108 protein-coding genes and 3 tRNA genes (2 of these 111 cut by a window edge) are annotated in these 113,964 nt (G+C 56.0%); 61 read left to right on the top strand and 50 right to left on the bottom strand.

Annotated features, from left to right (window positions below; genetic code table 11):
- Together AFL22_RS08660 and AFL22_RS08655 are read left to right on the top strand one after the other, a co-directional pair.
- Positions 1-24 carry the 3' end of a LysR family transcriptional regulator gene (locus AFL22_RS08660; protein ID WP_033769472.1) on the top strand. 915 nt of this gene lie to the left of the window's left edge, so 24 of the gene's 939 nt are visible here — the last part of the coding sequence; its start codon lies off the left edge, out of view; the stop codon is at positions 22-24.
- 201 nt (positions 25-225) lie between these two features.
- Positions 226-1,320, top strand: coding sequence for a YncE family protein (locus tag AFL22_RS08655; protein WP_052271186.1), 1,095 nt, complete (start codon positions 226-228; stop codon positions 1,318-1,320).
- A gap of 30 nt (positions 1,321-1,350) precedes the next feature.
- On the opposite strand, the gene AFL22_RS08650 is transcribed toward AFL22_RS08655, so the two are convergent.
- The 4 genes from AFL22_RS08650 to AFL22_RS08635 form a co-directional block, all read right to left on the bottom strand.
- Positions 1,351-1,644, bottom strand: coding sequence for a DUF1330 domain-containing protein (locus AFL22_RS08650; RefSeq protein ID WP_010252030.1), 294 nt, complete (start codon positions 1,642-1,644; stop codon positions 1,351-1,353).
- Between the two features lie 10 nt (positions 1,645-1,654).
- A complete protein-coding gene (yghU, locus tag AFL22_RS08645; RefSeq protein ID WP_022625250.1) occupies positions 1,655-2,518 on the bottom strand; it encodes a glutathione-dependent disulfide-bond oxidoreductase in 864 nt (287 codons plus the stop codon).
- Between the two features lie 218 nt (positions 2,519-2,736).
- Positions 2,737-3,615, bottom strand: a complete 879-nt coding sequence (locus AFL22_RS08640; protein ID WP_010252025.1) for a sugar phosphate isomerase/epimerase — start codon at positions 3,613-3,615, stop codon at positions 2,737-2,739.
- A gap of 18 nt (positions 3,616-3,633) precedes the next feature.
- Complete coding sequence (locus tag AFL22_RS08635) at positions 3,634-4,677, bottom strand: Gfo/Idh/MocA family oxidoreductase (protein WP_010672024.1); 1,044 nt, start codon at positions 4,675-4,677, stop codon at positions 3,634-3,636.
- Between the two features lie 330 nt (positions 4,678-5,007).
- Here AFL22_RS08635 and AFL22_RS08630 point away from each other — a divergent pair, with 330 nt between their 5' ends.
- From AFL22_RS08630 to AFL22_RS08620, 3 genes are all read left to right on the top strand, one after another.
- Positions 5,008-6,033, top strand: a complete 1,026-nt coding sequence (locus tag AFL22_RS08630; protein ID WP_010252022.1) for a LacI family DNA-binding transcriptional regulator — start codon at positions 5,008-5,010, stop codon at positions 6,031-6,033.
- A gap of 150 nt (positions 6,034-6,183) precedes the next feature.
- A complete protein-coding gene (locus AFL22_RS08625) occupies positions 6,184-7,101 on the top strand; it encodes a TIM barrel protein (RefSeq protein WP_052271185.1) in 918 nt (305 codons plus the stop codon).
- A 10-nt stretch (positions 7,102-7,111) separates the two neighbouring features.
- Complete coding sequence (locus AFL22_RS08620; RefSeq protein WP_052271184.1) at positions 7,112-8,281, top strand: Gfo/Idh/MocA family oxidoreductase; 1,170 nt, start codon at positions 7,112-7,114, stop codon at positions 8,279-8,281.
- A 262-nt stretch (positions 8,282-8,543) separates the two neighbouring features.
- Here AFL22_RS08620 and AFL22_RS08615 read toward each other — a convergent pair.
- The 6 genes from AFL22_RS08615 to aspA all read right to left on the bottom strand — a co-directional run bounded on the left by AFL22_RS08615 (position 8,544) and on the right by aspA (position 14,270).
- Positions 8,544-8,619: transfer RNA gene (locus AFL22_RS08615), tRNA-Phe, on the bottom strand.
- 107 nt (positions 8,620-8,726) lie between these two features.
- Complete coding sequence (locus tag AFL22_RS08610; RefSeq protein WP_010252014.1) at positions 8,727-9,302, bottom strand: transcriptional regulator; 576 nt, start codon at positions 9,300-9,302, stop codon at positions 8,727-8,729.
- Between the two features lie 63 nt (positions 9,303-9,365).
- Positions 9,366-11,066 carry a protein-disulfide reductase DsbD gene (locus tag AFL22_RS08605; protein ID WP_052271183.1) on the bottom strand — a complete coding sequence of 567 codons (1,701 nt, stop codon included), beginning with the start codon at positions 11,064-11,066 and terminating at the stop codon, positions 9,366-9,368.
- Entirely contained in the window at positions 11,042-11,356 is a 315-nt protein-coding gene (gene cutA, locus AFL22_RS08600; protein ID WP_052271182.1) for a divalent cation tolerance protein CutA, read from the bottom strand. Before cutA ends, AFL22_RS08605 begins: the two co-directional genes overlap by 25 nt.
- Before the next feature lie 64 nt (positions 11,357-11,420).
- Positions 11,421-12,722, bottom strand: coding sequence for an anaerobic C4-dicarboxylate transporter (locus AFL22_RS08595; RefSeq protein WP_033759606.1), 1,302 nt, complete (start codon positions 12,720-12,722; stop codon positions 11,421-11,423).
- A gap of 111 nt (positions 12,723-12,833) precedes the next feature.
- A complete protein-coding gene (gene aspA, locus AFL22_RS08590; protein ID WP_010251996.1) occupies positions 12,834-14,270 on the bottom strand; it encodes an aspartate ammonia-lyase in 1,437 nt (478 codons plus the stop codon).
- 328 nt (positions 14,271-14,598) lie between these two features.
- Between aspA and AFL22_RS08585 the strand changes: the two genes are divergently transcribed.
- The 5 genes from AFL22_RS08585 to AFL22_RS08570 all read left to right on the top strand — a co-directional run bounded on the left by AFL22_RS08585 (position 14,599) and on the right by AFL22_RS08570 (position 18,537).
- Complete coding sequence (locus tag AFL22_RS08585; RefSeq protein WP_010251992.1) at positions 14,599-15,060, top strand: FxsA family protein; 462 nt, start codon at positions 14,599-14,601, stop codon at positions 15,058-15,060.
- Positions 15,061-15,520: 460 nt separating this feature from the next.
- A complete protein-coding gene (locus tag AFL22_RS08580) occupies positions 15,521-15,814 on the top strand; it encodes a co-chaperone GroES (RefSeq protein ID WP_022625257.1) in 294 nt (97 codons plus the stop codon).
- A gap of 49 nt (positions 15,815-15,863) precedes the next feature.
- Entirely contained in the window at positions 15,864-17,513 is a 1,650-nt protein-coding gene (gene groL / locus AFL22_RS08575; RefSeq protein WP_010251987.1) for a chaperonin GroEL, read from the top strand.
- 217 nt (positions 17,514-17,730) lie between these two features.
- A complete protein-coding gene (locus tag AFL22_RS23295) occupies positions 17,731-17,886 on the top strand; it encodes a DUF1508 domain-containing protein (protein WP_010251985.1) in 156 nt (51 codons plus the stop codon).
- A 303-nt stretch (positions 17,887-18,189) separates the two neighbouring features.
- Complete coding sequence (locus tag AFL22_RS08570) at positions 18,190-18,537, top strand: DUF4156 domain-containing protein (protein WP_052271181.1); 348 nt, start codon at positions 18,190-18,192, stop codon at positions 18,535-18,537.
- A gap of 53 nt (positions 18,538-18,590) precedes the next feature.
- Here AFL22_RS08570 and epmB read toward each other — a convergent pair whose 3' ends face one another.
- Positions 18,591-19,619 (bottom strand): EF-P beta-lysylation protein EpmB, encoded by a 1,029-nt coding sequence (epmB, locus tag AFL22_RS08565; RefSeq protein ID WP_033759609.1) that lies wholly within the window; start codon positions 19,617-19,619, stop codon positions 18,591-18,593.
- A gap of 43 nt (positions 19,620-19,662) precedes the next feature.
- Between epmB and efp the strand changes: the two genes are divergently transcribed.
- From efp to AFL22_RS08555, 3 genes are all read left to right on the top strand, one after another.
- The gene (gene efp, locus AFL22_RS08560) at positions 19,663-20,229 is read left to right on the top strand and encodes an elongation factor P (protein ID WP_010251979.1); all 567 of its coding nucleotides are present in this window, start codon (positions 19,663-19,665) and stop codon (positions 20,227-20,229) included.
- 51 nt (positions 20,230-20,280) lie between these two features.
- Positions 20,281-20,412, top strand: a complete 132-nt coding sequence (locus AFL22_RS23290; protein WP_003848306.1) for an entericidin A/B family lipoprotein — start codon at positions 20,281-20,283, stop codon at positions 20,410-20,412.
- A 102-nt stretch (positions 20,413-20,514) separates the two neighbouring features.
- Positions 20,515-20,649, top strand: a complete 135-nt coding sequence (locus tag AFL22_RS08555) for an entericidin A/B family lipoprotein (RefSeq protein ID WP_003848302.1) — start codon at positions 20,515-20,517, stop codon at positions 20,647-20,649.
- 55 nt (positions 20,650-20,704) lie between these two features.
- Here the strand turns inward: AFL22_RS08555 and AFL22_RS08550 are convergent, their stop codons facing one another.
- On the bottom strand, positions 20,705-21,229 hold the full coding sequence (locus AFL22_RS08550; RefSeq protein WP_010672015.1) for a lipocalin family protein: 525 nt from the start codon (positions 21,227-21,229) through the stop codon (positions 20,705-20,707).
- A gap of 134 nt (positions 21,230-21,363) precedes the next feature.
- Here AFL22_RS08550 and epmA point away from each other — a divergent pair, with 134 nt between their 5' ends.
- Complete coding sequence (gene epmA, locus AFL22_RS08545; protein ID WP_003848297.1) at positions 21,364-22,341, top strand: elongation factor P--(R)-beta-lysine ligase; 978 nt, start codon at positions 21,364-21,366, stop codon at positions 22,339-22,341.
- Between the two features lie 151 nt (positions 22,342-22,492).
- On the opposite strand, the gene degS is transcribed toward epmA, so the two are convergent.
- The 3 genes from degS to zapG form a co-directional block, all read right to left on the bottom strand.
- Positions 22,493-23,554, bottom strand: a complete 1,062-nt coding sequence (degS, locus tag AFL22_RS08540; RefSeq protein ID WP_010251964.1) for an outer membrane-stress sensor serine endopeptidase DegS — start codon at positions 23,552-23,554, stop codon at positions 22,493-22,495.
- 89 nt (positions 23,555-23,643) lie between these two features.
- A complete protein-coding gene (degQ, locus tag AFL22_RS08535) occupies positions 23,644-25,017 on the bottom strand; it encodes a serine endoprotease DegQ (protein ID WP_052271180.1) in 1,374 nt (457 codons plus the stop codon).
- Positions 25,018-25,127: 110 nt separating this feature from the next.
- Complete coding sequence (zapG, locus tag AFL22_RS08530) at positions 25,128-25,529, bottom strand: Z-ring associated protein ZapG (protein ID WP_003848291.1); 402 nt, start codon at positions 25,527-25,529, stop codon at positions 25,128-25,130.
- Positions 25,530-25,707: 178 nt separating this feature from the next.
- Between zapG and zapE the strand changes: the two genes are divergently transcribed.
- From zapE to sspB, 5 genes are all read left to right on the top strand, one after another.
- On the top strand, positions 25,708-26,835 hold the full coding sequence (gene zapE, locus AFL22_RS08525; protein ID WP_022625259.1) for a cell division protein ZapE: 1,128 nt from the start codon (positions 25,708-25,710) through the stop codon (positions 26,833-26,835).
- Positions 26,836-27,062: 227 nt separating this feature from the next.
- Positions 27,063-27,491: a 50S ribosomal protein L13 gene (gene rplM / locus AFL22_RS08520; RefSeq protein WP_008925400.1), complete on the top strand. Its 429-nt coding sequence runs from the start codon at positions 27,063-27,065 to the stop codon at positions 27,489-27,491.
- 15 nt (positions 27,492-27,506) lie between these two features.
- Positions 27,507-27,899, top strand: a complete 393-nt coding sequence (gene rpsI / locus AFL22_RS08515; RefSeq protein WP_008925401.1) for a 30S ribosomal protein S9 — start codon at positions 27,507-27,509, stop codon at positions 27,897-27,899.
- Positions 27,900-28,230: 331 nt separating this feature from the next.
- Positions 28,231-28,872 carry a stringent starvation protein SspA gene (gene sspA, locus AFL22_RS08510; protein ID WP_009092481.1) on the top strand — a complete coding sequence of 214 codons (642 nt, stop codon included), beginning with the start codon at positions 28,231-28,233 and terminating at the stop codon, positions 28,870-28,872.
- A 3-nt stretch (positions 28,873-28,875) separates the two neighbouring features.
- Positions 28,876-29,361, top strand: coding sequence for a ClpXP protease specificity-enhancing factor (gene sspB, locus AFL22_RS08505; RefSeq protein WP_010251939.1), 486 nt, complete (start codon positions 28,876-28,878; stop codon positions 29,359-29,361).
- A 111-nt stretch (positions 29,362-29,472) separates the two neighbouring features.
- On the opposite strand, the gene AFL22_RS08500 is transcribed toward sspB, so the two are convergent.
- Positions 29,473-31,230 (bottom strand): sulfite reductase subunit alpha, encoded by a 1,758-nt coding sequence (locus AFL22_RS08500; RefSeq protein WP_031592002.1) that lies wholly within the window; start codon positions 31,228-31,230, stop codon positions 29,473-29,475.
- Positions 31,231-31,415: 185 nt separating this feature from the next.
- Positions 31,416-36,947 (bottom strand): glutamate synthase-related protein, encoded by a 5,532-nt coding sequence (locus tag AFL22_RS08495; RefSeq protein WP_052271179.1) that lies wholly within the window; start codon positions 36,945-36,947, stop codon positions 31,416-31,418.
- Positions 36,948-37,836: 889 nt separating this feature from the next.
- On the opposite strand from AFL22_RS08495, the gene arcB reads away from it, so the two are divergent.
- Positions 37,837-40,170: an aerobic respiration two-component sensor histidine kinase ArcB gene (gene arcB, locus AFL22_RS08490; RefSeq protein ID WP_010251930.1), complete on the top strand. Its 2,334-nt coding sequence runs from the start codon at positions 37,837-37,839 to the stop codon at positions 40,168-40,170.
- 888 nt (positions 40,171-41,058) lie between these two features.
- Positions 41,059-41,778 (top strand): monofunctional biosynthetic peptidoglycan transglycosylase, encoded by a 720-nt coding sequence (gene mtgA, locus AFL22_RS08485; protein ID WP_010251926.1) that lies wholly within the window; start codon positions 41,059-41,061, stop codon positions 41,776-41,778.
- Positions 41,779-41,781: 3 nt separating this feature from the next.
- Here the strand turns inward: mtgA and npr are convergent, their stop codons facing one another.
- The 11 genes from npr to AFL22_RS08430 all read right to left on the bottom strand — a co-directional run bounded on the left by npr (position 41,782) and on the right by AFL22_RS08430 (position 49,762).
- The gene (gene npr / locus AFL22_RS08480) at positions 41,782-42,054 is read right to left on the bottom strand and encodes a PTS phosphocarrier protein NPr (RefSeq protein WP_010251923.1); all 273 of its coding nucleotides are present in this window, start codon (positions 42,052-42,054) and stop codon (positions 41,782-41,784) included.
- The gene (gene rapZ / locus AFL22_RS08475) at positions 42,051-42,905 is read right to left on the bottom strand and encodes an RNase adapter RapZ (protein WP_010251920.1); all 855 of its coding nucleotides are present in this window, start codon (positions 42,903-42,905) and stop codon (positions 42,051-42,053) included. The genes npr and rapZ overlap by 4 nt, the downstream gene beginning before the upstream one ends.
- A 47-nt stretch (positions 42,906-42,952) precedes the next feature.
- Positions 42,953-43,432 carry a PTS IIA-like nitrogen regulatory protein PtsN gene (gene ptsN / locus AFL22_RS08470; protein ID WP_010251916.1) on the bottom strand — a complete coding sequence of 160 codons (480 nt, stop codon included), beginning with the start codon at positions 43,430-43,432 and terminating at the stop codon, positions 42,953-42,955.
- Between the two features lie 152 nt (positions 43,433-43,584).
- Positions 43,585-43,872, bottom strand: coding sequence for a ribosome hibernation promoting factor (gene hpf / locus AFL22_RS08465; protein ID WP_010251913.1), 288 nt, complete (start codon positions 43,870-43,872; stop codon positions 43,585-43,587).
- 21 nt (positions 43,873-43,893) lie between these two features.
- Complete coding sequence (rpoN, locus tag AFL22_RS08460) at positions 43,894-45,327, bottom strand: RNA polymerase factor sigma-54 (RefSeq protein ID WP_010251911.1); 1,434 nt, start codon at positions 45,325-45,327, stop codon at positions 43,894-43,896.
- Between the two features lie 48 nt (positions 45,328-45,375).
- The gene (gene lptB, locus AFL22_RS08455; RefSeq protein ID WP_003851107.1) at positions 45,376-46,101 is read right to left on the bottom strand and encodes an LPS export ABC transporter ATP-binding protein; all 726 of its coding nucleotides are present in this window, start codon (positions 46,099-46,101) and stop codon (positions 45,376-45,378) included.
- 5 nt (positions 46,102-46,106) lie between these two features.
- The gene (gene lptA / locus AFL22_RS08450; protein ID WP_010672013.1) at positions 46,107-46,658 is read right to left on the bottom strand and encodes a lipopolysaccharide ABC transporter substrate-binding protein LptA; all 552 of its coding nucleotides are present in this window, start codon (positions 46,656-46,658) and stop codon (positions 46,107-46,109) included.
- Positions 46,633-47,205 (bottom strand): LPS export ABC transporter periplasmic protein LptC, encoded by a 573-nt coding sequence (lptC, locus tag AFL22_RS08445; RefSeq protein WP_031592009.1) that lies wholly within the window; start codon positions 47,203-47,205, stop codon positions 46,633-46,635. Before lptC ends, lptA begins: the two co-directional genes overlap by 26 nt.
- Positions 47,202-47,768: a 3-deoxy-manno-octulosonate-8-phosphatase KdsC gene (gene kdsC, locus AFL22_RS08440; RefSeq protein ID WP_010251905.1), complete on the bottom strand. Its 567-nt coding sequence runs from the start codon at positions 47,766-47,768 to the stop codon at positions 47,202-47,204. Before kdsC ends, lptC begins: the two co-directional genes overlap by 4 nt.
- Before the next feature lie 13 nt (positions 47,769-47,781).
- Entirely contained in the window at positions 47,782-48,765 is a 984-nt protein-coding gene (gene kdsD / locus AFL22_RS08435; protein WP_010251903.1) for an arabinose-5-phosphate isomerase KdsD, read from the bottom strand.
- 16 nt (positions 48,766-48,781) lie between these two features.
- A complete protein-coding gene (locus tag AFL22_RS08430; RefSeq protein WP_010251901.1) occupies positions 48,782-49,762 on the bottom strand; it encodes a calcium/sodium antiporter in 981 nt (326 codons plus the stop codon).
- Here AFL22_RS08430 and AFL22_RS23995 point away from each other — a divergent pair.
- The 8 genes from AFL22_RS23995 (at position 49,761) to murA (ending at position 54,795) form a co-directional block, all read left to right on the top strand.
- Positions 49,761-50,018 (top strand): hypothetical protein, encoded by a 258-nt coding sequence (locus AFL22_RS23995; protein ID WP_124889623.1) that lies wholly within the window; start codon positions 49,761-49,763, stop codon positions 50,016-50,018. The two genes, AFL22_RS08430 and AFL22_RS23995, sit on opposite strands and share 2 nt — an antisense overlap.
- Positions 49,990-50,805, top strand: a complete 816-nt coding sequence (gene mlaF, locus AFL22_RS08425) for a phospholipid ABC transporter ATP-binding protein MlaF (RefSeq protein ID WP_010251897.1) — start codon at positions 49,990-49,992, stop codon at positions 50,803-50,805. Before AFL22_RS23995 ends, mlaF begins: the two co-directional genes overlap by 29 nt.
- A gap of 4 nt (positions 50,806-50,809) precedes the next feature.
- Complete coding sequence (gene mlaE / locus AFL22_RS08420; protein ID WP_010251894.1) at positions 50,810-51,592, top strand: lipid asymmetry maintenance ABC transporter permease subunit MlaE; 783 nt, start codon at positions 50,810-50,812, stop codon at positions 51,590-51,592.
- Between the two features lie 4 nt (positions 51,593-51,596).
- The gene (gene mlaD / locus AFL22_RS08415; protein ID WP_010251890.1) at positions 51,597-52,142 is read left to right on the top strand and encodes an outer membrane lipid asymmetry maintenance protein MlaD; all 546 of its coding nucleotides are present in this window, start codon (positions 51,597-51,599) and stop codon (positions 52,140-52,142) included.
- Positions 52,143-52,157: 15 nt separating this feature from the next.
- On the top strand, positions 52,158-52,793 hold the full coding sequence (gene mlaC / locus AFL22_RS08410; protein WP_010251887.1) for a phospholipid-binding protein MlaC: 636 nt from the start codon (positions 52,158-52,160) through the stop codon (positions 52,791-52,793).
- Positions 52,793-53,098, top strand: coding sequence for a lipid asymmetry maintenance protein MlaB (mlaB, locus tag AFL22_RS08405; RefSeq protein ID WP_010251883.1), 306 nt, complete (start codon positions 52,793-52,795; stop codon positions 53,096-53,098). Before mlaC ends, mlaB begins: the two co-directional genes overlap by 1 nt.
- A 113-nt stretch (positions 53,099-53,211) precedes the next feature.
- Positions 53,212-53,469, top strand: a complete 258-nt coding sequence (gene ibaG, locus AFL22_RS08400; RefSeq protein WP_010251880.1) for a BolA family iron metabolism protein IbaG — start codon at positions 53,212-53,214, stop codon at positions 53,467-53,469.
- Between the two features lie 66 nt (positions 53,470-53,535).
- Positions 53,536-54,795, top strand: coding sequence for a UDP-N-acetylglucosamine 1-carboxyvinyltransferase (gene murA / locus AFL22_RS08395; RefSeq protein WP_010251868.1), 1,260 nt, complete (start codon positions 53,536-53,538; stop codon positions 54,793-54,795).
- A gap of 73 nt (positions 54,796-54,868) precedes the next feature.
- Here the strand turns inward: murA and AFL22_RS08390 are convergent, their stop codons facing one another.
- A complete protein-coding gene (locus AFL22_RS08390; protein WP_022625265.1) occupies positions 54,869-55,153 on the bottom strand; it encodes a helix-turn-helix transcriptional regulator in 285 nt (94 codons plus the stop codon).
- Positions 55,154-55,391: 238 nt separating this feature from the next.
- Positions 55,392-56,363, bottom strand: coding sequence for an octaprenyl diphosphate synthase (ispB, locus tag AFL22_RS08385; protein ID WP_031592018.1), 972 nt, complete (start codon positions 56,361-56,363; stop codon positions 55,392-55,394).
- A 257-nt stretch (positions 56,364-56,620) separates the two neighbouring features.
- Between ispB and rplU the strand changes: the two genes are divergently transcribed.
- The 3 genes from rplU (at position 56,621) to cgtA (ending at position 58,620) form a co-directional block, all read left to right on the top strand.
- Positions 56,621-56,932: a 50S ribosomal protein L21 gene (rplU, locus tag AFL22_RS08380; RefSeq protein ID WP_008925416.1), complete on the top strand. Its 312-nt coding sequence runs from the start codon at positions 56,621-56,623 to the stop codon at positions 56,930-56,932.
- 15 nt (positions 56,933-56,947) lie between these two features.
- Positions 56,948-57,205, top strand: coding sequence for a 50S ribosomal protein L27 (rpmA, locus tag AFL22_RS08375; protein ID WP_003851093.1), 258 nt, complete (start codon positions 56,948-56,950; stop codon positions 57,203-57,205).
- 242 nt (positions 57,206-57,447) lie between these two features.
- The gene (gene cgtA / locus AFL22_RS08370; protein WP_003851092.1) at positions 57,448-58,620 is read left to right on the top strand and encodes an Obg family GTPase CgtA; all 1,173 of its coding nucleotides are present in this window, start codon (positions 57,448-57,450) and stop codon (positions 58,618-58,620) included.
- 72 nt (positions 58,621-58,692) lie between these two features.
- Here cgtA and AFL22_RS08365 read toward each other — a convergent pair whose 3' ends face one another.
- The 5 genes from AFL22_RS08365 to AFL22_RS08345 are packed head-to-tail and all read right to left on the bottom strand — an operon-like array spanning position 58,693 to position 63,548.
- Positions 58,693-59,112 carry a hotdog fold thioesterase gene (locus tag AFL22_RS08365; RefSeq protein ID WP_029519501.1) on the bottom strand — a complete coding sequence of 140 codons (420 nt, stop codon included), beginning with the start codon at positions 59,110-59,112 and terminating at the stop codon, positions 58,693-58,695.
- Between the two features lie 2 nt (positions 59,113-59,114).
- Positions 59,115-59,873: a 2,3-dihydro-2,3-dihydroxybenzoate dehydrogenase gene (gene dhbA, locus AFL22_RS08360; RefSeq protein WP_022625267.1), complete on the bottom strand. Its 759-nt coding sequence runs from the start codon at positions 59,871-59,873 to the stop codon at positions 59,115-59,117.
- Positions 59,870-60,724 carry an isochorismatase gene (locus tag AFL22_RS08355; protein WP_052271178.1) on the bottom strand — a complete coding sequence of 285 codons (855 nt, stop codon included), beginning with the start codon at positions 60,722-60,724 and terminating at the stop codon, positions 59,870-59,872. The genes dhbA and AFL22_RS08355 overlap by 4 nt, the downstream gene beginning before the upstream one ends.
- Positions 60,725-60,742: 18 nt before the next feature.
- Positions 60,743-62,359 (bottom strand): (2,3-dihydroxybenzoyl)adenylate synthase, encoded by a 1,617-nt coding sequence (locus AFL22_RS08350; protein ID WP_052271177.1) that lies wholly within the window; start codon positions 62,357-62,359, stop codon positions 60,743-60,745.
- Between the two features lie 10 nt (positions 62,360-62,369).
- Positions 62,370-63,548 (bottom strand): isochorismate synthase, encoded by a 1,179-nt coding sequence (locus tag AFL22_RS08345; protein ID WP_033780460.1) that lies wholly within the window; start codon positions 63,546-63,548, stop codon positions 62,370-62,372.
- Positions 63,549-63,725: 177 nt separating this feature from the next.
- On the opposite strand from AFL22_RS08345, the gene fepB reads away from it, so the two are divergent.
- Positions 63,726-64,694 carry a Fe2+-enterobactin ABC transporter substrate-binding protein gene (gene fepB, locus AFL22_RS08340; RefSeq protein WP_022625271.1) on the top strand — a complete coding sequence of 323 codons (969 nt, stop codon included), beginning with the start codon at positions 63,726-63,728 and terminating at the stop codon, positions 64,692-64,694.
- On the opposite strand, the gene entS is transcribed toward fepB, so the two are convergent.
- A complete protein-coding gene (entS, locus tag AFL22_RS08335; RefSeq protein ID WP_052271176.1) occupies positions 64,689-65,933 on the bottom strand; it encodes an enterobactin transporter EntS in 1,245 nt (414 codons plus the stop codon). The two genes, fepB and entS, sit on opposite strands and share 6 nt — an antisense overlap.
- A 145-nt stretch (positions 65,934-66,078) precedes the next feature.
- Here entS and fepD point away from each other — a divergent pair, with 145 nt between their 5' ends.
- Genes fepD through AFL22_RS08320 form a run of 3 tightly spaced genes read left to right on the top strand, consistent with a single transcriptional unit; the run spans position 66,079 to position 68,833 of the window.
- Positions 66,079-67,068, top strand: coding sequence for a Fe(3+)-siderophore ABC transporter permease (gene fepD, locus AFL22_RS08330; RefSeq protein ID WP_072123864.1), 990 nt, complete (start codon positions 66,079-66,081; stop codon positions 67,066-67,068).
- The gene (gene fepG, locus AFL22_RS08325; RefSeq protein ID WP_052271174.1) at positions 67,065-68,045 is read left to right on the top strand and encodes an iron-enterobactin ABC transporter permease; all 981 of its coding nucleotides are present in this window, start codon (positions 67,065-67,067) and stop codon (positions 68,043-68,045) included. The genes fepD and fepG overlap by 4 nt, the downstream gene beginning before the upstream one ends.
- Entirely contained in the window at positions 68,042-68,833 is a 792-nt protein-coding gene (locus tag AFL22_RS08320) for an ATP-binding cassette domain-containing protein (protein ID WP_033759634.1), read from the top strand. Before fepG ends, AFL22_RS08320 begins: the two co-directional genes overlap by 4 nt.
- 43 nt (positions 68,834-68,876) lie before the next feature.
- Here the strand turns inward: AFL22_RS08320 and AFL22_RS08315 are convergent, their stop codons facing one another.
- The 3 genes from AFL22_RS08315 to fes all read right to left on the bottom strand — a co-directional run bounded on the left by AFL22_RS08315 (position 68,877) and on the right by fes (position 74,322).
- Positions 68,877-72,806, bottom strand: coding sequence for an enterobactin synthase subunit F (locus AFL22_RS08315; protein ID WP_052271173.1), 3,930 nt, complete (start codon positions 72,804-72,806; stop codon positions 68,877-68,879).
- Complete coding sequence (locus AFL22_RS08310; protein WP_029519500.1) at positions 72,799-73,017, bottom strand: MbtH family protein; 219 nt, start codon at positions 73,015-73,017, stop codon at positions 72,799-72,801. Before AFL22_RS08310 ends, AFL22_RS08315 begins: the two co-directional genes overlap by 8 nt.
- 99 nt (positions 73,018-73,116) lie before the next feature.
- Positions 73,117-74,322: an enterochelin esterase gene (gene fes, locus AFL22_RS08305; protein ID WP_072123862.1), complete on the bottom strand. Its 1,206-nt coding sequence runs from the start codon at positions 74,320-74,322 to the stop codon at positions 73,117-73,119.
- 250 nt (positions 74,323-74,572) lie between these two features.
- Here fes and AFL22_RS08300 point away from each other — a divergent pair, with 250 nt between their 5' ends.
- Positions 74,573-76,840, top strand: a complete 2,268-nt coding sequence (locus AFL22_RS08300; protein ID WP_052271172.1) for a TonB-dependent siderophore receptor — start codon at positions 74,573-74,575, stop codon at positions 76,838-76,840.
- A 63-nt stretch (positions 76,841-76,903) separates the two neighbouring features.
- Here the strand turns inward: AFL22_RS08300 and dacB are convergent, their stop codons facing one another.
- Entirely contained in the window at positions 76,904-78,337 is a 1,434-nt protein-coding gene (gene dacB, locus AFL22_RS08295) for a serine-type D-Ala-D-Ala carboxypeptidase (RefSeq protein ID WP_010251813.1), read from the bottom strand.
- A gap of 249 nt (positions 78,338-78,586) precedes the next feature.
- On the opposite strand from dacB, the gene greA reads away from it, so the two are divergent.
- The gene (gene greA / locus AFL22_RS08290; RefSeq protein ID WP_010251811.1) at positions 78,587-79,063 is read left to right on the top strand and encodes a transcription elongation factor GreA; all 477 of its coding nucleotides are present in this window, start codon (positions 78,587-78,589) and stop codon (positions 79,061-79,063) included.
- A gap of 108 nt (positions 79,064-79,171) precedes the next feature.
- On the opposite strand, the gene yhbY is transcribed toward greA, so the two are convergent.
- A complete protein-coding gene (yhbY, locus tag AFL22_RS08285) occupies positions 79,172-79,465 on the bottom strand; it encodes a ribosome assembly RNA-binding protein YhbY (RefSeq protein WP_010251809.1) in 294 nt (97 codons plus the stop codon).
- Positions 79,466-79,592: 127 nt separating this feature from the next.
- Here yhbY and rlmE point away from each other — a divergent pair, with 127 nt between their 5' ends.
- The 16 genes from rlmE (at position 79,593) to AFL22_RS08205 (ending at position 97,614) form a co-directional block, all read left to right on the top strand.
- Positions 79,593-80,222: a 23S rRNA (uridine(2552)-2'-O)-methyltransferase RlmE gene (rlmE, locus tag AFL22_RS08280; protein WP_010251807.1), complete on the top strand. Its 630-nt coding sequence runs from the start codon at positions 79,593-79,595 to the stop codon at positions 80,220-80,222.
- A gap of 113 nt (positions 80,223-80,335) precedes the next feature.
- Positions 80,336-82,261, top strand: coding sequence for an ATP-dependent zinc metalloprotease FtsH (gene ftsH, locus AFL22_RS08275; protein ID WP_010251805.1), 1,926 nt, complete (start codon positions 80,336-80,338; stop codon positions 82,259-82,261).
- 79 nt (positions 82,262-82,340) lie between these two features.
- The gene (folP, locus tag AFL22_RS08270; RefSeq protein WP_010671999.1) at positions 82,341-83,180 is read left to right on the top strand and encodes a dihydropteroate synthase; all 840 of its coding nucleotides are present in this window, start codon (positions 82,341-82,343) and stop codon (positions 83,178-83,180) included.
- Positions 83,177-84,511: a phosphoglucosamine mutase gene (glmM, locus tag AFL22_RS08265; protein ID WP_010251799.1), complete on the top strand. Its 1,335-nt coding sequence runs from the start codon at positions 83,177-83,179 to the stop codon at positions 84,509-84,511. Before folP ends, glmM begins: the two co-directional genes overlap by 4 nt.
- 216 nt (positions 84,512-84,727) lie before the next feature.
- Entirely contained in the window at positions 84,728-85,066 is a 339-nt protein-coding gene (secG, locus tag AFL22_RS08260; RefSeq protein WP_010251798.1) for a preprotein translocase subunit SecG, read from the top strand.
- A 37-nt stretch (positions 85,067-85,103) separates the two neighbouring features.
- A tRNA-Leu gene (locus tag AFL22_RS08255) sits at positions 85,104-85,190 on the top strand.
- Between the two features lie 59 nt (positions 85,191-85,249).
- Positions 85,250-85,326 (top strand) — tRNA-Met (locus AFL22_RS08250).
- 212 nt (positions 85,327-85,538) lie between these two features.
- Positions 85,539-85,991, top strand: coding sequence for a ribosome maturation factor RimP (gene rimP / locus AFL22_RS08245; RefSeq protein ID WP_010251795.1), 453 nt, complete (start codon positions 85,539-85,541; stop codon positions 85,989-85,991).
- A 24-nt stretch (positions 85,992-86,015) separates the two neighbouring features.
- Positions 86,016-87,503: a transcription termination factor NusA gene (nusA, locus tag AFL22_RS08240; RefSeq protein WP_010251792.1), complete on the top strand. Its 1,488-nt coding sequence runs from the start codon at positions 86,016-86,018 to the stop codon at positions 87,501-87,503.
- Between the two features lie 17 nt (positions 87,504-87,520).
- Positions 87,521-90,214 (top strand): translation initiation factor IF-2, encoded by a 2,694-nt coding sequence (gene infB, locus AFL22_RS08235; RefSeq protein ID WP_010251789.1) that lies wholly within the window; start codon positions 87,521-87,523, stop codon positions 90,212-90,214.
- 65 nt (positions 90,215-90,279) lie between these two features.
- A complete protein-coding gene (gene rbfA / locus AFL22_RS08230) occupies positions 90,280-90,687 on the top strand; it encodes a 30S ribosome-binding factor RbfA (RefSeq protein ID WP_010251785.1) in 408 nt (135 codons plus the stop codon).
- Entirely contained in the window at positions 90,687-91,631 is a 945-nt protein-coding gene (gene truB, locus AFL22_RS08225; protein WP_033787497.1) for a tRNA pseudouridine(55) synthase TruB, read from the top strand. The genes rbfA and truB overlap by 1 nt, the downstream gene beginning before the upstream one ends.
- 131 nt (positions 91,632-91,762) lie before the next feature.
- Positions 91,763-92,032 (top strand): 30S ribosomal protein S15, encoded by a 270-nt coding sequence (rpsO, locus tag AFL22_RS08220; RefSeq protein ID WP_003851063.1) that lies wholly within the window; start codon positions 91,763-91,765, stop codon positions 92,030-92,032.
- Positions 92,033-92,342: 310 nt separating this feature from the next.
- Positions 92,343-94,481, top strand: coding sequence for a polyribonucleotide nucleotidyltransferase (gene pnp / locus AFL22_RS08215; protein ID WP_010251767.1), 2,139 nt, complete (start codon positions 92,343-92,345; stop codon positions 94,479-94,481).
- A 129-nt stretch (positions 94,482-94,610) separates the two neighbouring features.
- Entirely contained in the window at positions 94,611-95,495 is an 885-nt protein-coding gene (nlpI, locus tag AFL22_RS08210) for a lipoprotein NlpI (RefSeq protein WP_010251765.1), read from the top strand.
- Between the two features lie 178 nt (positions 95,496-95,673).
- Positions 95,674-97,614 (top strand): DEAD/DEAH family ATP-dependent RNA helicase, encoded by a 1,941-nt coding sequence (locus tag AFL22_RS08205; protein WP_031592043.1) that lies wholly within the window; start codon positions 95,674-95,676, stop codon positions 97,612-97,614.
- Between the two features lie 55 nt (positions 97,615-97,669).
- On the opposite strand, the gene AFL22_RS08200 is transcribed toward AFL22_RS08205, so the two are convergent.
- Entirely contained in the window at positions 97,670-98,416 is a 747-nt protein-coding gene (locus AFL22_RS08200; RefSeq protein WP_033770875.1) for a glucose 1-dehydrogenase, read from the bottom strand.
- Between the two features lie 174 nt (positions 98,417-98,590).
- On the opposite strand from AFL22_RS08200, the gene AFL22_RS08195 reads away from it, so the two are divergent.
- Positions 98,591-99,511: an AraC family transcriptional regulator gene (locus AFL22_RS08195; protein ID WP_033770876.1), complete on the top strand. Its 921-nt coding sequence runs from the start codon at positions 98,591-98,593 to the stop codon at positions 99,509-99,511.
- Here AFL22_RS08195 and AFL22_RS08190 read toward each other — a convergent pair whose 3' ends face one another.
- The 3 genes from AFL22_RS08190 to AFL22_RS08180 form a co-directional block, all read right to left on the bottom strand.
- Positions 99,512-100,522 carry a luciferase-like monooxygenase gene (locus tag AFL22_RS08190; protein WP_010251755.1) on the bottom strand — a complete coding sequence of 337 codons (1,011 nt, stop codon included), beginning with the start codon at positions 100,520-100,522 and terminating at the stop codon, positions 99,512-99,514.
- 120 nt (positions 100,523-100,642) lie between these two features.
- Positions 100,643-101,521 (bottom strand): U32 family peptidase, encoded by an 879-nt coding sequence (locus AFL22_RS08185; protein WP_033759648.1) that lies wholly within the window; start codon positions 101,519-101,521, stop codon positions 100,643-100,645.
- 9 nt (positions 101,522-101,530) lie between these two features.
- A complete protein-coding gene (locus tag AFL22_RS08180; protein ID WP_052271171.1) occupies positions 101,531-102,526 on the bottom strand; it encodes a peptidase U32 family protein in 996 nt (331 codons plus the stop codon).
- Positions 102,527-102,730: 204 nt separating this feature from the next.
- Here AFL22_RS08180 and AFL22_RS08175 point away from each other — a divergent pair, with 204 nt between their 5' ends.
- Positions 102,731-103,255, top strand: a complete 525-nt coding sequence (locus AFL22_RS08175; protein WP_010251750.1) for an SCP2 sterol-binding domain-containing protein — start codon at positions 102,731-102,733, stop codon at positions 103,253-103,255.
- Positions 103,249-103,755 (top strand): N-acetyltransferase, encoded by a 507-nt coding sequence (locus tag AFL22_RS08170; protein ID WP_010251747.1) that lies wholly within the window; start codon positions 103,249-103,251, stop codon positions 103,753-103,755. Before AFL22_RS08175 ends, AFL22_RS08170 begins: the two co-directional genes overlap by 7 nt.
- On the opposite strand, the gene AFL22_RS08165 is transcribed toward AFL22_RS08170, so the two are convergent.
- Positions 103,739-104,032, bottom strand: coding sequence for a GIY-YIG nuclease family protein (locus AFL22_RS08165; RefSeq protein WP_031292823.1), 294 nt, complete (start codon positions 104,030-104,032; stop codon positions 103,739-103,741). The two genes, AFL22_RS08170 and AFL22_RS08165, sit on opposite strands and share 17 nt — an antisense overlap.
- Positions 104,033-104,107: 75 nt before the next feature.
- Between AFL22_RS08165 and AFL22_RS08160 the strand changes: the two genes are divergently transcribed.
- Positions 104,108-104,536, top strand: coding sequence for a YhbP family protein (locus AFL22_RS08160; RefSeq protein ID WP_052271170.1), 429 nt, complete (start codon positions 104,108-104,110; stop codon positions 104,534-104,536).
- Positions 104,537-104,570: 34 nt separating this feature from the next.
- Here the strand turns inward: AFL22_RS08160 and AFL22_RS08155 are convergent, their stop codons facing one another.
- Entirely contained in the window at positions 104,571-105,092 is a 522-nt protein-coding gene (locus AFL22_RS08155; RefSeq protein ID WP_052271169.1) for a type 1 glutamine amidotransferase domain-containing protein, read from the bottom strand.
- Positions 105,093-105,236: 144 nt separating this feature from the next.
- Here AFL22_RS08155 and AFL22_RS08150 point away from each other — a divergent pair, with 144 nt between their 5' ends.
- Entirely contained in the window at positions 105,237-105,872 is a 636-nt protein-coding gene (locus AFL22_RS08150) for an NAD(P)H-binding protein (protein ID WP_052271168.1), read from the top strand.
- Here AFL22_RS08150 and nrdG read toward each other — a convergent pair.
- Both nrdG and nrdD read right to left on the bottom strand, forming a co-directional pair.
- Positions 105,864-106,331 carry an anaerobic ribonucleoside-triphosphate reductase-activating protein gene (nrdG, locus tag AFL22_RS08145; protein ID WP_033778405.1) on the bottom strand — a complete coding sequence of 156 codons (468 nt, stop codon included), beginning with the start codon at positions 106,329-106,331 and terminating at the stop codon, positions 105,864-105,866. The genes AFL22_RS08150 and nrdG overlap by 9 nt on opposite strands.
- Entirely contained in the window at positions 106,328-108,466 is a 2,139-nt protein-coding gene (gene nrdD / locus AFL22_RS08140) for an anaerobic ribonucleoside-triphosphate reductase (protein WP_033759656.1), read from the bottom strand. The genes nrdG and nrdD overlap by 4 nt, the downstream gene beginning before the upstream one ends.
- Positions 108,467-108,715: 249 nt before the next feature.
- Between nrdD and AFL22_RS08135 the strand changes: the two genes are divergently transcribed.
- Positions 108,716-111,088, top strand: a complete 2,373-nt coding sequence (locus AFL22_RS08135; protein ID WP_052271167.1) for a family 20 glycosylhydrolase — start codon at positions 108,716-108,718, stop codon at positions 111,086-111,088.
- A gap of 33 nt (positions 111,089-111,121) precedes the next feature.
- Here AFL22_RS08135 and galR read toward each other — a convergent pair whose 3' ends face one another.
- Entirely contained in the window at positions 111,122-112,123 is a 1,002-nt protein-coding gene (galR, locus tag AFL22_RS08130) for an HTH-type transcriptional regulator GalR (protein WP_010251726.1), read from the bottom strand.
- Between the two features lie 190 nt (positions 112,124-112,313).
- On the opposite strand from galR, the gene AFL22_RS08125 reads away from it, so the two are divergent.
- On the top strand, positions 112,314-113,964 hold the 5' portion of the coding sequence (locus AFL22_RS08125; protein ID WP_010251724.1) for a molybdopterin guanine dinucleotide-containing S/N-oxide reductase. 623 nt of this gene lie beyond the right edge of the window; the window shows 1,651 of its 2,274 coding nt (coding positions 1-1,651); its start codon is at positions 112,314-112,316; the stop codon falls past the right edge of the window.

Below are 113,964 nucleotides of genomic sequence, written 5' to 3'. Positions count from 1 at the left end.
AGCAATCTGCAATCGGTTGATTAGCCAGGCTTTTAAAGGCAGTTTCTGGCGCGGCCAGACGCCTGCGGACAATAAACATACCGCATTAAGCTGATTCGGTTGCGTCATCATGCCGCTGCGTTTACAGCGTTTTAGCGGCTGCGTATGATTCTTATTCTTTTTATTTCCTGCCTGTCCTCTGCGTTGTGGCCAGCCGGGAGCAGCAGGCAGATAGGGGAGTTAAGTATGAAAGCGTTGTTCAGTCCGCGTACAGCGGCACTTACACTGGCGATGGTGACCACCTTCAGCCTGACGGCGTGCCAGATGCCGGCGAAAAAAGTGGATGCCAGCGCGCCGGTGGTGATGCAGCCCTCCAGCCCGGATAACCTGATTCAGCGCGAGCTGGGTGAAGGTTTGTATGAGATGGCCTATCTGCCAGCAAAAAATGCCCTCTATGTCGCCAGCGCGCAGGGATTTAAAGATATCAGCGGCGGCATGATCTATCGTCTTGATGCTTCCACGCTGCAGAGCACCGGCGCGGGACACTTCGACCTGAAAAACTTTGGTCTGATCAGCGCGCCTGACGGCAGCGCACTCTACGCCACCAACACGCTGGATGGCGGTATCTCTAAGATCGATCCTGATAACGGTAAGGTGCTGAAGCGCCTGATGTTTGACGAGAAAAACGAGAAAGGCATGCCCTATGGCACGCGTGAAATCTTTCTGCATGACGGGCTGCTCTATGTCGGCGGCGTGGGCGATCCGGGCGTGATCTGGGTGGTTGATGCCAAAACCCTGACGCTGAAAACCCGGATAAAAAATGCCGGGAAGTGGGTCACAGGCATCATCTTCTCGCCGGTCAGCGACCGGATTTATGCGGCGAACGGCAGCGGGGAAATCCTGGTGATCAATCCGCGCAATAACAAAATCGAGCAGCGCCTGACGGCGGGTGACGGGCAGGAGTATCTGTTCCTGAATATGGCCGAGGATCCGGCAACCGGTCGCCTGTTTGTTACGGATAATTCAAAAGCGAAAAATACGCTGGTGTTTGATGAGCGCAGCGGCAAGGTCATTAAGCGTCTGAATCTGGGCGACTCACTGGGGATTAAGTTTAATGGCAAGCGCAATGAGATTTATATCAGCCAGCGCGAATCGAAGAAGGTGCTGCAGCTGGATGGCACCACCTATGAGGTGAAAAACAGCTGGTCATTTAATAGCCACCCCAACAGTCTGCTGGTCTCACCGGACGGGCAGACCCTGTTCGTCACCCTGAAGCAGGGCTTCAATGACGATCACAGCAGTCAGGGGCTGGATGGCGTGGCGCGTATCACACTGCAATAAGAAAAGGCGGCATCGCTGCCGCCTGCATCTTTACTTAGCCACACCTTCTACCAGCACCACGCGATAGTTCGCGCCTTTCAGACGGTGCGCTTTGGCAGCCTGATATTCCGGGCTGTCATACCAGGCATGTGCGGCTTCGCGGCTCGCGAATTCCAGAATCACCACGCCTTCTGCTTCCTGTCCTTCCAGCGTTTCCAGTTCGCCATAAAAGGCGAGAGGATTGATCTGATGATCGCCGCGAGCCTCGCCCGCTTTCTCGGCATAGATCGCCATTTCGTCCTGGTTCAGGGTGTTATCACGAATAAATACAACATATGCACTCACAGATCTCTCCTTAAGCTTTTTTATCCTGGGTTTTGGTATCGAAGTCAGCGGCATCATGACGCTCGTGCAGCTGATCGGCCGGGTCGCCCATGACACGATTGACCTTACGGCCACGAATTACAGCAGGTCGCAGCGCGATCTCTTTCGCCCAGCGCACTACATTTTTATAGGAGTGCACATCCAGGAATTCGGCACCGCCATACTGATCATTCAGCACCATGTTGCCGTACCACGGCCAGGTGGCGATATCAGCGATGGTGTAGTCATCACCGGCCAGATAGCGGTTATCTGCCAGCTGACGATCCAGCACGTCGAGCTGACGCTTCGCTTCCAGCGTGAAACGGTTAATGGCGTACTCAATTTTTTCTGGCGCGTAGTGATAGAAATGACCGAAACCACCGCCGAGGTAAGGCGCTGAGCCCTGTAACCAGAAGAGCCAGTTCAGGGTTTCGGTGCGGCCAGCGATATCTTTCGGCAGGAAGTAGCCATACTTCTCCGCAAGATAGAGCAGGATGTTGCCCGATTCAAATACCCGAATCGGCGGCGTTGCTGAGTGGTCGCTCAGCGCCGGGATTTTCGAGTTCGGGTTTACGTCGACAAAACCGCTGGAGAACTGATCGCCTTCGCCGATACGGATCAGCCAGGCATCATATTCCGCATCGTTGACGTTAAGCGCCAGCAGTTCTTCCAGCAGGATGGTCACTTTCTGGCCGTTAGGCGTGCCAAGCGAATAGAGCTGTAAAGGATGCTTGCCGACCGGCAACGCTTTTTCATGGGTGGGACCAGCGAACGGACGATTAGTTTTAGCGCCGTTACCTTTGGCTTCAGGGTCCCAGGTCCAGACTTTTGCGGGCTGATATGCATTTTCCGACATAATGAAAGTTCGCCTTATGGTGTGGTATTGGTCTGGAGTGTAGCAGGTGCTGCGAAGGGGGTTTAACTCTGCTGGCTGCGCAAGGCCGTGCTGCAGGGGGCTGATGTCAGGCGGGCAGCGGCACAGGAGAAAAGTGAATAAAAGTGTGTCAGGCAGGTGGTTCGTTATCCTGAGCGGAGGTGGCCGTGCAGTCAGCAGCGACTGCACGGCAGGCAGGGTTACAGCAGTTCACGCTCAATCAGTTCGCGGGTTTCTACCGCCTGAACCTTCATCTTTTCCGGGTAGCCAAACAGAGACGCCGCGATGATCGGTTCACCGCCGACTTTATAACTGCGGGTGGCAAAGCCGGTGTCGCGCAGTGTTTTAAACAGGGTGTCGAAGTCCACTTCGCCTTCGCCCACGCCGACATGCTGGTGAATGGTGGCATCCACCCCTGGCGGGTTAACGATGTAGCGACAGTGTTTTGTATGGTTCATGGTGTCGGCGATCAGCATGTGTGACAGATCGTCACCGGCATACTCCAGCATCGGTTTCACATCACCTTTGCCTTTGTCATAAAAGAAAGTGTGTGGCGCGCTGTAGATATACTTCACATTATCGCTGCGGAACGACTTCACGATATCCACGGTTTCGTTGTTCTCTTCGCAGAAATCCCACGGATGGGCCTGGATTTCGACGCGGATGCCTTCACGTTCGATGATCGGCAGCAGCTCTTCCATGGAGCGATAGAACATCTCTTCACAGATTTCCGGCTCGTTAGGCGTGCCGGAGAGCTCGGTGTTGATCACCTGCACACCCATCTCAACCGCGATCTCGATCATCCGCTTCCAGTTCTTCACCGCCGCCTGACGACGCAGCTCATCCGGGCCGGACCAGCGATAGACCACGATAAACGAGGAGATCTCCAGCCCGGTGGCGTTTAACGCATTCTTATACTCGGTGATGATTTCACGGCTGGCTTTAGGATGTTTATAAAACGGGTTGATCTGCGGATGCGGCGACTGTTCGATATATTTGTATCCCCAGTCGGCCACCTGATGAACCATACGGGTGATGCCTAAATCTTTAATCACATCCACATCAAAAGCGATTTTCATCTTTCTGCTCCGGGCACATTAAGGTTGCTGTTCTTCATTGAAGGTCACGCCAATCTGCTGCCTGACGTTGTCCATCGTGGCCAGGGTGGTAATCGCCTGGTCAAGCGAATGGATGGGTGAATCGATCCGGTTCTGACCGATACACCAGGCGAAATGGTTAATTTCATGACAGAGCTGTTCATAGCGGCTGGCAGGCTCCTGCCACTGCAGGCGATGACGCCGATCGCTGGAGGTCAGGGTGAAGTTACCAGGCGCATAGAACTGGCCCGCCAGTTCCAGCGTGGCCTCGCGTCCGGCGATCACCGCGCCGCCTGGCGTGTTGCTGAACAGGGTGGTATTCAGCACCGAATGCATGCCGTGCTGATGGGTAAACAGCATCGACGTCTGACCGTTTACACGCCCAGCCGGGACGGGCTGGCCCCGGGCGACGATCGTGTCAGGCGCACCGCCGCCAACAAACACGCTAAGCGCCACCAGATAGCTGCCCAGATCCAGCATCGGGCCGCCCGCCAGATCGGCGTTGAAGATGCGATGGTCTGGTGTGAAAAACTCGCCATGATCGGCAATCAGGGTGTGAACATCGCCGAGCACGCCATCCTCCAGCAGCTGACGGATAACGTCATATTTCGGTGTGAAGTTGCACCACATCGCCTCCATACAGAGCAGGTTCGCGGCAGCGGCGGCCAGTTTAAGCTGTGTCGCCTGCTGAGCATTCAGCGCCAGCGGCTTTTCAATCAGCAGATGCTTTCCGGCGGCAATCGCGCGCAGACCATCGGGAAAATGGTGGTTGTGGGGCGTAGCGATATAGACCGCATCAACATCCTCCCGCGCCAGCAGCACGTCGATACTGCCCGTGGCATGGCTGATTGACCATTTGTCGGCAAAGGCCTGTGCTTTTGCCGGGTCACGCGCAGCCACCGCCGTGATCTGCTGGTGGGTATGCTTGCGCAGTGCATGGGCAAAATGGTCGGCGATCCAGCCCGGCCCGATAATGCCCCAGCGCAACTGTGGTACCTGGCTGGCAGCGGTCAGGCGTGGAACCGGAAGCGTTGAAGGGAACATAACTTTTCCTTTTATACGTGCAGGCAGGTGCTGCTCAGGGCTCCACTATAGAAAGCCCGCCGTCGTCGCTCTAACCTTTTAATGATGTGATCCCATCAACCCGATCGGCGCAGGATTTTTATCCGTTTTAGCAAATGGGCGTTTTAAAGAGAATGCAGAAAGAAATGAATGTTTCATTTTGCGAGGACGATCAAGATTAACGCTGACTTTCTATCAAATAAATGAGAGGAAATGGCTGTGCCGCGATAGAGTGTTGATGTCTCAGACAACAGAATATATAGGCGTAGCCGTCAGCCAGCGCTACAGAGAGCAGAAGCAGGGAGAAGGATGATGTCAAAAGTGACGATGACCGCTATTGCGCAGGCGGCGGGCGTGGGCGTGGCCACCGTGGATCGGGTGCTGAATGGACGCGCGCCGGTGCGCAGCGTGACCGAGCAGAAAGTGCTGGCTGCGGCCCGCGAGCTGGGCTATCACCTGACGCAGGCACACATCCGGACAACATCGCCGCTCGCTGCGGCAACAGTTCGCGTGAGCTTTATCCTGCTGCCTGCCCGTTATTCGTTTTATCAGCAGCTAGGCGAGGTGCTGAAACAGCAGCTGAAGGCGCAGCAGCCACAGGGCAGCGAACCTGAATTCTGCTGGCATGATATTCATGAAGTGGAGGCGGTGGCGCACTCGCTGCGTCTGCTGGCACAGCGCAGTGATGTGATTGCGCTGGTGGCGCTGGATCATCCGCTGATTCGTCACGCGATTCAGGATGTGTCACGACTGGGCGTACGGGTTTACGCGCTCTTTTCTGATTTCTCGCCCTGTGAGCATGCGGGGTTTATCGGCATTGATAATCAGAAAGCGGGACGTACGGCGGCCTGGATGGCACAGCATCTGCTGCGTCAGCCGGGATGCGTTGGGGTGCTGCTGGGCGATCACCGCTTTACCTGCCAGGAGAGCAGCGAGATCAGTTTCCGCTCTTACCTGCGCGAGTCAGGCATCAGCCAGCGGGTACTGGAACCGTTAAAAACGCATGAGTCGGGTGAAGGAGGCTATCAGGCGACCCGGCAGTTGCTGGACACCCATGATGATCTGGTGATGATTTATGCGCCCTGCGGCGGCATAGAGGGCGTGGTGCAGGCGCTGCGTGACAGCGGACGCAGGCAGATCGATCTGCTGTGCCACGGTCCGCTGCCCGGCGATGAGCTGGCGCTGATTGATGGCACCATTACGCTGATGTTGCGCCATCGTATTGATGCCATGGCTGCGGCGGTGATCGCCACCTGCCTCAACAGCCGGATGGAACAGCGCGACCATTTTGCTCAGGTGACCGTACCCTTTGAAATCGTGACGCGTGAAAACCTGTAGAAAGAGCAGGTTAGCGGGTATTTGATAGAAAACTATCATATAAAGAAATATTTAAACGCGATCTCTATCAAAAAATGAAACTTTCATTGTTGTCTGAGATGAAATTTTCATTTGATACTGCCAGCAGTTCTCACTGCACAGGCAGATATCATGACCTTTCACATTGCTAATGCGCCCTGTAGCTGGGGCGTCGACGATCCCGCTAATCCCTGGCTGCCGCCATGGCAGAAAGTCCTGACTGAAGCCGCTCTGGCTGGCTATCCCAGTATCGAACTTGGCCCCTGGGGCTATCTGCCAGCGGATGCAGCCGAACTGACCCGGCAGCTTAATGCGCATCAGCTTTCGCTGGTGGCGGGTACGATTTTTGATGATTTGGTCAGTGAAGCGCATTTCCCTGAACTGGTGACGCTGACCCACAACCTGTGCCGTACCCTGGCCAGTGTGCCAACCGCCGTCAAAACGCCCGGCGCCAGCGCGCCTTATCTGGTGATCATCGACTTCGGGAATCCGGAGCGGGCGAAATATGCCGGTCAGTCAGAAAAAGCGCCACGGCTCTCCGCTGACGACTGGCAGCGCATGATGCGACACATCACCATTCTCAGTGAGATTGCCTGGCAGGAGTATGGCGTGCGACCGGTGATCCATCCGCATGCGGGCGGCTGCATTGAGTTTGCCGATGAGCTTGCGCGGCTGGTCAGTGATATTCCGCATCAGGTGGCTGGTTTATGCCTGGATACCGGCCATCTCTATTACGCCGGGATGGATCCGGTCGCTTCGCTGCAACAGTACTGGACCCGCATCGATTACCTCCACTTCAAAGACGTTAACCAGCGGGTCTGGCGAGACGCCCTCTCTCACGGACTCGACTTTTTCACTGCCTGCGCGCAGGGGGTGATGTGTCCGCTGGGGCAGGGCGCAATTGACTATCCGGCGGTGCGCACGCTGCTGACTGAGCGTAACTATCAGGGCTGGATCACCATCGAACAGGAGCGTGATCCGCGCCATGCCGACACCAGTCTGCGGGATGTTAAAGCCAGCCTGGACTATCTCCGATCAACAGGATTCTGAGGACAACAGCATGATTAACGGTAAAAAAGCGGCTAATCGCTCGCTGCGCTGGGGCATGATCGGCGGCGGCGGCACCAGCCAGATTGGGTATATCCATCGCTCTGCGGCACAGCGTGACGGAAACTTTGTGCTGCTGGCGGGGGCGTTTGATATTGATGCCGCACGCGGGCGTGAGTTTGGTCAGGCGCTGGGTGTGGCACCGGACCGCTGTTATCCCGATTATGCCAGCCTGTTCGCCGGGGAAGCCGCGCGTGAAGATGGCATTGAGGCGGTGTCTGTCGCCACGCCTAATAATACTCATTTCGCCATTTGCCGCGCGGCGCTTAATGCCGGGCTGCATGTGGTGTGCGAGAAGCCCCTCTGTTTTACGGTTGAAGAGGCGGATGAGCTGGAGCAGCTGAGTCGGGAGAAGCAGAAGGTTGTTGGCGTCACCTACGGTTACGCCGGGCATCAGCTGGTTCATCAGGCCAGGGAAATGATCGCCGAAGGGGCTTTGGGTGAGATCCGCATCGTTAACATGCAGTTTGCCCACGGCTTCCATAATGAGGCGGTGGAGTTGCAGAGTGAAAGCACCCGCTGGCGGGTTGATCCGCGCTTTGTCGGCCCGAGTTACGTGTTAGGCGACCTGGCGACGCATCCGTTATTTATCGCAGAAACGATGTTGCCACAGCTGAAAGTGACGCGTCTGCTCTGTTCGCGTCAGAGCTTTGTCGCGTCGCGTGCGCCGCTGGAGGACAACGCCTTTGTGATGATGGAGTATGATAACGGCGCAGTCGGCACGTTATGGGCGTCGGCGGTGAATGCCGGATCGATGCACGGGCAGAAGATTCGGGTCGTCGGATCGAAAGCCAGTCTGGAATGGTGGGATGAGCAGCCGAACCAGTTGCGCTATGAAGTGCAGGGCGAGCCAGTGCGCATTCTGGAGCGCGGCATGGGCTATCTTAATCCGCGCGCGCTGGAAGAGGACCGCATTGGCGGAGGGCATACCGAGGGGTTATTTGAAGCCTGGTCCAATCTTTATCGTCGCTTCGCGCTGGCGATGGATGCCACCGATCGCCATGACACCGACTTCCTGCAGAATTTCTGGTATCCCGACGTGCATGCCGGATTAATGGGCGTGCGCTGGGTCGCGCAGTGCGTGAAATCGGCGGATGCCGGTGCGGTGTGGGTGACGTGCTGAAGCAGAGGGTGAGCCACAGGATGTGGCGAGTGTATCGAACCTTCGATAACGGGTTCGCTCCACAAAAGCAAAAACCCGCCAGAGGCGGGTTCTTTAAAGATGGTGCCCGAACCCGGACAAAAATGCCGGGAGCATTTTTGCATCGCGTGGCATCGCGCGACCCGGAGGGCGAGCCACAGGATGTGGCGAGTGAATCGAACCTTCGATAACGGGTTCGCTCCACAAAAGCAAAAAACCCGCCAGAGGCGGGTTCTTTAAATTTTGGTGCCCGAACCCGGAATCGAACCAGGGACACGGGGATTTTCAATCCCCTGCTCTACCGACTGAGCTATTCGGGCAACGGGGCGCATTAAACCGTAAAGGCCGCGGGTCGTCAACGGCTTTCACTAAAAAACCCCTGGAAACGTGACTGATTGCCTGATTTTCAGTCAAAGCGGGTAAAACCTCAGGCCAGCGCGCCATTTTTACGGCACAGCGCGATGCTGTAAACATCCTCCGCCAGCCGCTGTGCGGTGGCGACATCCTGCACATTGCGCTTCACCAGCAGCTTGCTGAGGCAGCCTTCAAGAATCAGCTCCATCTGATCGGCCACCATGCTGGGGTTGTCCAGCGCCTGCTCCACCAGAATGTCGTGGGTGAACTGCCATGAGCCGCGTTTCTGCTGTTCGGCCAGTTGATGGATGGGCTGATCGGGCTGCGGGTAGAAGCTACAGGCGGCAATAAACAGGCAGCCTGGAAAGCGTCCTTTGCTGACCTGCTCACTCAGGACCTCATAGCGTGCCATCAGCTTCTGGTCGGGCGACAGCGATTCATCCAGCAGGATCTGGCGTCGCCAGGTATCAATCTGCTGCCCGTGATAGCGCAGTGCATCGTAGAGCAGGGCGTCACGATCGGGCCAGAACTGCTGAAGCTGGTCACGGGTTAATTCGGATCCCGCCAGGGTTTCCAATGAGAGGGTGGCGGCGAGGCCGTTCTGTTCAAGCACATTCAATGCATGCTCGAGTATCTGTTCACGCTGCAAGTGACTCTCCTCTGGTATGCAGGCCCGGTAATGCACCGGGCAATGACCTGACTCCAGTGTTGTTTACGGGGTAAGTTTCTGCAAATGCGCCCGGAAGTCGGCGGCATTGAGAAACCCGGTGATGCGCGATCCAGCGATTTCGCGGCCCTGCGCATCAAAGAACAAAATCGTCGGTAAGCCCAGCACCTGAAGGTGCTGCAACAGCACGTTATCACTGGCGTTGTTGGCGGTGACGTTGGCCTGGAGCAGCTGTACCTGACTCAGGCTATCGCGCACGGCGCTGTCACTAAAGGTATATTTTTCAAACTCTTTGCAGGCGACGCACCAGTCAGCGTAGAGATCGACCATGGTGATGCGGCCGCGGGCCTGCTGCAGCGCGCTATCAAGCTGCTGCGGCGTCTGGATAGTATGGAACGGCAGCGGTGCCACAGCCTGCTGCTGCGCCGGTCCGCCAAAGGCCCAGTCCTGCAACGGGCGTGCGCTGATCAGCGCAGCGGCCAGCATGAGAATCTGCACTACGCGCCACTTACCGCTGCTGGCGCGCAGGCTGACGCTGAACGCCCAGCCAAAGAACGCCACGCCGAGCAGGCTCCAGAGCCGCAATCCCCACGCATCGCCCAGCACCCGCTCCAGCAGGAAGACCGGCAGCGCCAGGATGACAAAACCAAAGCCCTCTTTAACGGTTTGCATCCACGGGCCGCTTTTCGGCAGCAGCCGGTTGCCAAACAGGGTCACGGCGATCAGCGGTAATCCCATTCCGACCGCATAGAGCCACAGCGTCCCGGCACCGGCCCACAGATTTCCGCTCTGCGCGATGTAAAGCAGAATGGCGCTGAGCGGGGCGGTGGTGCAGGGCGAGCAGATCAAACCCGCCAGTGCCCCCATCAGGAAGACGCCGGGCAGCGAGCCACCCTGCTGACGATTACTCCACAGGGTCAGGCGGGTTTGCAGGCTGGCGGGCAGTTGCAGCGTAAACAGGCCGAACATTGACAGCGCCAGCACGATAAACAGCAGTGAGAGCGTGAACAGCACATAAGGATGCTGCAACGCGGCCTGGAAGCGCAGGCCCGCTGCCGCGACGACCACTCCCAGCAGCGTGTAGGTCAGCGCCATCCCCTGCACATAGACCATCGCCAGCGCGAACAGTCGGCCCAGCGAATAGTGGCGCTGTCCGCCAAGGATAATGCCGGAGATCAGCGGATACATCGGCAGTACGCAGGGCGTAAACGCGACACCGATACCAATCAGTAGCGCCCAGAGCGGCGAGAAAGGCAGCGGGCTGGCGGGCGCAGGCTGAGCGCTGACCGGCGGCGGTGCGCTGCTGGCGGTTACCGCACTTACCGGAACGCTGCGCGTCTCTGGCGGATAACAGAATCCGGCGGCGGCACAGCCCTGATAAGTCACACTGAGCGTGGCGCCGCTGGCCGCCTGTTGCAGCGTCACCGGCAGCGTCAGATCCTGCGGATAGATTTCACTTTTGCCGAAGAATTCATCTTCATGCGGCTGACCGGCCGGCAGCGTTAACGGCGCGATGGTCGCGTTCTGCGGTGTGATGTGGATCTGCTGGCGATAGAGGTAATAACCCGATTTCACTTTCCAGTGCAGGTTGAGCTGCGCGCCCTGCTGGTCGAAGTCAAAAGTAAAGGCCTGATCGACCGGCACAAAGCGACTGGTCGCCGGATTTGAAAAGAGTGAAGCGTGCGCCTGCAGGCCGATAAACAGCGTCAGCAGAAGCGTAATTAAGCGAGAGATGCGTGCAGCCATGACAAGTATTCACTGTCTCCATATTGAACCGGCAGCGCCAGCAGTTCGGGCACATCGTAAGGGTGAGCGTCTTTGAGCAGATCACACAGCGCCTGCTGATGATCGCTGTCGCATTTCAGCAGCATCTGGACTTCGCTGCTCTGCTCCATTTTTCCCTGCCAGAGATACCAGGAGGTGGCGCCCGGCAGCAGTGTGACACAGGCCGCCAGCCTGGCTTCCAGCGCTAAGCCAGCAAGGTGCTCCGCCGTGACCTGATCGGGTGTGGTGCAGAGGATAACGACAGCATTCATCCTGTGACTCCTGTTTTAAAGAGCGCCGATGATAGCACGCTCCATCCGTAACACGAGGAGTGCGCTATAGCAGCAATCCACCAAAAACGAAGCCAGAGAGCACCGACAGCGCAATGGCGATCACGCCGGGAATGATAAAGGCATGGTTAAATACATACTTGCCAATACGGGTCGAGCCGGTGTCATCCATCTCAACGGCAGCCAGCAGGGTCGGGTAGGTCGGCAGTACAAACAGCGCCGAAACCGCCGCGAAGGAAGCGATGGCAGTAAGCGGCGTAACGCCCAGCAGCAGCGCGGCGGGCATCAGCGCTTTGGTGGTCGCCGCCTGCGAGTAGAGCAGCATCGAGGCGAAGAACAGCACCAGCGCCAGCATCCACGGATAGGTTTTCAGCGTATCGCCCGCCAGCATCTGAATCTCCGCCAGATGTGCCTTCACAAAGGTATCGCCCAGCCAGGCGACGCCCATTACGCAGATACAGGCGCTCATGCCGGACTTAAAGGTGCTGGCGCTGAGGATTTCGCTGGTGTCGAGTTTGCAGGTCAGGCTGATCAGCGTGGCGATGGTCAGCATAAACACCACAATCGCTTCATTGCGTGGCAGTGGCGGATTGACGATCAGCCCGACGCTGGCGCTGGTCGCGGTGGCATAAAGCACCACGGCCACAATGCCCGTCAGAAACAGCAGCACCGATTTTTTCGCGCCCGGTTTTGCCTGGTAGAGGCTGGCGCCGCGCAGCGTGACTTCGCCTTTGGCGAGACGCGCCTGATAAACCTCATCATCCTTTAGCTCACGGCCTAAGAAGTTAGTCACCAGAGCCGCCAGGAAAAGGCCCACCATGGTCGAGGGGATGGCAATCGCCAGCAGCGTGATATAGCTGACGCCGCGCGGCTCAAGCAGGGTGGCGAAGAAGACCACTGCGGCTGAAATGGGTGATGCGGTAATCGCGATCTGCGAAGCCACTACCGCAATCGACAGCGGCCGGGAAGGGCGAACGCCTTGCTCTTTCGCCACTTCTGCAATCACCGGTAATGTCGAGAACGCGGTATGTCCGGTACCGGCCAGCAGCGTCATCAGGTAGGTCACCAGCGGGGCCAGCAGCGTAACGTGGCGAGGATGGCGGCGCAGCAGGCGTTCCGCCAGACTCACCAGATAATCCATGCCGCCTGCCACCTGCATGGCGGCTATCGCGGCGATCACCGCCATGATGATTTCAATCACATCGAACGGAATAGCACCGGGTGCCATGCCAAATCCCAGCGTCAGGATCAGCACGCCCATTCCGCCTGCGAACCCGATACCAATGCCGCCAAGACGTGCGCCCAACCAGATCGCCATCAAGACGATAAGCAGCTCAACCACAAACATGAATGACTCCTGAAAGATAAACCGGTAATAGCCGGGTGTGCTGTTTAACAAAAAAAAAGGCACACCGTGTTGATCGCGGTGTGCCTTTGGTTAACCAGCGTCGGTTAAACCTTACTGTTCGTTTTCATCAGTATAACGTTTGGCTTTATAAACCGGGTACATCAGGTTCTGCACCGAGAAGATATCGTCCAGCTCACTTTCCGTCAGCAGGCCGCGCTCCAGCACGACTTCACGTACGCTTTTACCGGTTTCCGCACAGATTTTACCGACGATGTCGCCGTTGTGGTGGCCGATGTAAGGGTTGAGGTAAGTCACGATACCAATCGAGTTGAAGACATAGGCTTCGCACACTGCGCGGTTGGCGGTAATGCCGTTGATGCACTTCTCCAGCAGGTTATAGCAGGCGTTAGTCAGAATGCTGATCGACTCAAACAGCGCCTGGCCAATCACCGGCTCCATCACGTTGAGCTGCAGCTGGCCCGCTTCAGAGGCCATCGTCACGGTGATGTCGTTGCCAATCACTTTGAAGCAGACCTGGTTTACCACCTCCGGTACAACCGGATTGACCTTGGCGGGCATGATAGAGGAACCCGCCTGCAGCTCTGGCAGGTTGATTTCATTCAGACCAGCACGCGGGCCTGAGGAGAGCAGGCGCAGGTCGTTACAGATTTTAGAGAGCTTCACCGCCAGACGTTTCAGCGATGAATGGACCATCACATAGGCGCCGCAGTCGGAGGTTGCTTCAATCAGATCTTCCGCTGGCACCACCGGCAGGTTGCTGACTTCCGCCAGACGCTGTACCGCCAGGTGCTGATACCCTTCCGGCGTATTGAGGCGGGTGCCGATGGCGGTCGCGCCCAGGTTCACTTCAAGCAGCAGTTCCGCGGTGCGCAGAATGCTTTTGGTCTCTTCGTTCAGCAGTACGCTGAAGGCGTGAAATTCCTGCCCGAGGGTCATCGGCACGGCATCCTGCAACTGGGTACGGCCCATTTTCAGGATGGTCTGGAACTCATCGGCTTTGTGCTGGAAGCCTTCGGCCAGCTGGCTGATGCCATCAAGCAGTTTCAGTAGCGAGCTGTAGACCGCGATGCGGAAACCGGTTGGGTAAGCGTCGTTGGTGGACTGGCATTTGTTCACATGATCGTTGGGGTTGAGGTACTGATATTCCCCTTTCTGGTGGCCCATCAGCTCCAGGCCGATGTTCGCCAGCACTTCATTGGTGTTCATGTTGACCGAGGTTCCGGCACCGCCCTGATAAACATCCACGGGGAACTGGTCCATGCAGCGGCCGTTGTTGAGCACTTCGTCGCAGGCCTTAATGATGGTATCGGCAATGTTGCGCGGGATGGTCTGCAGCTCTTTGTTGGCCATCGCCGCCGCTTTTTTTACCATCACCATGCCGCGGACAAATTCAGGTATGTCGCTGATTTTGCTGTTGCTGATATAAAAATTCTCAATCGCACGCAGAGTATGAACGCCATAATAGGCATCCGCCGGAACTTCGCGCATACCTAACAGGTCTTCTTCGATACGAATGTTGTTCGCCATGATAACCTTCTTGTTGTTGCCGCTAACCATCACAAAGGATGTGTTTATTTTGTCGTGGTGTACCCGTGCCGACATATTATCCGTCTTCATAGGGGCGTGTGCGATCATATTCTGATGCATATGAAAAGCACGCATGCAGATCACTTAATGCTGCAGCCTGGTTAACGATATGTGAAGTTGGTTACAAAATTAACCCCACAGGATAAATTTGACAGGATCGGTTGAAAATGGCGGCGCGGGTGCCCATCTCTTTTCTTATCATCCTCAGGATGAACGCTTTCTGCTGACCGGCACGCTGCCGTTCAGCCCCTACTTACAGGAGAGTACGGTGCGCTGGATACCGTTATTAGTCTTTTTCGTTCTGGCCTGGATTGAGATTTCCCTCTTCATTCAGGTTGCACACGTCATGGGCGTGCTGCTTACCATGCTGTTGGTGGTCTTCACCTCGTGCATCGGCGTCTCGCTGGTCAAAAATCAGGGCATGAAAAACTTTATGCTGATGCAGGAGAAGCTGGCACGTAATGAAAGCCCGGCCAATGAGATGATCAAAAGCGTGTCGCTGATCATCGCCGGTTTCCTGCTGCTGCTGCCTGGTTTCTTTACCGACCTGCTGGGCCTGCTGCTGCTGCTGCCACCGGTGCAGAAACATCTGACGCTGAAGCTGATGCCTCATCTGCGCGTCTGGCGGGGACCGGGAGCCGGTCCAGACAGCGGCTACACCATGGATGGCGAGTTCGAGCGTAAAGACAGCGATCGCCTTGAGCATCATGACGATCACAAGGATCGTTAACCGCAGCTGTCACCTCTGAAAGCGCAACCTACGGGTTGCGTGAGATTGTTGAAAAACCTGACCCGGCCAGCTGTGAGACCGGAGCCGCACAGGGAACAGGGTCAGATCGGAAAGTCGCAAAATCGTCATCCATGACTGCTCGGCCCGCGCCATCCGTGGCGCGTGACGCTTTCCTCTTCTGACCCTGTTTCCTGCGCCCTGAGCTTAGCCGTTGCTGCCAGGGTCATCCTGTACTGAGTTTGTCAGCACGCTGGCGCAACCTACGGGTTGCGTTTTTTATCTGCCCCATCATCTGTTCAAAAAGCCATCACTTATCACTCACAGGTAAAAAATTTGTTGTCCGCCCCCTTGAAAGTGGGTGGCAGCGGCCCTATCTCTCTGGTCACGAGGCCGGAAGCCATGCAGCCCGGTGTTCAACCCCAAAACTGAATGATTGGACTTCTCAAAGGAGAGCTATCAAATGAAAATTCGTCCATTGCACGATCGCGTTATCGTCAAGCGTAAAGAAGTTGAAGCTAAATCAGCTGGCGGCATCGTGCTGACCGGTTCCGCAGCCGGTAAATCCACCCGTGGTGAAGTACTGGCTGTCGGCAATGGCCGCATCCTTGAGAGTGGCGACGTTAAGCCGCTGGACGTGAAGGTTGGCGACATCGTGATCTTCAGCGAAGGTTACGGCGCGAAAACCGAGAAAATCGACAACGAAGAGGTGCTTATCATCTCTGAGAGCGACATTCTGGCCGTTGTTGAAGCGTAATTTTTACGCGTAATTCACTGAACGAAACGAATTTAAGGGATATTTAAAGATGGCAGCTAAAGACGTAAAATTCGGTAATGACGCACGCGTAAAAATGCTGCGTGGCGTGAACGTACTGGCAGATGCAGTAAAAGTTACCCTGGGTCCTAAAGGCCGTAACGTAGTCCTGGATAAATCTTTTGGTGCACCGACCATCACTAAAGATGGTGTTTCTGTGGCACGTGAAATCGAGCTGGAAGACAAGTTCGAGAACATGGGCGCGCAGATGGTGAAAGAAGTTGCCTCTAAAGCGAACGACGCTGCGGGCGACGGTACCACCACTGCAACCGTACTGGCACAGTCTATCATCACCGAAGGCCTGAAAGCGGTCGCAGCGGGTATGAACCCGATGGACCTGAAGCGCGGTATTGACCAGGCTGTTATCGCTGCGGTTGAGAAACTGAAAGCGCTGTCTGTTCCTTGCTCTGACTCTAAAGCGATTGCGCAGGTAGGTACTATCTCTGCTAACTCCGATGAAACCGTGGGCCAGTTGATTGCTCAGGCGATGGAGAAAGTGGGTAAAGAAGGCGTGATCACCGTTGAAGAAGGCACCGGCCTGCAGGATGAGCTGGATGTGGTTGAAGGTATGCAGTTTGATCGCGGCTACCTGTCACCTTACTTCATCAACAAGCCAGAAACCGGTGCGATTGAACTGGAATCTCCGTTCATCCTGCTGGCTGACAAGAAAATCTCTAACATTCGTGAAATGCTGCCAGTGCTGGAAGCCGTTGCGAAAGCCGGCAAACCACTGCTGATCATCGCGGAAGATGTTGAAGGCGAAGCGCTGGCAACACTGGTGGTTAACACCATGCGCGGCATCGTGAAAGTGGCTGCGGTTAAAGCACCAGGTTTCGGCGACCGTCGTAAAGCTATGCTGCAGGATATCGCTATCCTGACCGGTGGTACCGTAATCTCTGAAGAGATCGGTATGGAACTGGAGAAAGCGGCTCTGGAAGATCTGGGCCAGGCAAAACGCGTTGTGATCAACAAAGACACCACCACCATCATCGACGGTGTGGGTGAAGAAGCGACAATTCAGGGCCGTGTAACCCAGATTCGTCAGCAGATCGAAGAAGCAACGTCTGACTACGACAAAGAAAAACTGCAGGAGCGCGTAGCGAAACTGGCAGGCGGCGTAGCCGTTCTGAAAGTAGGCGCAGCAACTGAAGTTGAAATGAAAGAGAAGAAAGCCCGCGTTGAAGATGCGCTGCACGCAACCCGTGCTGCCGTTGAAGAAGGTGTGGTTGCTGGTGGTGGTGTGGCGCTGGTTCGCGTGGCAGCACAGCTGGTTGATCTGCGTGGTCAGAACGAAGATCAGAACGTCGGTATCAAAGTTGCGCTGCGCGCGATGGAATCTCCACTGCGTCAGATCGTTTCTAACGCCGGTGAAGAGCCATCTGTTGTCGCTAACAACGTGAAAGCGGGCGACGGTAACTACGGTTACAACGCGCAGACTGAAGAGTACGGCAACATGATCGACTTCGGTATCCTGGACCCAACCAAAGTGACCCGTTCTGCTCTGCAGTACGCGGCCTCTGTTGCGGGTCTGATGATCACGACCGAATGTATGGTCACTGACCTGCCAAAAGGCGACGCACCTGATTTAGGCGGCGGCGCTGGCGGTATGGGTGGCATGGGCGGTATGGGCGGCATGATGTAATTGCCGTTGACTGTTTAAGTCATCAAAGAACCCCCGATCGGAAACGGTCGGGGGTTTTTCTTTTTCAGCGTCTGAATGCTGGCAGCAGCAGGAAAAACCCATTAACTTTTTTTATGTTCTGCATCATGGTTTAGTCAGGGCGGGATGCTCTAACTTAGAGCCCGGCGCAAAATAGTGCGCTCTGAAAGGGATAAGCAACAGATTAAGGAAAATTAAAATGCACGATAAATGGGAATTTTATAAGGACGAAGCACACAAGTGGCGCTGGAGAAGAACGGCGCCCAACGGCAATATTACCGGCGCCGCCAGTCAGGGCTACGTTAACAAAGCCGATTGCATCGAAAATGCACGACGTAATGGCTACACCGGTTAAGGGCATCACGCTCTGACATCACCCTCGATCGGAAACGGTCGGGGGTTTTTCTTTTGGGTGGGAAAATAGTATAAGTAAGGCGCAATCGTTCGTCTTTCCTCTTGATATGTCACGCTGTCTGCGGCTGCGCCGACTGATCGACTGGCTTCATTTTATTCACCAGCATCGGCACGCTTGCCAGCCTGCAAGCGGCGTGAAATATTGAGACGATATAACGGGATAAGGGCAATGAATGTGCAGAAAGAAAAATCCTTTTTCTGCTACGCTGCCACCCGACTCTGATGATAATAAATGGGGATTACAATGCGGATTAACCTCTTGCTCGGACTGACGGCTGGCGCGTTATTGCTGGCGGGCTGCAGCAGCTCTACGCAACTCTCTTCAGCAGGACAGCGCGTGACGTTCACCGATCAGCAGCCTGGCAATACCTGTCAGCTTCTGGGCAATATTACCGGCTCACAGAGCAACTGGCTGAGCGGTGCGGGCGGCGAAACCAGTGCACTGCGTGGCGCAGCAAACGACCTGCGCAATCGCGCAGCGGATATGGGCGGTAACGTGATTTATGGAGCAACCAGTCCGACGCAGAACCTGTTGTCCGCGTTCGCGCCACTCGACAGCAAAATGACCGGCCAGGTCTACAAGTGCCCATAATGTGAATCAGGCAGTCTGCCAAATTGAACCGGCCAGCCTTTTGCTGGCCGTTTTTATTCCTGACGTAACTGTAAATCTAACGGTGTTTTACTTGGCTCTCCGCCAATTTCACGCGCCAGCTTTGGCACCAGATAGCCGGAGACCTGTGACAGTAATGCACGCACCAGCTGGCGGGCCTCGTCATCTGACACAAAGAAATGCGCCGCACCCTGTACCTTATCCAGCACGTGCAGATAGTAGGGCAGAATGCCGGCATCAAATAGCGCATTGCTCAGGGTGGCCAGCGTCTGCGCATTATCGTTGATGCCACGCAACAGGACGCTCTGATTCAGCAGGGTCACTCCAGCACGCTTCAGGCTGCTCATCGCCTCACGTAGCTCATCATCAATCTCCTGCGCATGGTTGATGTGCGTCACCATCACCACCTGCAGATGCGTCTCGCTGAGCATCTGACAGAGCTGATCGGTAATGCGCGCCGGTATCACCACCGGTAACCGGCTGTGGATGCGCAGACGTTTCAGATGGGGGATCTGTTCCAGCGCGGCGATAAGCCAGGCGAGCTCATGATCTTTCGCCATAAGCGGGTCACCGCCGGAGAAAATGATCTCATCCAGCTCGGGATGATCGGCGATATAGTCCAGTGCAGCCTGCCAGCTACGCTTGTTGCCGGGATTATCCTGATAGGGGAAATGACGACGGAAGCAGTAGCGACAGTTGACGGCGCAGCCGCCTTTTACCAACAATAAAGCCCGGTTTCGGTATTTATGCAGCAATCCAGGTACAACGTTGCTTTGTTCATCGAGCGGATCGGTGCTATAACCTGGCGCATCAGTGAATTCCTGGCGGCGGGTCAGTACCTGAAGCAGCAGCGGGTCGTGCGCATCGCCTTTTTTCATCCGGCGGATGAACGCATGCGGTACACGTAAGGCGAAAAGACGCCGCGCATCCGCACCTTCAGCCAGCTCAGTGTGCTGATCAAGGGCTAAAATCCGCAGTAATTCATCAGGTTCGGTGACAACATCCGCAAGTTGCTGCAACCAATCTTCTCTGGAAGGTGTTTTTAGGGTTACAATGTGTGCCATTTTTTTGGCTTAGTACCAGTGTCAATTTTCGTAGAGGGCCTTCATGGCGACTTATTCTAGCAACGATTTCCGTCCCGGTCTTAAAATCATGTTCGAAGGCGAGCCGTATGCCATCGAATCCAGTGAGTTCGTTAAACCGGGTAAAGGTCAGGCATTCGCGCGCGTTAAAATGCGTCGCCTGCTGACGGGTTCTCGCGTTGAGAAAACTTTTAAATCTACCGACTCCGCCGAAGGCGCTGACGTAGTAGATACCAACCTGAACTACCTGTACAACGACGGTGAGTTCTACCACTTCATGCATCCGGAAAGCTTTGAGCAGTTCCAGGTTGAAGAGAAGACGGTAAGCGATGCAGCGAAATGGCTGCAGGATAACGCTGAATGTATCGTTACGCTGTGGAACGGTCGTCCAATCGCCGTTCAGCCGCCGAACTTTATCGAAGCTGAAGTTATCGAAACCGATCCAGGCCTGAAAGGTGATACCGCAGGGACTGGCGGCAAGCCAGCTAAACTCTCTACCGGTGCCGTGGTGAAAGTGCCACTGTTCGTGCAAGAGGGCGAAGTGGTGAAAGTTGACACCCGCTCTGGCGAATACGTGTCACGCGTGAAATAAGATTCGCAGGCGCATCTTCTGGTGCGCCTTTTTCTTGTCTGAGAGAAAAAAATGATCAAGCTGGCAAAATTAATCGCGTTCGCGTTGCTGGTCTCCTCTGCGCTAAGCGCCTGCAACACATTCCACGGTTTTGGCGAAGATGTCTCTCACTTAGGTGGTGCCATTTCGCGAGCAGCAAAATGACCTTAACTGATTGTCCTTTTTAAAGTCTCGCCAGCAGCAACTGCCGTAAATCCGGCTATGCTTAAAGCGCTGTACTTTACATCCATCAAAAAGGACATTGTTATGTTAAAGAAAAGTATTGCTGCAATCTTCTCTGTACTGGTGCTCTCTTCCCTGCTCACAGCTTGTAATACAACGCGTGGCGTAGGTGAAGATGTCGAAGCGGGCGGCCAGGCGATTCAGAACAGCACGAAGTAACCTGTTATTCCAACCGGTACGAAATGCTTTTCGTACCGGCTTGTCAGATTCTGCACTATTTCTGTTTTACCCAGATTAACTCTTCAACCGGGAAACCATCCCGACGCGCCTGATCAACCAGTTTCTCTTTTACGCCCGGCTCCAGTTGGGGTGTGCGTGACAGTATCCAGAGATAGTGGCGATTCGGTCCACATACCAGCGCATAGCGGTAGTCAGGATCGAGAGCAATCACGTTATAGCCGCCATAGAAGGGGCCGAAGAAAGAGACTTTCAGAGAAGCCCGCGTGGGTTCACCGGTAAAGTAGGCTTTGCCGACGCTCTCCTGCCAGCGCTGCTTTTTGACGTTATAGCCACGGTTGATTACCTTCAGGCCGCCATCTTCACGCGGGCTGTAGTTTGCTGTTACCTGTTCAAGGCCGCGCTCAAAAGGATGGTTAAGGCGGGCAATCTCATACCACTGACCGAGATAGCGCTGGCTGTCAAAGTTATCTACGACCGTGACGTTCTTTGGCGGCGTAGTGCTGCAGGCGACAGAGAGAAAAGCACTCAGGCTGGCAACAACTGTTTTCCATGGAGACATAGTGGGATTCCTTTGTGATTTAACCGCTTAAGTATAGAAGCCGAAACGCTGTTTTTGGCAGTACGGGCACGAGATTGTTTGCCGCAGGCATTGCAGGTAGACTTCCCCCCTAATTTGTATCAGGAGTCATCACCATGAGCGAAACGGCAAGCTGGCAACCAAGCGCATCCATCGCCAATTTGTTAAAACGCGCCGCTATTTTAGCAGAAGTGCGTCGTTTCTTTGCCGATCGCGGCGTGCTGGAAGTGGATACGCCGGCGATGAGCCAGGCCACCATTACCGATATCCATCTGGTGCCATTCCAGACGCGTTTTGTCGGGCCTGGCGCTGCGCAGGGGCGCGATCTCTGGCTGATGACCAGCCCGGAATATCATATGAAACGCCTGCTGGCGGCGGGCAGTGGCCCGATCTATCAGATGGCGCGCAGCTTCCGCAACGAAGAGGCGGGACGTCACCACAACCCGGAATTCACCATGCTGGAGTGGTACCGGCCGCATTATGATATGTACCGTCTGATGAACGAAGTCGACGATCTGATGCAGCAGGTGCTGGAGTGTGACAGCGCTGAGTCGCTCTCCTATCAGCAGGCGTTTATCCGCCATCTTGAGCTGGATCCGCTGTCAGCGGATAAAGCGCAGTTGCGTGAAGCGGCAGAGAAGCTGGGTGAAGGCGAGCTGGCGCGTGCAGAAGAGGATCGCGATACCTTACTGATGCTGCTGTTTATGCTGGGTGTGGAACCGAAGATTGGTCAGGATAAACCCTGCTTCGTTTATCATTTCCCGGCCAGCCAGGCAGCCCTGGCGGAGATCAGCACCGAAGATCACCGCGTGGCCGAACGCTTTGAGGTCTATTACAAAGGTATTGAGCTGGCGAACGGTTTCCGTGAACTGACCGACAGCCGTGAGCAGCGTCAGCGTTTTGAGCAGGATAACCGTCGCCGTGCGGCACGCGGCCTGCCTGTGCATCCTATTGATACATATCTGCTGGATGCGCTGGCGCATGGCATGCCAGCCTGTTCCGGGGTCGCACTGGGTATTGATCGCCTGATCATGCTGGCGTTGAAAGCGGAGTCATTGAGCGATGTCATCGCGTTTCCGGTGGATCGCTGCTAATCGGTTAATCTCAAACGATGGCGGATTAGAGGGGAAGGGTTGGCCCGGATGAAGAGCAAAGCGTCCGAGCCAGGATGGCGAGGCCGACCGCCATGGATGGCGGCCTTCTTTGCGATCAGCCGGGCCATCCCTGACCTGGCACAGGTTTCAGCTAACTACTGCTGTCAGGAAACTCCTGAATGGTGACCGGCAGCGTCAGTTTCTGATCGTTTCGCAGTACCTGCACATCAATCACTGAACCCGGGCGAATTTCTGCCACCTGATCCATGGTCTCCTGCGCGGAGATGGCCGGCTTGCCATTAACGCTGAGCAGCACATCGTTGGCCTGAATCCCGGCTTTATCCGCTGGCCCATCTGGCGTGACCACGCTGACAATAATGCCCTGAACCCGATCCAGATTGCTGCCCTGTCCATGCAGCGGCGGCAGCTCACGCCCTGTAATGCCGATATAGCCGCGGATCACCCGACCATCACGAATCAGCTTATCCATGATCTTCGAGGCTAAAACGGTTGGAATGGCGAAACCAATCCCTTCCGGGGTTTCACCATCACTACTTTTATCAAAGGTCAGGGTGTTAATGCCCATCAGCTCGCCTAGCGAGTTAATCAGCGCGCCGCCGGAGTTACCCTGATTGATTGACGCATCGGTCTGCAGGAAGTTCTGTCGGCCTGATGAGCTTAAGCCAACCCGGCCCGTGGCGCTGATGATGCCCTGCGTGACCGTCTGACCGAGGTTATAGGGGTTGCCGATAGCCATCACCACATCCCCGATATGCGCCTGGCGATTTGGATTGATGGGGATAACGGGCAGGCCGGAGGCCGTGATCTTCAGTACCGCCAGATCGGTCATGCCATCGGAACCCACCAGCGTCGCTTCAAAGAAGCGGCCATCCTGCAGCGCCACGATAATTTGATCGGCATTATTGATCACATGCTTATTGGTAAGGATGTAGCCTTTTGCATTCATGATCACCCCTGAACCCAGGGTCGTGATGCCACGATTGTTGTTGCCGTGGGCGCTACGATTGTAAACGTTCACAACGGCAGGCACGGCGCGGCGCACCCCTTGATTGAAGCTAAAGGGCGTTTCGTCTGTAATATTTTCGTGGTTATAGAGGGCGTCGCTGCCCATACGCAGTGCAGGCAGTGCTGCGAGCAAAATACCCGCCACAATCAGGCCCAGCACCACGGCACGCAAAAGTTTAAGAAACATGGTGTTAAATTACGCCAGGGGAGATCGCAGGGGAGAATAGCATGAGAGCGGCGGACACACACGTGCTTGTGTCCGCCGTAATGCGAGGTTTATCTCAACAACAGATAGATACTTTCATCGCCGCGCACCACATTCAGTGCCAGTACCGGCGGTTTCCCTTCCAGTATTTTACGCATTTCAGCAATGGTCTGAACCCGGTTGCGGTTAACGCCGATAATCACATCATCTTTCTGCAGACCAACCTGTTCAGCCGGTGTGCCTTTTTCGATGGTATCGACCTTCACGCCTTTATCACCGGTTTTAGTCTGTCCATCACTCAGGGTTGCGCCCTGAAGCGCGGGTGACATCAGCTGTGCGCTGGCGGTGCTCTGTGCGCTCTGCTCCAACGTAACGGTAACCGTTAATGGCTTACCTTCACGCAGCAGGCCAAGCTTAACCTGGTCACCTGGCGGCGTGGTTCCTACTTTCACGCGCAACTCAGCGAAGCTGGTAATCGGCTTATCGTTGATCGACGTAATGATATCGCCTGACTTCACGCCCGCTTTCTGCGCGGCAGATTGCGGTAAGACTTCAGAGACAAAGGCGCCGCGCTGTGCATCGACATTGAATGCTTTAGCCATATCGGCTGTCATTTCAGTGCCTTTGATGCCGAGCTGACCGCGCTTCACTTCACCAAATTTAATCAGCTGCTGCGCGAGGTTCATCGCCATATCACTCGGGATAGCAAAGCCGATACCGATGTTACCGCCGCTGGAGGCGAGAATCGCGGTGTTGATACCGATCAGTTCACCATTAAGGTTGACCAGCGCACCGCCTGAGTTGCCACGGTTGATCGCGGCATCGGTCTGAATAAAGTTTTCCAGCCCTTCCAGGTTCAGGCCGCTACGGCCCAGTGCGGAGATAATACCGGAGGTGGCCGTCTGTCCCAGCCCGAACGGGTTACCGATCGCTACCGCGAAATCACCCACTTTCAGCTGGTCAGAGTCCGCGACTTTCACCTGCGTGAGGTTTTTTGCGCCCTGAATCTGAATCAGCGCGATATCGGTCTGCTCATCATGACCAATGAGTTTGGCTTCATATTCACTGCCGTCGCCAAGCTGTACGTTGATTTTATCCGCACCGTTGACTACGTGATTGTTGGTGAGCACGTAGCCTTTCGCGGCATCGATGATCACGCCAGAACCTAAACCTTCAAACGGCTGTGGCTGACTATTTCCGCCAGGCATCTGACCAAAAAAACGCTTCAGCGGTTCAGGAATATCCTGAGCCTGTGCACCCGAATCAGTGCCTTCCACATGCACACTGACCACGGCAGGTAGCACTTTCTCCAGCATCGGTGCCAGACTCGGCAGCGGCTGGCCCGCAATTTGTGCTGGCAGCGTTGCCATCGCGTCTGGCGCGGCGGCAAGGCTCATCCCAATACTCAGGGCTAATGCGCTAAACAGGCGTGCTTGTTTTTTCATTGCTACAACGCTCTCGCTGCAAAAGGTGGGAGGAATTAATAAGTGTGACAGTCGTTTGCGGTCAGGGTTCGCAAAAACAGCGGGCGCAGACAGGCTGCGCCCCAAAAAGATTAGTCGCGGGCAGGGCGCTCGCCACGCAGTAAACCGGATGCGCCTTCAGAATAGTCGCGCGGCATCTGCACCGGCACCTGATCGTTGTCCGCTTCGGCTTCAGTCAGCTGATAGGCAAACGGATTTTTCTGGCCAGGCAGATTCGGCAGCAGGTCATTTGAGCCTTTTGCCATATGCTGATAGAGCTGACGATAATCACGCGCCATGTTGTCCAGCAGCTCCGCGCTCTGCGCGAAGTGGTTGGTCAGCTCTTCGCGATAATCCGCCAGCTCCGCTTTCGATTTTTCCAGCTCGTACTGCATGCTGCGCTGCTCACGCAGCTTTTTGTTGCCAAAACGCATGGCGACTGCGCCGACAATAATACCTACCACTAAACCAATTAGCCCGTATTCCCAGGTCATAATGACTCCCGTGTTATTTCCATTGTTCCGTAGGGCATTGCACCATTTCAATAATAGTCACTATACCCGTTAATCTTATGGATGTGGAACTCTGGAGCAGCATGGCTTAGTGTAGAACGGCCTTTTTTTCAGCAACCGTGGTATGAATCAGACACCATTCAGGGACTTTGAAACAACAATGCAAACCTCAACTCCGCTTGCACGCTATGAACAGGCGCTGTCGCAGGGCGAATTCAGGCCCGATGACGTACAACGTGAAGCGATTACCCGTTTAGACGCGCTGCAGCAGGCGCTGGTTGCCCGGCAACAATCCGCCGCGCCTGCCACATCCGGCCTGCTGGGTCGCCTGTCAAAATTGATCGGTAAAGAGAAAAACGAGACGCCACAACCGGTACGTGGACTCTATATGTGGGGCGGTGTCGGTCGCGGTAAGACCTGGGTCATGGATCTCTTTTTTCAGTCTATTCCTGGCGATCGCAAACTGCGTCTGCACTTCCACCGCTTTATGTTGCGGGTGCATGAAGAGCTGACGCAGCTTCAGGGGCAGAGCGATCCGTTACTGATTATTGCGGACAGATTCAAAGCGGAAACGGACATCCTCTGTTTTGATGAATTTTTTGTCTCCGATATCACCGATGCGATGCTGCTGGGCACGCTGATGGAAGCGCTGTTTGAACGCGGCATTGCGCTGGTGGCCACCTCGAACATTCCGCCTGATGATCTCTATCGCAATGGTCTGCAGCGCGCGCGCTTCCTGCCTGCCATCGAGCAGATCAAACGTCATTGTGATGTGATGAATGTGGATGCCGGTATCGACTACCGGTTACGCACGCTGACCTCCGCGCACCTGTGGAACTCTCCGCTGAACAAAGAGACGCACGCTGAAATGGCGCGGATGTTTAAAGCGCTGTCGGGCAGCCAGCCTGAAGATGCGCCGGTTCTGGAAATTAATCACCGCCAGATGCCGACGCTGGGCGTCAGCGAGGGCGTGCTGGCGATTAATTTCACCACCCTGTGTGGCGAAGGGCGCAGCCAGCATGACTATATTGCGCTGTCGCGCCGTTTTCACAGTGTGCTGCTGTATGACGTGCCGGTAATGATCTACAAAACCGAAGATCAGGCACGGCGTTTCCTGGCACTGGTCGATGAGTTCTATGAACGTCATGTGAAGCTGGTGGTCGCGGCAGAAACGTCACTGACCGAGATTTATCAGGGCACGCGGCTGAAGTTTGAATACCAGCGCTGTTTATCCCGACTTCAGGAGATGCAGAGCGAAGAGTATCTGCGTTTACCGCACCTGCCGTGAGAATAATCGGGATAAATACCGAAATAGGGTTCGATTTTTGTAACCGACTTCTCTATAATCTTGCGACCCCACGTTACAGCAAAGGATTTTTTTCCCAAATCCTCTGTGTTCCAGTAACTCTATCCGAAGGGGTGGCTTGCTGGTCAAAATGGTCGTGTGAGCCTCATTCGTTTACTTAAGCGTTTGGGATTTCACCAACGTGTAACTTAATTTGGGTAAGCTTTTCGATGAAAACTTTTACAGCTAAACCAGAAACCGTCCAACGTGACTGGTTTGTAGTTGACGCAACGGGCAAAACTTTGGGTCGCCTGGCGACTGAACTGGCGCGCCGTCTGCGTGGTAAGCATAAAGCGGAATACACTCCGCACGTTGATACGGGTGATTACATCATCGTTCTGAACGCAGAAAAAGTTGCTGTAACCGGCAACAAGCGTACTGACAAGATCTACTATCACCACACTGGCCACATCGGTGGTATCAAACAGGCGACCTTTGAAGAGATGATTGCTCGCCGTCCTGAGCGTGTGATTGAGATCGCGGTTAAAGGCATGCTGCCGAAGGGCCCGCTGGGTCGTGCTATGTACCGTAAACTGAAAGTTTACGCAGGCAACGAGCACACCCATGCGGCACAGCAACCGCAAGTTCTTGACATTTAATCGGGATTAAAGGCAATGGCTGAAACTCAAAACTACGGCACTGGTCGCCGCAAAAGCTCTACCGCTCGCGTATTCATTAAGCCGGGTAGCGGTAACATCGTAATTAACCAACGTTCTCTGGAACAGTACTTCGGTCGCGAAACTGCCCGCATGGTAGTTCGTCAGCCGCTTGAGCTGCTGGACCTGGTTGGTAAATTCGATCTCTATGTCACTGTTAAAGGTGGCGGTATTTCTGGTCAGGCTGGTGCGATCCGTCACGGTATCACCCGCGCTCTGATGGAATACGACGAATCACTGCGTGGCGAGCTGCGTAAAGCTGGCTTCGTAACGCGTGATGCGCGTCAGGTTGAACGTAAGAAAGTCGGCCTGCGTAAAGCACGTCGTCGTCCTCAGTTCTCCAAGCGTTAATTGTTTGCAGCTCCGGCTGCGGCAATTGGCTCAAAAAACCCGCTTCGGCGGGTTTTTTATTTTCTGCCTTCCCATAAACTGTCCGCGAAAACCGTAACGCCGCGCTCAATTTACCTGCAAAGATTCATTCCACGCCCACAAGCAGCCTAAAATCTGGTAAACTCTGTGTCACTTTGCGCCCGCAGGCCGGTGCGTTATGCGCCTCCCCACTGTCGGGGCGTCAGTATCAGTGACGCAGCTAACCAGGTTGCGTGCGAGTTCGATAAGCAAGTGAGTCGCCGTGTGGTTGGCTATTCGCAGTATCTTTTTGTGAACAAACTTGGAGGTTTTCATGGCTGTCGCTGCCAACAAACGTTCGGTAATGACGCTGTTTTCTGGTCCTACTGACATTTTCAGCCATCAGGTACGTATCGTCCTGGCGGAGAAGGGTGTCAGCGTAGAGATCGAGCAGGTCGAAATGGATAACCTGCCGCAGGATCTGATTGACCTCAATCCGTATCGCACGGTACCGACGCTGGTAGATCGTGAGCTGACGCTGTATGAATCACGCATCATCATGGAATATTTAGATGAGCGCTTCCCGCATCCGCCACTGATGCCGGTTTATCCGGTTGCCCGTGGTGATAGCCGCCTGATGATGCACCGCATCGAGCAGGACTGGTATAGCCTGATGAGGAAAGTAGAGAACAGCAGCGGTCAGGAAGCGGAAGCGGCACGCAAGCAACTGCGTGAAGAGCTGCTGGCTATCGCGCCACTGTTTGGCCGTACGCCTTATTTCATGAGCGAAGAGTTCAGCCTGGTTGATTGCTATCTGGCTCCGCTGTTATGGCGTCTGCCGTCAATGGGTATCGATTTGATCGGCTCAGGTTCAAAAGAGCTGAAAGGTTACATGAATCGCGTATTTGAGCGTGACTCCTTCCTCGCTTCATTAACTGAAGCTGAACGTGAAATGCGGCTGCAAGCCCGGGCTTAACGTATGGAAATGTCGCAACTTACTGCACGTCGTCCCTATCTGCTGCGCGCCTTTTATGACTGGTTGCTCGACAACCAGCTGACGCCGCATCTGGTGGTCGACATAAATCTGCCGGGTGTGCAGGTGCCGCTGGAGTATGCGCGCGATGGTCAGATAGTCCTGAACATTGCGCCACGTGCTGTCGGTAACCTCGATCTGGCAAACGATCAGGTGTCGTTCAACGCCCGCTTTGGTGGCGTTCCTCGCCAGGTTAACGTGCCGATGGCGGCGATTCTGGCAATCTATGCGCGTGAAAATGGCGCCGGGACGATGTTTGAACCGGAACCGGCTTACGAGCTGGGCACGCATGAGGCGTCAGAGGGTCAGGAAGAGACTATGATGTCGGTGATTGATGGTGATCGTCCTGACGATGCCAGCGATGACGAGACACCGCCTGATGACGATCCACCGCCACGTGGTGGACGACCTTCACTGCGCGTAGTGAAATAGCAGTGACATAACAGCGAATACCCGTCCATCCGACGGGTATTTTTTTGCCTGTCGGCCATAAAAAAATCCGGCTGCCTGCGCAAGCCGGATTTTTTCAGCAGACCATCGCGATCAATAGACGTCGCGCAGGTAGCGCTTCTCTTTCTTCAGCTGATCGACATAGTCAGCAGCGCGCTCGGTGGAGAGACCACCAAACTGGCGAACCACTTCATACAGCGCATTATCCACATCCTTCGCCATACGCGATGCATCGCCACAGACATAGAAGTAAGCCCCTTCCTGCAGCCAGGCATACAACTCAGCACCCTGTTCAAGCATCCGGCTCTGCACGTAGATCTTCTTCTCCTGATCGCGTGAGAACGCCAGATCCAGACGCGTCAGCAAGCCATTATCGCGCCAGGCAAGTAATTCATCCTGATAGATAAAGTCATGTTCCTGATGCTGATCGCCGAAGAACAGCCAGTTTTTCCCCTGCGCGCCGGTTGCCTGGCGCTCCTGCAGGAAGGCACGGAATGGCGCAATACCGGTACCTGGTCCCACCATGATCAGCGGTGCACTGTTGTTGGCAGGCACGCGGAACGATTTATTGGGTGAGATAAAGATGGCGGGCTTCTCACCGCGACGCACACGCTCGGCCAGGTAGGTTGAGCAGACGCCACCGCGATTACGGCCGCCACTGTGATAACGCACCGAGGCAACGGTCAGATGCACCTGATCAGGATGGGCTTTAGAGCTGGATGAAATAGAGTAAGCGCGATGCTGCAGCGGACGCAGCAGCGCGACAAACTCGGGTACCGCCAGCGTGCGCGTCAGTTCAAGCTGCAGCAGGTCAAGGGTATCTTTGCCCCACAGCCACACGCCCAGCGCATCTTTATCATCATGCTGTAACACATGACGCAGCTCCTGGTTGGTGGTGTTCTGTCCGACCCACTCGATTAACTTGCGTGACGGCTCTGAGATCTCAAACTGATAGGTCAGCAGGTCGCCAAGGCTGCGATCAAAGCCGGGCACCGGCGTCTCGTAGTCCGCGTTAAGCTGGGTCAGCAGCAGGCTGACCAGCGACGGCTCGTTGACCGGAATTACGCCCAGCGCATCGCCCGCTTCATACTTCAGGCCGCTGTCAGACAGGTCGAACTCGAAATGACGAATATCTTTGGCTGACTGCTCGCCTGACAAACGCTTGTTGGTGATCAGCGCGGCGGCGTAAGGATTGGATTTGTTGCTGCCTGGAATGACTGGCGCTTCAGGCGCGCTTTCCAGCACGGTGCCGCTGCTGCCCGCGCTGGCGGCAAACTGTGGCATTGAGCTGTTCAGCCACTCGCTGGAAGGCTCCTCAAAATCGATATCACAATCGATACGATCAACCACGCGTTTCGCGCCCAACTGCTCAAGGCGCATATCAATAAACTTGCCCGCCTGACAGAAGCCATCGTAGCCGGTATCGCCAATCGCCAGCACGGCGAAATGCATCTGCTCCAGACGCGGTGCGGTACTGGCAGAGATCGCATCCCAGAACAGCTGCGCGTTGTCCGGCATTTCACCTTCGCCATAGGTCGAGGTGACGATCAGTACATGGCGCATGGTGGCAAATACGTCGAGATCGACATCGCCCAGCGCCTGAACCACCGGCACCAGACCTTTAGCGCGCGCAGACTTCGCTGCGGTCTGCGCCAGTGCTTCAGCATTGCCGGTCTGTGAGCCATAAAGAATGTGCAGTTGCGTCGTCGCGGCTGCGCCTGTGCCCGCGGCGGGTTGCTGCTTGTCTTCTAATACCAGCAAACGGGAGTGCAGACCCGCAAGAAAGCCAGCCAGCCAGTACTTCTGATCGCCATTAAAAGGTGCATCTTCTGGAATATAAGGAATTTTCATGGGTACTTTTACTCAATCCCGTTCTCGCCCGTCATCAGTGGCATTGTCCGGTGTGAAAGCGGTTCCGCTTTCCCGCGCTGCAGTGTGTGCGACAGGGGAGAGCGGTGCTGCATCTGTCCGGTACAACGATTAATCCGGGCAATGATCAATTAATAATATTCAGTTCAGCCTGATCAGTATCACTGTCAGGAGAGTTTACCCACCGCAGCGGCGATTTCCGGCAATGCCGCTCGTGCAAACAGCTCTTCAAAGTCAGGCAGGTGGCCCAGCACTTCCCGGTTACAGGCATCCTGGTACATGATCCAGCCGTAGGTTGCCAGACTGTCCATGGAGCGGATGTTACGTTGCGTCAGCGCCGCTTTGTAATCTGACATGCGTTTGGTTCCAATCAGACTCGCCAGTTCATCATCGCTGTAGCTCTCGATAGCGGAACGGGCATGACGCTGCAGCTTGCTTATCAGCGAAAAGTCTTCCGTCATCAACAGATTACGGACCGCTTTTTCAACTGCCGCATCTTCAACCGGGGTGCCTTTCGGTAATTTGCCCAGCGCCAGCTGCTGGGCAAAACTCAGCACGGTGTAGTTGTTCAGCAGGACAAACATCTCCAGCGTATCGGTCGCGCCATAAGCCGGTACGGCACCGTTGGCGATGGTTTTACCCTGACGCCATGCGGCTTTAAACTTCGCCACCTGATGGCCTGCCAGCGCCGTCGACAGCTCTTCGAGCAGATCTTTGCGGCTCTTGGCTTTCAGAATCTCGCCGCCATCCTGATAGAGCAGCAGCGAGCGCGGCATCACGTAAACAAAGTGGTGACACTCCGTTTCCCAGTTCTCCAGCAGCCAGGCGGCACGCGGTGATTTGGTCGCCTCCAGATGCCAGTTCAGCATGGTCAGTACCGCCTGCTTGTGCACCTGGGCCATTTCATCCTGATCGGCAATCGAGCCGAACTGCACTGAATCACCGGCAGCATGGCTGGCCAGCGATCCATAGGGGTCGTACTGGTAGGCGAAGCCGCCGCTCATGCCGTTGCCAAATCCTTTACCGAAGGTGCCCAGGTTGAGGATGGCTCCGTTGGTCATATATTCGCAGCAGAAGTCACCGACGCCTTCAACCACGGCGGTGGCACCGGAGTTACGCACCGCGAAACGGTCACCGGCCTGGCCCTGCACGAACAGACGTCCGCCGGTCGCGCCAAACAGCGCAAAGTTACCAATCAGCACGTTGCCATCGGCATCCTGCGCGCCGCCACCAGGCGACATCACGATCAGTTCGCCGCCACACTGTCCTTTGCCGACACCGTCGTTACAGGTGCCGTAATGGGTCAGCTGCATGCCATCGTTGCAGAAGGCGCCAAACGATTGACCGGCAGAACCGGTGGTGGAAATTTTTACGCTCTCAGGGGCCAGATAGCGACGACCGCGATCATCAGTCATTACGGCAGGCATCGCCTGCAGCTGCTCAGAACTCAGCTGATGGTTCAGCATCCGCTCAATGTCGATGGCCAGCTGGCCGCCGACACTTTTGTTTCGGTTATTCAGCACGATGTTGTTGCCCAGAGTGACGTCAGGATTTCCCTGATCCACCAGCGACAGCTTCAGTTGCTCAATCCAGACATCATCCAGCTCAAAATCTTTTTCCAGATAAACCGGCTTGTCGATTTTCAGCTCAGGCACCACGGTAAGCATGGCGCGTAAGTCGAGCTTGCCCACTTCCAGCGGGTGATCCATCAGGTGCAACAGGTCAGAGCGACCGCGTGCCTCACGCAGGGAGCGCAGGCCCATACGCGCCAGGATTTCACGCACTTCATGCGCCACGTTGAGGAAATACTGCGCCAGCTGACGTGGATCGCCATCAAACGCTTCGGCATTCGTGGTTAAGCCAGCCGGGCACTTAACGTTACAGTTCTTCGCCATCACGCATTTCAGCATCATCAGCGCCGTCGTACCGAACTCAAAGCTGTCGCCGCCCAGCAGCGCAGATTTCACCACGTCGCTGCCGGTCTGCTGTGCGCCAGAGCAGCGCAGCAGCACTTTCTCACGCAGGCCGTTGGCGCACAGCGCCTGGTGGACTTCAGCGATGCCGATTTCAGCCACGCGTCCGGTATATTTCAGGCTGGTCACCGACGCAGCGCCGGTACCGCCGGTGTTACCCGCAACGTTAATCACGTCTGCACCGGCTTTGGCCACGCCGACCGCGATGGTGCCGATCCCTTCAGACGAGACCAGCTTGACGATAACGCGCACCCGCGCGGCTTTGCAGTCGTGGATCAGCTGCGCCAGATCTTCGATGGAATAGGTGTCGTGATGCGGCGGCGGTGAGACCAGCTCGACGCCAGGCGTACCGCCACGCGCGGCAGCAATCTCGACGGTAACTTTGGCCGCCGGTAGCTGGCCGCCTTCGCCAGGTTTCGCACCCTGACCAATTTTGATCTCCAGCTCTTCCAGCATCGGATCTGCCAGATAGGCAGCCCAGACGCCAAAACGACCCGAAGCCAGCTGTTTGATGCGTGAGGCACGAATGGTGCCGTGACGGGAGTAATGCTCGCCGCCTTCACCGCAGTTACTCATGCCGCCGACCATATTGGTGCCGTGCGCGACCGCTTCATGAGCGGGAGCCACCAGCGCACCGTGGCTCATCGCCCCGGAGGCAAAGGTACGGGTAATTTCACAGGCTGGCTGCACTTCGCTCAGCGGCAGTGAGGGCAAGGTGGTGAAGATACGTGACAGATAATCGGCCGCTTTACCGTAAGCGGTCACTTTCAGACCGCCAGTCACCACTTCGCTGCTTTCAATATCGTCGCCGAAGCGGGATTTCAGGGCGCGTGACAGGTTCTGCAGGCGTTCGCTCTCAGGCTTCAGTCCTTCAATCGCATCGGTCAGACGCAGCATAAAGTGATTCAGGCTGCCATCTACCACTTCACACTCCATGCCACGAATGGCAAAGCCGTTGTTGGTCAGCGAGTAGCGTCCCAGCTTGCGGCGGAACTCCGCTTCGCTGTCGATGTGGGTCAGGTCAGCCGGGAATGTCAGGATGTCGCGCAGGGCCGCCGGGCGACGTTTACGCTCTTCATACATCAGGCTTGAGAACTGACGGTAATCAGCAGTAATCGCGAAATTATTGATCACCTCATCCGGGATGCGCTCAAAGCTGCTGTCTTTAAAGGTCTCAGGCTTGATGCCAAACGCATTATCCAGTTTAGCCAGCGTCATCAGGCGGATGAAGTTGTCCTCTTCGCGCGCTTTGTCGGCAAAGCGAATCGGTTCTTCGGTCATATCGATAAAGGTCCGCACGGCGATGGTGCCGTAGGAGTGACCTGCGCCTTCTGCACGCTCTTTGAACAGGCCCAGCAACGGAACTTCAGATTCGCCCTGAATCTTCAGTGCGCTCTGGTGCCAGTCAACGGCCATCTGCGCGATCGTCGCGAAGCCTGCGCCGCCCACCGGCGTTTTGATATTCGGGAAATACTTTTTCAGCACCGGATCATCGGTGTTGAGGAAGTTAGGCTCAAAGAACTCACCGCTGCTGTAGCTCTCAACGGTACAGAGGCCCACTTTGCCCATGGTTTTCATCAGTGCTTTTTCAGCCGCTTTGGCATAGCGCTTAAAGGCTTTGTTACCTTCTTCACCTTCACCAAATTTCTCCTCTGCGCGCATCTGTACGCCCAGCGGATAGATAGCTGACGCTCCAAAGCCAAGTGTGGCGGCAATGTGGTGCGACGAGATGCTCTGGCCGCTTTCAACCACCAGAGAAACATCCAGACGCAACCCTTCCTTTATCAGGCGCTGGTTGATGGCGGAAACCACCAGCAGCATCGGGATCGCGGCGTGCTTTGAAGAGATATGGCGATCGGTAAGTACGGCGATGCCACCCTGGGTACGGGCAAAATCAACCACCTGTTGCGCCAGGTCATCAATCGCTTTTTCCAAAGCATTCGCGTTCGCGGTGGTGCTCAGCAGATCTTTGCCGATCACCGGCTCATAGAGCATCTCAAAGCGGGCATAAGGTGCGATAGTCTGCTCGCGTAAACGCAGCATATCGAGGTGGCTGAGAATCGGGGTCGGCACCACAATCTGACGGCCTTTGCTGCGGCCCAGATGGGGTTTTGCCCCCAGCGCGACACGCAACGTCATGCCATCCACTTCGCGGATAGAGTCCAGCGGCGGGTTGGTGACCTGCGCAAAGCGCTGAGAGAAGTAGTGCGCCATGCCGCCTTCATGATCGGATAAGCCGTTGATGGCGTTGCCGTAACCCATCGCAGAGATCTTCTCTGCGCCGGTATTCAGCATCGGGTCCATCATGAACTTGAAGCTTTCCTGATTGTAGTAGTAGGCAACAAAGCGCTGATACGTTTTCAGATCGCCACGATAACGCAGCGGTGAACCCTGCTGTTCTGCCGGGATCTCGGGCAGATCGTCAAGACCGACGCGCGCTTCACGCAGCAACGCCGAATAATCTTTCTCTGCGGCCAGTTTTTCCAGCGCCTGCAGCGTGGTATAGCTGCGTTTTTCACGGTGATCGAAATAGAGCATACCGCCCGCTTCGATACGCCCACGACGCAACACGCTTTCAGGTGGGAAGGCGATCTGGCCCGCTTCCGACATCGCACCGATATAGTCAGCGGTTTCTACTGAACGCAGGGGACGCAGACCCAGACGATCAAGACGCGCGCCAATCACTTCGCCATTACCAAAGATTAAGGCAGCAGGGCCGTCGTTCTTCTCTTCATACAGCGAGAAGTACTCCAGCATGTCACGCACTTCTGGCGACAGCGCGCTGTCGTTTTCCCAGGCGGGCGGCATCATCGACACCACGGCGGTGATCAGATCGAGGTCATCTTCCATCAGACGGCTGTGGATGCTCTGATCCAGGCGCGAACTATCGGACTGGCCTTTAGGCCGCACGATGGTCTTGCCACGGGCCAGCGCCAGCGCGGACTCAGCGATGCGGTTTTTACGGTCAGTGTTCAGCTCGCCGTTGTGCGCCATCAGGCGGAACGGCTGCGCCATCGTGGTATGGGGATCGGTGTTAGTGGAGAAGCGGGTATGGAAAAACAGCCCGCGCACCTGATGATCCGGATCGGTCAGATCTTTGAAGTAAGGGATCACTTCATTGGAATTCAGACGGGCTTTGAACACCTGCGTGCGTGACGACAGCGACAGCGGATAGAGGCCGCCAAATTCGCTTTCGGTAAAGGCACGGGCTTCAATGGTTAACAGGGCACGGTAGATGCGTTTTTCGAAGTCGTTCTGATCCACCACATCCTGTGGCGCAGTGAAAATCCACTGCAGAATCGGTAACTGGAACTGCGCGGCTGCCGGGCGCGTCACGCTGCTGTCGAGCGGCATGTCACGCTTCATGAGTACCGGCAGACCAAAGCTGCTGAGGGTTTCATCCACCAGACGTTCGGCATTCGCGCGCAGCTCAGCATCTTTCGGCACAAAGAAGTTACCGACACCAAAGCGTCCCGCTTCCAGCGGCTGGCCGGTAATTTTGCGGAAGAACTGCAGCGAAAGATCAACGTTGACCCCCGCGCCGTCGCCAACGCCTTCCGCTGACATGCCGCCGCGGTGAGGCACCGTACACAGGGCGCTGTGCGCCATCTGCAGAATCTCGTGGGTCTGCTCGCCGTCCTTACGCGTAATGAAACCTACACCACAGCTGTCACTGCCTGCTGTCGGATCATACAAGCCATAGGATTGAGGTTTTTTAGTGGACATTGAGGGTCTCCTTAAACTGCTTTGACATTACCTGCACTGTTTCAGGGTCTGAGCGCAACGGGGGCGCTATCATTTTCATCGCCATGCTCTGTCGAGCGCGCGTCATAGCCCTGAGCATTTCTCTCCAGACATCGGTAAAACGTCCTTAATTGAGCTGCTCTCTGATTTCCGGTCTCTTAAAGGAGATGACTTAAACCACGCGGGAGTCTTCTTGTTGCATAGATATGCCGAGACAATGGCCCGTCTGGAAAGCTTTCAGCGGATTTCCAACTTATCGGGAAAGCGTAATCAGGTCAAATAGGGCGGTCAGACGGGATTATCATGCGTTTTATCTGATTAAGTGTATGAATTTAATGATTTTTAAGGTTTAAAATGTATCACTCTGGTGCCTGGCGACAAGCCGATAAATGTGAACTGACTCACTGTAGTGCAGGCGTCAGATCTCTGCACCATGCTGGTGACAGGGTGTTAAGCAGCATTAAATGCTGTTCAGCACCCATGATGCATAGCATGTATCTGTTTTTCTTATGTCCGGCTATTTGAATGAAACCGCGGTTGGTTATAAGAAAAATTAATCAGCATGGGCATGCTTAAAACAGCATTAAAGATGAATGGCTATGCATATAAAAGGGTGTGCCTGTGCAACAGGACGCTGCCAGGATATTGAAAAAAGGCCGTACAGAGAAATCGGTGATTCGCTGGCGGCCTTACAGATTATTCATTTGGCACAGTCAGTCAAGGGTTTTAACCGCTTTGTCCTTAACGTCGCCGATCGGCGAGGCTGCTGCACCATAAAAGCGCATTTGATCCCTTATCTCCACGCGACGTGCTGCGACGGCAGCGGGTTAACTGCGCTATTATGAGGCTGTTTCTCTTCCAGGGAGTTGTTATGAAACAAATTCGTCTGTTGGCGCAGTACTACGTTGATTTAATGGTGAAGCTTGGACTGGTGAGGTTCTCGCTGCTGCTGGCGTCTGCGCTGGTGGTGCTGGCGATGATTGTCCAGATGGCGGTCACGATGGTACTGCGGGGCCATGTCGAGAGTATTGACGTGGTGCGTTCGGTCTTCTTCGGGCTGCTGATCACGCCCTGGGCGGTCTATTTTCTCTCAGTGGTGGTCGATCAGCTGGAGGAGTCACGGCAACGCCTGGCACGGCTGGTGGATAAGCTGGAAGAGATGCGTACCCGCGATCTGGAACTCAATCAGCAGATGAAAGAGACCATTACGCAGCTGAATCAGGAGATCAGCGATCGTAAAAAGGCGGAGCTGGCACGCGAACAGGTGATGGATAAGCTGCGTGAAGAGGTAACGCGTCGTGAGCAGGCACAGATTGAGCTGGAACAGCAATCCTCCTTCCTGCGCTCCTTCCTGGATGCCTCGCCTGACCTGGTGTTCTATCGCAACATCGATAAACAGTTCTCCGGCTGCAACCGTGCAATGGAGCTGCTGACCGGCAAAAGCGAAAAGCAGCTGATTGGCCTGACGCCGCGCGATATCTATGATGATGAAGCGGCCACTAAGGTGCTGGAAACGGACGAAAAGGTATTCCGCCACAACGTCTCGCTGACCTATGAACAGTGGCTGCAATATCCCGACGGACGCAAAGCCTGCTTCGAGATCCGTAAAGTGCCTTACTACGACCGCGTGGGTAAGCGCAGCGGATTGATGGGCTTTGGCCGCGATATAACCGAACGTAAGCGCTATCAGGACGCGTTAGAGAACGCCAGCCGGGAGAAGACCACCTTTATATCTACGATCAGCCACGAGCTTCGTACGCCGCTTAATGGCATTGTCGGCCTGAGCCGCATCCTGCTGGACACCGACCTTAATCAGGAACAGCTGAAATATCTCAAAACCATCCACGTCTCCGCCATCACGCTGGGCAATATCTTCAATGATGTGATTGAGGTGGACAAAATCGAGCGCCGTAAAGTACAGCTGGATAATCAGCCGCTCGACTTCACCGGTTTCCTGGCCGATTTAGAAAACCTCTCTGGTCTGCTGGCACAGCCGAAAGGGCTGAAGTTTGTGCTCGCGCCGCAACTGCCCCTGCCGCATATGATCTCTACAGATGGAACGCGTCTGCGCCAGATTCTGTGGAACCTGATTGGTAACGCCGTGAAGTTCACCCAGCAGGGCGAGATCGTGGTGCGGGTAACCTATGAGCAGGACGAGACGCTGCGCTTTGAGGTGCAGGACTCCGGCATGGGTATCCGTCAGGAGGAGCAGGACAAGATCTTCGCTATGTATTATCAGGTCAAAGATCAGCATGGTGGTAAACCGGCTACCGGTACCGGCATCGGACTGGCAGTATCACGCCGCCTGGCGCAGGCGATGGGCGGTGATATCCGCGTGCACAGTGCGCCGGGACAGGGTTCCTGCTTCACCGTAGAGATTAAAGCGCCACGCATTGCTGAAGAGGTGGAGGATGAAGGCGTGGACGACAGCCTGCCACTGCCTGCGCTGCACGTGCTGCTGGTTGAAGATATTGAGCTCAATGTGATTGTGGCGCGCTCGGTACTGGAGAAGCTGGGCTGCAGTGTAGAGGTCGCCATGACCGGCAGCGAGGCGCTGGCGATGTTTGACCCGCTGGAGTTTGACCTGGTGCTGCTGGACATTCAGCTGCCCGATATGACCGGGCTGGATGTCTCACGTGCGATTCGCCAGCAGTACCAGGGAACGCATCTGCCCCCGCTGGTTGCTCTTACCGCCAATGTCCTCAAAGACAAAAAAGAGTACTTCGACGCGGGAATGGATGACGTGCTCAGCAAACCGCTGGCAGTGCCGGCACTCACTGCGATGATTAAAAAGTACTGGGATTATCAGGCAGAACCGGAAGAGGAGATCGCTGATGTCAGCGATGACAAAACCCGGATGCTGCTGGATGTCGCGATGCTCGAACAGTATATCGAGCTGGTTGGTCCCAGCCTGATTACCCAAAGCCTGACGATGTTTGAAAAGATGATGCCGGACTACCTTGCGGTGCTGGAGTCGAATCTGATGGCGCGCGATCAGAAAGGCATTGCTGAAGAGGGACACAAAATCAAAGGGGCGGCGGGTTCGGTCGGGCTGCAGCGTTTGCAGATGCTGGCGAAACAGATTCAGAGTCCGGAGTTACCGGCGTGGTGGGACAATGTGGGTGAATGGATTGATGAGCTGAAGCATGAATGGCGACACGATGTGCAGGTATTACGCGACTGGGTGGCAGAGCAGGATAAGTGATACCCCGGAAAAAAATGACCCCAGCCGAGGCCGGGGTGCGCGAAATACTGCGCCAACACCAGGGAAATCATTGCGGCCGCTATGATTTGAATAATTAATGCAGCCGCAGGGTATTGGTTAACACTGTCATCACCTTAGCAAATTCATCTTCTCATGCGACAAGATTCATTAAAATTTGTGATATTGAGCAGCGTTTAAATACAGAAAACATTAATTTGGCAACACAGTCAAGTAAGGAATTAATTTCTGTGCTGTGTTGCTGCTATTTTAATCAGTTTTACGCTTTTTCGTGTAGTTTTAATGCTGCCGGGCAGGGAAACTGAGGCTGAGCAGCACCAAAGTGAGCCGCCGTTAACATTTGCCTTTTGAGTGAGGCTAACGCGCTGATATTGCAAGCGCGCTGCCTGAAATGACACGAATTATCCAAAACGATTTGGAATGATAAAAAAGAATCTAAAAGTTTGTCCTTCTGTCGTTCTGCTATCAGGGTTATTACTGGAAGGAAATAGTGCCATTCTGGCAACCCGTGACGCCATTAAGCGCTGCTTATTTATCCGTTATAACGATAATTCTGATTAACCTTTGGGCGCGGCAGGATTAAGAAAATAATAACAGTTAAGCATGGTAAATGATTCATGCGGGCGCTTATTACTCATTATTAAGTGTTTATCTGGAAAGATGCTAAGCAATGGCAATGAATGGAACCGATTCCTTTTTTGCGGAAGTACTTGAACTATTTCGAACTGTTGCAGCATGTTGATGCAAAATGATTGAATAAAGTCTGGAAACAGCCTGTCAGTTTTCAGCGATAATCGTAAAAAGGCTGCTTTTTTAGCAGTGATTACATGAGTGATTGATTAACGTCTGAAACAAGTGTGGGAAGATTGCATGAACAAGCATAAAGGAAGCGTCGGACAGCGTATCAGACGTATTGTTGGTCGTATCGTACTGGTGTGGCTGGGAATATGGCTGGCGGGCATTTTACTCTTTTCGTTCTTACCCGTGCCGTTCTCAGCGGTGATGGCTGAACGACAGATTGGAGCCTGGTTACGCGGTGATTTTAGTTATGTCGCCCATTCAGACTGGGTCGGCCATGACGAGATTTCGCCCTGGATGGGGCTGGCCGTTATCGCCTCAGAAGATCAAAAGTTTCCCACCCATTGGGGCTTTGATGTGGCGGCGATTGAGTCTGTACTGGATAACAGCGATAGCCGGATGCGTGGGGCGTCCACGCTGTCTCAACAGACGGCGAAGAATCTGTTCCTCTGGGATGGTCGCAGCTGGGTGCGTAAAGGTCTGGAAGCGGGTCTGACGGTAGGAATTGAAACGGTCTGGACGAAGCGGCGTATTTTAACCGTCTATCTCAATATTGCGGAGTTCGGGCCCGGCATCTTTGGCGTTGAGGCGGCTTCTCAGCGCTACTTCCATAAGCCTGCCAGCCGGCTGACCGCAGCAGATGCTGCCTTACTGGCAGCGGTGCTGCCTAATCCGATACGTTATCGTGCTGCAGCACCCTCAGGCTACGTCAGAGAGCGGCAGCAGTGGATACTGCGTCAGATGCGCCAGCTTGGTGGGGAAGGCTTCCTGCAGCGTAATCAGCTCGACTAAGCATTAATCTTCATCGAAACCCGCTTCAAATAACTCAATGACCGCTGCCAGCGCCGGGATCTCCTCCGGGCCGCTGGCTTCAATCTCAATGTGGCCGCCTTTTGCCGAGTCGAGCATCAGCAGCGCAATCACGCTGCTGGCTTCGGCTTCAGTGCCCGCTTCATTACGCAGTAATACTTCGGCATCAAAGCTCTGCACCAGCTCAAATAACTTCATCGCCGGACGTGCATGCATGCCCAGCTTATTTTTGATTTCTACAGTTTGTCTGACGGTCATGATTTGCGCTTTTCCAGCGTACGATGGCGTGACTGCACATTCTTACCCCGTGAACGGAAGTAATCTGCCAGCTGTTCTGCAATATAGACTGAGCGGTGTTTACCGCCGGTGCAGCCAATCGCCACGGTAAGATAGCTACGGTTATTGGTCTCCAGCATCGGCAGCCAGAGTTCAAGGTAGCTGCGCGTCTGGTAGATAAAATTATGCACTTCAGTGTGGCGATCAAGGAAGGCCGCCACAGGACGATCGAGGCCGGTCATCGGGCGCAGTTTGGGATCCCAGTGGGGGTTGGGCAGAAAGCGCACGTCAAATACATAGTCAGCGTCAATCGGAATGCCATGCTTGAAGCCAAACGACTCAAACACCATGGTCAGCTCACGTTCACGCTTGCCCAGCAGGCGGGTACGCAGCATCTCTGCCAGCTCATGCACCGACATCTCTGAGGTGTCGATGATCAGATCGGCACGTGAACGAAGTGGCTCCAGCAGATCGCTCTCTTCATCAATCGCGCTCTCCAGCGAGAGGTTTTTGCTGGAGAGGGGATGCAGACGGCGCGTATCGCTGTAACGACGAATCAGGGTGTTGCGATCGGCGTCGAGAAACAGCAGCTGAGGGGAAAATGTATCAGGCAGATTATTCAGTGCGGTTTCAAAAATTTCCGGGGATTCGGGCATATTACGCACGTCGATGCTGACCGCCGCCGAAATATTGCGCTCAGCCAGCGAGTTAGCTAACTCAGGCAGCAGCACGACCGGCAGGTTATCAACGCAGTAGAACCCCATATCTTCCAGCGCACGGAGCGCCACTGACTTCCCCGAGCCTGAACGACCGCTAACGATCATCAGCACCATGACCTTCTCTCCCGTTTTAAAACCGGCACCCGGCCGGTAAAGACGCGTTACTGCTCCGACTGGACTTCCGTAATAATGGCATAGAGCTCTTCATCACTCTGCGCTGCGCGCAGACGACGGCAAACCGTTTTATCTGCCAGACGCTTTGCCACCAGTGACAGGGTGTGCAGATGTGTTTTGCACTGGTCAGCCGGGACCAGTAAGGCAAACAACAGATCGACCGGCTGGTTGTCGACGGCATCAAACGCAATCGGCTGTTCGAGGCTGATAAACACCCCAACCGCGCGCAGCGTATCCTCTTCCAGCTTGCCGTGCGGGATGGCTATCCCGTTACCAATACCGGTACTGCCCATGCGTTCGCGGGTCAGGATCGCTTCGAAAAGCGTCTGGTGCGGCAGGTTGAGCTGCTTAGCGGCCAGTTCGCTGATGATTTCCAGCGCACGTTTTTTGCTCTGGCAGTGGACGCCGCTGCGGGTGCAGTCTGGCGAAAGCACTGTGCTCAATTCCAGTGTGAGATCGTTGTTCATTATCGTTTCACTTGCGTGTTCACCAGGCCATTCACCGCCAGCGCGTATTGACGCGTGTGACAAACGGCGCCTGCTCAGATGACAAAACGGGGCGGATTATCCGCCCCATCCTGTCGGCTCTGCGCGCCAGGCGCGCGTCGCTAGCGTGAAGGTTAGTGTTTTTTCAGTTTATCTTTGTGTTTGGTCAGCTGACGGGTGAGCTTATCGATCAGTCCGTCAATGGCCGCATACATATCTTCCGCTTCGGATGTGGCGTGCAGCTCGCCACCATTCACGTGTAGTGTTGCGTCAGCCACCTGCGTGACTTTCTCAACCTTCAGGACAATATAGACCTGATTGATATGTTCAAAATAGTGTTCCAGTTTGGCAAATTTACCGTTGACGAATTCACGCAGAGGTGGAGTGATTTCAACGTGTTGCCCGGTCAGGTTCAGCTGCATAGGTCTTCCTTCTCATTTCTTTCAAACCAGTTGTTTACGCTGGTTCGATGGCGGGATGGATAAAGACTCACGATATTTGGCGACGGTACGCCGTGCCACCATGATCCCCTGATCAGATAACATGGAGGTCAGTTTACTGTCGCTCAAGGGTTTGGCTGGATTTTCCGCCGAAATTAATTTTTTCACCAGGGCACGAATCGCGGTAGAGGAGGCTTCACCGCCACCTTCCGTATTAACGTGACTGGAGAAAAAGTACTTCAGTTCAAAAATGCCACGCGGGCTGTGCAGATACTTCTGCGTGGTAACGCGGGAGATGGTCGATTCGTGCATCTCAACGGCCTGGGCGATATCCGCCAGCACCATCGGGCGCATAAATTCTTCACCCTGCTCGAAAAAGGCCTGCTGCTGCTCAACAATACAGCGGGTCACTTTCAGCAGGGTATCATTGCGGCTTTCCAGGCTCTTAATCAGCCAGCGGGCTTCCTGCAGATTACTGCGAATGAACTGGCTGTCGCTGTCGTTCCGCGTCGCGCCGCTCATTGCCGCATAGTGCTGATTGATCTTCAGACGTGGCACGCTATCGGCATTGAGTTCAACCGTCCAGCGGCTGCCGATCTTACGCACCAGCACATCGGGAATGACATATTCTGGTTCGCCGGTGTTGATCGACTGACCCGGACGCGGGTCCAGCGACTGAATCAGCAGCATCGCCTCTTTCAGCACCTCTTCTTTGAGGCGGGTGACCCGCATCAGGCTGCGGAAATCGTGGTTTGCCAGCAGATCGAGATGTTCGCTGACGATTAGACGCGCCTCTGCCAGCATCGGCGTTTCGGGCGCATATTGTGAAAGCTGCACCAGCAGGCAGTCACGCAGGTCGCGCGCGCCAACACCAATCGGGTCAAAGCGCTGGATGCGTTTCAGCACCGCTTCAACTTCATCCGCTTCGAGCTCATCATCGCCGATACTGTCAAGGATCTCCTCAAGCGAAACGGTGAGATACCCGGTGTCATCAATAGCATCGACAATAGAGGTGGCAATGGCGCGATCGGTATCGCTGAACGGCGTCAGTCCGACCTGCCACATCAGATAATCCTGCAGCGACTGGGTTGTTTCGCCCTGATAAACCGGTAACTCATCATCCTGGTAATCGGTGCCGGTGCCGGAAGGCGTACCCGCGGTGTAGATCTCATCCCAGGTCGCATCCAGCGGCAGTTCATCAGGCATCTCTTTCTGCTCAAGCGCTTCGCGTGTATCCAGCGCCTCGGCCTCTGAAGACTCCCGTGAATCGATCTCTTCATGCAGGTCAGTCTGCTCAAGCAGCGGATTACTTTCCAGCGCAAGCTGAAGCTCCTGCTGGAGTTCAAGCGTAGAGAGTTGCAGCAGGCGAATCGCCTGTTGCAATTGCGGAGTCATTGCCAGCTGTTGGCTGAACCTGAGTTGTAAACCTTGCTTCATAGACAGGATGATCGTTCCCAGGTAAACATCGGTATTAACGACACCTTATCAGAGTCTGAACTCTTCACCCAAATAAACCCGCTTAACCTGCTCATCCGCAAGAATTTCATTCGGTGTGCCGTGTGCGATCAGGTGCCCCTGGCTGACGATATAAGCCCGCTCACAGACTGCTAACGTTTCGCGTACGTTATGGTCGGTAATCAGCACACCGAGGCCGCTGTCACGCAGATGCTCAATGATCTTCTTAATGTCGATAACGGAGATGGGGTCAACACCGGCAAAAGGTTCATCCAGCAGGATAAATTTAGGATTAGCCGCCAGCGCCCGCGCAATCTCAACACGACGTCGCTCACCACCCGAAAGTGCCTGGCCCATACTGTCGCGCAGGTGCTCAATGTGAAACTCTTCCATCAGCTCACGGGCACGATCCTGGCGTTGCTCTTCGGTCAGATCGTCACGGATCTGCAAGACCGCCATCAGGTTATCGTAGACGCTGAGGCGACGGAAGATCGATGCCTCCTGCGGCAGATAGCCGATGCCACGACGCGCACGGGCATGCAGCGGCAGGATGCTGATATCTTCATCATCAATAATAATGCGGCCAGCGTCACGCGGCACAATGCCCACCACCATGTAAAAGGTGGTGGTTTTACCGGCACCGTTCGGGCCCAGCAGGCCGACAATCTCGCCGGATTTTACCTGCAGGCTGACATCTTCTACCACGCGACGGCCCTTATATGCCTTCGCCAGGTTTTCTGCGATTAATGTGGCCATAGCTATCAGTTACTCTTCTTTCCGCTGTTGGACGAACCTTTGTCCTGAAGTTGCGACGGCACCAGTACAGTCGTGACGCGCTTGTTCTGACCCTGACTGAAAGCCTGCATTTTCTGCTCTTTCACCAGGTAGGTAATACGATCGCCTTTGATGTTGCTGTCCTGCTGCTCAATGAACGCATTGCCGGTCAGTTCAACGAAATCGTTAGCCAGTTCATAGTGCAGTTTTGCGGCATGACCCTGTACCGGCTTACCGCTGTCCTGCATCTGATAGAAGGTGGCGGGATTACCGTAGGCGTCAACGATGGTTTTCTTGCTGTCGCCGCCCGGACGGGTCACCACGACTTTATCTGCCGTAATTTTAATTGAGCCCTGCGTCACGATGACATTGCCGGTAAAGGTCGCGACATTGCCTTGCAAATCCAGCGCCTGATTCTGCGAGTCAATATTGACGGGCTTGTCCGAGTCACCGGTCAGAGCCAGCGCCGGAACGCTGGTTGCCAGCAGCATGCTGGCCAGTAAAAGCTTCAGGCTATTTTTGTTCATTTTGAATTTCATAAGAGGTTTTGACCTTCTCGATTAACTCGGCGTTTTTTGTCCGTAAATTGCCGCGCATTTTCATGCCGGTGGAGTTAAAACTGCGGCCATACAATGTCACCTGGTCATCAGAGGTAACATCCTGAGTGACAAGATTAATCTGGGCGTTATCGGTTTTGATCCGCTCAAGCTGAGAATCCTGCGTCAGCGTATTCAGCTCAACATGGCCATACAGGTAAAGCATACGATCTTTGGTGAGCTTTGCTTTATCCGCGCGTAACGTCCAGGTAGGGATTTTGTTCTCATCAAAGGTGGTCATGACCGGATTGTCGAACCAGCTCAGTTCATCATCCGAAAAATAGGTCACTTTGTCAGAGACTAGTTTATATGACAGCGCGCCCTGCGGGTTATAAACCACAGTGTGTGAATCAGCACTGGTATAGGTCGGTGACTGAGTGTCCGTGCCGACTGGCGTGCCATCGTCATCCTGGTTAGTAAGATTCCAGCCGATCAAAACCAGTGCAATCAAGGTCAGAATCAGCGTTATCCAACGCCTGCTTTTACTCATACTGATTGCCCTTTGGCATCCTCAAATTTGTTCTGCGCCATTAAGATCAGGTCACATACTTCGCGAACTGCACCGCGTCCACCGGCAATCCGCGTGACATAATGCGCGCGCGGCAACAGGATCGGATGTGCATCCGCCACCGCCACGCTTAATCCCACTTTTGCCATAACCGGCCAGTCGATCAGATCGTCACCGATGTAGGCGACCTGGTCGTCGGAAAGAGACAGTTTATCCAGAAGTTCACGATAGGCCAAAAGCTTATCCGATTGTCCCTGATAAAGATGACGGATGCCGAGCGTTTTGCAGCGATCTTCCATCAGACGGGCATTGCGGCCGGTAATAATAGCCACTTCCACATCGGAGGTCAGCAAACAGCGAACGCCGTAACCGTCCCGCACGTTGAATGCCTTCAGCTCTTCGCCATTATTCCCCATGTAGATCACTCCGTCGGACATCACGCCATCGACATCGCAGATCAGCAGACGAATCCTGCTGGCGCGCGCCATAACGTCAGCGCTGACCGGGCCGTAGCAGGTTTCGATCGGGTGGGTTGCCTGTTGCATTTTCTCTTCCTGTTCAGACTACGCCAGCGCGCAGCATGTCATGCATATGTACCACACCGAGCAGATGGTCGTCATCGGCCACCAGAATCGAGGTAATGTTTTTGGTCTGCATCAGGTTCAGGGCTTCCACCGCCAGCATATTAGGCCGGACGCGGATGCCACCTGGCGTCATCACTTCCCCGATGGTGGCGCGCTGGAAATCGATGCCCATATCAAAGATGCGGCGCAGGTCACCATCGGTAAAGATACCTTCAATTTTCATCAGGTCGTCGACGATCACCGTCAGCCCCAGATTTTTGCGGGTAATCTCCAGCAGCGCATCGCGCAGCGAGGCGTCCCGTGTGACGTGCGGCAGTTCATCGCCACTGTGCATGATATCAGCCACATGCAGCAGCAGTTTACGACCCAGCGCACCGCCAGGATGGGACAAAGCAAAGTCTTCGGCGGTGAAGCCGCGCGCTTCCAGCAGCGAAACCGCCAGCGCGTCACCCATCACCAGCGTGGCCGTGGTGCTGGTGGTCGGTGCCAGACCCAGCGGGCAGGCTTCCTGCGGAACATGGACACACAGATGCACATCGGCAACCCGGCCCATCGCACTGTCAGGCCGTCCGGTCATGCAGATCAGCGTAATGTGCTGACGCTTTAAAACCGGAATCAGCGCGAGGATTTCGTTCGACTCACCGCTGTTGGAGATGGCGATGACCACATCATTTTTGCTCACCATGCCCAGATCGCCATGGCTGGCTTCGGCCGGATGAACAAAAAAAGCGGGCGTGCCGGTACTGGCAAAGGTCGCCGCCATTTTTTTGCCGATATGGCCAGACTTGCCCATGCCCATCACCACCACTTTACCCTGACAGGCGTAGATCAGGGCGCAGGCGCGGGCGAAATCGTCGTTAATATATTGATCGAGTTGTTCCAGACCTTCGCGCTCAATGCGCAGTACGGTTTTCCCCGCCTGCTGGAAATCAAATGCTGTTGGTTGCTGATATGACATAGTGAGTCTGTCCTTGTTAGCCGTCCATGAATGCCGGCTGCATCCACAGCAGCGTCACCCAGACGAAGAAACCACAGAGTAAAAATAAGCCTGCCGTACGGCCAACGCGGCGGCGACGTAGCAGGCAGAGCAGGGCAAACAGCACGCTGACTCCCAGCATCACCCAGTAATCACGGGCGAAGGCGTGATAATCGACACTGCCAGGGTGAATCAGCGCCGGCAGACCCAGCACAATGGCAATATTATAAATGTTGGCGCCGATCAGATTGCCGATCGCGATATCATCTTCGCCTTTCAGCGCACCGGCAATAACCGTTGCCAGCTCGGGCAGGCTGGTGCCCACGGCGATCAGCGTCAGGCCCATCACCAGTTCGCTGACGCCAAAATAGTCGGCAAACGCCGTGGCATTGTCGATCACCATTCGTGTCGACATCGGCAGGATAATCAGCGCGACGGCCAGCCAGAGAAAGGCCACCGTATTTCCGCTCTCTTCGCGTGGCAGCTCGGCCAGCTGCTCGCGGGTCAGGGTGTCGTTGTTATCCCGTTCTGCTTTACGCGCAATGCGAATCACCACCATCAGATAAATCGCGGCAATGGCGATCAGGCCTATTCCATCCAGTCGACTAAGCTGATTGTCAAACAGCATGAAACCGCTGAGCAGGGTAACCAGCAACATTAACGGCAGTTCACGGCGTATCAGATTAGAATGGACGCTGAGCGGGTGCATAAGCGCAGCGGCACCCAGGATGAGTAAAATATTGGTAATATTCGAGCCGAGCGCGGTGCCAACAGCAAGATCCATCTGGCCATGCTGCGCGGCGGAAAAGGAGAGGATCATCTCTGGCAGCGAGGTGCCGATGCTGACAACGGTCATGCCAATAATCAGTGGCGGGATGCCAAATGATCGACACAGTATAGAGGCGCTAAACACCAGACGATCGGCACCATATGCCAGTAAAAGCAAACCGATAATCAGCAGTGCAGAAGCTACGAACATGAAAAATCCTTGCGTAAAAACCCAGGCCGGCAATGCCTTTCCCGACCGGTTTAAGGTTCTGTTTGGCGAGACAGGCGCTGATTTTGACCGTCCGGACGGCAAAAGTAAATTTAATGACCATTTTCGCCAAATCTTAGCGGTAAGTTTCTGTAAAGCTATCGTGAATCAGGACCGAACAGGCTACCATCGTACCCCATGTTTACGCCCGATCCTTACAAGAGGTTATAATGATCCAGCAGCAATCGAATCTGGTTGAGGTTCGTGGCGTGAGTTTTTCGCGCGGAGATCGCACCATCTTCGATGACATTTCGCTGACCGTGCCAAAAGGCAAAGTGACGGCGATAATGGGGCCGTCGGGGATAGGAAAAACCACGCTGCTACGCTTGATTGGGGGGCAACTTCAGCCGACCAGCGGTGAAATCTTTTTCCGTGGTGAAAACATTCCGTCACTGTCTCGCACTAAATTGTACGAAGCGCGCAAAAAAATGAGCATGCTGTTCCAGTCTGGCGCGCTGTTTACTGACCTGACGGTCTATGAAAATGTTGCCTGGCCGCTGCGTGAACATACCCGTCTGCCTCCTCCGCTGCTGCACAGCACAGTGCTGATGAAGCTGGAAGCGGTGGGTCTGCGTGGCGCGGCCCAGCTGAAGCCCGCGGAGCTGTCGGGCGGAATGGCGCGTCGTGTGGCACTGGCGCGCGCTATCGCGCTGGAGCCGGAACTGATCATGTTTGATGAGCCTTTCGTCGGTCAGGATCCGATCACGATGGGTGTGCTGGTAAAACTCATTGATGAACTGAACCATGCTCTGGGACTGACCTGTATTGTGGTCTCGCACGACGTACCGGAAGTACTGAGTATTGCGGACTATGCCTATATCGTGGCCGGACAAAAAATTATCGCACACGGCACCACGCCGGAGTTGCGAGCGAACAATGACCCGCGCGTTCGCCAGTTTATTGATGGCGATGCGGATGGTCCGGTTCCCTTCCGTTTTCCTGCCGGCGACTATCTCGCTGATTTAACCGGCTCAGGGAGTAACTAAACTGATGGTGTTGAAGGCGCTGGCGACATTTGGACGTCAGGGAATTGAAACGTGCGCCAGTTTTGGACGCGCAGGACTCATGCTCTTTCATGCGCTGGTGGGCAAGCCAGCGTTCCGCAGACACACGCCGCTACTGATTAAACAACTTTATAGCGTCGGCGTGCTGTCGCTGCTGATCATCGTGGTTTCCGGTCTGTTTATCGGCATGGTGCTTGGCCTTCAGGGTTATCTGGTCTTAAACACCTATGGCGCGGAAACCAGCCTCGGTATGCTGGTGGCGCTGTCATTGCTGCGCGAACTGGGGCCGGTTGTGACCGCGCTGCTGTTCGCCGGACGGGCAGGGTCTGCGCTGACCGCCGAAATCGGCCTGATGAAGGCCACCGAACAGCTCTCCAGTATGGAGATGATGGCGGTTGACCCGTTGCGCCGGGTGGTCTCGCCGCGCTTCTGGGCCGGTTTTATCAGTATGCCGTTACTGACGCTGATTTTTACCGCGGTAGGGATTGCCGGTGGGGCGCTGGTCGGGGTGAGCTGGAAAGGGATTGATCCCGGTTTCTTCTGGTCGGCGATGCAGAATGCCGTCGATTTTCGTGCCGATGTGGTTAACTGCCTGATTAAAAGTGCGGTATTTGCCATTACCGTGACGTGGATTGCGCTGTTTAACGGCTATGATGCGATTCCAACCTCTGAAGGGATCAGTCGCGCGACGACGCGCACTGTGGTGCACGCGTCACTGGCGGTGCTCGGATTGGATTTTGTGCTGACAGCACTGATGTTTGGGAATTGATGCAATGCAAAGCAAAAAAAGCGAAATATGGGTTGGCATATTTATGATTATGGCGTTGCTGGCGGCGCTGTTTCTCGCGCTGCGCGTCGCCGATTTAAAGTCAATGGGCACCGAGCCGACGTGGAAGCTCTACGCCACCTTTGACAATATTGGTGGTCTCAAAGCCAGTTCACCGGTCAAGATTGGTGGGGTGGTGATTGGCCGGGTGACCGATATTGAGTTAGAGCCGAAAACGCTGCTGCCGCGTGTCACCATGGACATCAGCGATCAGTATGCGAATAAAATTTCAGACACCAGCTCGCTGGCGGTTCGCACTCAGGGACTGCTGGGTGAGCAATTCCTGGCACTCAACTTAGGATTTGACGATCCTGAACTGGGTTCAGCGATGCTGAAAGATGGCGATACGCTGCGCGATACGAAATCCGCCATGGTGCTCGAAGACCTGATCGGTCAGTTCCTTTATAAGAGCGGCGATAATAAACAAAACAGTGAAAACAAGGATGCGCAGGAAGGCGACAGTGCTGCGCCTGCGGCACCGGCTCAACCTTAAAGAAGAGGGTATACCATGTTTAAACGTTTACTGATGATTGCCATGCTGGTGGTTGCGGTACCGCTGACGGCAACCGCAGCCGATCAGAGCAACCCCTACAAACTGATGAATGAAGCGGCGCAAAAGACGTTCACCCGTCTGAAAAACGAGCAGCCGAAAATCAAGCAGGACCCTAACTACCTGCGTCAGATTGTGCGTCAGGAGCTGCTGCCCTATGTGCAGATCAAATATGCGGGCGCGTTAGTGCTGGGCCGCTACTATCGTGATTCGACGCCCGCTCAGCGTGAAGCCTACTTCAGCGCCTTTGGTGACTATCTGGCGCAGGCTTATGGTCAGGCACTGGCACTGTACAACGGACAGAGCTACCAGATTCAGCCTGAGCAGCCGTTAGGCGATGCCCAGATTGTCGCTATTCGCGTTTCCATTATCGATCCAAATGGCCGTCCACCGGTTCGCCTCGACTTCCAGTGGCGTAAAAACAGCCAGAGCGGTAACTGGCAGGCGTATGACATGATCGCTGAAGGCGTCAGCATGATCACCACCAAACAAAATGAGTGGAGCGATCTGTTACGTACCAAAGGTATCGATGGTCTGACGGCGCAGCTGAAATCTTCTGCGGCACAGCCAATCACGCTGGATAAACAACAATAATGCACGAATCGTTACGCTGGGAGCGGGAAGCCAGCACGCTATTACTGAAAGGCGAACTGGATCGCGACACGCTGATGAGCCTGTGGCAGCAACGTGAAACGCTGATTAAAGATGTCGATACCATCGACGTCGCGGCGCTGGAGCGTGTGGACTCTTCCGGGCTTGCCCTGCTGGTGCATCTGCGGGAAATCGCGCGGGCACAGGGTATTACCCCTCGCTTTACGGGCATCAGCGACAAACTGCATTCGCTGATAACGCTTTACAATCTGCAACAGATTATTGTTTCTGCGGATAAAAGCGCCTGATATCCGGTTGTTATGCTAAGCCCCTGTTTTCAACAGGGGCTTTTGCGTATTTAAGAGTCAGCCGCTTTCCTCTACTATGTCAGCCTTATTATTATTAAGTGAAGTTAAGCCCAATGGAAAACAGTGAAATTCAGGCCGTGCTGATGGCAGCATTGCCTTTAGACGAAGTGCATGTGATGAGCAATGATGGCAGCCATTTTCAGGTGATCGCCGTAGGCGAACTGTTTGGCGAACTGAGCCGCGTGAAAAAGCAGCAGGCTGTCTACGCGCCGCTGATGGAATTTATCGCGGATAACCGCATTCATGCTGTCTCTATCAAAACCTATACTCCCGCTGAATGGGCGCGTGACCGTAAACTCAACGGTTTCTGATCCCCAGCGTGGTGAACTCGTCGCTGGCGAGTCCAATCTTTAGCTAGTTAATTGAGAGCCGTGTTAATGGACAAATTTCGTGTGCAAGGCCCCACCCGCTTAAGTGGTGAAGTAACCATTTCCGGGGCAAAGAACGCCGCGCTTCCTATTCTGTTTGCTGCGCTGCTGGCTGAAGAGCCGGTCGAGATCCAGAATGTGCCAAAGCTGCGCGACATTGATACCACCATGAAGCTGCTGAGCCAGCTGGGTGCGAAGGTGGAACGCAACGGTTCTGTGCATGTCGATGCCAGCGCGGTAGATGTATTTTGTGCGCCTTACGATCTGGTCAAAACTATGCGTGCCTCAATCTGGGCGCTGGGCCCCCTGGTGGCGCGTTTTGGTCAGGGTCAGGTTTCCCTGCCGGGTGGCTGCGCTATCGGCGCGCGTCCGGTTGATCTGCACATCACCGGTCTTGAACAGCTGGGTGCCGAGATCAAACTGGAAGAGGGCTACGTGAAAGCGTCAGTCAATGGCCGCCTGAAGGGCGCACTGATTGTCATGGACAAAATCAGCGTCGGCGCGACCGTGACCATCATGAGTGCTGCGACGCTGGCGACCGGTACCACCGTGATTGAGAATGCGGCGCGTGAGCCGGAAATTGTCGATACCGCCAACTTCCTTAACACCCTGGGCGCCAGAATCAGTGGTGCAGGCAGCGATAAAATCACCATCGAAGGCGTAGAGCGTCTGGGTGGCGGTGTTTATCGTGTCCTGCCGGATCGTATCGAAACCGGTACCTTCCTGGTGGCTGCGGCCATTTCGGGTGGCAAAGTGATGTGTCACAAAACCCAGCCGGATACGCTGGATGCTGTGCTGGCCAAGCTGCGTGATGCGGGTGCCGATATCGAAACCGGTGAAGACTGGATCAGTCTGGATATGCACGGCAAGCGGCCAAAAGCGGTCAACGTGCGCACTGCACCGCATCCAGGTTTCCCGACCGATATGCAGGCGCAGTTCACACTGCTAAACATGGTTGCGGAAGGCACGGGCGTGATTACCGAAACCATCTTCGAAAACCGTTTCATGCATATCCCGGAACTGATTCGTATGGGCGGACATGCTGAGATTGAGAGCAACACGGCGATCTGTCATGGGGTTGAAACCCTGTCAGGTGCGCAGGTGATGGCGACCGATTTGCGTGCGTCTGCCAGCCTGGTTCTGGCCGGTTGTATTGCGGAAGGAACGACGTTTGTTGATCGCATTTATCACATCGATCGTGGCTATGAGCACATCGAAGATAAGCTGAAAGCCATGGGCGCAAACATCGAGCGCGTCAGCGAAGAGTAATCCCGCAGATGCTCTGAAAGAGCCAGCCCCCTTTGGGGGCTGGTTTTTTTTCGCCTGAGGATCGCCTGAGTTTTCAGGCGGTATCGGAATGATCGACAGGCGCCCGGATACGTTTTCTGCGATCCAGCAGGCAGTGGGTCTCGGGATCGTAATAGCGGCTGGGCCAGATCTCACAAGGATGAACCTTGATCGCGTCAGCGATCAACCATTCGCCTTTGGGCCATGGACGCGTGAGCGCATTAGCCAGCGTTGATGAACTGAGACCTGCTGCGCGTGACAGCGCCGCGAGTGTCATTCCACGCTTATGCAGCGCCGCGATAATGTCAGCCGGGTGCCAGTCTTCCATCCTTTTTTGCATATCCTGTTCTCCTTTTCCCTGTCATTGCGTCGTCCAGCAGGACGTGAGCTTTCCTTTTTACCCTTATCTGGAAAGATTGGTGTTTTTATAGCAAATAGTTCCCATTAGTTTCCAGTAATATTTGGATCCAGCATCTGATCTGTGGGGTGGCATGCAAAAGGAGTGCAACAGCTAAGAGATAACAAAAAGAAGTGAGAGCAGGGACGTAAAAACGGAGCCTGTCAGGCTCCGTGAGGGATCAGAAATCGCGCTGAACTGACATGTGCGCCAGCGACTCCAGCGCACTGCGCCACGGCGATTCGGGCAGAATGCGCAAGGCGTCAATGGCTTTATCCGCTTCCTGTTCGGCGCGGCTGCGCGTCCATTCGAGTGAACCACACTGATTCATCGCTTCCAGTACCGGTTCCAGCAGATGGCGGCCATTTCCCTGCTCAATGGCTTCACGGATCATCTTCGCCTGCTCAGGTGAGCCGTGCTGCATAGCATGCAGCAGTGGCAGCGTGGGTTTGCCTTCACTCAGATCGTCGCCGGTATTTTTGCCCAGCGTCTCGCCGTCAGCACTGTAATCCAGTAAGTCGTCAATTAACTGGAAAGCGGTGCCCAGATAGCGCCCATAATCCTGTAGCGCTTTTTCCTCTTCAGGTGTGGCTTCAGCCAGTATCGCCGAGGCCTGCGAGGCCGCTTCAAACAGACGCGCGGTCTTGCTGTAAATCACGCGCATGTAACTCTCTTCGGTGATGTCGGGATCGTTGACGTTCATCAGCTGCAGGACTTCGCCCTCAGCAATCACGTTTACCGCTTCTGACATCAGCGCCAGGATACGCAGCGAACCCATGCTGGTCATCATCTGGAAGGCGCGGGTGTAAATAAAATCACCGACCAGCACGCTTGCCGCATTGCCAAACGCCGCGTTCGCGGTCGCTTTGCCACGACGCATATCGGATTCATCCACGACATCGTCATGCAGCAGCGTGGCGGTGTGGATAAATTCGATCAGCGCCGCATTGGTCACGTGCAGATCGCCCTTGTAGCCCATGGCACGTGCGGATAGCACGGCAATCATGGGACGGATACGCTTGCCCCCACCACTGATGATGTAGTAGCCCAACTGGTTGATGAGCGAGACATCTGAATTCAGCTGGTCGAGGATGGTCTGGTTAACGGCAGCCATATCCTGTGCGGTTAATTCATTAATCTGTTCTAAGTTCATTCGTCTTTTCAGCTATGACTCGTTATCTCTGCCATGGTAAGTGCTTTTACCCAGCCAGCGTTCAGGTAATCTGTTACTGATTGTACTTGAATTTTCTGCCTGAGAAACGGTTGCATTCAGCCTGTGTTTTTTTTCTGCAAGAGTGTGCAAAGTGCTCTTGTCTTCTTCTGGAGTTTTGCGTAGAATTCGCGCCCTATTGTGAATATTTAGCGCGCCGCCTGATGAACTAAAAGGCAAGCGCAGAAGCGGAGTTTTATATGTACGCGGTTTTCCAAAGTGGTGGTAAACAACACCGAGTAAGCGAAGGTCAGACCGTTCGCCTGGAAAAGCTGGACATCGCAACCGGTGAAACGATTGAGTTTGACCAGGTTCTGATGATTGCTAATGGCGAAGACGTGAAAATCGGCGCGCCACTGGTTTCAGGCGGAATGATCAAGGCAGAAGTTGTTGCTCACGGTCGTGGCGAGAAAATTAAGATCGTTAAGTTTCGTCGTCGTAAGCACTACCGTAAGCAAGCAGGCCATCGCCAGTGGTTCACTGATGTGAAAATCACTGGTATCACGGCATAAGAGGAGATCTGACAAATGGCACATAAAAAGGCTGGTGGTTCGACTCGAAATGGTCGTGACTCCAATGCAAAACGTCTGGGTGTAAAACGTTTCGGTGGCGAATCTGTTCTGGCAGGTAGCATCATCGTTCGTCAGCGTGGCACCAAATTCCACGCCGGTACCAATGTAGGTTGTGGTCGTGACCACACCCTGTTTGCTACCGCAGACGGTAAAGTACAGTTCGAAGTTAAAGGTCCGAACAACCGTAAATACATCAGCATCGTTGCTGAGTAAGGTTGTCGTGACGCAGACGTTTAACGTCTGAACGCACGAATTGAAGGCCCCGCAGCTCCTGCGGGGCTTTTTACATTCTGCGGTCTGTTGCGGTAAAAGCGACGCATCACAAAAGTTTGCTGTACACTTTATGTACGCACTGGCGAAAGCCAATCCTGATTTATCCGCCGCTGGTCAGCGCAGAAGACCCTGGCGGACCCGTCTGCAGAGTGCTGCAGGCGATTGTGTGACGGAGATAGAAAATGAAGTTTGTAGATGAAGCGACAATTTTGGTCGTCGCCGGTGATGGCGGTAATGGTTGCGTAAGCTTCCGCCGCGAAAAATATATCCCGAGAGGCGGCCCTGATGGGGGTGATGGCGGTGACGGCGGTGACGTTTATCTGATCGCTGATGAAAACCTCAACACCCTTATCGATTATCGTTTCGAAAAATCTTTCCGCGCCGAGCGTGGGCAGAACGGCCAGAGCCGCGACTGTACTGGCAAACGCGGTAAAGATATCGAAGTTAAAGTGCCGGTCGGCACCCGGGTTATCGATCAGGGTACCGGCGAGACACTGGGCGACATGACGCGTCACGGCCAGAAACTGATGGTCGGCAAAGGCGGCTGGCATGGCCTGGGTAACACCCGCTTTAAATCATCTGTAAACCGCAGTCCGCGCCAGAAAACCATGGGTACCCCAGGTGAAAAGCGCGATCTGCAGCTGGAGCTGATGCTGCTGGCAGATGTCGGGATGCTGGGCTTACCGAATGCCGGTAAATCGACCTTTATCCGTGCCGTATCGGCAGCGAAGCCAAAAGTGGCGGACTATCCGTTTACCACGCTGGTGCCGAGCCTGGGCGTGGTTCGTATGGACAGCGAGCAGAGCTTCGTCGTGGCCGATATCCCTGGCCTGATTGAAGGCGCAGCCGATGGCGCAGGCCTCGGCATTCGCTTCCTGAAGCACCTTGAGCGCTGCCGCGTGTTGCTGCACCTGATCGACATCGACCCCATTGATGAAAGCGATCCGGTTGAAAATGCCCGCATCATTCTCGGCGAGCTGGAAAAGTACAGCGAGAAGCTGTTCAACAAGCCACGCTGGCTGGTCTTCAACAAAATTGATCTGATCAGTGAAGAAGAGGCGCAGTCACGGGCTAAAGCGGTGGCTGAAGCACTGGGCTGGGAAGATAAGTATTACCTGATTTCTGCCGCAAGCCGTACCGGTGTCAACGAACTCTGCTGGGACGTGATGAGCTTCATCAACGCTAACCCGAAAGAAGCGGAGCTTGAAGAGAAGCAGCCGGAGAAAGTGGAGTTCATGTGGGACGATTACCACAAAGAAACCATTGAAAACACGGTTGAAGTGGAAGATGAAGAGTGGGATGACGACTGGGATGATGAAGACGACGAAGGCGTTGAAATTATCTATCAGCGTTAACCGATCGCCTGCTACAGCGTGATATGCAATGCCCCCTTTCAGGCCTGAAAGGGGGCATTGTTCTTTCTGCAGCTAGCTCATCACCGCCACACTCAGTCGCGCACTGCAGCACAGCTGATCCCGACCGTTCCGAATCTCAATCTGCCAGCTCTGACTGCGTTTACCCAGATGCAGTGGACGGCAAATTCCCCGCACCAGACCGGCAGAAACCGCACGATGATGGCTGGCATTCACTTCTACGCCAACCACGCTGCTGCCTTCCTCAACCGCCAGATATCCGGCAATTGAGCCCATCGACTCCGCCAGCACCACGGACGCACCGCCATGCAGCAGCCCGAACGGCTGTTGCGTACGGGCATCGACCGGCATCGTCGCTTCCAGATAATCATCACCTATCAGGGTAAAAACGATACCCAGATGGGCCACCAGAGAGTTCTCACCCAGCGCATTCAGGGCGGGAAGATCAATGGATCGCTTCCAGATCGCTGTCATTATCAGGCTCCCAGGGTTGCGCCACCATCAACCACAATATCCTGCAGCGTCACATGGCTGGCAAGATCCGACGCGAGAAACAGTACGGTGGCTGCAATTTCCTGCGGCTGCGCGATCTTACCCAGCGGGATACCCAGCTTGAACTGATCCGGGAAGCCGGCAATCATCTCCTGCTCACCCGTCGGTGTGTGCCACAGGCTGCGCTGCATATCGGTGTCGGTGGAACCCGGTGAAACGATGTTGCAGCGCACGCCATAGGGCGCCATCTCCAGACCCACGGTCTGACAGAGACTGCGCAGCGCCGCTTTTGAAGCACCATAAGCGGACATGCCGATACGCGGGGCGTGAGCCGAATTAGACGCGACGGTGACGATGGCACCGGCGCGCTGTTCGCGAAAGCGTGGCAATGTCTGCTGGAACAGATTAAACGCGCCGCCCGCATTGACGTTAAGACACGCCTGCCAGTCGGCAAACGACAGCTCATCGGTGGCACCAATCCGTAAGATACCGGCTGCGTTGACCAGCACATCAATGCGCGGTTGCACGGCCAATACGCGCTGGCAGATCGTTTTGACCTGAGCCGGATCGGCTACATCCATCGTGTGGCAGGGAAACGGATAATCATGGCCCTTAAAACGTTGATCAAAGGCCTCAACCTGTGCGCCAGCCTGATGAAAGGCTAACGCAGTATGATAGCCGATGCCCTGGCCGGCACCGGTTACCCAGACGATTTTACCGCTGAAGTCGAATGTGTGGCTCATTTCGCCGGCTCCCGCGTCAGCAGCGCCCACCAGCCATCAATGCTCGGATTTTTCGCCAGGCTGACGAAATCGATATCACGATGTACCTGACGCCAGCGTGCCGCCAGCGCCATCACGCGTACTGAGTCCAGACCGTAATCAATCAGGTTTTCATCATCTTCCGGCACCTCATCATCTTCCAGCAGCGGCAGGATCAACGCGCGCAAATCATCTTTGCTGAGTGGCACAGGCATCAGATCGGCGGTCATCACCACTTTTCCGCTACGGCCCGCGGTGTAGGTCAGCGCCATCATATGTTCCTCACGGCTGAAGTCAGCCAGCGCATCGGCCACCATAAACGGCTGAATATTGCGCATAAACGCATCGGTGGCGGTGGTCAGGCAGCCAATATGGGCATAGACGCCGGTGATAATCAGCTGATCGCGGCCCATCTCCTGCAGGATCGACTCCAGCGGCGAGCGGTGAAATGCACTGTAGCGCCATTTGGTCAGGACCTGATCGTCCTCATCCGGTGCCAGCGCATCCACGATCTTCTGCTGATCGGGATGTTTATTCAGGCCCGGTCCCCACATGTCGTTGAGCAGCGCACGATCTTCATCGCTCTGCGCGTTTGGCTGAGCGGTGTAAAACACCGGAATACCCTGCGCTTTGCAGTAGCGACGCAGGCGGGCAATATTGTCGACTACCTGCTCAACCAGCGGGCTATTTTCGCCCCAGAAGTTGAGAAAATAGCGCTGCATATCGTGGATCAGCAGGGCGGCACGGTCCGGCTCCAGCATCCATTTCACTTTGTTGTTGGGCAACTCGGTGGCGGCTGGCAGCGGATAAGAGGTCAGTTGTGGAATAGCCATTGAAAATCTCCGGACAGATCAGGCTTGCGCTTGTTGATCGGCAAGTTGTTGGCGCAGACGTTTTTTGTCCACCTTTCCGACCGCGGTCAGCGGCAGGGCATCTACGCAGGTAATACGGTCGGGCAGCTTAAATTCTGCCACGCCAAGTTCACGCAGGTGACGACGCAGCGCCACCGGTTTAACCGGCTGACGGGTGACGATAAAGGCACAGCTCTTTTCACCCATCAACTCGTCGCTCATGGAGACCAGTGCAGCGTGGATCACATCCGCATGGCGCTGCAGCAGGTTTTCGATCTCTTCGGCTGCGATCTTTTCGCCGCCCCGGTTGATCTGATCTTTCTCCCGGCCCTGCACGATGATGTTGCCAGCAGGCGTGATCTCAATCAGATCGCCAGAGCAGTAAAAGCCCTGGTCATCGAAGCTGGCGGCGTTATGTTCCGGGCTGTTGTAGTAGCCGCGGAAGGTATAAGGACCACGCGTCATCAGGCGACCGATGGAGCCTGCTGGCAATGGATTACCCTGATCGTCGGCGACCCACACCTCGTCATCCGGGGAGATCGGGCGTCCCTGCGTGGTGAGAATGGTCTGCTCATCGTCATCCAGTCGGGTGTAGTTCACCAGACCTTCCGCCATACCAAATACCTGCTGCAGTGTGCAGCCGATCTCGTTCTGGATGCGCGCGGCCAGCGTTTCACCCAGCTTTGCGCCACCGACCTGAATGCGTTGCAGCGAGGCCAGCGCGGCATTGCTGCCCCATTCCTGAATCGCCTGCAACCAGAGACTGGCGGCGGGCGGAACCAGGCCGGTATCGGTGACCTGATGCTTTTCAATCAACGGGAAGCAGAGCGTTGCGCTGGGATCGGCGGCTAAGATCACCTGTCCGCCCGCGTAAAAAACGCCCAGCGCGCCCGGCGAACTCATCGGGAAGTTATGCGCGGCGGGCAGGGCGATCAGGTAGCGGGTGTCGGCGGTAACATCGCAGATAACGTCACTCTCACGGATGCTGTAGTAGTAATCATTATGGGTACGTGGGATCAGTTTCGGTGTACCGGTACTGCCACCCGACAGCTGGAAAAAGGCGACTTCATCGCCTGCGGTCGGGGTTGCGATGAAGTTGCCCGCGGGTTCAGCCAGCAGGGCGTCGAGGCTGTTTTCCGTCTGAGCGTCATTACGCAGGATCACCTGTTGGAGTGAACGCTGATCGCGGCGAAGTTGCGCAATAAACGCATCATCGGCGAACAGTGCGTGGCTGCGATCGGCAATTAACAGGCTCGGCGAGATCTGACTGGCATAGGCGGCCAGTTCAGTGCGCTGATGGCTGAACAGGGCGTTAACCGGGGCAACGCCGATTTTGAACAGGGCAAACAGCGTCAGGTAAAATTCCGCCACGTTGCCAAGCTGCACCAGCGCCGTATCGCCTGACTTCAGGCCGCGACGCTGCAATGCCGCGGCCAGGTTGTCACTCAGCGCCGCCAGCTGGCGATAGGTAAATTGTCGTTCGCCATCAATCACCGCCACGCTCTCGCTGTCGCGATGACGTTCCAGGATATCGGTCATCGGCAGATCGAGCCAGTAGCCTTTTTCACGGTAACGTGCGGCCAGATCGTCCGGCCAGCGGCTGTAGGAAATCGTCATACAGGTTCCTTTATTGCAGTCCAAAAGCGCGAAGCATGGTGTCGAGTTTGACGCCGGTTTCACGCCATTCTGATTCAGGTTGTGAGTCCGCTACGATGCCTGCGCCCGCAAACAGCCGCACCCGCGGGCCATTCACCGTACCGCAACGAATGGTGACGACCCATTCGCCATTGCCCTGATCGTCACACCAGCCGACGATGCCGCCAAACAGCTGACGTTCAAATGGCTCCAGTCGCTGAATCAGCGCCTGAGCACGCTGATGCGGGAAGCCGCTGAGGGCCGGTGTCGGATGCAGCAGACAGGCCAGTGACAGCGCATTTTCGCGATCGTCCAGCACGTCACCCTGAATCTGCGTAGCGAGATGCCACAATGTTGCGGTGGTCAGCAGTGAAGGTGTCTCAGGGACCGACAGCAGGCGGCTGCGCGGCTGCAGCGTCGCACGCATCGCATCCGTGACCAGCTTATGCTCATGACGATCTTTTGCTGAGTGCATCAGGCTGTCGCCAGAGGCCTGGTCACGCTGCGGATCGCGATGACGCGGCGCTGAACCGGCCAGCGGACAGGAGCTGAACTGGCGGCCCTGCTTACGAATCATCAGTTCCGGGCTGGCGCCAACCAGCGCGCCACCATCGGGCAGCGGCAGATGAAAGTGATAGCTGTTAGGGTTCTGCGCCACGATGCGCTGCATCAGGGCGGCCGTATCAACCGGCTGTTCCGCCACGATATCCATCAGCCGCGACAACACCACTTTATCCAGATCGCCGCGCTGCGTAGCCGCCACTGCCTGCGCAACCATGTCGATGAAAATGTCATGGTCCGGCACCGCCGTGCGGCGACGTACCTGCGGCAGTTCAGCCTCAGCGTGAGAGGCACTGGCGTTGAGATCGTCACGGTTAAAGGTCTGATACGACTCAGGGATAAACAGCGCAGCGGGCTGATCCACGTCGAAGGGGATTGCACCCACCAGAATGGGATGGGCAATGCCCTGTTTTCTGGCTGAAGCAAAATGGTGCTGTAGTTGCTGCTGAAACTCCCCTGTCAGCTGCTCACCCTGCCTTACCGGCGCGGTAAGGGTAGTAAAACAGCCCTGTGTGGTCAGGCTTTGCCAGGGAGAGGTAAACAGAAAGCCACGGCAGAGTGCCGGGAAATCCTGCAACAAGGGATGTTCAAACGCCAGCGATTCCACCATAATTTCCACCTATAAATGATAAGATAACTAATAATGATTATCATTTGTATTGTGGGCCAGTAACCTACGTTGATTAGCCGAAAGTGTCAATAATTACGCGGCGATTCAGCTGGTATGGCCGGTTAAATCAGCACAAATGGTCTCTCTCTTTTTCCGGGTAAAAGTGGACGAAAATCTATGAGTAAACATGGTGTCACATCGGCGATAGCGCTGTTTTTCCTGAGCATCAGCCTGTTCAGTGTTACCGCTGCTGCCCAGACCGGCTGGCCGCGAACTGTCGCCGGGGCAACAGGCAATATCACGCTGACCCAGGCACCGATGCGCATTGTCTCGACCAGCGTGACCCTGACCGGCTCGCTGCTGGCGATTGATGCGCCGGTCGTCGCCAGTGGCGCAACCGCACCCGGCAGTCGGCTGGCTGATAAGCAGGGATTCTTCCGTCAGTGGGGCGAAGTGGCCAAACAGCGCGGCGTAAAACGTCTCTACATTGGTGAGCCCAGTGCAGAAGCGATTGCTGCTGAAGCGCCAGACCTGATTGTGGTCAGCGCCACCGGGAATGATTCGGCAATAAAACTGGTCGATCAGCTTGCGGCGATTGCGCCGGTGCTGGTGGTGAATTACGACGATAAAAGCTGGCAGCAACTGGTGACGTTGCTGGGTGAGGCGACCGGGCATGAAGCGGAAGCTGCCGCCCGGAAAGCTGAGTTTGATGCGCGAGAAAAGGCTCTGAAAGCGAAGCTGACCCTGCCGCCGCAGCCGGTTTCAGCGATGGTGTGGAACGGGGATGGCCGGGCAGTCAATCTGTGGACGGATGCGTCGGCGCAGGGGAAATTACTGCAGCAACTGGGCTTCACTCTGGCGACGCCGCCGGCCACTCTTCAGTCTGGTCACAGCATGGGACAGCGTAAAGATATCCTGCAACTGTCAGGAGAAAATCTGGCGGCAGGCCTTAATGGTCAATCATATCTGCTGTTTGCCGCTGAAGAGCCCACCGCCGCACAGGTGATGAGCAACCCTTTCCTGGCGCAGACCCCAGCTGTGCGCGCAAAAGCGGTCTATGCGCTGGGGCTGGATAGCTTCCGGCTCGACTACTACAGCGCCAGCAATTTGCTGACGCGGCTGGAGACGCTGTTCGTTAAATCATGATCCCGTTTCCGCCGGTGCAGGCGGTTGATAGCGACGCAGACGCGCCATCAGCAGCCACATGATGATGCCCAGCACGGTGGCTGCCAGACCAGACAGGCTGGCCGCCTGCTGCGGCAACAGCAGTGAACCCATCGCGCCAATCATCGCTGCACCTATCGCATCGCCGGTGACATTCTGCGCTGTCCAGAGGCTGTTGATCCTGCCGAGCAGCGCATCAGGCGTCAGCGTCTGGATCAGCGCGTACTGCACCAGGCTGTTGATGGCACTGAAATAGCCAAAGGCCGCAAGGCAGACCAGACTCGCGCTGAACCACGGCATCAGGCTGAACAGAGCCAGCGCGACGAAAGCAGCAATAGCACTCGCCAGAATCAGGCGGCCCGGCTGCGGTGACTGTGCCAGCCGTCCGCTGGTGAGCGCACCTGTGGCAGCACCCAGCGGAACGGCGGCATACATCAGCCCTAACTCCGTCACACCGACCTGCCAGTGTGGCGCCAGCGCCGGATAGAGCACGCGCACCGCACTGGCTAACGTCACCAGCGCGCCGACCAGCGCCGCCATGCCAACAATCGGGCTGGCAAACAGGAATTGCACGCCGCTGGCCAGTGCTTTCAGCGGATGTTCACGCGGCTGCGGCGGTGGCGCCAGCCGCGGCAACCGCAGCAGGGTTAGCACCGTCAGCAACGTGCCGAACGCCGCCAGTCCGTAGTTCCACGCCACACCGCCCTGCGCGATGACCAGTCCGGCAATGGCGGGAGAAAGAATCGCGCCAAATCGCACCGTCAGCATGGTGATCGCACCTGCTTTCATCAGATTTTCACGCCCGACCAGCGCCGGCGTCGCCGCCAGCAGCGCGGTGACGCCTATCGCGCCGAAAAAACCATCCCACAGTCCCAGCACAAAGACGGCGATCACCGACGGCGAAGGGAGCAGGGCATTGATGCATAAGGCGACAAAGCCCAGGCCACAGGTGGATCGGGCAAACAGGATCAGACGTCGGCGCTCATAGCGATCCGCCAGCACGCCGCCGGTCAGCAGGCCGATAAACATGCCGGCACCGGCCAGCGTCACCGCCAGACCCACCAGCAGCGGCGACTGCGTTAGCTGCTGAATCTGAACCGGTACCGCCACCGCCAGCATGCCGAGGGCGACGATGGAGATAAAGCGGGCGATAAAAATGGCGCGAAAGGCGGGGTGGGTTCTCAGCAGGCTGAGATCGATAAAGTGGGAGGGTTTGTTCATAACGTCGCTTTTTTGCACCCATTTTCCTCATCATTGAGTCCGGGAGTCATGGTAACATACAAAAAATCACTAATAACGATAACAAGTATCATTATCATAATGACTCGTGCTGCGATCTCAATGAATCGGTGAAGGTTTAAACGTTATGCGTCAACTTCGTGCAATAGCAGGTTCAGGGATGCTGCTGTTGTTGCTTCTCGCGCTCAGCCTGATGCTGGGTGCCAAATCTATCCCCTTTCATGATGTCACGCAGGCCTTATTCAGCGACTGTAACCGCGTCGATTGTGTCATCGTGCGCGATGCCCGACTGCCGCGCACCCTGGCGGGTCTGCTGGCCGGGATCAGTTTAGGTCTGGCGGGCGCGCTGATGCAGAGCCTGACGCGCAATCCGCTGGCCGATCCCGGCATTCTCGGTATCAACGCCGGTGCAGGCTTTGCGGTAGTGCTGGGCATCGCCCTGTCTGGCGCTGACTCCCCCGCGGACTGGCTTGGCTTTGCCTTTACGGGCGCACTGCTGGCCTCCCTGCTGGTGGCGCTGACCGGTGCGCTGGGCGGTGGCCGCGTTAATCCGGTGCGTCTGACGCTGGCAGGCGTGGCGCTGGGCGCGGTGCTGGAGGGGTTAACCTCTGGTTTATCGCTACTCAATCCTGACATCTACGATCATCTGCGTTTCTGGCACAGTGGCTCGCTGGATATCCGCAATTTTGCCATTCTGCGCACCACCTTTCCGGGGGTAGTCGCCGGTAGCCTGCTGGCGCTGCTGCTGGCGCGTTCGCTCAACAGCCTGAGTATGGGCGGTGATATGGCGACCGCGCTGGGTACCCGGGTGATGCGTACCCAGCTGGTGGGATTACTGGCTATTGCGCTGCTGAGTGGGGCGGCGACAGCCGCTGTCGGCCCCATCGCTTTTGTCGGCTTAATGACGCCACATCTGGCCCGCTGGCTGCTGGGTAACGATCATCGCTGGATGCTGCCCGGAACCCTTCTTATCACCCCCTGTTTGCTGCTGGCCGCCGATATTCTGGGACGGCTGCTGGTACCGGGCGAACTGCGCGTGTCGATTGTCACGGCCATACTGGGCGCGCCGATGCTGATTGTGCTGGTGCGCCGAAAGTCGGGAAGAGGGCAGCTATGAAACGGGTGATGATTAATGCGCTGATGCTGCTGGTGGCCTGCGGGGTGCTGACCTTTCTGAGCATTACGCATGGCACCTTACCGATCTCCGCCAGCCAGTTGTGGGCCCTTATCAACGGCGAGGCGGCGCGTAACATACAGCTGATTGTACTGGAGTGGCGACTGCCGCGCGTCATGATGGCGCTGCTGATTGGTGCGGCACTGGGCGTCAGCGGGGCAATTTTTCAGTCGCTGCTGCGCAACCCGCTGGGCAGCCCCGATATTCTGGGTTTCAATACCGGCGCTTACAGCGGCGTCCTGGTGGCACTGGTGCTGTTCCAGCAAAACATGGAGGGCATGACGCTGGCGGCACTGCTTGGCGGACTGCTCACGGCGGGCGTGGTCTGGCTGTTCAGCTGGCGCAACGGCGTGGAGACCTTTCGTCTGATCATTGTGGGCATCAGCGTGCGGGCGCTGCTGATGGCGCTGAACAGCTGGCTGATTATCAGCGCCTCACTGGAGGCGGCACTGAGCGCCGGGCTCTGGAGCGCCGGTTCACTCAACGGCATTACCTGGGCGAAAACGACGCCGGTGATTATCGTGCTGCTGCTGGCGCTGCTGGCGACAAGCATGCTGGCCCGGCGCATGCGTCTGCTGGAGATGGGTGACGACACCGCCTGCGCGCTGGGCGTACCGGTTGAACGCAGCCGCGTTTTGCTGATGCTGACGGGCGTGATCCTCACCGCCGCCTCTACCGCGCTGGTCGGTCCTGTCTCCTTTATTGCGCTGCTGGCACCGCAGATTGCTCGTCGGCTGTGTGGCGGTATCAAAGGCGCGCTGCCGCTGGCTGCCTTGTGCGGCGCGCTGCTGTTAACCGCCGCGGATTACGCCGCGCAGCACTTTTTCCTGCCTTATCAGCTGCCGGTTGGCGTCATCACGGTTAGCCTGGGCGGACTCTATCTGATTGCTTTACTGGTACGGGAGGCGCGACGCCAATGACAGTGAAAACACGTTTGCAGGGCGACGCGCTGACGCTGGGGTATGACAAAAAAATCGTGGCGGAGAATCTCACCGTCGCGATCCCCGACGGTGAACTGACCGTTATTATTGGCCCCAACGCCTGCGGAAAGTCGACGCTGCTGCGTACCTTATGCCGCCTGGTCTCGCCCCTGAAAGGCCAGGTGCTGCTGGATGGCAATGCGATTGCTCACTACGCTACCAAAGAGGTGGCGCGTCGGCTGGGGCTGCTACCGCAAAGCTCGAATGCGCCAGCGGGCATCAGCGTCAGCGAACTGGTCGCGCGCGGGCGTTATCCGCACCAGTCGCTGTTTGGTCGCTGGCGACAGGAAGATGAGACGGCTGTTCAGCAGGCAATGCAGGCTACTGGCGTGGCAGATTTGGCGCAGCAGCAGGTTGATACGCTCTCTGGCGGCCAGCGGCAGCGGGTGTGGATTGCGATGGTGCTGGCTCAGCAGACGCCACTGTTGCTGCTGGATGAACCGACGACCTGGCTCGACATCGCCCATCAGATTGAGTTGCTGGAATTAATGCAGGATCTCAATCAGCAGCATGGCCGTACGCTGGTGGTGGTGCTGCACGATCTCAATCAGGCGTGCCGCTATGCCAGCCACCTGATTGCGATGCGAGACGGGAAAATCATTGCCGAAGGGAAACCGGCGGAGATCGTCACGCCGGAACTGATAGAAGCGATCTACGGCCTGCGCTGCATCATCATTAACGATCCGGTGGCCGGTACGCCGATGATTGTGCCGCTGGGAAGAGGCTGACCTGCGCTTTCTTCAGGTGGAGAAAGCGCAAAGTCAGAACGGTTCAGGGATTCAGCGACGCCAGGCACTGCTGCAGTCGTGGCCCAATCTGTTCGAACATGCGCGGTGAGATGATCTCGACGTGCGCACAGTCCAGCGGCCAGATGGTCAGCTCGCCGACATAGGGCGCCCAGGCGCGGCGCGCATCCTGACCGGGCTGCTGCGTCTGTTCCGCCAGGAACAGGGTTGCGTGTCCGGTGAAACGGGCACTGCGCGCTGTTGCCAGCAGGCGCACCGAACTGGCGTAGTTGGCTTCAATGGTGGTAAACAGTGCCTCCATTCCTTCACCGGCCTGCTGCCGCTGCGCAGCGATAAACTGCTCGCGCTCACGATTAACCTCTTCCAGCACCGCCGGATCCAGCACGTTTTCACCGCGTCGTTCATCCCAGTTCTGCGTCTCCGGCGGCCAGGTATCCAGCAGTCCGAGGAAGGCAACGGTTTCACCTTCGGCCTCCAGCCGCGCGGCGATACCCTGCGCCAGCGTGCCACCCAGCGAGTAGCCCAGGAAATAGTATGGCCCCTGTGGCTGCTGCTGACGCACCGTCGCCAGATGCGCCTCACACACCGCGTCAAGGTGCTGCGCCTGGTTCAGCGGGCTGGCGGTGTCGGGTGACTGAATGCCGAGTAGCGACCAGCGTGCATCCAGATAGCGCTGCAATACGCTGAACTGCCAGGCAAAACCGGAGGCGGGATGGAAGCAGAACAGCGTCGGGCCAGTGCTGTGTCGCAAGGGTAATACCGCTTCAAATCCGGCGCGAGCCACATCCGCGGGCTCGCTGCTGAGCAGTGCCGCCAGCTTTTCTACCGTGGATGCCACCATAATCTGGCCCACCGACACAGGCTGATTCAGCGTCCGGCGCAGCTGTGCTGCCAGCCGCATCGCCAGCAGCGAGTGACCGCCCAGCGAGAAGAAATCATCCTGGGCGCTCACCGGTTCGCACTCCAGCAGCCTGGCAAACGCCTGTGCCAGTGTCGTTTCGAGTCCGGGATGCGGCGCGCGACCAGCCAGCGCTGCCTGCGTTTGCGGCAGCGGCAGCGCTTTGCGATCCAGTTTACCGTTGCTGCTGAGCGGTAACGCCGCCAGCTGAACAATCGCCACCGGCACCATATGCGCCGGTAACTGTGTGGCCAGAGTCTGACGCATTGCGTCGGTATCGATCGAGCCATCAGCCACCACATAGCCGACCAGCTGGCGGGCATCGCCCTGCTGATCGCTATTGCTCCCCAGCACCACCGCATATGTGACGGCCTGCTCAATGCCAGGTAGCGCAGCCATGGCGTGGTCGATCTCGTTCAGCTCAATACGCTGTCCGCGAATTTTAAGCTGATCGTCGCTGCGGCCCAGATACTCCACCGCACCATCCGGCAGCCAGCGCGCCACATCACCAGTGCGGTACATCCGGGAGCCGTGTCCCCACGGATCGGCGACAAACCGGCTGGCGGTGAGGTCGGGACGATCAAGATAGCCATGCGCCAGCTGCACGCCGGTCAGATAGAGATCGCCAGCCACGCCCGGTGGCACCGGCTGCAGACGCGCATCCAGAATCAGTAAGCCGGTGTTCCAGACCGGGAAGCCAATCGGCACGCTGGCCCCTTCGACGGCCGCCAGCTCCGGGCCAAAGGCCGGATAGTAGCTGACATCAACCGCCGCTTCGGTCGGGCCATAAAGATTATGCAAGGGCACCCGGGTCAGCGCCTGCCACTGGCGCGATAACTCTGCGGGCAGCGCTTCGCCGCTACAGAAAACCCGGCGCAGGGTGGCGCAGCGCGCTATCGCGTCACCTTCCTGCAGCGAGGCAATAAAAGCAGCCAGCATCGACGGAACAAAATGGGTGGTGGTCACGCGGTAGCGGGCAAACAGCTGCTGCAGCGCGTCCGGGTCGCGATGAGCGTCGGGCGGAGCCATCACCAGCCGTGCGCCGACGATGAGCGGCCAGAAGAACTCCCATACCGAAACATCAAAGCTGCTCGGGGTTTTCTGCAACACCACATCATCGCTGCCGAGCGGATAGCGATCCTGCATCCATAACAGACGGTTGACGATCGCCTCATGACTGACCAGCACCCCTTTTGGCCGGCCGGTCGAGCCGGAGGTATAGATGATGTATGCGCCATCCTGTGGACGCGGGGCCTGCATCAGCACGCTATCCACGGGTGTTAACAGCGCGTCGTAAAACAGCGGCGCGACGGGTGAGAGTGCCGCCAGCCGCTCGGCCAGTTCACGACAGGTGATCAGCGTTTTCGGCGCGGCATCTTCCAGCATCATCTGTAACCGATCGTCCGGGTAGCCGGTATCGAGCGGCAGCCAGGTTGCCCCCACGCTGACGATCGCCTGCAGCGCCAGCGATAAAAAGACCGAACGCGGCAGCGCTACGGCGACGATATCACCCGGCGTCACTCCCTGCGCAATCAACTGTTGCCCCAGCGCGGCGACCTGCTGCTGCATCTGTTGATAGTCAAGCTGATGCCCCTCATCTGCCAGTGCCGGAGCGCGCGGCGAACGCTGTGCCTGACGGAGCAGCAGGCTGCTCAGAGTTTCTGCGGGCAGCATTACGGCAGTCTGGTTGATCGCCGCGAGCTGCTGATGCTCTTCCGGCATCAGCATGTCCAGCTCGCCACAGGCACTGGCTGGCCGGACGGCAAGCTGCTGAAGCAGCAGGCCAAAGCGGCTGGCGTGTTGCTTTAGCGTTGTCTCACTGTAGCGCTGTGCATTAGCCAGTAACTCCAGCGTCAGGTCGCCCTGTTCGCTGAGGTAGATAGCAATCTCCAGATCGCGTACCGGTCCTGACGCCAGCTGATGGGTTATGCCTTTGATGCCAGCGAAATCGAGCTGGTAATCAAACATCTTCAGGTTGATTACCGGCCCATAGAGCGGATCGCTGTCGCCGGAGCGACCCAGATCGCGCTGCACCTGTTCAGCGTCGTAACGCTGATGACGACGCATCTTTTTGACTTCGCCCGCCAGACGCCCGGCCAGTGCCGTGAGCGGCTGTGCCGGATCGTAATGCACCGCCAATGGCAGCACGTTAATCACCGGACCGGTGGCGCAGAGCGCGGCCGAGCCGATGCGGCGCATCAAGATGAAACCGGCGGCGAACGCATGCTGGCCGGTGAGGCGCGCCAGCCATAACGCCACCAGCGCAAAGGCGGTATCTGCGGCGCTGAGGTTTTGCTGCCCGGTGTGCGTCAGCAAAGCCTGAAACGTGTCGCGATCCACGGCAAACGTATGGCGCAGCAGGTCGGTACTGGCGCTCTGACCGGCCAGCGGCAGAGCGGACAACGAGGCGGGCGCAGGTAACTGCGCCCCTTTCTCCAGCCAGAACTGGCGATCGCGCTGCCAGCCCGAAGATTGCTGATAACGCTGATATTCATCAACGACGTCGCTGAACGGCACAAACGGGCTCGGCTCCGGCGTGTCGCCGCGCTGCCAGGCGCTGTAGAGATTGGCGATACGGCGGGTCAGGGCGGTGAAACTAAAACCATCGACCACCAGATGATGATATCGCTGATACCAGTACCAGTGATCCTCATCCAGCCGAAACAGGCTGTGATGGTAGAGCGGCGCGCCGCTCAGCACCCGCAGATCGCCGGTCATATCCTGCTGCATCAGCGCACGTGCTGCGGCCTCCGGATCGGCGGCGTCGCGCAGATCGATCACCTCAGGCTCGCGGAAAGCCTGGGGTTCAGGCCACTGTAGCGGTTCACCCTCCAGCTCGCCAAAGGCCATATTCAGTGTGTCTGCTTCCTGCATGCCAGCAATTATGGCCCGTGATAACAGCGCGCTGTTCAGCGCACCGCGCAGTTCGACAAAATGCGCCACGGCGTAAGCATTGGAATAGGGCGATAGCTGGTCAGCGATCCAGATTCCGGGCTGAGCGGCCACCAGCGGCAGCGTTTTTTGTTCTGTCTGCGGGTTGAGGGTGATCTCAGACATTTTCGCCTCTGTCCTGCGTCATAACCGGACGGATATCGTGCCAGTTTTCATTCAGCCAGCTCAGACAGTCAGCCTGTGGCCCGGGGCCAAACACCGGCTGCCATCCTGCCGGAACCGCACAAAAGGCGGGCCATAAACTGTACTGCTGCTGATCGTTCTTCAGCACCTGACAATCCTGTTGCGGATCGTCGAAAGGGTTAAGTTGTTGCATGTCGGTCTCCTGTCCGCAGTCACCGGGCGCGCTAACGCCGCTGTCCTGCATAGATATCTTTCAGTGGCGCGCAGAAGGCGGAATATAAGCGGGTTAGGGCTATTGCCATATGGCTTTAAGGCCTGCCAGCAGTCCGCCGCGCCAGCACAGCGCATCGTGACCACCTTCGACCGGGTGATAGCTGACCTGATGTCCGGCAGCGGTCAGATCGTGCTGAAACTGCTGGTTTGCTGCCAGAATCAGCCGTTCGCGTCGTCCCGCTTCCAGGTAGAAGCGGCGAGGGGGGGCCTGCAGTAAGCCCTGTTGTAACTGCTGTGGCAGCCAGCCATTGGGATCGCCGCGCGCGGGCCACCAGAACGACCCGGAGAGGCTGATCGCCCCAGCAAAGGTTTCCGGCCAGGTCAGGGTGGCGTAAGCGGCAGAAAGGCCGCCAAAACTCTGTCCCGCTACCAGCGTGCTGTCGGCACGAAACGGCGCCCAGCGCTGAACCTGCGGCAACAGCTCGTGCTGAATCGCCAGCCAGAAGTCAGGGTTACAGGTCAGCTCACGCGTGCGGTGCTCGCGGTCGATGATGTCGATCATGACATAGACCGCAGGGGGCAGTTCGCCTGCCTCTGTCAGTTGCTGAAGCGGGCCGGCAACCGGCATGTTCTGTGCCCAGAACTGACCATCCAGCAGCAGTACCAGCGGACGATCGCCTGCACTGGCGTCTCCGGTGACAGAGATCCAGATCTGACGCTGGTTTCCCAGCCGTTCGCTGCGCCACAAATAGTGTTGCAGCGGAATATCGGCGGCACGGCCCTCATCAACCGCACGCCACACCTGCTGATCCGGCGCGTGTGGCAGGTGCAGTGGCGAGACCCTCATTCCCCGTCCACCCGCCCAGCTTCGCAAAGGATTCAGCGGGTCGCTTTGCGCCTGCGGGAATTTCTGACTCCACCACTGGCGCACTGCCTGCATATCGGCCTGCCCGGTAAAAGTCTCTTCCTGACTATCAGGAATCAGGCAGTAGCTGCCGCGCCAGTCAGCGGGCAGGGCGGTTTGCCACCACCAGACATCGGTATCGGGAACAGGCGTTAATGAGGAGGGGACCGCTGAATGATGATGATCGGTTACGCCGGTAATATTGATCCAGACGCGCCGGGTATCGGAGTGCTGCGTGTCACCCTGGGGATCGCGCCAGAAAAAGGTGACCTGACAGGTTCCCTTTTCGCCAGCTTCAATCAGAGGAATGCCCCGTTGCTGCTGCTGTTGCCACCAGCGTTCACTGCCGGTTTCTTCACTTAACCACGTCATACGCGCCATCTTTCGATCACCCTTGATTAGGGTCATGCATGTTATGAATAATAGTATTGATAATTATTTGCATTTGCAATAGGGTGTTTCCGCCCGACAGGGAGCGCGCGCATTCTCTCTGCCGCACCGGCTTTCAGACTGATGCAAAGCGGTTCTGACGCTGGCCCGGCGACAAGGGGAAAACGTTGCAGGCAAGGTTATTACTTTTTTACCGGCACGCCGGCAGTGGCATCCTCGCCGGCACTCCAGGAACAGAAAAATGAAAAAGTTATCCCGGCTTTCGTTAGCCATTATGATTGAACTGGGTTTCACCGCCTCTCTCATTTCTGCCGGTGCCGTGGCTGCTGAAGCCACCCGCGAACCGGCTATCGACAGCAGCCCCTCCGATACCCTCCACGACGACACCATGATGGTGACCGCCGCCGAGCAGACGTTGCAGGCACCTGGCGTGTCGACCATCACCGCCGACGAAATTAAAAAACATCCACCCGCACGCGATGTCGCCGAAATTATTCGCACCATGCCTGGCGTCAATCTGACCGGTAACTCCACCAGCGGCCAGCGCGGAAACAATCGCCAGATCGATATCCGCGGCATGGGGCCGGAAAATACCCTGATTCTGATCGATGGATTGCCGGTGACCAGCCGCAACGCGGTTCGGCTTGGCTGGCGTGGCGAGCGTGATACGCGCGGCGACACTAACTGGGTGCCGCCAGAGATCATTGATCGCATTGAGGTAATCCGCGGTCCGGCAGCGGCTCGTTACGGTAACGGTGCAGCGGGCGGCGTGGTGAACATCATCACCAAAAAAGAGATGGATAATCAGTGGCACGGCTCATGGAGCGCCTATTACAACGTGCCGGAACACAAGGAGGAGGGCGCGACCCGTCGCACAAACTTCAGCCTTGAAGGGCCACTGGGCGAGGATGTCAGTTTCCGGCTCTATGGCGGACTGGCAAAAACGCAGGCTGATGCTTACGACATTAATGAAGGGCACGCCGCAGACCGCACCGGCAGTTACGCCGGATCGTACCCGGCGGGCCGGGAAGGCTCGATCAACAAAGATATTCATGGCCTGCTGCGCTGGGCATTTGCGCCGATGCAGACGCTGGAAGTGGGGGCCGGTTACAGTCGTCAGGGCAACCTCTATGCCGGGGACACGCAGAACACCAATACCAACGCCCTGGTGAAAAGCAAATATGGTGAAGAGACCAACCGGCTCTATCGGCAGAACTTTTCTGTTAAGTGGACCGGTGCCTGGGATAATGGCATCAGCACCAATACCTACGCGCAATATGAGAATACCCGCAACGCGCGTCTGAATGAGGGGCTGGCGGGCGGCACCGAAGGCATCTTCGCCAACAGCAACTTCAATACCATCCAGCTGGATGATGTGTTGTTGCACAGTGAGGTCAGCGTGCCGTTTGAATGGCTGGTGAACCAGACCGCGACTTTCGGGACGGAATGGAATCAGCAGCGGATGAAGGATCCTTCATCGACGACTCAGGCCGCCAGCTACGGGTCGATTCCCGGTATCGCTACGACCGGCCGCACACCCTATTCACAGGCGGAAATCTTCTCGCTGTTTGCCGAAGACAATATTGAGCTGACCGATAGCACCATGCTGACGCCGGGCCTGCGCTTCGATCACCATTCGATTGTCGGCGATAACTGGAGTCCGTCGCTCAACCTGTCACAGGGATTAGGCGATGAGTTCACACTGAAAATGGGTATTGCGCGCGCCTATAAAGCCCCGAGCCTCTATCAGACCAACCCGAACTATCTGCTCTACAGCAACGGTCAGGGCTGTGCCGCCAGTGCCGGTGCCTGTTATCTGATGGGTAATGACGATCTGAAAGCGGAAAACAGCATCAATAAAGAGATTGGGGTCGAATGGAAGCGCGATGGCTACCAGGCGGGCCTGACCTGGTTCCGCAACGACTACCGTAACAAGATCGAGGCTGGCACGGCGCCAACCGGCACCGCATCTAACGGCAAAACCGACATCTACAAATGGGAAAATGTGCCCAAAGCAGTCGTCGAGGGGCTGGAAGGCACGGTCAATGTGCCGTTCTCTGACAACGTGACGTGGAACAATAACTTCACTTACATGTTGCAGAGTAAGAATAAAGAGACCGGCGATCGTCTGTCGATTATTCCGGAATATACGCTCAATTCGACGCTGAGCTGGCAGGCGATGCAGGACCTCTCCCTGCAAACAACCCTGACCTGGTACGGTAAACAGGTACCGAAGAAATATGACTATAAAGGTAACGCCGTCACCGGTAGCGCCACCGATCAGGTGAGCCCCTATTCGGTTGTGGGCATGAGCGGCACCTATGACGTTAATAAATATGCCAGCGTCACCGTGGGTATCGACAACCTGTTCGACAAGCGTCATTTCCGGCAGGGCAACGCGCAGACCACCGGCAATGCCACCACCGGAGCGTGGCTCTATGGCGCTGGGGCCAATACCTTTAACGAGTCGGGCCGCACCTGGTATATGAGCGTGAATACCCGCTTCTGATGGACGGGCAATAAAAAGCGCAGCGGTTGATCTGGCCGCTGCGCTTTTTTTATAACTGAATAATCAGTTGTTCTGATTGATATCGCGGTAGAGACGGCTCTCAAATCGCACCAGCGGAATACGGCGGGTACGCTGATCTTCCGGCGGGACCGCATAACCGGAAAGGAACTGAACGAACGCCACCCGCGCGCCACTGGAGGTGGTAATAAAGCCCGCCAGGTTATAGACGCCCTGCAGTGAACCGGTTTTCGCCGAGACTTTGCCATCCAGCCCCGCCTCATGCAGCCCGCCGCGATACTGCAGCGTGCCGTCGTAACCTGCCAGCGGCAGCATCGAAATATAATCCAGCGTGTTGTCATTCTTCGCAATGAACTGCAATACCTGCATCATGGTTTGCGGCGAAATCAGGTCATGGCGGGAGAGACCTGAACCATCCACCTGAATGCTATTACCCATGTCGACATTAGCTTTGGCTTTCAGGATGCGGCGAACGGCATCCTGCCCGGCGCGGAACGTGCCGGGCACATTGAAGTAGTGATGACCAATGGTGCGGAACACCGTGTCGGCAATCATGTTGTCTGACTTCTTCAGCATGGTGTGCAGCAGCGTATGCAGCGGCGCGGACTGGGTCGATGCCAGCACGGTACCCGGTTCGGTGACCTGCGTCTGTCGCACCAGATGCCCGCTGTAGTCAATCTCAGACGACCGCAGTTCCGCCTTGAGGATTTCGCCAGCCCAGGCCGCGCCATCCTGCACCGCAAATGCCAGCGGCAGCGGTTCCGCGCGCTGACGCATACAGCCCGTGAGGGTGTAGCGGTTCAGCTCGCCCGGCACCACATCCAGCTCGCAATATTGCCCTTCGCCGCTGTTGCGGCCAATGGTGCGCACCTGGCTGTACATATGCGCCGGATAATAGGAGGCGATACGTACAAAGGCATTCTCACCCGGCGTATTAGCACTGTAGAGCGACACCGAGAAGCAGTTTTTATCAACGATTGCCGCACCCGGCGGAGCACTGAAGCACTGGGTCATATCGTTCCACGGCCAGCCCGGCGCCATATCGTGACTGGCAAAAACGGAGGTGTCGATAACCAGATTGCCTTTGATATGGTTAATGCCCTGCTTCTTTATCGCCGCCACCATGTTGCGCAGATCCTGACGGCTTAAGGTGGGATCACCGCCGAAACGTGCAACTAAATCGCCGTTCAGGGTGCCATCGATAATGGCGCCGCGAGTCTCAAAAGTGGTCTGAAAACGGAAGTCGCCACCCAGCTCCAGCAATGCTGCCAGCGCCGTCACCACTTTCATGGTACTGGCGGGCAGGGCCATCTGTTTTCCGTGATAATCAATAATCGGTGTTGATGCGCCTACTTTTTGTACCATCAGCGCCAGATTGGCGCCGTCTGGCAGGTACTGCATGTATTCATCAACTGGCGCTGCGTGTGCCTGCAGCATAAATGCGCAGCTTAATCCGGTAACAAGTCGTGAAAATCGCATAATCTCGCGGTAACTGGCAGGTGAGGGCGTCAATACTACGTCGCTGGACGGTGCAAAGTAAACGATGACCCGCAGGGAACTCTGGGGTAAAATACGTATCAAATTGCAAAACTCTTTTCTGGCCTGGAAGCATCTCCGGGTCAGGATTCTTTTATTTGCAAAAACGGGCTAATGCGCCGCAGAACGCTTTTTTCTGCAGTCACCGGTCAGGATGACATCGTTAAACAGGAAAGATGGCGAGGAGCTTAAATGAATCAGATTCCGATGACGTTAAGAGGCGCTGAAAGATTGCGCGAAGAGCTGAACGAGCTGAAAACCGTGAAGCGCCCGCGCATTATCGCCTCTATCGCTGATGCACGCGAACATGGCGATTTAAAAGAGAACGCGGAATATCACGCTGCGCGTGAAGAGCAGGGTTTTTGCGAAGGCCGTATTCAGGAGATTGAAGCCAAACTCTCCAATGCGCAGGTTATCGACGTCACTCAGATGCCGAAAACCGGACGCGTGATTTTCGGTGCAACCGTCACCGTGCTGAACGTCGAAACCGACGAAGAAGCCACGTATCGCATTGTGGGCGATGACGAAGCGGACTTTAAGCAAAATCTGATTTCGGTCAATTCGCCGATGGCGCGTGGCCTGGTGGGTAAAGAGGCCGATGACGTGGCTATCGTGAAAACCCCGGGCGGCGACGTTGAGTATGAAATCCTGAAGGTGGAATACCTTTAAGATGTTGCTACGCTTTGAAAAGCGTTAAAGCACAATGTAAAGAAAGGAAAAAGGCCGCATTGCGGCCTTTTATCTGAGGTAAGAGCATGTCACTTTCTTTGCCCACATTTAGCGTGGCAGAGAAATTTTGCTCTCTTTAGAGGGGCGATACAGCACCAGCGTTTTGCCGATCACCTGTACGTTGCTGGCACCGGTCTCACGCACGATAGCCTCAACGATCAGCTGCTTCGTTTCACGATCTTCCGAGGCGATTTTTACCTTGATCAGTTCGTGATGCGACAGAGCCTGCTCGATTTCGGCCAGCACGCCTTCAGTCAGGCCATTGCCACCCAGCATAACCACTGGCTTGAGCGGATGGGCGAGGCCCTTGAGGTGCTGTTTTTGTTTGGTACTTAGATTCATCGTAGTTTTTTACTTACTCAGGGATTGAAAACGGTTCATTCTACCGCCATCTCGGGTATATCACCAAATCGACGCAACCCATTGCGTGCAGGTTTATCGCTACGATGACGATTTAGTTGGAAATATTATGACGGGTAAAAAGCGTTCGGCCAGCTCCGGCCGCTGGCTTCAGGAACACTTTAGCGATAAATATGTGCTCCAGGCGCATAAAAAAGGGTTGCGTTCGCGCGCCTGGTTTAAACTTGATGAAATACAACAGGGTGACAAGCTTTTCAAACCCGGCATGACCGTGGTAGATCTGGGTGCTGCACCCGGAGGCTGGTCGCAATATGTGGTACAGCAAATTGGGAACAAAGGGCGAGTCATTGCCTGTGATATCCTGCCAATGGATCCGATAGTCGGTGTCGATTTCCTTCAGGGCGATTTTCGTGAAGAATCGGTGGTCAATGCGCTGCTTGAACGCGTTGGCGATCAAAAAGTTCAGGTTGTCATGTCCGATATGGCGCCGAATATGAGTGGTACACCTGCCGTAGATATTCCCCGGTCGATGTATTTAGTCGAGCTGGCGCTGGAGATGTGTCGGGATATCCTGGCACCTGGCGGCAGTTTTGTAGTGAAAGTGTTTCAGGGAGATGGCTTCGATGAATACCTGCGGGAAATTCGCTCCCTGTTTACGAAAGTGAAAATTCGTAAGCCGGACGCTTCGCGTTCACGTTCACGTGAAGTGTATATTGTGGCGACTGGGCGCAAACTATAACCAAATTGCTGGAGAAGTCCGCAGTTTTGCTGCGATTCCATGTATGCGGGATCTATAGTACCCTACGCTATCTGTTAACACCGTTGTAATATGAGGTTAATCCCTTGAGTGACATGGCGAAAAACCTGATTCTCTGGTTAGTCATCGCGGTCGTGCTGATGTCAGTATTCCAGAGCTTTGGGCCCAGCGAGTCGAATGGCCGTCGGGTTGATTATTCAACCTTCCTGTCGGAAGTGAACCAGGATCAGGTCCGCGAGGCACGTATTAACGGGCGTGAAATTAACGTCGTTAAAAAAGACAGCAATAAATACACGACCTACATTCCTGTCAACGATCCCAAGTTGCTCGATAACCTCTTGACCAAAAACGTCAAAGTGGTTGGCGAACCGCCGGAAGAACCAAGCCTGCTGGCTTCAATCTTCATTTCGTGGTTCCCGATGTTGCTGCTGATCGGTGTGTGGATCTTCTTTATGCGTCAGATGCAGGGCGGCGGCGGTAAGGGCGCGATGTCCTTCGGCAAGAGCAAAGCCCGCATGTTGACGGAAGACCAGATTAAAACCACTTTCGCCGACGTAGCAGGTTGTGACGAAGCGAAAGATGAAGTTGCTGAGCTGGTGGAATATCTGCGTGAGCCAAGCCGTTTCCAGAAGCTGGGCGGTAAGATTCCAAAAGGCGTTCTGATGGTGGGGCCACCGGGTACCGGTAAAACCTTGCTGGCAAAAGCGATTGCCGGTGAAGCGAAGGTGCCTTTCTTTACCATCTCCGGTTCTGACTTTGTGGAAATGTTTGTCGGTGTCGGTGCATCCCGTGTGCGTGACATGTTCGAACAGGCCAAAAAAGCGGCTCCGTGCATCATCTTTATCGATGAGATCGACGCAGTCGGTCGTCAGCGTGGCGCCGGTTTAGGCGGTGGACATGACGAACGTGAGCAGACGCTGAACCAGATGCTGGTTGAGATGGATGGTTTCGAAGGTAACGAAGGTATTATCGTTATCGCCGCAACTAACCGTCCTGACGTACTGGACCCTGCGCTGCTGCGTCCAGGTCGCTTTGACCGTCAGGTTGTTGTTGGCCTGCCAGATGTTCGCGGTCGTGAGCAGATCCTGAAAGTGCATATGCGTCGTGTGCCGCTGGCAACTGATGTTGATGCAGCAATCATTGCACGTGGTACGCCAGGCTTCTCGGGTGCCGATCTGGCCAACCTTGTTAACGAAGCAGCGCTGTTCGCGGCCCGTTCAAACAAGCGTGTGGTTTCGATGGTAGAGTTCGAGAAAGCGAAAGACAAAATCATGATGGGTGCGGAACGTCGCTCCATGGTGATGACGGAATCGCAGAAAGAGTCAACTGCCTACCACGAAGCAGGCCACGCCATTATTGGTCGCCTGGTGCCAGAGCATGACCCGGTTCATAAAGTAACGATTATCCCGCGCGGTCGCGCACTGGGTGTGACCTTCTTCCTGCCTGAAGGCGACGCGATCAGCGCCAGCCGTCAGAAACTGGAAAGCCAGATCTCAACGCTTTACGGCGGTCGTCTGGCAGAAGAGATCATCTACGGTGCAGAACGTGTTTCTACCGGTGCGTCCAACGATATTAAAGTTGCGACCAATCTGGCGCGTAACATGGTAACGCAGTGGGGCTTCTCTGAAAAACTGGGTCCATTGCTCTATGCAGAAGAAGAGGGTGAAGTGTTCCTCGGACGTTCTGTCGCGAAAGCGAAACATATGTCTGATGAAACGGCCCGCATCATCGACCAGGAAGTTAAGCACCTGATCGACAGCAACTACCAGCGTGCTCGTCAGATTCTGGGTGAGAACATGGACATCCTTCACGCGATGAAAGACGCGCTGATGAAGTATGAAACCATTGATGCACCGCAGATCGACGACCTGATGGCACGCCGCGAAGTGCGTCCGCCAGCGGGCTGGGAAGATCCAGGCAGCAACTCAGACAGCAACGGTACGCCAAAGGCGCCACGTCCGGTTGATGAACCGCGTACGCCAAACCCAGGCAATACCATGTCAGAGCAGTACAACAAATAAGACGCAACATCGTCAGACAAAACCCCGGCTGGTCCGGGGTTTTTTACATCCAGATATTGATCAGCAAGGAGTTTCCGCTATGAAGTTGTTCGCCCGTGATTCCCATCTCGATTTATCTTTTCCACATGTGATGGGCATTCTTAACGTCACGCCGGACTCCTTTTCAGATGGTGGAAAGCATAACGCGCTGGTCGATGCGCTGACGCATACCAATGAGATGGTCAATGCAGGCGCAACCATCATCGATGTGGGTGGGGAATCAACCCGTCCTGGCGCGGATGAAGTGAGTGTGGAGGAGGAGCTGGAGCGGGTGATTCCGGTCATTGATGCCATTGCCCAGCGTTTCGAAGTCTGGATTTCAGTGGACACCTCTAAAGCTGATGTCATCCGGGAAGCCGCGCGAGTGGGTGCTCACATCATTAACGACGTGCGTTCGCTTTCTGAACCCGGAGCACTGGAAGCCGCCGCCTCGACCGGGCTGCCCGTCTGTTTAATGCATATGCAGGGCGAACCGCGCACCATGCAGCAGGCACCGGTTTACGAAAATATTTTAAGCGAAGTGGACACTTACTTCGCTCAGCAGATAGCGCGCTGCGAAGCAGCGGGCATTAAAAAAGAGCGTCTGATACTCGACCCGGGCTTCGGTTTCGGTAAAAATCTCAGCCACAATTATGAACTGCTGGCTCATCTTGGCGATTTTCACCACTTCGGCCTGCCGCTGTTAGTGGGGATGTCGCGTAAATCGATGATTGGCCAGCTGTTAAACGTCGGCCCGTCACAGCGTTTAACCGGCAGCCTGAGTTGCGCGGTGATTGCTGCTATGCAGGGCGCGCAGATTATTCGCGCCCATGATGTAAAAGAGACGGCTGAAGCGATGCGCGTGGTCGAAGCGACCCGAAGAGCAAAAGGAGTATCATGAGTAATCGTAAATATTTCGGTACAGACGGCATTCGTGGCAAAGTCGGTGAAGCACCCATCACCCCCGATTTCGTCCTGAAGCTGGGCTGGGCCGCAGGTAAAGTGCTGGCGCGCCACGGTTCAAAGAAGATCATCATCGGTAAAGATACCCGTATCTCTGGTTATATGCTGGAGTCCGCGCTGGAAGCCGGTCTCGCCGCAGCAGGCCTGACGGCCGCCTTTACCGGCCCGATGCCGACACCAGCCATCGCCTATCTGACCCGTACCTTCCGCGCAGAGGCGGGCATTGTGATTTCAGCGTCACATAACCCGTTTGACGACAACGGGATTAAATTCTTCTCGTCCGAGGGCACCAAACTGCCCGACGACGTTGAAGAGGCGATTGAGCTGGAGATGGAAAAGCCGATTACCTGTGTTGAATCAGCGCAGTTAGGTCGTGCCAGCCGTATTGTGGATGCAGCAGGGCGTTACATTGAGTTCTGCAAAGGCACTTTCCCCAGCGAACTGAATCTGAATGGCCTGAAAATTGTGGTCGACTGCGCCAATGGCGCCACCTACCACATTGCGCCGAATGTATTACGTGAACTGGGCGCGACGGTGATTGCTATCGGTGTCCAGCCAGACGGCATGAACATCAACAAAGAGTGCGGTGCCACCGATCTCAAACTGCTGCAGCAGCGCGTGCTGGCGGAGAAGGCTGATATCGGCCTGGCCTACGACGGTGACGGCGATCGCATCATGATGATTGACCATCTGGGTGACAAAGTTGATGGCGACCAGATCCTCTACATCATTGCGCGTGAAGCCCTGCGTCAGGGACAGTTACGCGGCGGCGTCGTGGGTACGCTGATGAGTAACATGGGGCTGGAGTTAGCGCTGAAACAGCTTGGCATTCCGTTTACCCGTGCCAAAGTCGGTGACCGTTATGTACTGGAAAAGATGCAGGAGAAGGGCTGGCGTCTCGGTGCAGAGAACTCCGGTCACGTGATCCTGCTGGATAAAACCACAACCGGTGACGGTATCGTTGCAAGTTTGCAAGTGCTCACTGCGATGGTGCGTAACCACATGAGCCTGCACGATCTCTGTAGTGGCATGAAGATGCTGCCGCAGGTTCTGGTTAACGTACGCTTTGCGGGCGAACATGATCCGCTTCAGAGTGACGCGGTAAAAGCTGTCACGGCCGAAGTGGAAAAAGCGCTGGCGGGTCGCGGACGCGTTCTGCTGCGTAAATCAGGTACTGAGCCATTGATTCGTGTCATGGTCGAAGGCGAAAATGAGGCGCAGGTTACCGAACTGGCGAATCGCATCGCCGACCAGGTCAAGGCCGTTTAAAACCGTAACAGGCGGTCTGCAGAGTGCTGAACTGCCTGTAAAATCACCGGGATGGCGTTTTTTTCTGCAAACAGTAGGGGTAGTAAAAATTGCACTTGCAGAGATATGCGCCTTTGGTTAGTATTCACACCCGCTTCTGATGGGTGATGACGAGACTCCCCATCAATACTGGTTGAAGCTTTAACTGTACGATTACCGTGCAAGGAACAGGATGATATGTACCAAGCTCTTTTAGTAGTTTTCCTTATTGTAGCTATCGCCCTCGTGGGTATGATCATGCTGCAGCAAGGCAAAGGCGCTGATATGGGAGCCTCATTCGGTGCAGGCGCATCCGGTACGGTGTTTGGTTCTTCGGGCTCAGGTAATTTCATGACTCGTACAACCGGCATCTTAGCAGCGCTGTTTTTCATCATCAGCCTGGTTCTGGGTAATCTGAACAGCAATAAAGCGTCTAAAGGAAGCGAGTGGGAAAATCTTTCTGCGCCGGCACAGTCTTCTCAACAGACTGAAAAGCCAGCTCAACCGGTAACGCCGGGCAGCGATATTCCTAAGTAAGGTCGTCAGCACAACGAATCGTTGTGGTCAGTGCAGTGCCGTGGTGGTGGAATTGGTAGACACGCTACCTTGAGGTGGTAGTGCCCGATTGGGCTTACGGGTTCAAGTCCCGTCCTCGGTACCAAATAGCAGTATCCCTTGCATTTTATGCAGGTCTGGCGTATTATTCGCCACGTTTTCGGACGCGGGGTGGAGCAGCCTGGTAGCTCGTCGGGCTCATAACCCGAAGGTCGTCGGTTCAAATCCGGCCCCCGCAACCAATTTTCCCTTTGAGTTCTTTTTCAAATATACTGTATGCATCGACGGACGCATTCACGGTTATTTTTTGAAAGAAAATTCTTTGGATGGAGTCCGGGCCGCATTGCGGCATACAGGGTCCAGTGATTAAAAGCCCCGAATATTCGGGGTTTTTTGTTATTAGCGAATCGTAATACTGGGCTATAGGCCCTTTTTTTATGTCTTGGGGGTGGGCTTGTCCACATTAGAGCAAAAATTGACAGAGTTGGTATCGGCTCCCGTAGAAGCGCTGGGTTACGAACTGGTTGGAATTGAATTCGTTCGTAGTCGCACATCTATCCTGCGCATCTATATTGATAGTGAAGATGGCATCAATGTCGATGATTGCGCCGATGTCAGCCACCAGGTAAGTGCGGTAATGGATGTTGAAGATCCCATTACGGTCCCTTACAACCTAGAAGTCTCTTCACCGGGACTCGATCGTCCTCTGTTCACTGCAGAACACTACACCCGCTTTATGGGTGAAGAAGTGAGTCTGGTGTTGCGTATGGCCGTGCAGAACCGCCGTAAATGGCAGGGAACCATTAAGTCAGTTGATGGCGAGATGATCACGGTGCACGTTGAGGGTAGCGATGAAGTGTTCGCACTGAGTAATATTCAGAAAGCGAACCTGGTCCCCCACTTTTAAAAGTCCGGATTGAGGCTAACCAGGATGAACAAAGAGATCTTAGCTGTTGTAGAAGCCGTTTCTAACGAAAAAGCCCTGCCGCGTGAGAAAATCTTCGAAGCGCTGGAGAGCGCGCTGGCGACTGCGACCAAGAAAAAGTACGAGCAGGAAATTGAGGTACGCGTCAGCATTGATCGCCGCAGTGGCGATTTCGATACTTTCCGCCGCTGGGAAATCGTAGAAGAGGTGACACAGCCGACGCGCGAGATCACGCTGGATGCGGCCCGCTTCGAAGATGAAGCATTCAATCTGGGCGAATATGTCGAAGATCAGATTGAATCGGTCACCTTTGACCGTATCACCACCCAGACCGCTAAGCAGGTTATCGTGCAAAAAGTGCGCGAAGCTGAGCGCGCAATGGTGGTTGATCAGTTCCGTGAGCAGGAAGGCGAAATTATCACGGGCGTGGTGAAGAAAGTTAACCGCGACAACATCTCCCTCGACTTAGGCAGCAATGCCGAAGCGGTGATTCTGCGCGAAGATATGCTGCCGCGTGAAAACTTCCGTCCAGGCGACCGTATTCGTGGCGTACTCTACTCTGTACGTCCGGAAGCGCGTGGCGCGCAACTGTTCGTGACGCGTTCTAAACCAGAAATGCTGATTGAACTGTTCCGCATCGAGGTGCCAGAAATTGGCGAAGAACTGATTGAAATTAAAGCCGCTGCTCGTGATCCGGGTTCGCGCGCTAAAATTGCAGTCAAAACCAACGACAAACGTATTGATCCGGTGGGTGCCTGTGTGGGCATGCGCGGCGCGCGTGTTCAGGCAGTTTCCAGTGAACTGGGCGGCGAGCGTATCGATATCGTGCTGTGGGACGATAACCCGGCGCAGTTTGTTATTAACGCCATGGCTCCGGCCGATGTGGCGTCAATCGTGGTTGATGAAGATAACCACACCATGGATATCGCCGTAGAAGCTGGCAATCTGGCTCAGGCGATCGGCCGTAACGGCCAAAACGTGCGTCTCGCTTCACAGCTGAGTGGCTGGGAGCTGAACGTGATGACCGTCGATGATCTGCAGGCTAAGCATCAGGCTGAAGCACATGCAGCGATCGATATGTTCACTAAACATCTCGACATCGACGAAGAGTTCGCCACCGTACTGGTGGAAGAGGGCTTCTCCTCGCTGGAAGAGCTGGCATACGTGCCAATCAACGAGCTGCTGGAAGTCGACGGCCTCGACGAAGAGACCATTGAAGCCCTGCGTGAACGAGCAAAAAATGCGTTAACCACCCTGGCACTGGCGAAAGAAGAGAGTCTTGGAAATCAGGAGCCCGCTGAGGATCTTCTGAATCTTGAAGGCCTCGATCGTGCGCTGGCGTTCCGCCTGGCGTCGAAAGGCGTTTGCACGCTGGAAGATCTCGCTGAGCAAGGTGTTGACGATCTGACGGATATTGAAGGCATGTCTGATGAACAAGCCGGCGCGCTGATTATGGCCGCACGTAATATCTGCTGGTTCGGCGATGACGCGTAATAACAGGAAGGAACAGCATGACAGATGTAACCGTAAAATCGCTGGCCGCAGAAATTCAGACTCCGGTCGATCGCCTGGTACAGCAATTTGCTGATGCGGGGATCCCTAAGTCTGAAAATGACGCGGTGACCCAGCAAGAGAAAGAAACCTTACTATCTCATCTGAACCGTGAACACGGTCAGGTCGGTTCAGCTAAGCTGACGCTGCAGCGTAAAACGCGCAGCACCTTGAATATTCCAGGCACCGGGGGTAAAAGTAAGTCGGTGCAAATTGAAGTCCGCAAAAAGCGTACCTATGTGAAGGGTGATGCAGAGGCTGAGCAAGCTCAGGCAGAAGCTGAAGCCGAGGCGCAGCGTGAAGCGGAAGAGCAGGCGCAACGCGAGGCTGAAGAAAAAGCCCGTCGCGAAGCTGAACAGAAAGCGCAACGTGAAGCCGAAGATAAAGCCAGGCGCGAAGCCGCTGACAAGGCCAAACGTGCAGCAGCGGAAAATGAAAAAGTGACAAATCAACCTACCGACGAAGTGACCAGGGCTGCGCAATCAGACAAAGCCCGTCGCGAAGCTGAAGCTGCCGAACTGAAGCGTAAAGCTGAAGAAGAAGCCCGCCGTAAGCTTGAAGAGGCTGCCCGCCTCGTAGCAGAAGAAGCCCGCCGTCTGGCTGAAGAGAAATCAGCTGAATGGGAAAAACCGGAAGAAGAGGATAAAGGCGACTATCACGTCACCACTTCGACCCATGCCCGTCAGGCGGAAGACGAAAACGACCGTCAGGTTGAAGCAGGTCGTGCGCGTGCGCGTACTACGGCTAAAGCTGCGCGTCCGGCGAAAAAAGGCAACAAACACTCTGAAGCCAAAACTGACCGTGAAGAAGCGCGTGCGCAGGTTCGTGGTGGTAAAGGCGGCAAGCATCGCAAACCTAGCGCACTGCAGCAGGGCTTCAACAAGCCAGCGCAGGCCGTTAACCGCGATGTTGTGATTGGCGAAACTATCACCGTAGCCGAACTGGCTAACAAAATGGCGGTGAAAGGTTCTCTGGTCATTAAAGCGATGATGAGAATGGGCGCCATGGCGACCATCAACCAGGTCATCGACCAGGAAACTGCACAGCTCGTTGCCGAAGAGATGGGCCACAAAGTGACCCTGCGTCGTGAGAACGAGCTGGAAGAAGCGGTAATGGACGATCGTGATACTGATGCTGCGCAGGAGTCTCGTGCTCCGGTTGTCACCATCATGGGCCACGTCGACCACGGTAAAACGTCCCTGCTGGACTATATCCGTTCCACTAAAATCGCCTCTGGCGAAGCGGGCGGTATTACTCAGCACATCGGTGCTTACCACGTTGAAACCGACAACGGTATGGTTACCTTCCTGGATACCCCGGGCCACGCCGCGTTTACCGCGATGCGTGCACGTGGTGCGCAGGCGACCGATATCGTTATCCTGGTGGTTGCAGCAGACGATGGCGTGATGCCACAGACTGTCGAAGCTATTCAGCACGCCAAAGCCGCTAAAGTGCCGGTTGTGGTTGCAGTGAACAAGTGCGATAAGCCAGAAGCGGATCCGGATCGTGTTAAAAACGAACTGACTCAGTACGGTATCATTCCGGAAGAGTGGGGCGGCGAAAACATGTTCGTTAATGTCTCTGCGAAAGCGGGTACCGGCATTGATGACCTGTTAAACGCTATCCTGCTACAGGCGGAAGTGCTGGAACTGACCGCTATCCGTGAAGGTATGGCGAGCGGCGTGGTGATCGAATCGTTCCTCGACAAAGGTCGTGGTCCGGTTGCCACCGTGCTGGTACGTGAAGGTACGCTGAACAAAGGCGACATCGTTCTTTGTGGTTTCGAATATGGCCGCGTTCGTGCAATGCGTGACGAACTGGGTCGCGAAGTCATGGAAGCGGGTCCATCTATCCCGGTTGAGATTCTGGGCCTGTCCGGCGTGCCGGCTGCGGGTGATGAAGCGACCGTGGTACGTGACGAGAAGAAAGCACGTGAAGTTGCGCTCTATCGTCAGGGCAAATTCCGCGAAGTTAAACTGGCTCGCCAGCAGAAATCTAAGCTCGAGAACATGTTTGCTAACATGACCGAAGGCGAAGTGTCTGAACTGAACATCGTTCTGAAAGCTGACGTTCAGGGTTCTGTGGAAGCAATCTCCGACTCCCTGCAGAAACTCTCCACCGACGAAGTGAAGGTGAAGATTGTGGGTTCAGGCGTGGGCGGGATTACCGAAACCGATGCGACCCTGGCTGCTGCCTCTAACGCCATCCTCCTTGGCTTCAACGTTCGTGCCGATGCCTCTGCGCGTCGCGTCATTGACGCAGAAAGCCTGGATCTGCGCTACTACTCTGTCATCTATAACCTGATTGACGAAGTTAAAGCGGCGATGAGCGGCATGCTGGCACCAGAGTACAAACAGCAGATCATCGGTCTGGCTGCGGTGCGCGATGTGTTCAAATCACCGAAGTTTGGCGCGATTGCCGGTTGTATGGTGACGGAAGGTAACATCAAGCGTCACAATCCAATCCGTGTCCTGCGTGACAACGTGGTAATTTACGAAGGCGAGCTGGAATCTCTGCGTCGCTTTAAAGATGACGTCAACGAAGTGCGTAACGGCATGGAGTGCGGTATCGGCGTGAAGAACTACAACGACGTTCGCGTTGGCGATATGATCGAAGTGTTTGAAATCATCGAAATTAAACGCACCATCGAGTAATAGACTGCTGATGTGTTGCAATTTGGGAGGCCTCTGGCCTCCCGAATTATTTGGGAGAAATAATGATGGCGAAAGAATTTGGTCGCCCGCAGCGCGTTTCACAAGAGCTGCAAAAAGAGATTGCGATGATCCTGCAGCGTGAGATCAAAGATCCACGTCTTGGCATGATGGTCACCGTATCTGGCGTTGAAGTCTCACGCGATCTCGCTTACGCAAAAGTGTTCGTGACTTTCCTCAACGACAAAGATGAAGAAGCGATTAAACATGGCCTGAAAGCGCTGAAAGAAGCGTCAGGTTATATCCGCATTCTGCTGGGCAAAGCGATGCGTCTGCGTATCGTGCCTGAGCTGACTTTCTTCTACGACAACTCGTTAGTCGAAGGGATGCGCATGTCCAATCTCGTCACCAGCGTCGTGAAGAACGATACTGAGCGCCGTGGTCCGGACGCCACTGGCGATGACGAGGAGGCGTAATGAGTCGTCCGCGTCGTCGCGGTCGCGACGTCCATGGCGTGTTGTTGCTGGATAAGCCACAAGGCGTCTCGTCGAATGATGTCCTGCAGAAAGTGAAGCGTATCTTTAACGCGAATCGCGCAGGACATACCGGCGCGCTGGATCCTCTGGCTACCGGCATGTTGCCGATCTGCCTGGGTGAAGCGACTAAGTTTTCGCAGTATCTGCTCGATTCCGACAAACGCTATCGCGTGATTGCCCGACTGGGCGAGCGGACCGACACGTCAGACGCCGATGGCAACATCGTGCAGACGCGTCCGGTCAGCTTCACTCAGGCCGATCTGGACAGTGCTCTGGAGAGCTTCCGCGGCGAAACGCTGCAGGTGCCTTCAATGTTTTCGGCACTGAAGCATCAGGGACGCCCGCTGTATGAATATGCGCGTCAGGGCATTGAGATTGCGCGTGAACCGCGTCCGATCACTGTCTATGAACTGCAATTCATTCGCTGGCAGGATAACGAGCTGGAGCTGGAGATTCACTGCTCCAAAGGCACCTATATCCGCACCATCATCGATGACCTGGGCGAAAAGCTGGGATGCGGTGCGCACGTGATTATGCTGCGTCGCGTTCAGGTTGCTCGTTATCCGTATGAAAGGATGGTGACGCTGGAACAGCTCAACATCCTGCTGACGGAAGCCACAGAAGCCGGCATCCCACTGGAATCGCAGCTCGATCCGCTGTTGTTGCCGATGGACAGCCCCGCCTCTGATTTCCCTGAAGTGAATATCCCGCCTGCCGTGGCAGATTTCTTCCGCCAGGGACAGCCGGTACAGGCCAGCAATGCGCCTGCGCAGGGGCTGGTAAGGGTATCGGAAGGCGAAGCGCGTAAGTTTATCGGTATGGCAGAAATTGCCGACGATGGCCGGCTTGCGCCACGTCGTTTAGTGGTTGAGTATCAGGATTGAGCCAGGCGTTCACTTTTCGCTGATGGGGCATTTGCGTTGCTATCGGGCGCAGAGTAGAATAGCGCGGCTTTAAAGCGGGATGCTGAATTAGAGATCGGCACCCATACATTCATTTATTACTGGAGTTTATTATGTCTCTAAGCGTAGAAGCTAAAGCAGAGATCGTTGCTAAATATGGCCGTGGTGCTAACGACAGCGGTTCAACTGAAGTTCAGGTTGCCCTGTTGACCGCGCAGATTACCCATCTGCAGGGTCACTTCTCTGAGCACAAAAAAGACCACCACAGCCGCCGCGGTCTGCTGCGCATGGTATCTCAGCGTCGTAAGCTGCTGGACTACCTGAAGCGTAAAGACGTTGCACGCTACAGCAGCCTGATCGAAAGTCTCGGTCTGCGTCGCTAAGTCTGAAGAATCTGATCGTCGGGGCATTATGCGGGCTTTTGCACTCTGTGCAGCTTACGATCAGATTTGTGCGAGTTTCGTGAAGAGGGGGCCTTTATGGCCCCTTTTTTCGAGCAATCGGCAGCAATCCGGACCAAACTGATGTATTGTTGCTTAGTGTGATCTTTAGTTTGCAGAATTTCGCGCGGCTAATGAGAGGCTTTACCGCAGGGGCGGTCGAGGGTTGTCATTAGTCGCGAGGATGCAACTGAAGATTGGTAATCAATGGCGGGCTACAGATAGCCATGCCCCGAAGTTAAGGACTTTGATTTTGCTGAATCCGATCGTACGCAAATTCCAATATGGTCAACATACCGTCACGCTGGAAACCGGCATGATGGCTCGCCAGGCGACAGCCGCTGTTATGGTGAGCATGGACGATACTGCAGTATTCGTCACTGTAGTAGGTCAGAAAAAATCTAAACCAGGTCAGGATTTCTTCCCACTGACCGTGAACTATCAGGAGCGTACTTACGCTGCTGGTCGTATCCCAGGCAGCTTCTTCCGTCGTGAAGGCCGTCCAAGCGAAGGCGAAACCCTGATTTCGCGTCTGATTGACCGCCCGATTCGTCCGCTGTTCCCGGAAGGTTTTGTTAACGAAGTTCAGGTTATCGCCACTGTTGTCTCTGTGAACCCACAGGTTCACCCGGACATCGTTGCCATGATCGGTGCTTCTGCTGCACTGGCGCTTTCTGGTCTGCCGTTCAATGGCCCAATTGGTTCTGCGCGTGTTGGTTACATCAACGATCAATATGTCCTGAACCCAACCGCAGATGAGCTGAAACAGTCCCGTCTGGATCTGGTGGTTGCCGGTACGCAGAATGCCGTTCTGATGGTTGAATCTGAAGCTGAGATCCTGTCAGAAGAGCAGATGCTGGGCGCCGTGGTCTTTGGTCACGACCAGCAGCAGATCGTTATCGAAAACATTAATGCTCTGGTTGCTGAAGCGGGCAAACCACGCTGGGACTGGCAGCCAGAAGCGGCCAATACCGCACTGATTTCTCGCGTTGCTGCCCTGGCAGAAGCGCGCATCAGCGATGCTTACCGCATCACCGACAAGCAGGAGCGTTACACCCAGGTTGGCGTCATTAAAGACGAAACCATCGCTGCGCTGCTGGCTGAAGATGAAACGCTGGATGGTTCAGAAATCGGCGATATCGTGCATAGCCTTGAAAAAACCGTTGTTCGTACTCGCATCCTGAATGGCGAGCCACGCATCGATGGTCGTGAAAAAGATATGATCCGTGGTCTGGACGTGCGTACTGGCGTATTGCCACGTACACACGGTTCATCACTGTTCACCCGTGGTGAGACGCAGGCACTGGTTACTGCAACGCTGGGTACGACCCGCGATGCGCAGAACCTTGATGAGCTGATGGGCGAACGTACCGACAGCTTCCTGTTCCATTACAACTTCCCTCCATACTCTGTCGGCGAAACCGGCATGGTAGGTTCGCCGAAGCGTCGTGAGATTGGTCACGGTCGTCTGGCGAAGCGCGGCGTGTTAGCGGTAATGCCTAAAGCGGAAGATTTCCCTTACACCATTCGTGTTGTTTCTGAAATCACCGAATCTAACGGCTCTTCTTCAATGGCCTCTGTCTGCGGTGCCTCACTGGCGCTGATGGATGCAGGTGTGCCAATCAAAGCCGCCGTTGCCGGTATCGCAATGGGTCTGGTGAAAGAAGATGAGAAGTTTGTTGTTCTGTCTGACATCCTGGGCGATGAAGATCACCTGGGCGACATGGACTTCAAAGTAGCCGGTAGCCGTGAAGGTATCACCGCGCTGCAGATGGACATCAAAATCGAAGGCATCACGCGTGAAATCATGCAGGAAGCGCTGAACCAGGCCCGTGGTGCACGTCTGCACATTCTGGGCGTTATGGAACAGGCTATCAGCACGCCGCGTACTGAGATTTCTGAATTCGCACCACGCATTTACACCATCAAAATCAGCTCTGACAAGATCAAAGATGTGATCGGTAAAGGCGGCTCAGTGATTCGTGCACTGACCGAAGAGACCGGCACAACGATTGAAATTGAAGATGACGGCACCGTGAAAATCGCTGCGACTGATGGTCTGAAAGCGAAAGAAGCGATTCGTCGTATCGAAGAGATTACCGCAGAGATCGAAGTGGGCCGCGTTTACAGTGGTAAAGTGACCCGTATCGTTGACTTCGGCGCTTTCGTTGCAATCGGCGGCGGTAAAGAAGGTCTGGTTCACATTTCACAAATCGCTGATAAGCGCGTTGAGAAAGTGACCGACTATCTGCAGATGGGTCAGGAAGTACCGGTTAAGGTGATGGAAGTTGATCGCCAGGGCCGTGTACGTCTGAGCATCAAAGAAGCGACAGAATCTAAGCCGCAGGCTGAAGAAGCTGTCGCGGTGACCACGCCTGACGCTGCTGAATAAGTCGTTGCTGATTTGCCCCTCTCTGCCTGGCAGAGAGGGGCGTTTGTATCATCGCGAGGGCGGGAATCCTTGTGCACAGCAGGCGGATGACAGGATGGTTATCCCAATGTTTGTATTCGGGAGTGGGAAATGAAGCCTTTTCTGCGCTGGTGTTTTGTTGCGACAGCTTTGACGCTGGCAGGATGCAGCAACTCCAATTGGCGTAAGAACGAAGTTCTTGCAGTGCCTTTACAGCCCACACTGCAGCAGGAAGTGATACTGGCGCGCATGGAACAAATTCTTGCCAGTCGCGCTCTCACCGATGATGAACGCGCACAGCTGTTATATGAGCGCGGAGTGTTGTATGATAGTTTAGGTCTGCGGGCATTAGCGCGGAACGATTTTTCGCAAGCGCTGTCTATAAGACCAGATATGCCCGAAGTGTTTAACTACTTAGGCATATATTTAACGCAGGCGGGCAACTTTGATGCCGCCTATGAAGCGTTTGATTCTGTACTTGAGCTTGATCCAACTTACAACTATGCGCATTTAAACCGTGGTATCGCCCTCTATTACGGCGGTCGATACAAGTTAGCGCAAGATGATCTGCTGGCGTTTTATCAAGACGATCCTAACGATCCTTTCCGCAGTTTGTGGCTCTATCTCGTTGAACGTGAGATGGATGTCGACAAGGCAAAAGTCGCGCTTCAACAGCGTCACGACAAAGCGGTCAGAGATCAATGGGGATGGAATATTGTCGAGTTCTACCTTGGAGATATCAACGAGAAAACGTTGATGGAAAGTCTCAAGGCGGACGCAACGGATAACACCTCGCTCGCTGAACATCTCAGTGAAACCAACTTCTATTTAGGTAAGTACTACCTAAGTCTGGGGGAGAAGGACGACGCGAAAGCGTTGTTCAAACTGGCGGTGGCCAACAACGTCAATAACTTTGTTGAACACCGATACGCATTGTTGGAACTGGCGCAACTCGGCCAGGCACAAGACGATTTATCAGAATCTGACCAGCAATAGCTGACGAACTTAATTTGCCTGTAAAACCTGTTAAGTCATCATCTTAAAGGATGAAGGCTTTTCTGTTCGTCAAAACTTTTAATTTGAGCCGGTTCACACTTTTTGATGAAAATGACTGAAAGTTTTCACGACGAGTTATGTAGACTGGCCGCCGCAATCTAAGAGGCACGTGTACTACATGACTGATATTCAAACCACTTTTGCTGACCTTGGCCTGAACGCCGACATCCTTGAATCACTGAATGGCATGGGCTACGTAAAGCCATCCCCAATCCAGGCTGAGTGTATTCCTCACCTGCTGGCGGGCCGTGACGTGTTAGGCATGGCGCAGACCGGGAGTGGTAAAACCGCGGCGTTCTCTCTGCCGCTGTTACATAACATTGATCCTACTGTTAAAGCGCCACAAATCCTGGTGCTGGCACCTACCCGCGAACTGGCGGTACAGGTTGCTGAAGCAGTTACCGAATTCTCTAAACACATGCGTGGCCTGAACGTGGTTGCCCTTTACGGCGGCCAGCGTTATGACGTGCAGCTGCGCGCACTGCGTCAGGGACCACAGGTTGTTGTGGGTACGCCTGGCCGTCTGCTTGACCACCTGAAACGCGGCACGTTAGACCTTTCTAACCTGCGTGGCCTGGTGCTGGATGAAGCAGATGAAATGCTGCGCATGGGCTTCATCGAAGACGTTGAAACCATCATGGCGCAAATTCCAGCCGATCATCAGACCGCGCTGTTCTCTGCAACCATGCCGGAAGCGATTCGTCGTATCACCAAACGCTTCATGAAAGATCCACAGGAAGTGCGTATTCAGTCAAGCCTGACCACGCGTCCTGATATCAGCCAGAGCTACTGGACCGCTTACGGTCGTAAAACAGACGCACTGGTTCGCTTCCTGGAAGCAGAAGACTTTGATGCTGCCATCATCTTCGTGCGTACCAAAAACGCAACCATGGAAGTGGCAGAAGCGCTGGAACGTAGCGGCTATAACAGCGCCGCGCTGAACGGTGACATGAACCAGGCGCTGCGTGAGCAGACGCTTGAGCGCCTGAAAGATGGTCGTCTCGACATTCTGATTGCAACCGACGTAGCGGCCCGTGGCCTGGACGTTGAGCGCATCAGCCTGGTTGTTAACTACGACATCCCGATGGACTCAGAATCTTACGTTCACCGTATCGGCCGTACCGGTCGTGCTGGTCGTGCTGGCCGTGCGCTGCTGTTCGTTGAAAACCGCGAACGCCGTCTGCTGCGTAACATCGAACGTACCATGAAGCTGACTATTCCTGAGGTAGAACTGCCTAACGCAGAACTGCTGGGTGAGCGTCGTCTGGCTAAGTTTGCTGCTAAAGTTCAGCAGCAGCTGGAAAGCAGCGATCTGGATCAGTACCGTGCTCTGCTGGCTAAAATGCAGCCAGAAGAGGAAATGGATCTGGAAACACTGGCAGCCGCACTGCTGAAGATGGCACAGGGCGAACGTCCTCTGATTCTGCCACCAGAAGCACCGCGTCCGGCACGTCGCGAATACCGCGATCGTGACGAGCGTGATGGCCGTCGTGACAGCCGTGAAGCGCGTGGCGATTCTCGTGCTCCGCGTGAAAACCGCGAAAGCCGTGATGGCGATCGTCCACGTCGCGAACGTCGTGACGTTGGCGAAATGCAGCTGTACCGCATCGAAGTAGGCCGCGATGATGGTGTTGAAGTTCGTCACATCGTTGGCGCTATCGCTAACGAAGGCGACATCAGCAGCCGTTACATCGGTAACATCAAGCTGTTCGGTACCCACTCGACTATCGAGCTGCCGAAAGGCATGCCAGGCGATGTGCTGCAGCACTTTACCCGTACCCGTATTCTGAACAAGCCGATGAATATGCAGTTACTGGGTGATGCACAGCCGAACGAAGGCCGTGGTGACCGTCGTCCAGCTGGTGCTGGCGGTGAGCGTCGCAGCGGTCCAGGTGCAGGCGGTCCGGGCGCAGCTAACCGTGAAGGTGGTCGTCGCTTCTCTTCTGAACGCCGTGAAGGTGGTCGTGAAGGCGGCGGACGTACTTTCAACCGTGAAGGTAGCCGTGGTCCACGTCGTGAAGAGGGCGCAGCCGCCGCTCCACGTCGTCGTGATGCATAACGACTTAGCGTCGTAACAAAAAGGGAAGCCAATGGCTTCCCTTTTTTTATGCCTGTCAGGCACCGCCGCTGATCATCACGCGCTCGCCGCTGACCCAGGCGGACTCTTCAGAGGCCAGAAACAGCGCAACCTGCGCCACATCTTCCGGCAGACCAAAGCGTCCCAGCGGCGTGGCTGCCAGCAGTTGCGCTTTGAGCTGTGGGCTCATCCTCTTCGCGGCCAGTAATCCCTCCGTCAGAATCATGCCTGGTGCCAGGGCGTTAACCCGGATGTTCTTTGCGCCCAGCTCGCGCGCCAGTCCCTGGGTCAGGGTATCCACTGCGCCTTTGGTTGCCGCCCAGAGTACGGAACCTGGCGTGCTGTTTTTACTGTTCAGGGCGCTGAGATTAATAATGCTGCCGCCGTGCGCCGGGAAGTGATGAATCGCCTGCTGACAGACCATCAGCGTACCCAGCAGGTTAACGTTAATCTGCTGCTGCATCTCCTCCAGCGTCAGCGCCGCAAACTCGCCGTGATGAAAGCTGCCCGCATTGTTCACCACAATGTCGGGCGCGCCGAAGCACTCTGCGGTGGTGGCGAAGAGCCGTTCCACATCCCGCAGGAGAGAGATATCTGCCTGTACCGCCACGGCTTCACTGCCCAGGGTGACGATATCGCTGACCACGTCAGCCGCTCCCACTTCATCCTGACGATAATTGACCACGACGCGGGCGCCAGCCGCGGCAAAAGCGATGGCAATCGCCGCACCAATGCCTTTTGAGGCGCCTGTTACCAGCGCGATTTTATTCTGCAGTGCCTTCATTATGTTGTTCTCCGCCGTAATGATTGCGTCGAAAGACTATGCGCGCTGGTGCCGAAAAGCGGGTAGTGCAATCCTGCAAGCTTCTTGCACGATCCTGCAAAAGTAGCGCAGCGGGCCAGGTATTTCGCTAAGCGTCAGGTAATATCAGCACAGATAGCGGGAGGGGAGAACACAGTGACAGAGAGTGAGAAGTGGCAGGGGCTGGCGCAGTTAATTGCCCGTCATGCTCCGGAGGATGGGCGGCATTCAAGCGCCATAGATTGCCTGTTTTTTGGCCGGGTTTCAGCACCGACTGAGCCAATGCACTTTGCTCAATGGGCCAGTTTTGCCCTGGTGGCACAGGGCGGTAAGGCGCTGCATATCGGTGATGAGGTGCTGCACTATGGTCCGGGCGATCTGCTGCTGGTGACGCTGGATATGCCGGTGCGCGCCTGCGTCACCGTCGCCACGCCGGAAAAACCCAATCTGGGGATTGGTATTGCCATCAATGAATCCCGGCTGATGCGCTACCTCGAACAGTTTCCCCCGACGCTGCCGCTGGTGACACCAGACAGTGAACGCGGCGTCACCGTGCATAAGGTCTCACCTTTGCTGGTGGATGCGGTTATCCGGCTGGTACGCCTGCTTGACCATCCTGAGGACATTGAGGCGCTGGCCCCGCTCATTGAGCAGGAGATTTTCTATCGGCTGCTGACCGGGCCGGAAGGTTCGCGCATCCTGAATATGGCGCTGGCTGAGCGGCCGGGCAACCGGGTCGCGCAGGCTGCCCGCTGGCTGCGGGAAAACTTTCATCAGCCGCTGAAGATCGATCGGCTCGCCAGCAGTGTCGGCATGAGTATCTCTTCGCTGCATCATCACTTCAAAGCCGTCACGGCCATGACGCCGATGCAATACCAGAAACAACTGCGGCTGAATGAGGCGCGACGTTTGATGATGGTAGAAAAGCTGGATGCCGGTACGGCAGGCTATCGGGTGGGGTATCAGAGCGCGTCACAGTTCAGCCGGGAGTATCGCCGCCTGTATGGGCAATCTCCGGCCAGGGATAGTCGTCAGCTGGCGGTGAGCCCGGACAGATTGCGCCCACCGCAGAACTGATTACAGGCTGTTAGCCGCTTCCATCGCAATGGCGAAGGAGCGCAGGCGCGCTTCGGAATCAAAAATCTGGCCATTGACCATAATTTCATCCGCCTGGGTTTCACGCATCAGCGAGGCCAGCCCATGACGCACTTTGTCCGTATCGCCGACCAGCGACATGCTGAGCGCCTGCTGTACGCCATACTGTTCTGATGGCGACCAGAGATTATCCATGTTTTCAACCGGTGCCGGTAACGGGCCCGGTTTGCCGCGGCGCAGGTTAATAAACTGCTGCTGCTGCGAGGTAAACAGGAAGCGCGCATCACGCTCACTGTCTGCGGCGATCACGTTAATGCAGACCATGGCATAAGGCTTGTCGAGACGCGCCGATGGCTGGAAGTTTTCGCGGTAGACGTGCAGCGCCTGGAACAGCTGGTCAGGGGCAAAATGGGAGGCAAACGCAAACGGCAGGCCCATTTTTGCTGAAAGCTGTGCGCTGTAGAGACTGGAGCCGAGCAGCCAGACCGGAATCTGCAGGCCCAGACCGGGTACCGGCTGCACCGGCGGCTGCGCATCCGCTTCGGCATCGAACCAGCTAATCAGTTCAGCCACATCCTCGGGGAACGTGTCGATGTGCATGTTGGCCTGATGACGGCGCAGCGCCATCATGGTGCGCTGGTCAGAACCTGGCGCGCGACCTAAGCCGAGATCGATACGGCCAGGATAGAGAGAGGCCAGCGTACCAAACTGCTCGGCGATTACCAGCGGCGCATGGTTAGGCAACATAATGCCGCCGGAGCCCAGCTTCAGAGTCTCGGTATTCGCCGCCAGATAGCCAATCAGCACGGAGGTGGCTGCGCTGGCAATCCCCGTCATGTTGTGATGTTCAGCCAGCCAGTAGCGTTGATAGCCCAGTTTTTCAGCCTGACGCGCCAGCGCCAGCGAATTATGGAACGCATCCCGAGCGGTCGCGCCCTGTGGAATCGGCGCGAGATCCAGCACGGACAGGCGAAGAGGTTTTTTATCAGACATGACTACTCCCGTTGTATGGCGCAGGCGTTAAGTTAAGGCCTGCACCATTTAGTATTACGCATCATTCCTTATATTAAAACTGCTAACCTCAGCAGGAATATAGCCGGTATGTGCTTTTATTCAGGATGCCAGCGTCATGCCCGCCAGTTTGCGCCAGTAACCGTTACAATCACTGCCTTTTGCGACCATTAGCGGAGCCTGACCGTTTTCATTGGCGCGGAAACGGTCGATCTCTGCCAGCGTCGTCACATCCTGCGGCGAGAGCCGTATGCAATCGACCTGGCCGTGCATACCAGCCAGATCGTTACCCAGGTTATAGCAGTAGCCGCTCATGGTCTGAATGCCATTGAGGACGAACACCTGCTGCCCCTCCTGGGAGTTGACGCGCCGGCCTGTCGGATAGTTGATACAGCAGGTTTCGCAGTCATCTTTCGCGCGGTTTTCCGAGCGGGCGGTGAAGCAGCGCGCTGAGAGCGCCAGCGGCAGATGACCGTAGCCCAGCACCTCCACCTCAAACTGCTGCCGGATACCCCGCGTCTCGCACTGCTCCAGCAGCTGTAGCAGCCAGTCACGTGACATCTCCACCGGCATACACCAGCGCGTCATGCCCTCTTTGACCAGCAGCTGCAGCGTGTCGGCGTTATAAACATTGAGCGTCGGGCCCGCGACAAAGGGCAGATGACGCTCAGCGGCCATGTTTACCGTGCCGATATCATTGGCTTCAATCAGGAACTCACCGTTCTCTACGTAACGCTGAAGCTCTTTCAGCTCAGAGGGCGATTGCAGCAGCGCCAGCGTGCTCAGCACCACCTGTTTGCCGCTGGCCGCGAGTTCACGGGCCAGCGCCATCCAGCGGGCATAGGGCGTGGCGCGACGTTTACTGCACACCGCTTCGCCAAGGTAGATAATATCCGCGCTACTGCGGGCAGCCTGCTGGTAAAAATCTTCCAGCGTATCGGTCGGCCAGTACCAGAGCACCGGCCCAAGGGCATATTGCATCATGACTCCTTATTGCCATTCACGGTGATAAGCACCCAGCGTGGTTTGCGAACCTTCTGAGAGATCGCCCAGCGTCTGCATCCACTGTGGTGCGACTTCAAACTGTTCCGGCTGCGCCTTGCAGCGATCAATTGCCTGACGCCAGACGCGCGCCACGTCAGCGACATAGGCAGGGCTGCGCTGACGGCCTTCGATTTTCACCGAGGCGATGCCTGCCCGCAGCAGTTCCGGCAGCAGCTCCAGCGTGTTCAGACTGGTGGGCTCCTCGAGCACGTGATAACGCTTGTCGTTAACCATATACCGTCCTTTGCAAAGTGTCGGATAACCCGCGCTTTCGTCCGGGGCGTAGCGATCAATTAACACTTCATTAAGACGTGACTCCATGCCCTGCGGCGTCTGCTGCCAGCGCACAAACTTCGCCGGAGAGCAGGCACCGGCGCTGTTAGGCGATTCACCGGTCAGCCAGGAAGAGAGGTAGCAGCGGCCTTCCGCCATGATGCACAGGCTGCCAAAGGCGAACACCTCCAGCGGCACCGGCGTGCTGCGCGCCAGCTGTTTAACCTGGTGAATCGACAGCACGCGCGGCAGCACCACACGCTGCAGATTGAAGTGGCGATGGTAAAAGCGAATCGCCTCCAGATTGGTCGCCGAAGCCTGTACAGAAAGATGACGTTCAACCTGGGGATAGTGCGTCGCGGCATACTCCAGCGTGGCGATATCCGCCAGGATCAGCGCGTCGGCTCCGTTTTGTGCCGCCACATCAATCGCCCGCTGCCAGCGGCCCATGCCATCCGGATGGGCAAAGGTGTTGATCGCGACATGCAGTTTGCGGCGATGCTGATGAAGATAACGCGCGGCTTCAGCCAGTTTCTTATCGGTGAAATTCAGACCCGCAAAATGACGGGCATTGGTGTCATCTTTCAGCCCCACATACACCGCATCAGCGCCATTCTCTACAGCGGTGCGCACTGCGGGTAAGTTTCCTGCCGGGCAGAGCAGTTCCATAGATATTCCTCTCAACATGCAGATGGGCGTCGAGTCTAGGCATCTGGTCCGGGCAGCGTGTTGATTTGGGGCAGTGAAATTCAAATTCATCCGCCCGGCGGCGCTTTTTTTACCTGCATGGCAGCGGTTTTTATTGATCTCAGAGGAGGCGCGCAGAAAAGGATATGGCAATATACGTAAAATTTTCTGAAGGGAGTGACGAAAGTGTTAGAGCGGATACATGCCCATTGTGTGAAAAACGGTCCTAAAATCTTAGGGTTACCCGCTGCGTTCACCCCATTCCCGGTCAAAAAGTTGCTTCTGCAACAACTCTTAAACTGGCAATTTCGTCATGCTTTGGCTGAAGGTGAGTTAGACTTTCTGGATGGTCGCCTGCTGGGTATTGAAATTGCCGATCTCAATCTGCAATGGATAACCACGCTGCAGGACGGCCGACTGGCGGTATTGCAACAGTCCGAAGCGGATGTCTGGTTTCGGGGCAATGCCAATGATCTGTTGCTGGTGGCAGCACGTAAAGCAGATCCCGACATGCTGTTCTTTCAACGCCGGCTGGTGATTGAAGGTGACACTGAACTGGGACTTGAGGTGAAGAACGTAATGGATGCTATTGAACCCGAGGCTATGCCCACCGCGTTACGCACGGCAATTGAGCAGATGGCGGCATTTGTCGACGCCGGCATGAAACAGGACGCGAAGGCCGCACAGGCGCGCGCAGGTGCTGCATGTTGATTCGTAGTGAAATTGGCGTGGATGCCGCAGGCATCGACGCACTGCTCAGACGCTGCTTCAGTACCTCAGCAGAGGCGGAACTGACTCAGGCGCTGCGTGAAGATGGCTTGCTGACCTTAGGCGTGGTCGCGACGGATGACGAGGGACAGGTGCTGGGTTATGCCGCATTCAGTCCGGTCAGCGTTCAGGGTGAAGATCGCGGCTGGGTTGGCCTGGCACCGCTGGCCGTCGATGAGACGCTGCGCGGTCAGGGAATTGCCAGCAAGCTGATCTATGAGGGGCTGGATACGCTCAATGAATTTGGCTACAGCGCGGTAGTGGTGCTGGGCGATCCGGCGCTGTTCAACCGTTTTGGTTTTGAACCGGCGGCACGCCACGGCCTGCGCAGCCGCTGGCCGGGCACAGAGGCAACGTTCCAGGTCTACCGTCTGGCCGATAATGCGTATGACGGGGCGGAAGGGCAGATCGACTACGCCGAACCCTTTAATCGCCAGCCGTAATACCCAGCCAGCTCTCCAGACAGCCGGGCTGGCCCGCCACCAGCAGTAATTTCTGCTGGCGGGTCAGCTGCTTGACCTGATACTCCAGTCTGGAGGCGCTGGCGCGATCGCCCGCGTCACAGTGAAACACCAGGTCCAGCGGCCCTTTGCCGCGCAGCGCGCGGGCGCCGCGTCCGCTCTGGTGCTGAGCGACCCGGCGCACCACATCCGTGGTGATACCGGTGTACAGGCTCCCTTTCGCCGTACGGACGATGTAGAGTTGCCACTGCTGACTCATCGCAATCATTTCCCAAAAAAAGGTGCCGGGCAGTGTAGCGCGCTTCACTCTCCGGTGCACCGCCAGGAGTTTATCTTGTCCGATCACGCCCATCTGGTTCGCTATCTGAGAAAGCAGCATGTGCTTTCACTCTGCTGTACCGCCGACGATCAACTGTGGTGCGCTAACTGCTACTACGTCTTTGACGAGACGCGCATGGCCTTCTGGATCATGACGGAACCCGATACCCGTCACGGTGAGTTAATGGTGCAGAATCCGCAGGTTGCGGGCACCGTCAATGGCCAGCCCAGAAGCGTGCTGCTGATTAAAGGCGTGCAGTATCGTGGCCGGGTCAAACGGCTGGAAGAGTCAACAGAGAAGGTCGCCAGAGCCGCTTATCAGAAACGTTTTCCGGTCTCACGCAAAGTGTCGGCACCGCTGTGGGAGATTGTGCTGGATGAAGTGAAGATGACGGATAATGCGCTGGGATTCGGCAAGAAAATTGCCTGGCAGCGGGAGAAATAGAAACGCCCTTTTCAGCAGAAAAGGGCGTCGCGGCTTACAGCGCTTCGAGGATCCGCAGGGATTCACGATTAAAGGCCGGTAAATCGGCCGGAGTGCGGCTGGTGACCAGCTTATCGTCGTCTACTACCACTTCCTTGTCATGGAAGTCGGCACCGGCATTGATCAGGTCAATGGCAACGGCTTTAACGGTAGTCATCTTGCGACCGCGCACGCCGTTAGCGCTAATCAGCAGCTGTGGCCCGTGGCAGATGGCAAAAATTGGCTTGCCGCTGGCAACAAACTCTTTGGTAAAAGCAACAAAACGATCGCCGCCGCGCAGGGCATCGGGCGAGTGACCGCCAGGCAGGAGCAGGGCGTCAAATTCAGCCGGGCTGACGTCATCAATGCTGCGATCGATGGTCACTTCCGCTTCGCCTTTCTTGCCTTTAACGACATTACCGGCTTGTTTCTCAATGGTAACCACCTCAAAACCAGCGCGTTTGTAAACTTCCGCAGGTGAGGTAAATTCTGAGTCTTCAAATTCATCGGTAATTAAAACCGCCACTTTCTTGCTCATTTTTTCCTCCTTCAGCATGTGGAGCGCGAGACGCGCTTTCCGGATAACGCTATAAGCCTGGTCGCTGAGAGTGAGAACGCAAGCCAGCCCGTTAAGATCAGCTATCTTTTAACCAGTCAGCAGTGAAATAAGGATGAATCTGAGATGAATCGCGTATTACTGACCGGTGCCACCGGCTTAGTCGGGTCGCATCTGCTGCGCTTACTGATTGAGGATCCACGCGTCGATGAGATCATCGCGCCAACCCGTCGGCCACTGCCCGCGATGAACAAGGTGGTAAACCCGGTTGAGGCCGATCTCACCGATATACTCGGGCCGCTGCAAAGCTCGCTGGACACGGTGTTCTGCTGCCTGGGCACCACGCGTAAGCAGGCGGGCAGTAAACAGGCTTTTATCCACGTTGATTACACCCTGGTGGTGGACAGCGGGTTAAGCGGATTACGTCTGGGGGCGAAGCAGATGCTGGTGGTCAGCGCGCACGGGGCCAGTCGTCACTCACCGTTTTTATATAATCGCGTCAAAGGCGAAATGGAGAATGCGCTGCGCCATCAGGGCTGGCCGCGCCTGACGCTGGTGCGGCCTTCATTGCTGCTAGGGGATCGCGCGCAGAAGCGCCGGGGTGAAAGCCTGGCGGGACCGCTGTTCTCGCTCCTGCCGGGCAACTGGCGGGCGGTCAGCGCGCACGACGTGGCACGCTGTCTGCACCAGCAGGCTTTTACGCCGGGGAGTGAGAGCGTCAAAATCATTGAGTCTGGCGAAATCCCGCGCCACTCAGCGTAACTGCCAGATAATCTGATTACGGCTGCCGCGCCATTGCAGCGTGGCATCCTTCTCCTCTTCGACAAAACGGCCATCGATCAGCACGTCGAGATAGACCAGCACAGCGCGCTGCGCCGCATTCAGCTCCTGCATCCGGTAACCGGTCCAGAGCCAGATATCTTTACCGGGACACGTCTGTCGCACCCGTTTCACCAGACGGCGAATGTGCGGCACGTTATGCGGATGCAGCGGATCGCCGCCGCTCAGCGACAATCCCTGGCGCGGAATGCGGGTGTCCTGCAAATCCGCCAGCAGTTGCTCCTCCATCTCAAGCGTAAAGGGCACGCCGGAGTCGAGCCGCCAGGTGCTCTGGTTATAACAGCCGCGACACTGATGTTCGCAACCAGCGACAAACAGCGTGCAGCGGGTGCCAGGTCCATTAACGATATCCACATCATAGTAGCGATGGATATGCATCATCCCAGCGGTCCTTCAGACAGATGCTTCACCCGACGCTGCACTTCCTGCTGTTTACCGGCATTAAAGGGCCGCGCATCCGGGCTGCCCAGATAGCCGCAGACCCGCCGGGTGACGGAGACGCGCGCCGGATCGTGGTTGCCGCAATTCGGACAGGTGAAGCCGCGGCTGGTACAGGTGAACTCGCCGTTGAAGCCGCACTCGTAGCACTCATCAATCGGGGTATTAGTGCCGTAATAGGGCACGCGGTCGTAGCTGTAATCCCAGACATCCTCCAGCGCCTTGAGGTTGTGCTGCACATTCGGGTATTCGCCGTAACAGATGAATCCGCCATTCGCCAGCGGCGGATAGGGCGCTTCAAAGTCGATTTTGTCGTAAGGATTGACCTTCTTCTCAACGTCGAGATGGAAGCTGTTGGTGTAGTAGCCCTTGTCGGTAACGCCTGGCACCAGGCCAAACTGCGCCGCATCAAGACGGCAGAAACGGTCGCAAAGATTCTCGCTTGGCGTGCTGTAAAGGCTGAACCCATAGCCTGTTTCAGCTTTCCAGCGCTCGGTGGCATCGCGCATGTAAGCAATGATCTCTACCCCTTTGGCGCGCAGGGCCGCGTCATCGTAAGGATGCTGATGACCGCCGCTGAGCGCATTCAGGGTTTCATGCAGGCCGATATAGCCCAGCGACAGCGACGCGCGGCCATTACGGAAAATAGGACCGACTTCATCATCCGCATTCAGCCGAACGCCACAGGCGCCTTCCATATAGAGGATGGGCGCCACGCGTGCTTTGGTCTTCTCCAGCCGCGCCACCCGCGTCATCAGCGCCCGCTTAGCCAGCTGCAGTCGTGCATCGAGCAGCGTCCAGAAGCGCGCTTCATCCCCGCCCGCTTCCAGTGCGATGCGCGGCAGGTTCAGGCTGATTACCCCGATATTGTTGCGGCCCTCATGAATCTGCTCGCCGTTCTCTTCATAAACGCCAAGGAAACTACGGCAACCCATTGGGGTTTTAAACGAGCCGGTGACTTTAACCACCTGATCGTAATTGAGGATGTCGGGATACATCCGCTTGCTGGCGCACTCCAGCGCCAGTTGTTTGATATCGTAATTAACGTCGCCCGCCCGGCGGTTGACGCCTTCGCGAATGCTGAACACCAGTTTAGGGAACACCGCCGTCTTGCGATTTTTACCCAGTCCGGCCAGCCGGTTAAGCAGAATCGACTGCTGAATCAGCCGGGCCGCCCAGTCCGTCCCCAGACCAAAACCAAAGGTGACAAATGGCGTCTGGCCGTTGGCGGTGTGCAGGGTATTCACCTCATACTCCAGCGACTGAAAGGCGTCGTAGCACTCTTTCTCCGTACGCTGGCGCGCATACTGCTCGGCCTGCGGGATCTGCCACTGCTCAGCAATCGCCAGATGCCGGGCATAGCTCTGCTCAACAAACGGGGCCAGCACTTCATCAATACGGTTAATGGTGGTGCCGCCGTAAATATGGCTGGCGACCTGCGCGATGATCTGCGCCGTCACGGCGGTGGCGGTGGCGATCGATTTAGGCGGCTCGATCTCAGCATTGCCCATTTTGAAACCGTTGGTCAGCATGCCTTTCAGATCGATCAGCATGCAGTTGAACATCGGGAAGAAAGGGGAGTAGTCGAGATCGTGATAGTGGATCTCGCCGCGCTCGTGCGCCAGCACCACATCGCGCGGCAGGATCTGCTGCTGTGCGTAGTGTTTAGCCACGATCCCGGCCAGCAGATCGCGCTGCGTCGGGATCACTTTGCTGTCTTTGTTGGCATTCTCGTTCAGCAGCGCCGCATTGGTCTGATCGACCAGTCCGCGAATGGCGTGATGTAACTGGCTCTGACGATCGCGGGCGACGTCGCGATCGTGGCGGTATTCAATGTAGGCGCGGGCCAGTTGAGGGTAAGGACCCGCCATCAGCGTCTCTTCTACCGCACACTGAATTTCACGGATATCCACTTCCGGACAATCGGCCAGCCGCAATGCCACGCGCTCAGCGACCTGCGCGCACCAGGCCGCGTCTTCTACTTCGGCTGCCCGTGCCGCCGCCGCCACGGCCTGCTCAATACGCTGCGCATCAAAGCCTGTCCGGCATCCATCACGCTTGATTACCACCGTCGCCATTTCTCTCTCCATAAACTACATATAGGGGTCGAAAGGATTCTATTCGCTACATGTAGTGATTGCTGAGAATTATTGCGATCAGATTTGACCTGAAACAAGGAAGCCTCAACCCGCTGGAAAACTCTGGCTGATGTAAAAAATCGGGTGCTGGTTCAGGTTTCCTGCAGGATCCACTGGCGGATTGGCGTGCAGCAACTTTAATCAACGTTCTGCCCTGTCAAAACGTTGACGTTACAAGGATGCCCGCCAATGTGGTTACCCCGTTCTCTGCTCCTGCTCTCAGCCCTTTGCCCGATCGCTCTGGCCAGTTCGCTGCCGCTGATGCCCTGGCCGCAACAGGTGGAACAGCCCGCCAGCGGCGGCACGCTTATCCTGACGCCGCAGCTGACGCTGCAAATCGCCGGCGATCATCTGGCGGGTGCCGAAGCGCGCTGGCTGGAGCGAATCAGTAATCAGACCGGCTGGCCGCTGTTGCCCGCCACCCAGCCGGTAGCAGCACCGACTATCCGCATCGTCATTGCGAAGGCGGTGGATCCGCTGCCGCTGCCCGATAGTGATGAGAGCTATCAGTTGCAGGTCGATGGCGACGGCGTCCTGTTAACCGCGCCCAGCCGTTTCGGCGCGATGCGCGGCATGGAAACCCTGCTGCAGCTGATACAAAACGGCGCACAGGGGACAACCATTCCTTACGTCACCATCCACGATCATCCGCGCTTTCCGTGGCGCGGCGTGCTGATCGACACGGCGCGTCACTTTATGCCGGTGGAGACGCTTAAACGGCAGATCGACGGCATCGCCGCCGCGCGCATGAACGTCTTTCACTGGCATCTTACTGACGATCAGGGCTGGCGCTTCGCCTCCAGCCACTATCCCCAGCTGCAGCAGAAAGCCAGCGATGGCAACTATTACAGCCAGCAGCAGATGCGGGAGATCGTGAAATATGCCACCGATCGCGGGGTGCGTGTGGTGCCGGAGCTGGATATGCCGGGACATGCGTCCGCGCTGGCGGTGGCGATGCCAGAGCTGATTAGCGCACCCGGCCCCTGGCAGATGGAGCGCGGCTGGGGCGTCTTTAAACCGCTGCTCGATCCCAGCAACGAACAGGTTTATCAGGTGATCGACACGCTGGTGGGTGAGATGGCGGCGATCTTCCCCGATCCCTGGCTGCACATTGGCGGCGATGAGGTGGATCCGACACAGTGGAACGACTCGCCTGCTATCCAGCAGTTTATGCGCGATCACGATCTGAAAGATGCCCATGCGCTTCAGGCATATTTCAATCAGCGGGTAGAGAAGATCCTGGAAGCCCATCACCGTCAGATGGTGGGCTGGGATGAGATTGCCCATCCCGATCTGCCGCGCAGCATTCTGATCCAGTCGTGGCAGGGCCAGGATGCGCTGAGCGCGCTGGCAAAAGAGAACTACCGCGGCATCCTCTCCACCGGTTTCTACCTTGATCAGCCTCAGCCTGCCAGCTATCACTACCGCAATGAGGTCACGCCACAGGGCCTCAACGGGCAGGATCGTCTGCGGCCAGGCGACCAGGCGCAGAGCTGGTCATTCACCATGCCGCGGCTGAAAGGCAGCCCGGTGAAGGGCAGCTTTACGCTGATACAGGGAGAACCAGGCTGGCGCGGTTTTATCGACTTCGATGGCAAAGCCCGCCGGATGGTCAGTCAGATCAACTGGCTCTCGACTCAGCAGGTGCGGTTTAGCGTGGTTAGCTGGATGGGGCCGTTCCAGCCGGTGTTCACGCTGCAACAGAACGCCCTCAAAGGTTATGCAGAGGTAGGCAACGTGCGTTATCCCACTAGCGGTCAACGGCTGGCGCAGCCGCCTGCGGGCATCGCGCCCGCGCTGCCCACACCCGAGCAGGTGCAGCAAAATCTGCTGGGTGGCGAGGCGGCGCTGTGGGCAGAAAACATCAACAGCCAGATTATTGATACCAAATTGTGGCCGCGCGCCTTTGTTGTGGCTGAGCGGTTATGGTCGGCACAGGATGTCACCAATACCGACTCGATGTATTCGCGGCTGGCGGCGATGGATCGCTGGAGCAGCGTGTCGGTCGGAACGCTGCAACACGCGCAGACGGAGCAGCAGATGATGCGGCTGGCCAGTGGGCATGACATCGCCCCACTGCGGGTTCTGGCCGAGGTGCTGGAACCGGCGCAATACTACACGCGTCAGCATCTCAAGTTTCAGGCGGGCCATTACGACTACCATGAACCCCTGAACCGGCTGGCAGATGTACTGCCCGCTGAGAGTGAGGCGGTACGTCAGCTGGAGCAGCAGGTCGCCGTGTTAATCGCCAATCGTAATAATCCGGCTGCCGCCTCTGCGGTTCGCGCGCCGCTGCAGCGCTGGCAGGCTAACACCAGCGCGGTGCTGCCGATCATTAACGCCAGTGCAACGCTGAAGCCGCTGGCACAGAGCGTGCAGCAGATCGAGGCGCTGAGCGCCATGGGCCTCGCGCTGGTTAATGCTTACGTTCGCAATCAGGCGTTTGGTGCCAGTGAAGTGGCGGAGATGCGCGCGACACTGGATGCCGCCGCAGAGGTACAGGATGAAACGGTGATTGCGCTGGTCAGGCCGCTGGAGACGCTGCTGCGCGCCTTTCAGTAAACGCTGCGGCCGGATAAACCGGCCATAGCGTCCTCAGGCCGGGCCGCTGACCGAGTGGCGGCGCACCAGGGTCGGGCTGAACATGTGGGTCACTTCCGGCAGCGGCTGATTGTTGGCCAGCGCCAGCGCAAGCTGGGCCGCCTGCTGCGCCATGGTGACAATCGGATAGCGGATGGTGGTGAGGCGCGGTCGCACATAGCGCGAAACCAGCACATCATCGAAGCCGATCAGCGACATCTCTTCCGGCACCCGAACGCCGTTATCGCTCAGCACCGCCAGCGCGCCGGCGGCCATTGAGTCGTTATAGCAGGCGACGGCGGTGAAATTCTTGCCGCGACCCAGCAGTTCCGTCATCGCCTGCTCACCGCCCACTTCATCCGGTTCACCCCAGGTGACCAGCCGATCGCTGCACGGCAGGCCATGTTCTTTCAGCGCATCGTAGTAACCCTGCAGGCGATCTTCTGCATCGGAGATGGTGTGGGTCGAGCAGATAAAGGCGATATTCTGGTGGCCAAGCTGGATCAGATGACGGGTCGCCAGCCAGGCACCGTAGCGGTCGTCGAGCGCGATACAGCGCTTTTCAAAGCCTTTTATCAGCCGGTTCAGCAGCACCATGCCAGGCACCTGCTTCATCAGCACTTCCAGCTCTGCATCCGGGATTTTCTTAGCGTGAACCACCAGCGCCGCGCAGCGGTGACGCATCAGTTGTTCAATCGCCTGCCGCTCTTTTTGCTCATTATGGTAACCGTTACCAATCAGCAAAAAGTTACCGGTGTCACCTGCCACCTCATCCACGGCTTTAACCATTGCGCCAAAAAAGGGATCGGAGACGTCACCGACAATCAGGCCGAGCGTTTCGGTCGATTGCTGCGCCAGTGCGCGTGCGTTGGCGTTCGGGTGATACTGAAGCTGCTCCATCGCCTGACCTACGGCCTGTCGGGAGCTGTCGCTGGCTTTGGGAGAATTATTGATTACACGGGAGACTGTGGCGACAGAAACGCCAGCCAGTCGCGCAACATCCTTTATGGTAGCCATGCGTTGACCTGCTTTGGGGAAAACGTTTACACATCGCATCAGTGTTACGGAAAAGGGCGGACACATCAACCCGACAGAATGCCAGCGTCGTCGCAAAAAGGGGTAAAAACGGTCACTGCTGCACGTCTTCTGCTGAGGCGTCGCACCATGCTATGCTCAATCTCCCACCTGGCTACCGTGAAAAACAACGATGAAAACCAAAGTGCCACATCTGGCGCACTGGGGCGCCTTTACCGCCGTCACTGAAAACGATCGTCTGATTGGCTGCGAACCTTTCTTCGCCGATGCCGATCCGTCACCGATGATCCACACCATTCCTGAACTGGTCTATTCCGACAAACGCATTCGTCAGCCGATGGTGCGGCGTTCGTGGCTGAAGTCACGCGAAAAGAGCGACCGTACGCTGCGTGGCCGGGAAGATTTTGTTGCCGTCGACTGGGAAACCGCACTGGATCTGGTGGCGGAGGAGAATCGCCGCATTCGCGAGCGCTATGGCGCATCGGGCATTTTCAACGGCTCCTACGGCTGGTCATCGGCCGGACGTGTTAACCATGCCCGCACCCTGATTCGTCGCTTCTACTTTCAGGGCGGCGGCGGCGTTGATCAGCAGGGTAACTACAGTTGGGGCGCCGCGCAGTTCTTCCTGCCCTATGTGATTGGCACCTACATGCCGCTGACCGGGCGCGTCACCGAATGGCCGCAGGTGGTGGAACATGCCGAAATTTTTGTCGCCTTTGGTGGGCTGGCGCTGAAAAACGCCCAGGTCGCCTCGGGGGGCGCAGGGCAGCACAGCCTGAAACCGGCGCTGATGCAGCTGGCGGCCAAAGGCACGCCGGTGATCAACATCAGCCCGATGCGCGATGACTGCCCGGAATTTGTTAACGCCGAGTGGATTCCGATTCGCCCCAACACCGACGTGGCGCTGATGCTTGCGCTGGGACATGAGATCACCCAGCGCGGCGCGGTTGACGAAGCGTTTCTCGCCAGCCACTGCACCGGCTGGCCGCAGCTGCGCGCCTATCTGCTGGGCGAAACCGACGGCGTGGCGAAAACCGCCGGCTGGGCCAGCCGTATCACCGGCATCCCGGCCGATCGCATTGTGCAGCTGGCGCAGCAGCTCACCGGCAAGCGCAGCTTTATTACCTGCTCCTATTCCGTTCAGCGCGCCCATCGCGGCGAGCAGCCTTACTGGATGATGATTGCGCTGTCGTCGATGCTCGGCCAGCCAGGCCTGCCGGGCGCAGGTTTCTCTTTTGGTCACGGTTCGATGAACAGCGTCGGCAACCCGCGCCAGGAAGGTCCGGCTCCGATGATGAGCACCGGCCCCAATCCTTCCGGGCTGTCGATTCCGGTGGCGCGGATCAGCGATATGCTGCTCAATCCCGGCCAGCCTTACCGCTTTCAGGGCGAAACCCTGCACTATCCCGACATTCACATGGTGCACTGGGCGGGCGGCAATCCTTTCCATCATCACCAGCAGCTCAACCGGCTGGTGGAGGGCTGGCAGCGGCCCGATACGGTCGTGGTGCAGGATATCGTCTGGACACCCGCCGCGCAGATGGCGGACATTGTGCTGCCTGCGACCACCACGCTGGAGCGCAATGACATCGGCGGCTCCTCACGCGACCGCTTTGTGCTGGCGATGCATCAGGCGATTAAACCGCAGCATCAGGCGCGCAACGACTTCGATATTTTTGCTGACCTGGCGGAGCGCCTCGGCTACCGCGATACCTTCACCGAAGGGCGCAACGAGATGCAGTGGATCGCCCATCTTTATCAGCAGTGTGCGACCGCGCATCAGCGTAAAGGCATCGATTTCCCGTCGTTTGAGGAGTTCTGGC

Origin of the sequence: Pantoea sp. CFSAN033090, assembly GCF_001264395.1 — a bacterium.
In the GTDB taxonomy this organism is placed as follows: Bacteria; Pseudomonadota; Gammaproteobacteria; order Enterobacterales; family Enterobacteriaceae; genus Pantoea; species Pantoea agglomerans.
The sequence above is the reverse complement of the archived record's forward strand: the minus strand, read 5'-3'. Positions and strand labels throughout refer to the sequence as shown.

Bases quoted from the DNA above. Each gene is read 5' to 3' on its own strand.
- rpsO (WP_003851063.1), top strand. From the start codon at position 91,763: ATGTCTCTAAGCGTAGAAGCTAAAGCAGAGATCGTTGCTAAATATGGC.
- arcB (WP_010251930.1), top strand. From the start codon at position 37,837: ATGAAACAAATTCGTCTGTTGGCGCAGTACTACGTTGATTTAATGGTG.
- AFL22_RS08635 (WP_010672024.1), bottom strand. From the start codon at position 4,677: ATGTTCCCTTCAACGCTTCCGGTTCCACGCCTGACCGCTGCCAGCCAG.
- entS (WP_052271176.1), bottom strand. From the start codon at position 65,933: ATGAACAAACCCTCCCACTTTATCGATCTCAGCCTGCTGAGAACCCAC.
- degQ (WP_052271180.1), bottom strand. From the start codon at position 25,017: ATGAAAAAACAAGCACGCCTGTTTAGCGCATTAGCCCTGAGTATTGGG.
- AFL22_RS08620 (WP_052271184.1), top strand. From the start codon at position 7,112: ATGATTAACGGTAAAAAAGCGGCTAATCGCTCGCTGCGCTGGGGCATG.
- fepD (WP_072123864.1), top strand. From the start codon at position 66,079: ATGCGTCAACTTCGTGCAATAGCAGGTTCAGGGATGCTGCTGTTGTTG.
- zapG (WP_003848291.1), bottom strand. From the start codon at position 25,529: ATGACCTGGGAATACGGGCTAATTGGTTTAGTGGTAGGTATTATTGTC.
- mlaD (WP_010251890.1), top strand. From the start codon at position 51,597: ATGCAAAGCAAAAAAAGCGAAATATGGGTTGGCATATTTATGATTATG.
- AFL22_RS08320 (WP_033759634.1), top strand. From the start codon at position 68,042: ATGACAGTGAAAACACGTTTGCAGGGCGACGCGCTGACGCTGGGGTAT.
- hpf (WP_010251913.1), bottom strand. From the start codon at position 43,872: ATGCAGCTGAACCTGACCGGGCAACACGTTGAAATCACTCCACCTCTG.
- truB (WP_033787497.1), top strand. From the start codon at position 90,687: ATGAGTCGTCCGCGTCGTCGCGGTCGCGACGTCCATGGCGTGTTGTTG.
- AFL22_RS08640 (WP_010252025.1), bottom strand. From the start codon at position 3,615: ATGAAAATCGCTTTTGATGTGGATGTGATTAAAGATTTAGGCATCACC.
- AFL22_RS08200 (WP_033770875.1), bottom strand. From the start codon at position 98,416: ATGAAGGCACTGCAGAATAAAATCGCGCTGGTAACAGGCGCCTCAAAA.
- ibaG (WP_010251880.1), top strand. From the start codon at position 53,212: ATGGAAAACAGTGAAATTCAGGCCGTGCTGATGGCAGCATTGCCTTTA.
- cgtA (WP_003851092.1), top strand. From the start codon at position 57,448: ATGAAGTTTGTAGATGAAGCGACAATTTTGGTCGTCGCCGGTGATGGC.
- AFL22_RS08150 (WP_052271168.1), top strand. From the start codon at position 105,237: ATGAATCGCGTATTACTGACCGGTGCCACCGGCTTAGTCGGGTCGCAT.
- AFL22_RS08655 (WP_052271186.1), top strand. From the start codon at position 226: ATGAAAGCGTTGTTCAGTCCGCGTACAGCGGCACTTACACTGGCGATG.
- fepG (WP_052271174.1), top strand. From the start codon at position 67,065: ATGAAACGGGTGATGATTAATGCGCTGATGCTGCTGGTGGCCTGCGGG.
- fepB (WP_022625271.1), top strand. From the start codon at position 63,726: ATGAGTAAACATGGTGTCACATCGGCGATAGCGCTGTTTTTCCTGAGC.
- mlaC (WP_010251887.1), top strand. From the start codon at position 52,158: ATGTTTAAACGTTTACTGATGATTGCCATGCTGGTGGTTGCGGTACCG.
- glmM (WP_010251799.1), top strand. From the start codon at position 83,177: ATGAGTAATCGTAAATATTTCGGTACAGACGGCATTCGTGGCAAAGTC.
- yhbY (WP_010251809.1), bottom strand. From the start codon at position 79,465: ATGAATCTAAGTACCAAACAAAAACAGCACCTCAAGGGCCTCGCCCAT.
- AFL22_RS08170 (WP_010251747.1), top strand. From the start codon at position 103,249: ATGTTGATTCGTAGTGAAATTGGCGTGGATGCCGCAGGCATCGACGCA.
- AFL22_RS08630 (WP_010252022.1), top strand. From the start codon at position 5,008: ATGTCAAAAGTGACGATGACCGCTATTGCGCAGGCGGCGGGCGTGGGC.
- AFL22_RS08185 (WP_033759648.1), bottom strand. From the start codon at position 101,521: ATGCAATATGCCCTTGGGCCGGTGCTCTGGTACTGGCCGACCGATACG.
- ispB (WP_031592018.1), bottom strand. From the start codon at position 56,363: ATGAACTTAGAACAGATTAATGAATTAACCGCACAGGATATGGCTGCC.
- zapE (WP_022625259.1), top strand. From the start codon at position 25,708: ATGCAAACCTCAACTCCGCTTGCACGCTATGAACAGGCGCTGTCGCAG.
- kdsD (WP_010251903.1), bottom strand. From the start codon at position 48,765: ATGTCATATCAGCAACCAACAGCATTTGATTTCCAGCAGGCGGGGAAA.
- epmA (WP_003848297.1), top strand. From the start codon at position 21,364: ATGAGCGAAACGGCAAGCTGGCAACCAAGCGCATCCATCGCCAATTTG.
- AFL22_RS08165 (WP_031292823.1), bottom strand. From the start codon at position 104,032: ATGAGTCAGCAGTGGCAACTCTACATCGTCCGTACGGCGAAAGGGAGC.
- AFL22_RS08205 (WP_031592043.1), top strand. From the start codon at position 95,674: ATGACTGATATTCAAACCACTTTTGCTGACCTTGGCCTGAACGCCGAC.
- AFL22_RS08580 (WP_022625257.1), top strand. From the start codon at position 15,521: ATGAAAATTCGTCCATTGCACGATCGCGTTATCGTCAAGCGTAAAGAA.
- AFL22_RS08345 (WP_033780460.1), bottom strand. From the start codon at position 63,548: ATGGTGGAATCGCTGGCGTTTGAACATCCCTTGTTGCAGGATTTCCCG.
- AFL22_RS08390 (WP_022625265.1), bottom strand. From the start codon at position 55,153: ATGCAAAAAAGGATGGAAGACTGGCACCCGGCTGACATTATCGCGGCG.
- AFL22_RS08500 (WP_031592002.1), bottom strand. From the start codon at position 31,230: ATGAAAATTCCTTATATTCCAGAAGATGCACCTTTTAATGGCGATCAG.
- npr (WP_010251923.1), bottom strand. From the start codon at position 42,054: ATGACCGTCAGACAAACTGTAGAAATCAAAAATAAGCTGGGCATGCAT.
- AFL22_RS08135 (WP_052271167.1), top strand. From the start codon at position 108,716: ATGTGGTTACCCCGTTCTCTGCTCCTGCTCTCAGCCCTTTGCCCGATC.
- murA (WP_010251868.1), top strand. From the start codon at position 53,536: ATGGACAAATTTCGTGTGCAAGGCCCCACCCGCTTAAGTGGTGAAGTA.
- degS (WP_010251964.1), bottom strand. From the start codon at position 23,554: ATGTTTCTTAAACTTTTGCGTGCCGTGGTGCTGGGCCTGATTGTGGCG.
- nrdD (WP_033759656.1), bottom strand. From the start codon at position 108,466: ATGGCGACGGTGGTAATCAAGCGTGATGGATGCCGGACAGGCTTTGAT.
- mtgA (WP_010251926.1), top strand. From the start codon at position 41,059: ATGAACAAGCATAAAGGAAGCGTCGGACAGCGTATCAGACGTATTGTT.
- AFL22_RS08315 (WP_052271173.1), bottom strand. From the start codon at position 72,806: ATGTCTGAGATCACCCTCAACCCGCAGACAGAACAAAAAACGCTGCCG.
- groL (WP_010251987.1), top strand. From the start codon at position 15,864: ATGGCAGCTAAAGACGTAAAATTCGGTAATGACGCACGCGTAAAAATG.
- AFL22_RS08605 (WP_052271183.1), bottom strand. From the start codon at position 11,066: ATGGCTGCACGCATCTCTCGCTTAATTACGCTTCTGCTGACGCTGTTT.
- rplU (WP_008925416.1), top strand. From the start codon at position 56,621: ATGTACGCGGTTTTCCAAAGTGGTGGTAAACAACACCGAGTAAGCGAA.
- AFL22_RS08550 (WP_010672015.1), bottom strand. From the start codon at position 21,229: ATGTCTCCATGGAAAACAGTTGTTGCCAGCCTGAGTGCTTTTCTCTCT.
- mlaE (WP_010251894.1), top strand. From the start codon at position 50,810: ATGGTGTTGAAGGCGCTGGCGACATTTGGACGTCAGGGAATTGAAACG.
- aspA (WP_010251996.1), bottom strand. From the start codon at position 14,270: ATGGCGAACAACATTCGTATCGAAGAAGACCTGTTAGGTATGCGCGAA.
- dacB (WP_010251813.1), bottom strand. From the start codon at position 78,337: ATGCGATTTTCACGACTTGTTACCGGATTAAGCTGCGCATTTATGCTG.
- fes (WP_072123862.1), bottom strand. From the start codon at position 74,322: ATGGCGCGTATGACGTGGTTAAGTGAAGAAACCGGCAGTGAACGCTGG.
- AFL22_RS08625 (WP_052271185.1), top strand. From the start codon at position 6,184: ATGACCTTTCACATTGCTAATGCGCCCTGTAGCTGGGGCGTCGACGAT.
- AFL22_RS23290 (WP_003848306.1), top strand. From the start codon at position 20,281: ATGATCAAGCTGGCAAAATTAATCGCGTTCGCGTTGCTGGTCTCCTCT.
- AFL22_RS08300 (WP_052271172.1), top strand. From the start codon at position 74,573: ATGAAAAAGTTATCCCGGCTTTCGTTAGCCATTATGATTGAACTGGGT.
- lptA (WP_010672013.1), bottom strand. From the start codon at position 46,658: ATGAAATTCAAAATGAACAAAAATAGCCTGAAGCTTTTACTGGCCAGC.
- AFL22_RS08155 (WP_052271169.1), bottom strand. From the start codon at position 105,092: ATGAGCAAGAAAGTGGCGGTTTTAATTACCGATGAATTTGAAGACTCA.
- rapZ (WP_010251920.1), bottom strand. From the start codon at position 42,905: ATGGTGCTGATGATCGTTAGCGGTCGTTCAGGCTCGGGGAAGTCAGTG.
- greA (WP_010251811.1), top strand. From the start codon at position 78,587: ATGAATCAGATTCCGATGACGTTAAGAGGCGCTGAAAGATTGCGCGAA.
- AFL22_RS08310 (WP_029519500.1), bottom strand. From the start codon at position 73,017: ATGCAACAACTTAACCCTTTCGACGATCCGCAACAGGATTGTCAGGTG.
- rpsI (WP_008925401.1), top strand. From the start codon at position 27,507: ATGGCTGAAACTCAAAACTACGGCACTGGTCGCCGCAAAAGCTCTACC.
- AFL22_RS08190 (WP_010251755.1), bottom strand. From the start codon at position 100,522: ATGTCTGATAAAAAACCTCTTCGCCTGTCCGTGCTGGATCTCGCGCCG.
- lptC (WP_031592009.1), bottom strand. From the start codon at position 47,205: ATGAGTAAAAGCAGGCGTTGGATAACGCTGATTCTGACCTTGATTGCA.
- sspA (WP_009092481.1), top strand. From the start codon at position 28,231: ATGGCTGTCGCTGCCAACAAACGTTCGGTAATGACGCTGTTTTCTGGT.
- cutA (WP_052271182.1), bottom strand. From the start codon at position 11,356: ATGAATGCTGTCGTTATCCTCTGCACCACACCCGATCAGGTCACGGCG.
- AFL22_RS08495 (WP_052271179.1), bottom strand. From the start codon at position 36,947: ATGTCCACTAAAAAACCTCAATCCTATGGCTTGTATGATCCGACAGCA.
- sspB (WP_010251939.1), top strand. From the start codon at position 28,876: ATGGAAATGTCGCAACTTACTGCACGTCGTCCCTATCTGCTGCGCGCC.
- nlpI (WP_010251765.1), top strand. From the start codon at position 94,611: ATGAAGCCTTTTCTGCGCTGGTGTTTTGTTGCGACAGCTTTGACGCTG.
- epmB (WP_033759609.1), bottom strand. From the start codon at position 19,619: ATGGCACACATTGTAACCCTAAAAACACCTTCCAGAGAAGATTGGTTG.
- nrdG (WP_033778405.1), bottom strand. From the start codon at position 106,331: ATGATGCATATCCATCGCTACTATGATGTGGATATCGTTAATGGACCT.
- AFL22_RS08180 (WP_052271171.1), bottom strand. From the start codon at position 102,526: ATGGAACTGCTCTGCCCGGCAGGAAACTTACCCGCAGTGCGCACCGCT.
- rbfA (WP_010251785.1), top strand. From the start codon at position 90,280: ATGGCGAAAGAATTTGGTCGCCCGCAGCGCGTTTCACAAGAGCTGCAA.
- lptB (WP_003851107.1), bottom strand. From the start codon at position 46,101: ATGGCCACATTAATCGCAGAAAACCTGGCGAAGGCATATAAGGGCCGT.
- rlmE (WP_010251807.1), top strand. From the start codon at position 79,593: ATGACGGGTAAAAAGCGTTCGGCCAGCTCCGGCCGCTGGCTTCAGGAA.
- ptsN (WP_010251916.1), bottom strand. From the start codon at position 43,432: ATGAACAACGATCTCACACTGGAATTGAGCACAGTGCTTTCGCCAGAC.
- AFL22_RS08365 (WP_029519501.1), bottom strand. From the start codon at position 59,112: ATGACAGCGATCTGGAAGCGATCCATTGATCTTCCCGCCCTGAATGCG.
- rpoN (WP_010251911.1), bottom strand. From the start codon at position 45,327: ATGAAGCAAGGTTTACAACTCAGGTTCAGCCAACAGCTGGCAATGACT.
- rpmA (WP_003851093.1), top strand. From the start codon at position 56,948: ATGGCACATAAAAAGGCTGGTGGTTCGACTCGAAATGGTCGTGACTCC.
- kdsC (WP_010251905.1), bottom strand. From the start codon at position 47,768: ATGCAACAGGCAACCCACCCGATCGAAACCTGCTACGGCCCGGTCAGC.
- efp (WP_010251979.1), top strand. From the start codon at position 19,663: ATGGCGACTTATTCTAGCAACGATTTCCGTCCCGGTCTTAAAATCATG.
- AFL22_RS08350 (WP_052271177.1), bottom strand. From the start codon at position 62,359: ATGACGATTTCCTACAGCCGCTGGCCGGACGATCTGGCCGCACGTTAC.
- AFL22_RS08355 (WP_052271178.1), bottom strand. From the start codon at position 60,724: ATGGCTATTCCACAACTGACCTCTTATCCGCTGCCAGCCGCCACCGAG.
- AFL22_RS08595 (WP_033759606.1), bottom strand. From the start codon at position 12,722: ATGTTTGTGGTTGAGCTGCTTATCGTCTTGATGGCGATCTGGTTGGGC.
- AFL22_RS23295 (WP_010251985.1), top strand. From the start codon at position 17,731: ATGCACGATAAATGGGAATTTTATAAGGACGAAGCACACAAGTGGCGC.
- infB (WP_010251789.1), top strand. From the start codon at position 87,521: ATGACAGATGTAACCGTAAAATCGCTGGCCGCAGAAATTCAGACTCCG.
- secG (WP_010251798.1), top strand. From the start codon at position 84,728: ATGTACCAAGCTCTTTTAGTAGTTTTCCTTATTGTAGCTATCGCCCTC.
- AFL22_RS08430 (WP_010251901.1), bottom strand. From the start codon at position 49,762: ATGTTCGTAGCTTCTGCACTGCTGATTATCGGTTTGCTTTTACTGGCA.
- dhbA (WP_022625267.1), bottom strand. From the start codon at position 59,873: ATGAGCCACACATTCGACTTCAGCGGTAAAATCGTCTGGGTAACCGGT.
- galR (WP_010251726.1), bottom strand. From the start codon at position 112,123: ATGGCTACCATAAAGGATGTTGCGCGACTGGCTGGCGTTTCTGTCGCC.
- nusA (WP_010251792.1), top strand. From the start codon at position 86,016: ATGAACAAAGAGATCTTAGCTGTTGTAGAAGCCGTTTCTAACGAAAAA.
- folP (WP_010671999.1), top strand. From the start codon at position 82,341: ATGAAGTTGTTCGCCCGTGATTCCCATCTCGATTTATCTTTTCCACAT.
- ftsH (WP_010251805.1), top strand. From the start codon at position 80,336: ATGGCGAAAAACCTGATTCTCTGGTTAGTCATCGCGGTCGTGCTGATG.
- mlaB (WP_010251883.1), top strand. From the start codon at position 52,793: ATGCACGAATCGTTACGCTGGGAGCGGGAAGCCAGCACGCTATTACTG.
- rplM (WP_008925400.1), top strand. From the start codon at position 27,063: ATGAAAACTTTTACAGCTAAACCAGAAACCGTCCAACGTGACTGGTTT.
- AFL22_RS23995 (WP_124889623.1), top strand. From the start codon at position 49,761: ATGAAAAATCCTTGCGTAAAAACCCAGGCCGGCAATGCCTTTCCCGAC.
- AFL22_RS08570 (WP_052271181.1), top strand. From the start codon at position 18,190: ATGCGGATTAACCTCTTGCTCGGACTGACGGCTGGCGCGTTATTGCTG.
- yghU (WP_022625250.1), bottom strand. From the start codon at position 2,518: ATGTCGGAAAATGCATATCAGCCCGCAAAAGTCTGGACCTGGGACCCT.
- AFL22_RS08555 (WP_003848302.1), top strand. From the start codon at position 20,515: ATGTTAAAGAAAAGTATTGCTGCAATCTTCTCTGTACTGGTGCTCTCT.
- mlaF (WP_010251897.1), top strand. From the start codon at position 49,990: ATGATCCAGCAGCAATCGAATCTGGTTGAGGTTCGTGGCGTGAGTTTT.